This is a genomic window from Metabacillus sp. RB-C-LZQ-3-1, assembly GCF_058315175.1.
The window spans coordinates 1-115,343 of record NZ_JBZFLI010000011.1 but is presented as its reverse complement, the minus strand read 5'-3'; the positions used below and the strand labels follow the sequence as shown (position 1 = coordinate 115,343).

The 115,343-nt window shown below is 38.5% G+C and carries 108 protein-coding genes (1 of these 108 running past the window's edge); 15 read left to right on the top strand and 93 right to left on the bottom strand.

From position 1 onward, the window contains the following. The 12 genes from AC4GZ8_RS17455 to spoIIQ all read right to left on the bottom strand — a co-directional run. Positions 1-517, bottom strand: the 5' portion of a protein-coding gene (locus tag AC4GZ8_RS17455; RefSeq protein ID WP_491083171.1) for a rod shape-determining protein. 485 nt of this gene lie to the left of the window's left edge; 517 of the gene's 1,002 nt are visible here — the first part of the coding sequence; the start codon lies at positions 515-517; its stop codon lies off the left edge, out of view. 275 nt (positions 518-792) lie between these two features. Next, on the bottom strand, positions 793-1,068 hold the full coding sequence (gene spoIIID / locus AC4GZ8_RS17450) for a sporulation transcriptional regulator SpoIIID (protein WP_491083170.1): 276 nt from the start codon (positions 1,066-1,068) through the stop codon (positions 793-795). 557 nt (positions 1,069-1,625) lie between these two features. Then, the gene (locus tag AC4GZ8_RS17445) at positions 1,626-2,186 is read right to left on the bottom strand and encodes a hypothetical protein (protein ID WP_491083169.1); all 561 of its coding nucleotides are present in this window, start codon (positions 2,184-2,186) and stop codon (positions 1,626-1,628) included. A gap of 18 nt (positions 2,187-2,204) precedes the next feature. Then, complete coding sequence (locus AC4GZ8_RS17440) at positions 2,205-2,543, bottom strand: hypothetical protein (RefSeq protein ID WP_491083168.1); 339 nt, start codon at positions 2,541-2,543, stop codon at positions 2,205-2,207. Further along, positions 2,540-2,851: a DUF4176 domain-containing protein gene (locus AC4GZ8_RS17435; RefSeq protein WP_491083167.1), complete on the bottom strand. Its 312-nt coding sequence runs from the start codon at positions 2,849-2,851 to the stop codon at positions 2,540-2,542. The genes AC4GZ8_RS17440 and AC4GZ8_RS17435 overlap by 4 nt, the downstream gene beginning before the upstream one ends. A gap of 40 nt (positions 2,852-2,891) precedes the next feature. Further along, positions 2,892-4,313, bottom strand: coding sequence for a T7SS effector LXG polymorphic toxin (locus AC4GZ8_RS17430; protein ID WP_491083166.1), 1,422 nt, complete (start codon positions 4,311-4,313; stop codon positions 2,892-2,894). Continuing rightward, complete coding sequence (locus tag AC4GZ8_RS17425; RefSeq protein WP_491083165.1) at positions 4,310-4,606, bottom strand: DUF5344 family protein; 297 nt, start codon at positions 4,604-4,606, stop codon at positions 4,310-4,312. Before AC4GZ8_RS17425 ends, AC4GZ8_RS17430 begins: the two co-directional genes overlap by 4 nt. Positions 4,607-4,955: 349 nt before the next feature. Next, positions 4,956-5,300 (bottom strand): YwqH-like family protein, encoded by a 345-nt coding sequence (locus tag AC4GZ8_RS17420; protein WP_491083164.1) that lies wholly within the window; start codon positions 5,298-5,300, stop codon positions 4,956-4,958. Between the two features lie 308 nt (positions 5,301-5,608). Continuing rightward, complete coding sequence (locus AC4GZ8_RS17415; RefSeq protein ID WP_491083163.1) at positions 5,609-7,261, bottom strand: sodium:solute symporter family protein; 1,653 nt, start codon at positions 7,259-7,261, stop codon at positions 5,609-5,611. Between the two features lie 275 nt (positions 7,262-7,536). Further along, positions 7,537-7,839, bottom strand: a complete 303-nt coding sequence (locus tag AC4GZ8_RS17410) for a DUF4212 domain-containing protein (protein WP_491083162.1) — start codon at positions 7,837-7,839, stop codon at positions 7,537-7,539. A 36-nt stretch (positions 7,840-7,875) separates the two neighbouring features. Then, entirely contained in the window at positions 7,876-8,058 is a 183-nt protein-coding gene (locus AC4GZ8_RS17405; protein WP_491083161.1) for a hypothetical protein, read from the bottom strand. Between the two features lie 296 nt (positions 8,059-8,354). Further along, positions 8,355-9,281, bottom strand: coding sequence for a stage II sporulation protein SpoIIQ (gene spoIIQ / locus AC4GZ8_RS17400; protein ID WP_491083160.1), 927 nt, complete (start codon positions 9,279-9,281; stop codon positions 8,355-8,357). A 189-nt stretch (positions 9,282-9,470) separates the two neighbouring features. On the opposite strand from spoIIQ, the gene AC4GZ8_RS17395 reads away from it, so the two are divergent. After that, on the top strand, positions 9,471-9,839 hold the full coding sequence (locus tag AC4GZ8_RS17395; RefSeq protein ID WP_491083159.1) for a VanZ family protein: 369 nt from the start codon (positions 9,471-9,473) through the stop codon (positions 9,837-9,839). Positions 9,840-9,954: 115 nt separating this feature from the next. Here the strand turns inward: AC4GZ8_RS17395 and spoIID are convergent, their stop codons facing one another. The 21 genes from spoIID to AC4GZ8_RS17290 form a co-directional block, all read right to left on the bottom strand. Next, positions 9,955-10,974, bottom strand: coding sequence for a stage II sporulation protein D (gene spoIID, locus AC4GZ8_RS17390; RefSeq protein WP_491083158.1), 1,020 nt, complete (start codon positions 10,972-10,974; stop codon positions 9,955-9,957). A gap of 259 nt (positions 10,975-11,233) precedes the next feature. After that, a complete protein-coding gene (gene murA, locus AC4GZ8_RS17385) occupies positions 11,234-12,541 on the bottom strand; it encodes a UDP-N-acetylglucosamine 1-carboxyvinyltransferase (protein ID WP_491083157.1) in 1,308 nt (435 codons plus the stop codon). A 32-nt stretch (positions 12,542-12,573) separates the two neighbouring features. After that, the gene (locus AC4GZ8_RS17380; RefSeq protein WP_491083156.1) at positions 12,574-13,302 is read right to left on the bottom strand and encodes a YwmB family TATA-box binding protein; all 729 of its coding nucleotides are present in this window, start codon (positions 13,300-13,302) and stop codon (positions 12,574-12,576) included. Between the two features lie 173 nt (positions 13,303-13,475). Continuing rightward, entirely contained in the window at positions 13,476-13,706 is a 231-nt protein-coding gene (locus AC4GZ8_RS17375; protein WP_102230380.1) for a DUF1146 family protein, read from the bottom strand. A gap of 553 nt (positions 13,707-14,259) precedes the next feature. Then, the gene (locus tag AC4GZ8_RS17370) at positions 14,260-14,655 is read right to left on the bottom strand and encodes a F0F1 ATP synthase subunit epsilon (protein ID WP_491083155.1); all 396 of its coding nucleotides are present in this window, start codon (positions 14,653-14,655) and stop codon (positions 14,260-14,262) included. A 25-nt stretch (positions 14,656-14,680) separates the two neighbouring features. Next, complete coding sequence (gene atpD / locus AC4GZ8_RS17365) at positions 14,681-16,099, bottom strand: F0F1 ATP synthase subunit beta (RefSeq protein ID WP_491083154.1); 1,419 nt, start codon at positions 16,097-16,099, stop codon at positions 14,681-14,683. A 186-nt stretch (positions 16,100-16,285) separates the two neighbouring features. Next, the gene (locus tag AC4GZ8_RS17360) at positions 16,286-17,143 is read right to left on the bottom strand and encodes a F0F1 ATP synthase subunit gamma (protein ID WP_491083153.1); all 858 of its coding nucleotides are present in this window, start codon (positions 17,141-17,143) and stop codon (positions 16,286-16,288) included. Positions 17,144-17,218: 75 nt separating this feature from the next. Next, entirely contained in the window at positions 17,219-18,730 is a 1,512-nt protein-coding gene (gene atpA, locus AC4GZ8_RS17355) for a F0F1 ATP synthase subunit alpha (RefSeq protein WP_491083152.1), read from the bottom strand. Positions 18,731-18,745: 15 nt separating this feature from the next. Next, entirely contained in the window at positions 18,746-19,291 is a 546-nt protein-coding gene (locus AC4GZ8_RS17350) for a F0F1 ATP synthase subunit delta (protein WP_491083151.1), read from the bottom strand. Then, positions 19,288-19,809 (bottom strand): F0F1 ATP synthase subunit B, encoded by a 522-nt coding sequence (gene atpF / locus AC4GZ8_RS17345; RefSeq protein WP_491083150.1) that lies wholly within the window; start codon positions 19,807-19,809, stop codon positions 19,288-19,290. Before atpF ends, AC4GZ8_RS17350 begins: the two co-directional genes overlap by 4 nt. A gap of 212 nt (positions 19,810-20,021) precedes the next feature. Beyond that, entirely contained in the window at positions 20,022-20,234 is a 213-nt protein-coding gene (gene atpE / locus AC4GZ8_RS17340; RefSeq protein ID WP_026563110.1) for a F0F1 ATP synthase subunit C, read from the bottom strand. A 77-nt stretch (positions 20,235-20,311) separates the two neighbouring features. After that, complete coding sequence (gene atpB / locus AC4GZ8_RS17335; RefSeq protein WP_491083149.1) at positions 20,312-21,046, bottom strand: F0F1 ATP synthase subunit A; 735 nt, start codon at positions 21,044-21,046, stop codon at positions 20,312-20,314. A gap of 21 nt (positions 21,047-21,067) precedes the next feature. Next, entirely contained in the window at positions 21,068-21,436 is a 369-nt protein-coding gene (locus tag AC4GZ8_RS17330; protein WP_491083148.1) for an ATP synthase subunit I, read from the bottom strand. 7 nt (positions 21,437-21,443) lie between these two features. Continuing rightward, the gene (locus AC4GZ8_RS17325; RefSeq protein WP_491083147.1) at positions 21,444-21,665 is read right to left on the bottom strand and encodes an AtpZ/AtpI family protein; all 222 of its coding nucleotides are present in this window, start codon (positions 21,663-21,665) and stop codon (positions 21,444-21,446) included. A 220-nt stretch (positions 21,666-21,885) separates the two neighbouring features. Then, positions 21,886-24,108: a S8 family serine peptidase gene (locus tag AC4GZ8_RS17320; RefSeq protein ID WP_491083146.1), complete on the bottom strand. Its 2,223-nt coding sequence runs from the start codon at positions 24,106-24,108 to the stop codon at positions 21,886-21,888. A gap of 100 nt (positions 24,109-24,208) precedes the next feature. Further along, a complete protein-coding gene (gene upp, locus AC4GZ8_RS17315) occupies positions 24,209-24,838 on the bottom strand; it encodes a uracil phosphoribosyltransferase (protein ID WP_491083145.1) in 630 nt (209 codons plus the stop codon). 248 nt (positions 24,839-25,086) lie between these two features. Next, complete coding sequence (gene glyA / locus AC4GZ8_RS17310) at positions 25,087-26,328, bottom strand: serine hydroxymethyltransferase (protein ID WP_491083144.1); 1,242 nt, start codon at positions 26,326-26,328, stop codon at positions 25,087-25,089. A gap of 507 nt (positions 26,329-26,835) precedes the next feature. Continuing rightward, on the bottom strand, positions 26,836-27,408 hold the full coding sequence (locus tag AC4GZ8_RS17305; RefSeq protein WP_491083143.1) for a TIGR01440 family protein: 573 nt from the start codon (positions 27,406-27,408) through the stop codon (positions 26,836-26,838). Between the two features lie 15 nt (positions 27,409-27,423). Then, positions 27,424-27,870 (bottom strand): ribose 5-phosphate isomerase B, encoded by a 447-nt coding sequence (gene rpiB / locus AC4GZ8_RS17300; protein ID WP_491083142.1) that lies wholly within the window; start codon positions 27,868-27,870, stop codon positions 27,424-27,426. 47 nt (positions 27,871-27,917) lie between these two features. Then, positions 27,918-29,171 carry a methyl-accepting chemotaxis protein gene (locus AC4GZ8_RS17295; RefSeq protein ID WP_491083141.1) on the bottom strand — a complete coding sequence of 418 codons (1,254 nt, stop codon included), beginning with the start codon at positions 29,169-29,171 and terminating at the stop codon, positions 27,918-27,920. Positions 29,172-29,229: 58 nt separating this feature from the next. Next, positions 29,230-29,679, bottom strand: coding sequence for a low molecular weight protein arginine phosphatase (locus AC4GZ8_RS17290; RefSeq protein ID WP_491083140.1), 450 nt, complete (start codon positions 29,677-29,679; stop codon positions 29,230-29,232). Positions 29,680-29,857: 178 nt separating this feature from the next. Here AC4GZ8_RS17290 and AC4GZ8_RS17285 point away from each other — a divergent pair, with 178 nt between their 5' ends. Then, entirely contained in the window at positions 29,858-30,805 is a 948-nt protein-coding gene (locus tag AC4GZ8_RS17285; protein ID WP_491083139.1) for a CobW family GTP-binding protein, read from the top strand. Between the two features lie 21 nt (positions 30,806-30,826). Here the strand turns inward: AC4GZ8_RS17285 and AC4GZ8_RS17280 are convergent, their stop codons facing one another. The 9 genes from AC4GZ8_RS17280 to prfA all read right to left on the bottom strand — a co-directional run bounded on the left by AC4GZ8_RS17280 (position 30,827) and on the right by prfA (position 39,554). Continuing rightward, entirely contained in the window at positions 30,827-31,453 is a 627-nt protein-coding gene (locus tag AC4GZ8_RS17280) for a hypothetical protein (RefSeq protein WP_491083138.1), read from the bottom strand. Between the two features lie 91 nt (positions 31,454-31,544). After that, positions 31,545-32,921 carry an alkaline phosphatase gene (locus tag AC4GZ8_RS17275; RefSeq protein WP_491083137.1) on the bottom strand — a complete coding sequence of 459 codons (1,377 nt, stop codon included), beginning with the start codon at positions 32,919-32,921 and terminating at the stop codon, positions 31,545-31,547. 276 nt (positions 32,922-33,197) lie between these two features. Further along, the gene (locus AC4GZ8_RS17270) at positions 33,198-33,956 is read right to left on the bottom strand and encodes an alpha/beta hydrolase (RefSeq protein ID WP_491083136.1); all 759 of its coding nucleotides are present in this window, start codon (positions 33,954-33,956) and stop codon (positions 33,198-33,200) included. A gap of 78 nt (positions 33,957-34,034) precedes the next feature. Continuing rightward, entirely contained in the window at positions 34,035-34,595 is a 561-nt protein-coding gene (locus AC4GZ8_RS17265; protein WP_491083135.1) for a manganese efflux pump MntP, read from the bottom strand. A 77-nt stretch (positions 34,596-34,672) separates the two neighbouring features. Further along, on the bottom strand, positions 34,673-35,719 hold the full coding sequence (locus AC4GZ8_RS17260; RefSeq protein ID WP_491083134.1) for an L-threonylcarbamoyladenylate synthase: 1,047 nt from the start codon (positions 35,717-35,719) through the stop codon (positions 34,673-34,675). Between the two features lie 155 nt (positions 35,720-35,874). After that, positions 35,875-36,318: a GNAT family N-acetyltransferase gene (locus AC4GZ8_RS17255; RefSeq protein WP_491083133.1), complete on the bottom strand. Its 444-nt coding sequence runs from the start codon at positions 36,316-36,318 to the stop codon at positions 35,875-35,877. A gap of 286 nt (positions 36,319-36,604) precedes the next feature. After that, complete coding sequence (gene spoIIR / locus AC4GZ8_RS17250) at positions 36,605-37,261, bottom strand: stage II sporulation protein R (RefSeq protein WP_491083132.1); 657 nt, start codon at positions 37,259-37,261, stop codon at positions 36,605-36,607. Between the two features lie 370 nt (positions 37,262-37,631). Continuing rightward, entirely contained in the window at positions 37,632-38,477 is an 846-nt protein-coding gene (gene prmC / locus AC4GZ8_RS17245) for a peptide chain release factor N(5)-glutamine methyltransferase (RefSeq protein ID WP_491083131.1), read from the bottom strand. Between the two features lie 6 nt (positions 38,478-38,483). Continuing rightward, complete coding sequence (gene prfA / locus AC4GZ8_RS17240; RefSeq protein ID WP_491083130.1) at positions 38,484-39,554, bottom strand: peptide chain release factor 1; 1,071 nt, start codon at positions 39,552-39,554, stop codon at positions 38,484-38,486. Between the two features lie 416 nt (positions 39,555-39,970). Here prfA and gloA2 point away from each other — a divergent pair, with 416 nt between their 5' ends. Both gloA2 and AC4GZ8_RS17230 read left to right on the top strand, forming a co-directional pair. After that, positions 39,971-40,357: an SMU1112c/YaeR family gloxylase I-like metalloprotein gene (gene gloA2, locus AC4GZ8_RS17235; protein WP_491083129.1), complete on the top strand. Its 387-nt coding sequence runs from the start codon at positions 39,971-39,973 to the stop codon at positions 40,355-40,357. Between the two features lie 171 nt (positions 40,358-40,528). Continuing rightward, entirely contained in the window at positions 40,529-41,035 is a 507-nt protein-coding gene (locus AC4GZ8_RS17230; RefSeq protein WP_491083128.1) for a MerR family transcriptional regulator, read from the top strand. Between the two features lie 8 nt (positions 41,036-41,043). Here the strand turns inward: AC4GZ8_RS17230 and AC4GZ8_RS17225 are convergent, their stop codons facing one another. From AC4GZ8_RS17225 to AC4GZ8_RS17190, 8 genes are all read right to left on the bottom strand, one after another. Then, on the bottom strand, positions 41,044-41,496 hold the full coding sequence (locus tag AC4GZ8_RS17225; protein ID WP_491083127.1) for a hypothetical protein: 453 nt from the start codon (positions 41,494-41,496) through the stop codon (positions 41,044-41,046). A gap of 1,076 nt (positions 41,497-42,572) precedes the next feature. Further along, positions 42,573-48,122: a lamin tail domain-containing protein gene (locus tag AC4GZ8_RS17220; RefSeq protein ID WP_491083126.1), complete on the bottom strand. Its 5,550-nt coding sequence runs from the start codon at positions 48,120-48,122 to the stop codon at positions 42,573-42,575. A 427-nt stretch (positions 48,123-48,549) separates the two neighbouring features. Beyond that, positions 48,550-49,170, bottom strand: a complete 621-nt coding sequence (locus AC4GZ8_RS17215) for a thymidine kinase (RefSeq protein WP_491083125.1) — start codon at positions 49,168-49,170, stop codon at positions 48,550-48,552. 211 nt (positions 49,171-49,381) lie between these two features. Beyond that, positions 49,382-49,594, bottom strand: a complete 213-nt coding sequence (rpmE, locus tag AC4GZ8_RS17210; protein ID WP_491083124.1) for a 50S ribosomal protein L31 — start codon at positions 49,592-49,594, stop codon at positions 49,382-49,384. 789 nt (positions 49,595-50,383) lie between these two features. Beyond that, a complete protein-coding gene (gene rho, locus AC4GZ8_RS17205; protein ID WP_491083123.1) occupies positions 50,384-51,655 on the bottom strand; it encodes a transcription termination factor Rho in 1,272 nt (423 codons plus the stop codon). A gap of 334 nt (positions 51,656-51,989) precedes the next feature. Then, positions 51,990-53,279: a UDP-N-acetylglucosamine 1-carboxyvinyltransferase gene (murA, locus tag AC4GZ8_RS17200; protein WP_491083122.1), complete on the bottom strand. Its 1,290-nt coding sequence runs from the start codon at positions 53,277-53,279 to the stop codon at positions 51,990-51,992. A gap of 781 nt (positions 53,280-54,060) precedes the next feature. Continuing rightward, on the bottom strand, positions 54,061-54,918 hold the full coding sequence (locus tag AC4GZ8_RS17195; protein ID WP_491083121.1) for a class II fructose-bisphosphate aldolase: 858 nt from the start codon (positions 54,916-54,918) through the stop codon (positions 54,061-54,063). A 265-nt stretch (positions 54,919-55,183) separates the two neighbouring features. Then, complete coding sequence (locus tag AC4GZ8_RS17190; protein WP_216775118.1) at positions 55,184-55,558, bottom strand: response regulator; 375 nt, start codon at positions 55,556-55,558, stop codon at positions 55,184-55,186. Between the two features lie 327 nt (positions 55,559-55,885). Here AC4GZ8_RS17190 and AC4GZ8_RS17185 point away from each other — a divergent pair, with 327 nt between their 5' ends. After that, on the top strand, positions 55,886-56,425 hold the full coding sequence (locus AC4GZ8_RS17185) for a DUF2529 family protein (RefSeq protein WP_491083120.1): 540 nt from the start codon (positions 55,886-55,888) through the stop codon (positions 56,423-56,425). A gap of 66 nt (positions 56,426-56,491) precedes the next feature. On the opposite strand, the gene AC4GZ8_RS17180 is transcribed toward AC4GZ8_RS17185, so the two are convergent. The 14 genes from AC4GZ8_RS17180 to AC4GZ8_RS17115 all read right to left on the bottom strand — a co-directional run bounded on the left by AC4GZ8_RS17180 (position 56,492) and on the right by AC4GZ8_RS17115 (position 76,419). Then, complete coding sequence (locus AC4GZ8_RS17180; protein WP_491083119.1) at positions 56,492-56,884, bottom strand: hypothetical protein; 393 nt, start codon at positions 56,882-56,884, stop codon at positions 56,492-56,494. 204 nt (positions 56,885-57,088) lie between these two features. Next, positions 57,089-57,748: a class D sortase gene (locus tag AC4GZ8_RS17175; RefSeq protein ID WP_491083118.1), complete on the bottom strand. Its 660-nt coding sequence runs from the start codon at positions 57,746-57,748 to the stop codon at positions 57,089-57,091. Beyond that, the gene (locus AC4GZ8_RS17170) at positions 57,749-58,939 is read right to left on the bottom strand and encodes a processed acidic surface protein (RefSeq protein ID WP_491083117.1); all 1,191 of its coding nucleotides are present in this window, start codon (positions 58,937-58,939) and stop codon (positions 57,749-57,751) included. 238 nt (positions 58,940-59,177) lie between these two features. Then, positions 59,178-60,851 (bottom strand): pectate lyase family protein, encoded by a 1,674-nt coding sequence (locus tag AC4GZ8_RS17165; protein ID WP_491083116.1) that lies wholly within the window; start codon positions 60,849-60,851, stop codon positions 59,178-59,180. A gap of 448 nt (positions 60,852-61,299) precedes the next feature. Further along, on the bottom strand, positions 61,300-62,310 hold the full coding sequence (locus AC4GZ8_RS17160) for a LacI family DNA-binding transcriptional regulator (RefSeq protein WP_491083115.1): 1,011 nt from the start codon (positions 62,308-62,310) through the stop codon (positions 61,300-61,302). A 394-nt stretch (positions 62,311-62,704) separates the two neighbouring features. Beyond that, positions 62,705-64,312 (bottom strand): CTP synthase, encoded by a 1,608-nt coding sequence (gene pyrG, locus AC4GZ8_RS17155; RefSeq protein WP_491083114.1) that lies wholly within the window; start codon positions 64,310-64,312, stop codon positions 62,705-62,707. A gap of 367 nt (positions 64,313-64,679) precedes the next feature. Next, on the bottom strand, positions 64,680-65,234 hold the full coding sequence (gene rpoE, locus AC4GZ8_RS17150; RefSeq protein WP_491083113.1) for a DNA-directed RNA polymerase subunit delta: 555 nt from the start codon (positions 65,232-65,234) through the stop codon (positions 64,680-64,682). A gap of 537 nt (positions 65,235-65,771) precedes the next feature. Continuing rightward, the gene (icmF, locus tag AC4GZ8_RS17145; RefSeq protein WP_491083112.1) at positions 65,772-69,032 is read right to left on the bottom strand and encodes a fused isobutyryl-CoA mutase/GTPase IcmF; all 3,261 of its coding nucleotides are present in this window, start codon (positions 69,030-69,032) and stop codon (positions 65,772-65,774) included. After that, a complete protein-coding gene (locus AC4GZ8_RS17140) occupies positions 69,033-69,677 on the bottom strand; it encodes a TetR/AcrR family transcriptional regulator (RefSeq protein WP_491083111.1) in 645 nt (214 codons plus the stop codon). It abuts the gene before it with no gap. Between the two features lie 73 nt (positions 69,678-69,750). Continuing rightward, positions 69,751-70,890, bottom strand: a complete 1,140-nt coding sequence (locus tag AC4GZ8_RS17135) for an acyl-CoA dehydrogenase (RefSeq protein ID WP_491083110.1) — start codon at positions 70,888-70,890, stop codon at positions 69,751-69,753. A gap of 25 nt (positions 70,891-70,915) precedes the next feature. Next, positions 70,916-72,064: an acyl-CoA dehydrogenase gene (locus AC4GZ8_RS17130; protein ID WP_491083109.1), complete on the bottom strand. Its 1,149-nt coding sequence runs from the start codon at positions 72,062-72,064 to the stop codon at positions 70,916-70,918. Positions 72,065-72,108: 44 nt separating this feature from the next. Beyond that, a complete protein-coding gene (locus AC4GZ8_RS17125; protein ID WP_491083108.1) occupies positions 72,109-72,960 on the bottom strand; it encodes a 3-hydroxybutyryl-CoA dehydrogenase in 852 nt (283 codons plus the stop codon). Between the two features lie 34 nt (positions 72,961-72,994). Beyond that, a complete protein-coding gene (locus AC4GZ8_RS17120; protein WP_491083107.1) occupies positions 72,995-74,173 on the bottom strand; it encodes an acetyl-CoA C-acetyltransferase in 1,179 nt (392 codons plus the stop codon). 131 nt (positions 74,174-74,304) lie between these two features. Then, entirely contained in the window at positions 74,305-76,419 is a 2,115-nt protein-coding gene (locus AC4GZ8_RS17115; protein WP_491083106.1) for a (Fe-S)-binding protein, read from the bottom strand. Between the two features lie 278 nt (positions 76,420-76,697). On the opposite strand from AC4GZ8_RS17115, the gene cls reads away from it, so the two are divergent. Both cls and uvsE read left to right on the top strand, forming a co-directional pair. Continuing rightward, positions 76,698-77,882: a cardiolipin synthase gene (cls, locus tag AC4GZ8_RS17110; protein WP_491083213.1), complete on the top strand. Its 1,185-nt coding sequence runs from the start codon at positions 76,698-76,700 to the stop codon at positions 77,880-77,882. Between the two features lie 20 nt (positions 77,883-77,902). Next, a complete protein-coding gene (gene uvsE, locus AC4GZ8_RS17105; protein WP_491083105.1) occupies positions 77,903-78,859 on the top strand; it encodes a UV DNA damage repair endonuclease UvsE in 957 nt (318 codons plus the stop codon). 188 nt (positions 78,860-79,047) lie between these two features. Here the strand turns inward: uvsE and argS are convergent, their stop codons facing one another. The 5 genes from argS to speE form a co-directional block, all read right to left on the bottom strand. Beyond that, positions 79,048-80,718, bottom strand: coding sequence for an arginine--tRNA ligase (argS, locus tag AC4GZ8_RS17100; protein WP_491083104.1), 1,671 nt, complete (start codon positions 80,716-80,718; stop codon positions 79,048-79,050). Then, the gene (locus AC4GZ8_RS17095) at positions 80,715-81,146 is read right to left on the bottom strand and encodes a YwiB family protein (protein WP_491083103.1); all 432 of its coding nucleotides are present in this window, start codon (positions 81,144-81,146) and stop codon (positions 80,715-80,717) included. The genes argS and AC4GZ8_RS17095 overlap by 4 nt, the downstream gene beginning before the upstream one ends. A gap of 264 nt (positions 81,147-81,410) precedes the next feature. Continuing rightward, positions 81,411-82,130, bottom strand: a complete 720-nt coding sequence (locus AC4GZ8_RS17090) for a CAP domain-containing protein (RefSeq protein WP_491083102.1) — start codon at positions 82,128-82,130, stop codon at positions 81,411-81,413. A gap of 341 nt (positions 82,131-82,471) precedes the next feature. Next, complete coding sequence (gene speB, locus AC4GZ8_RS17085) at positions 82,472-83,353, bottom strand: agmatinase (RefSeq protein WP_491083101.1); 882 nt, start codon at positions 83,351-83,353, stop codon at positions 82,472-82,474. A 112-nt stretch (positions 83,354-83,465) separates the two neighbouring features. Continuing rightward, on the bottom strand, positions 83,466-84,296 hold the full coding sequence (gene speE, locus AC4GZ8_RS17080) for a spermidine synthase (RefSeq protein WP_491083100.1): 831 nt from the start codon (positions 84,294-84,296) through the stop codon (positions 83,466-83,468). A 232-nt stretch (positions 84,297-84,528) separates the two neighbouring features. Between speE and AC4GZ8_RS17075 the strand changes: the two genes are divergently transcribed. Continuing rightward, the gene (locus AC4GZ8_RS17075; RefSeq protein WP_491083099.1) at positions 84,529-86,595 is read left to right on the top strand and encodes a transglycosylase domain-containing protein; all 2,067 of its coding nucleotides are present in this window, start codon (positions 84,529-84,531) and stop codon (positions 86,593-86,595) included. A gap of 308 nt (positions 86,596-86,903) precedes the next feature. On the opposite strand, the gene AC4GZ8_RS17070 is transcribed toward AC4GZ8_RS17075, so the two are convergent. The 5 genes from AC4GZ8_RS17070 to AC4GZ8_RS17050 form a co-directional block, all read right to left on the bottom strand. Continuing rightward, the gene (locus tag AC4GZ8_RS17070) at positions 86,904-87,416 is read right to left on the bottom strand and encodes a YwhD family protein (RefSeq protein WP_491083098.1); all 513 of its coding nucleotides are present in this window, start codon (positions 87,414-87,416) and stop codon (positions 86,904-86,906) included. A 28-nt stretch (positions 87,417-87,444) separates the two neighbouring features. After that, positions 87,445-88,110 carry a site-2 protease family protein gene (locus AC4GZ8_RS17065; RefSeq protein ID WP_491083212.1) on the bottom strand — a complete coding sequence of 222 codons (666 nt, stop codon included), beginning with the start codon at positions 88,108-88,110 and terminating at the stop codon, positions 87,445-87,447. A 140-nt stretch (positions 88,111-88,250) separates the two neighbouring features. Continuing rightward, positions 88,251-88,766, bottom strand: a complete 516-nt coding sequence (locus AC4GZ8_RS17060) for a YwgA family protein (RefSeq protein WP_491083097.1) — start codon at positions 88,764-88,766, stop codon at positions 88,251-88,253. A 46-nt stretch (positions 88,767-88,812) separates the two neighbouring features. Beyond that, a complete protein-coding gene (locus AC4GZ8_RS17055) occupies positions 88,813-90,111 on the bottom strand; it encodes an HD domain-containing protein (protein ID WP_491083096.1) in 1,299 nt (432 codons plus the stop codon). 458 nt (positions 90,112-90,569) lie between these two features. Further along, positions 90,570-90,794: a YuzB family protein gene (locus AC4GZ8_RS17050; protein WP_491083095.1), complete on the bottom strand. Its 225-nt coding sequence runs from the start codon at positions 90,792-90,794 to the stop codon at positions 90,570-90,572. Between the two features lie 536 nt (positions 90,795-91,330). Between AC4GZ8_RS17050 and AC4GZ8_RS17045 the strand changes: the two genes are divergently transcribed. Together AC4GZ8_RS17045 and AC4GZ8_RS17040 are read left to right on the top strand one after the other, a co-directional pair. After that, entirely contained in the window at positions 91,331-92,116 is a 786-nt protein-coding gene (locus tag AC4GZ8_RS17045) for an RsfA family transcriptional regulator (RefSeq protein WP_491083094.1), read from the top strand. Between the two features lie 470 nt (positions 92,117-92,586). Continuing rightward, positions 92,587-93,405, top strand: a complete 819-nt coding sequence (locus AC4GZ8_RS17040) for an EcsC family protein (protein WP_491083093.1) — start codon at positions 92,587-92,589, stop codon at positions 93,403-93,405. 8 nt (positions 93,406-93,413) lie between these two features. Here AC4GZ8_RS17040 and lipL read toward each other — a convergent pair whose 3' ends face one another. The 3 genes from lipL to pta form a co-directional block, all read right to left on the bottom strand. After that, on the bottom strand, positions 93,414-94,265 hold the full coding sequence (gene lipL, locus AC4GZ8_RS17035; RefSeq protein ID WP_491083092.1) for an octanoyl-[GcvH]:protein N-octanoyltransferase: 852 nt from the start codon (positions 94,263-94,265) through the stop codon (positions 93,414-93,416). An 84-nt stretch (positions 94,266-94,349) separates the two neighbouring features. Continuing rightward, positions 94,350-95,759: an NAD-dependent succinate-semialdehyde dehydrogenase gene (locus AC4GZ8_RS17030; RefSeq protein ID WP_491083211.1), complete on the bottom strand. Its 1,410-nt coding sequence runs from the start codon at positions 95,757-95,759 to the stop codon at positions 94,350-94,352. A 422-nt stretch (positions 95,760-96,181) separates the two neighbouring features. Continuing rightward, positions 96,182-97,150, bottom strand: a complete 969-nt coding sequence (gene pta / locus AC4GZ8_RS17025; RefSeq protein ID WP_491083091.1) for a phosphate acetyltransferase — start codon at positions 97,148-97,150, stop codon at positions 96,182-96,184. A 288-nt stretch (positions 97,151-97,438) separates the two neighbouring features. Here pta and hemQ point away from each other — a divergent pair, with 288 nt between their 5' ends. Continuing rightward, positions 97,439-98,191, top strand: a complete 753-nt coding sequence (gene hemQ / locus AC4GZ8_RS17020; RefSeq protein ID WP_491083090.1) for a hydrogen peroxide-dependent heme synthase — start codon at positions 97,439-97,441, stop codon at positions 98,189-98,191. Positions 98,192-98,226: 35 nt separating this feature from the next. Here hemQ and AC4GZ8_RS17015 read toward each other — a convergent pair whose 3' ends face one another. Then, a complete protein-coding gene (locus AC4GZ8_RS17015; protein WP_491083089.1) occupies positions 98,227-98,715 on the bottom strand; it encodes a GNAT family N-acetyltransferase in 489 nt (162 codons plus the stop codon). 275 nt (positions 98,716-98,990) lie between these two features. Between AC4GZ8_RS17015 and gerQ the strand changes: the two genes are divergently transcribed. After that, positions 98,991-99,416 carry a spore coat protein GerQ gene (gene gerQ, locus AC4GZ8_RS17010; RefSeq protein ID WP_491083210.1) on the top strand — a complete coding sequence of 142 codons (426 nt, stop codon included), beginning with the start codon at positions 98,991-98,993 and terminating at the stop codon, positions 99,414-99,416. 146 nt (positions 99,417-99,562) lie between these two features. Here the strand turns inward: gerQ and AC4GZ8_RS17005 are convergent, their stop codons facing one another. From AC4GZ8_RS17005 to AC4GZ8_RS16980, 6 genes are all read right to left on the bottom strand, one after another. Then, on the bottom strand, positions 99,563-99,934 hold the full coding sequence (locus AC4GZ8_RS17005) for a DUF423 domain-containing protein (protein WP_491083088.1): 372 nt from the start codon (positions 99,932-99,934) through the stop codon (positions 99,563-99,565). 112 nt (positions 99,935-100,046) lie between these two features. Then, positions 100,047-100,352 carry a hypothetical protein gene (locus tag AC4GZ8_RS17000; protein ID WP_491083087.1) on the bottom strand — a complete coding sequence of 102 codons (306 nt, stop codon included), beginning with the start codon at positions 100,350-100,352 and terminating at the stop codon, positions 100,047-100,049. A gap of 97 nt (positions 100,353-100,449) precedes the next feature. Continuing rightward, complete coding sequence (locus AC4GZ8_RS16995; RefSeq protein WP_491083086.1) at positions 100,450-100,749, bottom strand: YwdI family protein; 300 nt, start codon at positions 100,747-100,749, stop codon at positions 100,450-100,452. Between the two features lie 14 nt (positions 100,750-100,763). Then, complete coding sequence (locus AC4GZ8_RS16990) at positions 100,764-100,943, bottom strand: uracil-DNA glycosylase (RefSeq protein WP_491083085.1); 180 nt, start codon at positions 100,941-100,943, stop codon at positions 100,764-100,766. Between the two features lie 3 nt (positions 100,944-100,946). Beyond that, complete coding sequence (locus AC4GZ8_RS16985; protein ID WP_491083084.1) at positions 100,947-101,627, bottom strand: uracil-DNA glycosylase; 681 nt, start codon at positions 101,625-101,627, stop codon at positions 100,947-100,949. Next, positions 101,611-102,444 carry a glycosyltransferase family 2 protein gene (locus AC4GZ8_RS16980; RefSeq protein ID WP_491083083.1) on the bottom strand — a complete coding sequence of 278 codons (834 nt, stop codon included), beginning with the start codon at positions 102,442-102,444 and terminating at the stop codon, positions 101,611-101,613. The genes AC4GZ8_RS16985 and AC4GZ8_RS16980 overlap by 17 nt, the downstream gene beginning before the upstream one ends. 376 nt (positions 102,445-102,820) lie before the next feature. Here AC4GZ8_RS16980 and AC4GZ8_RS16975 point away from each other — a divergent pair, with 376 nt between their 5' ends. Next, positions 102,821-103,144: a YflT domain-containing protein gene (locus AC4GZ8_RS16975; protein ID WP_491083082.1), complete on the top strand. Its 324-nt coding sequence runs from the start codon at positions 102,821-102,823 to the stop codon at positions 103,142-103,144. 170 nt (positions 103,145-103,314) lie between these two features. Here the strand turns inward: AC4GZ8_RS16975 and galT are convergent, their stop codons facing one another. From galT to AC4GZ8_RS16960, 3 genes are all read right to left on the bottom strand, one after another. Then, on the bottom strand, positions 103,315-104,847 hold the full coding sequence (gene galT, locus AC4GZ8_RS16970; protein WP_491083081.1) for a UDP-glucose--hexose-1-phosphate uridylyltransferase: 1,533 nt from the start codon (positions 104,845-104,847) through the stop codon (positions 103,315-103,317). Between the two features lie 108 nt (positions 104,848-104,955). Beyond that, entirely contained in the window at positions 104,956-105,945 is a 990-nt protein-coding gene (gene galE, locus AC4GZ8_RS16965) for a UDP-glucose 4-epimerase GalE (protein ID WP_491083080.1), read from the bottom strand. Positions 105,946-105,960: 15 nt separating this feature from the next. After that, entirely contained in the window at positions 105,961-107,136 is a 1,176-nt protein-coding gene (locus AC4GZ8_RS16960) for a galactokinase (protein WP_491083079.1), read from the bottom strand. 231 nt (positions 107,137-107,367) lie between these two features. Between AC4GZ8_RS16960 and AC4GZ8_RS16955 the strand changes: the two genes are divergently transcribed. Next, complete coding sequence (locus tag AC4GZ8_RS16955; protein ID WP_491083078.1) at positions 107,368-108,216, top strand: AraC family transcriptional regulator; 849 nt, start codon at positions 107,368-107,370, stop codon at positions 108,214-108,216. Positions 108,217-108,430: 214 nt separating this feature from the next. Here the strand turns inward: AC4GZ8_RS16955 and AC4GZ8_RS16950 are convergent, their stop codons facing one another. The 6 genes from AC4GZ8_RS16950 to AC4GZ8_RS16925 all read right to left on the bottom strand — a co-directional run bounded on the left by AC4GZ8_RS16950 (position 108,431) and on the right by AC4GZ8_RS16925 (position 114,698). Then, the gene (locus AC4GZ8_RS16950; protein ID WP_491083077.1) at positions 108,431-108,688 is read right to left on the bottom strand and encodes a hypothetical protein; all 258 of its coding nucleotides are present in this window, start codon (positions 108,686-108,688) and stop codon (positions 108,431-108,433) included. 72 nt (positions 108,689-108,760) lie between these two features. Beyond that, on the bottom strand, positions 108,761-109,672 hold the full coding sequence (locus AC4GZ8_RS16945; protein ID WP_491083076.1) for an NAD(P)/FAD-dependent oxidoreductase: 912 nt from the start codon (positions 109,670-109,672) through the stop codon (positions 108,761-108,763). 526 nt (positions 109,673-110,198) lie between these two features. Continuing rightward, complete coding sequence (locus tag AC4GZ8_RS16940) at positions 110,199-111,104, bottom strand: SDR family oxidoreductase (protein ID WP_491083075.1); 906 nt, start codon at positions 111,102-111,104, stop codon at positions 110,199-110,201. A 90-nt stretch (positions 111,105-111,194) separates the two neighbouring features. Continuing rightward, positions 111,195-112,493 carry a TolB family protein gene (locus tag AC4GZ8_RS16935; RefSeq protein WP_491083074.1) on the bottom strand — a complete coding sequence of 433 codons (1,299 nt, stop codon included), beginning with the start codon at positions 112,491-112,493 and terminating at the stop codon, positions 111,195-111,197. Between the two features lie 142 nt (positions 112,494-112,635). Then, the gene (gene nfsA / locus AC4GZ8_RS16930) at positions 112,636-113,385 is read right to left on the bottom strand and encodes an oxygen-insensitive NADPH nitroreductase (RefSeq protein ID WP_491083073.1); all 750 of its coding nucleotides are present in this window, start codon (positions 113,383-113,385) and stop codon (positions 112,636-112,638) included. Positions 113,386-113,489: 104 nt separating this feature from the next. Further along, positions 113,490-114,698, bottom strand: coding sequence for an MFS transporter (locus AC4GZ8_RS16925; RefSeq protein WP_491083072.1), 1,209 nt, complete (start codon positions 114,696-114,698; stop codon positions 113,490-113,492). Between the two features lie 362 nt (positions 114,699-115,060). Here AC4GZ8_RS16925 and AC4GZ8_RS16920 point away from each other — a divergent pair, with 362 nt between their 5' ends. Beyond that, positions 115,061-115,342 carry a spore morphogenesis/germination protein YwcE gene (locus AC4GZ8_RS16920; RefSeq protein WP_491083071.1) on the top strand — a complete coding sequence of 94 codons (282 nt, stop codon included), beginning with the start codon at positions 115,061-115,063 and terminating at the stop codon, positions 115,340-115,342. The last annotated feature ends 1 nt before the right edge of the window (position 115,343 follow it).

Below are 115,343 nucleotides of genomic sequence, written 5' to 3'. Positions count from 1 at the left end.
AGGCGGTGACAATATCGCCCATTGATAACACAGCGACATCTGTAGTTCCACCGCCAATATCAACAACCATGTTTCCATAAGGTTGGAAGATGTCCATACCAGCACCAATCGCTGCTACCTTTGGTTCTTCCTCAAGAAATACGTTTTTTCCACCGCTTTTTTCAGCAGCTTCTTTAATGGCCTTTTGCTCAACAGATGTTATATTTGTTGGGCAGCAAATAAGCATGCGCGGCTTTGAAAGTAATCCTTTTACATTTAACTTGTTAATAAAGTGCTTTAGCATTGCCTCTGTTACTTCAAAATCAGCAATAACACCGTCTTTTAATGGGCGAATGGCAACAATATTCCCAGGAGTACGTCCTACCATACGTCTTGCTTCTTCACCAACGGCAAGTACTTTGCCAGTATTTTTGTCCAGGGCTACAACGGAAGGCTCGTTTAACACAATTCCCTTCCCTTTCACATGAATAAGTACGTTAGCCGTACCAAGATCTATACCAATATCCCTCGCAAACATTCTATCTATATCCTCCTTGCAAATCTTCATTCCCGGAATTACTAACCTAATTAAATATTCTATCATAAAATCGCAAAAATAGTATGATTTTGTAAAATTATTTAAGGAAAGTATGTAGGAAAATGTCGATTCACCTAGATCTAGATAGAATTTCTTTTCATACAATTGACAGCGCAGAGTATGAATCAACGCAGCCGCCACTTTTAAGTATGAAATATAATGGCAACTACGCATCACGCTTCGCCCTTACAGGCTCGCCAATCGACGAGTTTTCATTATTTAACTGGCTCTTCCTCAAAAATCTCGTCCTTCTTGTACTTAAGCTTTGTTGCTTCTCCACCTCGTAAATGTCTTATTGATTTATGGTAATCAAGTATTTCCTTTACTTCATTCGCAAGATCAGGATTAATTTCGGGTAACCTTTCCGTTAAATCTTTATGGACGGTACTTTTGGAAACACCAAACTCCTTCGCAATGACGCGAACCGTTTTCTTTGTCTCCACGATATACTTCCCAATCTTGATTGTGCGTTCTTTGATGTAATCGTGCACACCACTCGACCTCCCTAATATGGATGTGAGAAGTGTGAAATGAGACTCGCATACCAAGACACTTTGGCTGAATTTCTCTTAGATGATCGTATGTTGCCTCTTTTACAGCGATTAAAAATTACACTCACGATCCCTCACCTCAAACACTCTCTTTGATAGGTTTGTAACATTTTATTAGCTTGGTTTAAGATATATGCAAGAAAAGTCAAGAGGGACAAGGGTTTATTTAAATTTTTTTCATTTTCGTGAGATTTGAATAGGAAATTCATGGTTTTTTTAATATTTTGGCCTATACATTTCCTTCTCAATGTTCGTTTTATTTCCCGAGAAATTTGTCGATGAGTGGAGATGATTCAAAGACATACTCTTTCAGTATATTTTTGAATGGGGGTAATATGACTGTATATTGATATTTATGGTGAACAAAACCGCAACTCCTGTTGCAATGACTGCACTTGCATGTCCTGTACTTCGTTGCTGTATCGCCAAGCGCTATACACAGTTCAAAAATTTTATTTCTTAGACAACAAAAAAACAGCCCCTATAGGCTGCATAATTTACTTCGTTACCTGGTAATCAATTCCATATTCTTCCGCTAACTTTTCCATCTCTTCGTGGTATTCTGAGATCGCAGTTACATATTCACTGCCCTTTTTATTCGATTGCTCGATTAATTCCTTATCTGTCTTCTCTAATGCTTCTTTTTCAAGTAGGAGCGCGTCGTAATATACGCCTAACGCCTCTTCCATTTTGTTCTTTATTGGTTTTAGCTCTTCAACATTTACTTTAAGTGTTTTTGCTTTCTCAATCGCCTTTTCATACTCAGGAATGACCTCAGTTGTCAAAACAGTGTATAACTCTTCATCATTTTTGAAATTTTCTCCAGATACTGTAGCCAATGCTTCATTTGCTTTAGTTTCATAGCCGGCAATTTCGTTCATATCTTCATTAATAAAATCCACAATTTCTTTTTGTTTTTCTTCGTATGATTGTTCATTTTCTGTAGATGTACTTGCAGGCTTTGCTTCTTCGGTACCAGTTTGCTTTTCTGAAGAAGTGTCATTACTACAGCCGATAAGTACAAAAAAGATCGCGATGATTAAACTTAGTTTTTTCAACTGAACCTATCCTTTCTGCTATTTAATGATTGAAGGGTCATTTTTGATAAAAGCATCACGACGTTTCAGATACCTTTTTTCTTGCATGAATTTGATCAGGCTCATCATGATAAGACCTACTATGATGCCTGAAAGAGCAAACCAACCCGCAACAAAAAGGAGTCCGATATATACAAAAAAGGCGCCAAGAAACAAAGTGTATACTAAAACTAACATAATATTAAACACTTGCAGTTGGAAAATTCTCATCTTCTCTTCTTTAGAAGTTGTTTCTTCCTTCTTTAACTCCGAAAACAGTGTCAACTCTGACCGTACAATTTGATATGGTGCAATAAACCAGTTAATGATTGCCTTCATGATTCATTTCCTTGTTTTAAAGACTGTAACTTTTCCTTCATGAGCTTTTCACCTTCTGATTCAAACCCTTTGTAAATGACTTGCTTTATTTGTTCATGGTTAAAAAACACATTCGTTTCATCTGAAATATGTCCTTGCGGGTAAGGACATGCGACATAATCCCATACTTTTTCGCCCTGATCAGCTTGCTGCTGCATTCTTCCGTAGATCATCACTGATTGTGCAATTGATTCTACGAACACAACCGTACCAATCGGGAGTAAATCAGTTCCTTTATCGATCACGATGGAGTTGATTCCGTTTGTCATTGTCAAATCGCTCCTTTCAAAAATGTCTGAACAAAAGGCATTATTCTTTTTCAAAGCTAATTCCGAGTTTAATTCCAAGCAATAGTCGGAGATCAATCATTGTTTCTTTTCCTATTTTTGCTTCGCCTCCTGCACCTACTGCAGATGCTCCAACTGTACCTTTAATATTGTAATCGGTAAAAGGAATAGGTATAATGCCCGAAACCTCACCTTCTGCTACTGCCGCCTTAGCACCAATACCAATTGAGCTATTATCGACTCCAGCGTATGCATTAGCCTTTAGAATCTCACCTTTTGCTTGTAAACCTGTACGGCCAACATAATCTATTTCTTTATCAAGCTGTGTTTTGATTTCTGCTGCATAAGCTGTTCCTCCAGCTTTGACTAAAGGAAATATACTTTGTCCCCCTACACTTGCTTGTGCTTCAGCTGCTCCAACTTGCAGGTCAAAGCTGCTGTCGATCATATCTGTGTCATGCCTAACCCCGGTGTGAATACCGCTCAGCTTACTGCTTCCTCCGAGTTGACCATCTCCGTCGCCGAGTCCTGACCAATCATTTTCTACTTTACCTGCGCCAGCCTCGAAGGTAAAGTCTCCATGTTCAACTGTGTCTCCTACAAGGTAAGAGGACTTTGGCTCAACTTCTTTTTCAGACGTTTTATTTGCCGTCGGAGTGAAGTTCAATCCCAGCCATTGATAAGGGGTAGTTGAATATGACTGAAATGCATAAATCGATTGTGTTGATCGGTTTGCTGCAAGTGTACTATTTGTGAAAAAATGCATAGGTGTTGATCGAATGCTCCCCATTAACAATGCATGAGTTGGACTCATAAGCGCTTGCAGTGGACTAAAGGTTTCGAGACTGCGAGGATTCACTCCTGCTTTTGTATCCATTTCTTCTATGTAGGCCGTCAATACTTGTAAATCCACTGTTAATTCATCTAATGATGACGTACTCTCAGCATCAAAGTCTTCTAATTTGGTAACTGTTTTATTGATCGATTGCTTCGCTTGTTCAACCTGCTGATTCACTTCTGTATCATCCAAAAGCTTAACATGAACAATATCTAATACGTTTGAAATGAATTGGTTTGCATCCGCTGTCACATCATTCGTATAGTTTTGAACTTCTGTAAGCCTGTTGGTTAGTTCACCTTGAAGAAAATCATCATGGATAAATCCTGTATGATTCGGTTCATATGAACTCACTTGTTCCTTACAAGTTTGCAGTTTCAATTGATAGGAAACAAGAATTTGTTTAAGCTTGAATAAAAATGGTTGATGACAAGATTGATAGTAGCTTTTAATCGCATTGGGACCTTTTCCCGTAAACGAGCGATCTAAATTGACCAACTCGGCAATCGATTTTTCAATCGTTTCTAGTTCCTCTATTTTTTCATTTATCGCCTGAATCGTTTCATCAAGAGAAGCATGTAGATTAGACACATCTAATACTCTCATTTTTCTACCTCCGCAACACCTTGTAACGACATGGATGTTTTCAAGGATTGATCCGTTGCCTTCATCGCCTCAACAGAGGACCTGACCATGGATTCATTTTGAGCAAGAAGCTCTTTATAATTGGTCATGATCGTTTCTAGCAACATATTAACCTGTTCGATCTTTTTGGTCACATCCAGCTGATTATTTTTCACAACATCCTTTGGCAGTGAAGGCTCAAGAGATGTTGAAGCCATGGCCATCTCCTTTAATACACGCTCTATATCATGAAATTGAAATTTTATTTCTCCCATTATCATCTCTACTTTACTTTTTATTTTTACGCTCAGTTAGACTTGGTGATACGAATTAACTATAAATACTTAATTCTGTAAAATAAAACAACAGTCATTGAGAAAGGCTCTTATTTAAAAGATTGTTGTTTTTAATAAGTTCTTTTTAAAAAACTGATTATGTTGATTGGAGCGGAAGGTGCGAGACTCCTGTGGGAATAGCGTGACAGGTGAGACCCCACAGGCGCTGTGCGCCGAGGAGGCTCACCGCACGCCCCACGGAAAGTGAGCATCCTGGAGCTCCAATCAACCTTACCTAACACTTATTACAAAGCAACAAAGTTTGCGAAAACAGCCTTTTTAAATTTTTTTAATCTTCCAACATCTGTAATTCAAAAGAGTGAATTGTTTTCTGCAGAGATACAATTTCACTTTTTAAACTACTCATTTTGCTGTTAATGGTTGAAAAGACATTGGAAAGTTGAGTTGCCTCAAGATCTTGGTAGGAACGAAAAATTCCTTCTATTCGAATATCCTCGAATTTTTCGGCAAGTGATCCTTGCCAAGTAGTAGACGTAAGTTCTGGGGTTACAACCGAATTGTTAAAATTCAAATACTCCTGTTTAATGCCTTGCAGCTGACTTTGACAGTCCTGCAATCGATGAAGCTGTTCTTGTTTCCTTCTTAAAAGTCCATAATAATAAAATAAAGACAATGACTTTCCCCTCTTTACTATTTTATTGACTCTTTATTATCATCTAGTCATTTCTCTTTAGGTCTATGAGTCATTCCGATCCCATTTAGATATAAATCTATTATATATAAGAAACAAACCTGATTTTACATAAAAAATTACCAATCTTTTCAACTATAACATAGTTAAAAAATGTAAGAATGGTGAGAATGATTTATTTTTGGAAGTCATTTTTTAGGAGGTTTTTCCTAATTAGAGGGATAGGGGGGACAGGTACTTTGTTCCACAATAAAGAAGGGGACAAGGTACCTGTCCCCTTGTCCCCGATCTTATTTATCTATCCACACTTCTCCATCCTTATACGTCATTTGTTCAGGATAACGTAAGTTCAGAACTTCCTCTTGTGTTTCAATAGATGGTGCCTTTGTGGCAAGTGAAACGATAATATTTGTTAAGATTGCGGCTGCTGCACCGAACACGCCTGCTCCTGTATCAATGATACCAGCGATTGTAAAACCGCCATATTTAGAGGCAAAAATGTAAATGAGTGTAACAGCTAAGCCGACCAGCATTCCAGAGATGACACCTTGAGTGTTTGAACGCTTCCACCATACTCCAATGAGGAGAGCTGGGAAGAACGTTCCAGATGCTAATGCAAAGGCCCATGCGACGATTTGTGTGATCGCCCCTGGAGGATTTAATGCGATTAGTCCTGCTAATACAGTTGCAATAACAATTGACCAGCGAGCAACAGCTAATCGGTTCTTTTCTGATGCATTCGGCTTCATGACACGATAGTAAATATCATGTGCAAAGGAAGAAGAAATGGCAATCATTAAGCCGCCTGCTGTTGATAGAGCTGCTGCCATGGCCCCGGCTGCTACAAGACCGATAACGAATAGTCCAAGATTGGCGATTTCAGGTGTTGCCATTACAACGATATCGTTTGAAATAATTAATTCACTCCATTGTAAAATACCATCACCATTTCCATCTGCAATTTGCAGCTTTCCGGTATTAACCCAAGATTCTGTCCATGCAGGCAGCTCCGTTAGCTTTTGACCAGCTACTTGTGTCATTAAAATAAAACGAGAAAACGCTGCATATGCTGGTGCTGATAAATATAATAACCCGATAAAAAGAATCGCCCATGCACCTGACCATCTTGCCGCTTTCATCGTTGATACCGTATAAAAGCGGACAATTACGTGAGGTAATCCCGCTGTTCCCGCCATTAACGTAAACATAAGGGCTAAGAACTGCCATTTCGTCCCGTTTGTAAATGGTGCAAAATATTCGGAAATACCAAGCTGACGATCTAACTCACCCATTTCTTCTACAATTTTACCGTAAGAAAGCCATGGAGCTGGATTTCCTGTAATTTGTAGAGACATAAAAATAACCGGAATTAAGTAAGCAATGATCAGAATAATGTATTGAGCAACCTGTGTCCATGTAATCCCCTTCATTCCACCAAAGGCTGCATAAAACGCAATCAGCACCACGCCAATCATCGTTCCTAGCTTCGCATCAATTTCAAAAAGTCTTCCAATCACAACTCCTGAACCAGATAATTGGCCAATTGAATAGGTAAAGCTAATAATGATTGTACAAACTGCGGCAATTACGCGGGCTGTGTGACTGTTATATCGATCCCCGATGAATTCCGGTACTGTGTAGCGGCCGTATTTACGAAGCTGTGGTGCTAATAAAAAGGTTAATAGGAGGTATCCGCCTGTCCACCCCATAATATAAGCCAGTCCATCATAACCAAGCAGCATAATCGTACCAGCCATCCCAATGAATGAGGCTGCACTCATCCAGTCCGCTCCGATGGCCATTCCGTTAAAAATCGGCGGTACTCCGCGACCTGCTACATAAAAGTCAGATGTTTGCTTCGCTGTATTGTAGACCGCAATTCCAATATATAACGCAAAAGTAAGTAAAATAATTGCAAGTGAAACAAGAAACTGAGCGTCCATTACATTTCCCCCTTTAATTAAAAATGAGCACTCCCCTATGTACTCAAGTAGCTAGTGAAAATTTATCTTATCCCCTTTTAAATCTAATTTGTTTTTGGTGTCTAGCTTCATCGCCTAGCGTCTAGTGAATTTCACAATTCTCCTTACGATAAGTCAACATCGACAACTTGCGCTCTCCGTGTTTCCTTTTCCCGACAGAGTCGGATAAGTCTCGCTTTATCCGAATTGCTCTAGTTCATACGCTGCTGTACGGGTGTGCGGGCGATTCCGCTTTTCTAGTGATCTAATGTTTTCCCAGCGCTAAGCTGTTCATTTTTGGATTCATCAATACCATATTTTCTATCAATAGAATCACTGACTTTTGCGTTAATAAATAATAATAGAATAAAGACCACAACAGCTCCCTGTGCCCCCATGAAGTAATGAAATGGAAAGCCATTAATCGTAAAGCCGCTAAAAAACTCAGCAAATAACACAACGCCAAATGAAGATAATCCTCCGATTATTAAATAGATCACAATGTTTCGTGTTCTTTCTTTAAAATAGGCATCCGCTACTTTTTTATCGATTTTTTTCATAAAGCACCTCCGGATTATAAATGATCAGTTGGAACCTTAAGATAGACTGAAAATAAATTTTACAGTTTCAAAAAATGGTGCAGGAACAAGTGCGATTTGTACAACGAAGTAGATAAGTATTGTCACAACTGGGATGAGTAAAAAATGAGGTTTTCGCGTTCTTAAGCAAAATACTAGACTGACAAGAGTTAAAGCAATCATCAAGATTAATGTTGTCATATTTGGCTTTCCCCCTTCATATAATTGTAAGCGTTATCAATTTATGATATACTAAATATATCTCCAGATAGCTTTAACATGTCTTATTATGAAGGGTAATCTAGTAACCGGTCAATAAAAAACTGAAAATTTATAAAACTTTCTCTTCGACAACTTTTTTGGCGGCAATCGTGGGACAAGGGGACAGGTTCTCTGTCCCACAATTATTTTGGGACAAGGTACCTGTCCCCTTGTCCCATAAAAAATCGAGGCTGACCTCTGATTTAGTAGAGTTCAACCTCGTATTGACGTTATCCTTATGAATTTACTGTACTATTTGAAGCCTCTGGCTGAGCGCTGTCTTTTTTACCTTCAGTTCCTTTTTCAGCATCTTTGTCTGATTCTGGAGCTTTTTCAGATTTGTCAGCGTCATCTTTTGGAGCTTCACTGTCTTTTTCAGGTGCTTCAGTTTCACCTTCACCTGATGGTTTTTCTTCACCTTCACCTGATGGAGCTGGAGCTTCTTCGCTTACTTCTTCTTCTGTTGCTTCTTCTTCAGCAGCCTCTTCAATGGATGTTACCGGCTTGTCCATATATGTTAGAGGGTTTACAGCTTTACCAGCTTGACGAATTTCAAAGTGTACATGGTTGCCATCTTCTTCATTATAAAGATTTTCACCAGATTTACCGATTAATTCGTTTTGTTCTACTTTGTCACCAGCTTGTACACTAACTTCTGCTAGTGATTGGTAAACTGTGACAACATCGTTTTCGTGCTCAATTTCCACAACATATCCTAAGATTGGATCTTTTTCAGCTTTTGTTACAGTACCACTAAGTGATGCGACAACATCGAATTGCTTTTGATCTTCTCTTGCGATGTCGATTCCTTTGTTCATTCTATAGGTATTGTTATAGAATACAAGTGCTGCTTCTTGCTCTTCTGTTGTTGCATTTGGATCATAAAACTTTTTCACAACTTTTACTGCTTCTGGATCTACTGCAGGCATTGCAAAGTTTTCTTTTGTTGCATTAACCTCAACTGCTTCCTGCTCATCTAATGCGATATCTTCTTGATTATTTTGCAGGTCCTCTGCTACATTGTTGCTGATGTTTTGGTACCATAATACTGCTGTAAGGATAACTGCTGCACTCATTAGGTAAATTGCCGGAAATACCCAACGTTTTCTAAAAAATTGTTGAACTTTAGTTTGAGAAGTACGTTTCTTTTCTTCCTCTCTCATTCTATCATCACCTCAGAAATCAGTCTGAACAGATTTTCTGAATTATATACACATTCTAAAAAAAATTTTTTTAAATGTAGTTTGTGCAAAGTTTATAATAATATGTATGCTTCTTTAAAATTTTTGGCTTTTTTGCAAACTTGTTGCTTTGTAATCAGTTTACTAATAGTTGATTGGAGTCTTTTATAAATGAAAAAAAACATACTTACGATATTACCACTTCTTTATATGGCACTTATTTGGACGTTATCAAGCTTTCCGGCTGATGCAATTGTGGATACACAGCTTTCCTTTGATGCTTTATTGAAAGAATCATTGCATCTTATTGAGTTTGCCATTCTTTATTGGCTTATTGCCTTTGCTTTTATGGCACATGGAAAATGGACAGAGAAAGCGAGTATGATTGCAGCGATTATTTCTATATTCTATGGTCTTACAGACGAAATTCATCAATCCTTTGTGCCAGAACGTTCAGCAACTGTCATAGATTTTGTCAAAGATACTATCGGGGTGGCAGTTTCATATTGGATTGCGAAAAAGAAATTCTTTTCAAAGTAGTTTTCTCGGCTGGTTAATTATATCCGGCGAAAAACCTTAGTTTTTCTTATACGATCTTCTATAAAATGTTTATACCTTCTTATAGTATAAAAAAAGAGCTCGGGGAGCTCCTTTTTTATTGCTTTGCCGTATATTTTGCTATAAAAGGTTCTGCGGCAGATACTTCTGTTCCATTATAATAATGAGAAACGATTTCCTCATATGTTTTGCCTGCTTCTGCCATAAAGTTTGCACCGTATTGGCTCATACCTACACCATGACCAAAGCCTTTTGTTTCTATTAGAACAGAATCTCCTTTGATCTCCCATGTGAAATCAGTTGATTTTAAATCAAGTTCTTCTCTTATATCTCTTCCAGTAAATTGCTTTCCATTTATTTCAACCTTTGCTACACGTTTTCCTGGTGTTAGCTCAGTTATTTTACCGATTGAACCGCTTGATGTGTCTAAGTTTACACCTAGTTTATTTTCGAATTCTTTAATAGTAATAATTTTTTTATCATAGAATTTAGGTGATTTTTCGTCCCATGAACTTTCTACACTTTTAAGATATGGAATTGCCTCCTGCCAATAGGCTTCAGAGTTTTCGGTATATCCGTTGCTTGTTGAGAAAAACGAAGCATCAATTGGTTCATCTTTATATGTAAGAATTTTCCCCTGTGTAGCCGCAACGGCTTCTGTAACCTTTTGAAGCTTCCAGTCATAATCATCTCCCCAAATCGCTTTTAGCTCTTCTTTATTTTTATATACTTGATGCATTTGGGTATCTGTGACAATGGAACCTTCTGGAGCACTTATCGGTCCATTCATAAGCTGTTTTGTAATATATGTTCTCGCTGCTAATGCCTGTGCCTTCAGCGCTTCTGTTTCAAACTCAGCAGGCATTTCTGATGCAACAACACCAATGACGTATTCCTCCAGAGGAATTGATTCGATCTTCTTCGTTTGACTTCGATAAACAGGTACGTCTACCGGTGACTCAGCTAGCACTGGAACCTCAGACTTGGCAACTGTTAGTTCTTCACCCAATTTACCCTTTGATTGCTCCATAAATGGTGTCACAAGTAGCGTTGGGATGAGGAGTATAATGATGAATAACCCTCCAAGTGCGAAAAGAACTGGTTTAACTGGTTTCATGTTCGGCCTCCAATTGTTATAGGTTAAGTAGAATGTCTATAATTCATCCTATGGCCGTGGACAAGCAATTATGACTGAAAAAGATGTGGACAATGCAGAATTTATCTGAGATGGACAAGGTGTAGGACGGCTAAACTTTTTTTGAAATTAAACATGAACTTACGTATAAATCACACCAAATATAGTTATCATAGTAAAGTCGTAAAAAATAAAAGAAGCAGGCTGCCAATTCGACTCCTGCTCCTTTTATGAAGGCATATTAATCTGAAACGGCAGCTTGCTGCTGTTCAGAAGTAATTGTAGTTGTATCTTCTTTTACACGTTCGATATCTGCGCCGATGCTTGCAAGCTTTTCGTGGAAAGCTACATAGCCGCGATCTAAATGCTTAAGTTCAGTAACACGTGTATGGCCTTCTGCACAAAGTCCTGCTAGGATAAGTGCTGCGCCTGCACGCAGATCTGTTGCTGCTACTTCAGCACCTTGTAACTTGACAGGTCCATTGATGATAACAGAACGTCCTTCAATTTTAATATCTCCATTCATGCGGCGGAATTCTTCAACATGCATGAAACGATTTTCAAAAACGGTTTCTGTAATCATACTTGTTCCGTTTGCACATAATAGCAATGCCATCATTTGTGATTGCATATCTGTTGGGAATCCTGGGTGCGGCATTGTTTTGATGTCGACAGATTTAAGCTTTTCTGGTCCGATAACACGTAAACCGTCTTTTTCTTCAATGATTTTTACGCCCATTTCTTCCATTTTTGCTACTAGTGATGTTAAGTGCTCAGGAACGGCTCCTTTGACAAGAACATTTCCACCAGTTATCGCTGCAGCGACCATAAAAGTACCTGCTTCGATGCGATCCGGAATAATTGTGTGGTGTGCACCTGTTAGTTTCTCTACACCTTCAATTCGAATCGTTCCTGTACCAGCCCCGCGAATTTTACCACCCATAGCATTGATGTAATTAGCTAAGTCAACGATTTCCGGCTCTTTTGCAACATTTTCAAGGACAGTTGTTCCTTCAGCAAGAGCAGCTGCCATAATAATGTTTTCTGTTGCGCCAACACTTGGGAAGTCTAAATAAACCTTAGCTCCCTTAAGTCTTCCTTGTACTTCTGCCTCAATAAAGCCATTACCAACTTTAATTGAAGCTCCCATTGCTTCAAAACCTTTTAAGTGCTGATCAATCGGACGTGATCCAATTGCACAGCCTCCTGGTAATGCAACACGTGCATGACCATTACGAGCTAATAATGCTCCCATAACTAAAACAGATGCGCGCATTTTTCTTACGTATTCAAATGGTGCTTCTGTTTTTAGCTCTTTTGATGCATCTACAATCACTTGATTATTTTCAAAATGGACATCTGCGCCTAAATGGCGAAGAACTTCATTAATTGTATACACATCGGAGAGCGTAGGTACATCACTGATTATACTTTTTTCTTCACTAGCTAATAAAGATGCAGCGATAACTGGTAGAACGGCATTTTTTGCTCCTTCAACTTTTACAGTGCCGTTTAACCTACGACCGCCGCGGACGATGATTTTTTCCAAATTATTCCCCTCCGCGTCCCAATTTCTCTATATTAATATTCAGACGTAATGATTGGTGTTCCTATAACGACCGTAGTTTTATCGCCCATTCCGTCAGATCTCAATGCAATTTGAATGTTCATCTTATCTTCTTTTGTTGGGATATAATCTTCCCAAAGTGAGGTCTTGGCTGATACCGAAAGAAAATCTTGTTCCGTGAGCTCTTCAATCGGCTTTGCATGAAATTCAGATAGTAACTGAACCATTTTTTGATTCAAAACACCTTCCATCTTATCACCTAATACGCCTTCGATACAAGCATATATTGTAGGATTTTCATGAAAAATGTCGAATGATCTTTGTTCGAAGAATGTATTGATGTCATTCCAATTGCTTTTAGTACCTGCACCTATGACCTCATAAAGGATATACGATTGTTCTTGATCATTTGTGAGGGTGGCGAGAAACTGAAGCTTTTCAGTAATATTTCTTTCTTTATTTTCATAAACACCGATCGCTTTAAACACATCGTCTTCTTGTTTAAACGTCCAAGTATATTGACGATATTGCTTGGTCATTAGTTTCAATTCTTGTATTGGTTTATTTTCGACAAACTTTTTTGAATAAAGAGACCATTTTGAAATCTTAATATTCTCTTTTTCCATGCTTTCTGCTATTGTTGATAGTTTTGATTGATTCTCAGCTGCTCCTATATGATTGGCTACTAAACAGAAGATAATTGATAACGTTAAAACCATAATTCCTATCCCTTTATTTCTCATATACGGTCACTTCCTCTCCTTAGTAACATTGTTACCGGATTATCAGTGTCCATACGTGGAAAAACTCGTCAATATTAGACATGGAGGAATTATTTTCCCGTTATCCAAACATCCTTGTACATCATCCCATATGTAGCTTACCTTCCCTATTTCAAACGGTAGAAAACTTTTCTTTAAAATAATGATGGAAGTTGCTGTGACCATAATAAATAATCAAGGAAAAAATTACTTACCATAGATCCAATGGCGATGGTTAACAATATAAGAAGTACTCTCGCTTGAATCACTTTGCCCGCTTTTATCCATTTATCAATATTTAGTGCTTGCAAGGCCCACCACGTTACAATAATGAAGGCCAGGTGCACAATCATACTGATTAAAGCCAGTTGTCCATAATCGGGCATACTTCACCCCTCCACATATCCTCATATGATGAGAATAACGCATATTCTATAAAGACACACAGCAATTTCAATCTTACCTCATTTAAGCCAAAAAGCAACCTCATATTTTCCTATTTAGCCATGAAACTTTTTCCATGACTTGGGATTTCTACGGTATACCCTTGACTATTATATAAAGAAATTCCTGTTACATGATTGATTTTTGCTTTTAACAAAAATTTAATGAATATGGCCTTTCATTTTACAATAGGACACACATTATCTATTTTACTACGTGAGGTTATCCGCTATCTTCTTCATTTATGAAATAATTGTTACAGATTTGTTTTTGTGGTTATATGCTATCTTTTTGAAGAATTTCATATAAAAAAGGGGAAATAGATGCAACTTCATTTTTCATCAACATGATGAAAAGCAACTACCTTCTTTTGATCATATTTGTACTGCAAGACTACGAATTTCAACAAAAACATTTAGTACGATAATCAATCTCTATATTAGAATACTATTTGATTAAAAAAGGATGGTGCGAGTTTGGCACCATCCTTTTCTATTATTTCGTTACATCTAAACGATTGATTGCACGTTTTAACGCTAATTCAGCTCGTTTGAAATCGATATCGTCTGTTTTTTGATTTAGACGCTCTTCAGCACGTTTTTTCGCTGCTTCTGCACGGGCAACATCAATCGAGTCCGCCGTTTCAGCTGCTTGAGCTAAAATCGTTACCTTATCAGGTCGTACTTCGATAAAGCCGCCAGTCACAGCAACTAATTCAGTGCCGCTCCCTTTCTTTAGGCGAACTGCTCCAATTTGTAGCGGAGCAACCATAGGAATATGTCCTGGTAAAATACCAAGTTCACCACTTTGAGCTTTTACACTCACCATTTCTACGTCTGCATCGTAAACTGGGCCATCGGGAGTAACGACATTGACTAATACTGTCTTCATACTCATACCCTCCTAGGTCCCGAAATTAGGCTTCTACACCCATTTGTTTTGCATTTTCAATAACCTCTTCAATACGTCCTACTAAGCGGAACGCATCTTCTGGAAGGTGGTCATACTTACCTTCAAGAATTTCTTTGAATCCACGAACAGTTTCTTTAACAGGAACATAAGAACCAGGCTGGCCTGTAAATTGTTCTGCAACGTGGAAGTTTTGAGATAAGAAGAATTGAACACGGCGAGCACGTGCAACTGTCAACTTATCTTCTTCAGAAAGCTCATCCATACCAAGGATCGCAATGATATCTTGAAGCTCTTTATAACGTTGTAGTGTTTGTTGTACTTGACGAGCAACAGTGTAGTGCTCTTCTCCAACGATCTCAGGTGATAATGCACGTGAAGTTGAAGCAAGAGGATCCACCGCTGGGTAAATACCCATTTCAGATAATTTACGCTCAAGGTTTGTTGTTGCATCTAAGTGAGCAAAAGTCGTTGCAGGAGCCGGATCTGTATAGTCATCGGCTGGAACGTAAATCGCTTGAATAGATGTAACAGAACCTACGTTAGTTGATGTGATACGCTCTTGTAATTGACCCATCTCAGTAGCAAGAGTTGGTTGGTAACCAACGGCAGATGGCATACGTCCAAGAAGGGCAGAAACTTCTGAACCTGCTTGTGTGAAACGGAAGATGTTATCCATGAAGAAAAGAACGTCTTGTCCTTGGTCATCACGGAAGAATTCAGCCATTGTAAGACCAGTTAGAGCAACACGCATACGTGCTCCAGGCGGCTCATTCATTTGACCGAATACCATCGCTGTTTTCTTAATAACACCAGAGTCTGTCATCTCGTGATAAAGGTCATTACCTTCACGAGTACGCTCTCCAACACCAGCGAATACGGAAATACCGCCGTGCTCTTGTGCGATGTTATTGATTAATTCCTGGATTAATACAGTTTTACCTACACCGGCACCACCGAATAGACCGATTTTACCACCCTTGATATAAGGAGCTAGTAAATCTACTACTTTAATTCCAGTTTCAAGAATTTCAACTTCAGTTGAAAGTTGATCAAATTTAGGAGCTGGTCTGTGAATAGGATCACGACGAGCATCTTCTGCAATCGGTTGATCTAAGTCAATGTTTTGACCTAATACGTTAAATACACGACCAAGAGTTACATCACCAACAGGAACAGAGATTGGTGCACCTGTGTCTGTAACCTCTAAACCACGAACAAGTCCATCAGTTGTAGACATCGCAACCGTACGAACTGTATCATCACCTAAATGTAGGGCAACTTCTAAAGTAAGGTCGATAGCGACTTCATTTTCATTCGCTTCTGTTTTAATTGTAAGGGCATTATAAATGTCAGGCAGTTGACCGCTCTCGAACTTTACGTCAACAACCGGACCCAAAATTTGAGTAATGCGTCCTTTATTCATCGTTTTCCCTCCTATCAATGAAATGCGCAAGCGCCTCGTTCAGGCCCGAAAAGCATAAGACGATCATAAATAGAAGGTGTTCTTTACCTTCAATTCATGATTGGCTTATGACCTCGAGGGCCTTGGCGCTGGAGCTAGACATCGAAACTAAATGCGATGTCACTTTTTTCCAATAGTAATTTTTTGCTATTCTAATGCTGCCGCTCCACCAACGATCTCTGTAATTTCTTGTGTGATCGCTGCTTGACGTGCACGGTTGTATGTTAAAGTAAGTCCATTGATAAGCTCTTTTGCATTATCAGTAGCATTTTTCATAGCTGTCATACGAGCTGCATGCTCTGAAGCTTTACTATCTAGTAAGGCTCCGTAGATGAGACTTTCAGCATATTGTGGTAACAGCACTTCAAGGATTTCTTCCTGATTTGGTTCAAACTCATAAGACGTTAAGCCTTTGTTTGATGAAATATCAGAAAGCGGAAGAAGCTTCTTCTCGGTCACATCCTGTTGAATCGCACTAACAAAGTGGTTGTAATACATATACAATTCGTCGTATGAACCATCTGCAAACATGTTAACTGCACCACTTGCAATATCCTTAATGCTTGCAAAGGATGTTTCATCACCAAGGCCAGTAATCTCTGAAATCACGTTCATGCCGCGCTTTTTAAAGAAATCACGACCCATTTTACCAATTGCAATGATCACAAATTCATCATTAGATTTATGACGCTTTTGGATTGATTGATGTACAGCACGAAGTACACTGCTGTTAAACGCACCTGCTAATCCACGATCTGATGTAATGACAAGGTATCCAGTTCGTTTTACAGGTCTGGATTCTAACATCGGGTGGCTAACGTCTGTACTGCCGTTTGCGATGCTTGCTACAACCTCTTGGATTTTTTCCATATAAGGTCCAAATGCTTTTGCATTGTTTTCAGCACGGTTAAGCTTCGCAGCCGAAACCATTTCCATCGCTTTAGTGATTTGACTCGTCTTCTTAGTAGAAGTAATTCTTGATTTTATGTCGCGTAATGATGCCAAAGGTTCTCACCACCTTTTTAAAAAATCATCTAACAAGGGTAGACCTCAGTAACCCTTGAGGCCATACCATTTCTATTATTGTTCAGAAGGAGCAAAAGTCTTTTTGAATCCTTCGATCGCTGCTTTTAACGCATCTTCATTTGGAAGTCCGCCAGTTGTGCGGATTTCTTCTAGAAGGTCTTTATTGTTTTGTTCTGTGTATGCATGGAACTCATCTTCAAAACGAGTGATATCTTCTACTGGGATATCATCTAAGAATCCTTTTGTTAATGCATATAGAATCATAACTTGTTTTTCAACTTTAAGCGGTTTGTTTAGACCTTGCTTAAGTACTTCAACAGTACGAGCACCACGGTTTAATTTTGCTTGTGTTGCTTTATCAAGGTCAGAACCGAATTGAGCAAATGCTTCAAGTTCACGGTATGAAGCAAGGTCTAGACGTAAAGTACCCGCAACCTTCTTCATCGCTTTAATTTGCGCTGAACCACCAACACGAGATACAGATAAACCTGCGTTAATCGCTGGACGTACACCAGAGAAGAAGAGGTCAGACTGAAGGAAGATTTGTCCATCAGTAATCGAGATAACGTTCGTTGGGATATAAGCCGAAACGTCACCTGCTTGTGTCTCGATGAATGGTAATGCAGTTAGAGAACCTGCGCCTTTTGCATCACTTAATTTAGCTGCACGCTCGAGTAAACGAGAGTGTAAGTAGAAAACGTCACCAGGGTATGCTTCACGGCCTGGAGGACGGCGAAGTAGTAATGAAAGCTCACGATATGCCGCAGCTTGCTTAGTTAGGTCATCGTATACAACAAGAACGTGCTTGCCATTGTACATGAACTCTTCACCCATTGTTACCCCAGCATAAGGTGCTAAGAATAACATTGGAGCTGGTTGTGATGCAGAAGCTGTTACAACGATTGTGTAATCTAATGCACCATTTTTACGTAATGTTTCAACAACACCACGAACTGTTGATTCTTTTTGACCAATTGCAACATAGATACAAATCATATCTTGATCTTTTTGGTTCAAGATTGTATCGATTGCTACAGATGTTTTACCTGTTTGACGGTCCCCGATGATTAACTCACGTTGACCACGGCCGATCGGAACAAGCGCGTCAATCGCTTTAATACCAGTTTGAAGTGGTTCATGAACAGATTTACGGTCCATAACCCCTGGTGCTGGACTTTCGATTGGTCTAGTCTTAGTTGCTTCGATTGGACCTAATCCATCAACAGGTTGTCCTAATGAGTTAACAACGCGACCGATCAATGCTTCACCTACAGGAACCTCCATGATACGTCCTGTACGACGAACTTCGTCACCTTCACGGATATCTGTGTAAGGTCCTAAAATAATAATACCAACGTTATTTTCCTCAAGGTTCTGAGCCATACCCATAACGCCGTTTGAGAATTCTACAAGCTCACCAGCCATGACATTGTCGAGGCCATGAGCACGAGCGATACCATCCCCAACTTGGATAACAGTACCAACATCGCTTACTTTTATATCAGACTGATAGTTTTCAATTTGCTTTTTTATAAGCGCACTAATTTCTTCAGCTTTGATGCTCATGAGTTTCACCCCTATCTACGATCTGTTTGCGACCAATTGTCGCTCTATACGTTCAAGCTTACCGCTAATACTACCATCATAAATACGATTACCAATACGAAGCTTTACGCCGCCGATTAGCGAAGAGTCTACAACGTTTTGTAAACGTAATGACGCTTTGCCGATCTTTTTCGCGAAAGAAGCTGAAATAGCAGATAATTCACTATCTGTCAGCGGGCGAACTGAATAAACAATTGCATCCTCTGTTCCACGAGCTTCATTTGCACTTTGTACAAAGTAATCAACAATTTCTGTTACAACATCAACACGATGACGGTCAACTAAAAGGTATAATGTATTCACAACCTGCTGTGACAGGCTTGAGAATGCTTCCTTTACAATGGACTTTTTCGCTTCATTTGTAACTTTTGGATGGTTAAATACATTTATAAGTTCTTGATTCGTTGTAAAAACTTCCTTTACAACGAGCAATTCGTTTTCGATTTGATCGATTACATTTTGTTCCTTTGCAAGTTGAAAAAGAGCTACTGCATAACGTTTTGCAACAATACCTTTGCTCATCGACCCTCGCCTACCTCATTGATGTAGTCATTGATCAATTTCTCTTGCTCTTGTTCATTCAACTCTTTTTCGATTACTTTAGAAGCAATTAATACAGATAATGATGCAACCTGTTCGCGTAATGCTGCCACAGCCTGATCTTTTTCTTGCTCGATTTCTTTTAATGCTGAATCTTTCAAACGGCCAGCTTCAGAACGAGCTGCTTGGATGATTTCTTCTTTCTGTTGCTCACCAAGCTTTTTCGCATTTTCCACAAGAGCTTGTGCTTCTTGACGCGCTTGTTTTAATAACTCACGCTGCTCGTCTACTAGCTTTTGTGCTTCTTTATTTCTTTCTTCAGAACTATTAATTTCATTTGCAATATGCTCTTCACGTTGCTTCATAATGTTCATAACTGGTCCTAATGCATACTTACCTAGCAATGCAAGAAGGATTAAGAACATTAAAAGCTGGAATACGATATCACCTGTGTTAAGGCCGCCTGTAGCTGCACCTACTGCAAGATCAAAAGTTAACATAGCTCGGTTTCACTCCCTTCAAGAGTTCCATGATGGGTTGATAGTTTTCGGCTTTCTCGAACTATTCGTTCCTCGAAACCCTTTCACTTTGCACAATATTTTAAAGATAAACCAGTGTTTTTGAAAAATAGTTTTCCTTATTTGCACATAAAGCAATGGCGAAGGTTCGCTTTGAATGATCTTCGCCATATGAAAACATGTTTATTATCGAATTATGATCCCATTACGATGAATGCGATAACTACAGCGATGATCGGAATCGCCTCAACTAATGCTACCCCGATGAACATTGTAGTTTGTAATTTACCTTGCGCTTCAGGTTGACGCGCGATACCCTCTACTGTACGAGATACGATAAGACCGTTACCAATACCAGCACCTAGTGCCGCTAAACCAATTGCAATTGCAGCTGCTAATAAACCCATTGTTAAATTTCCTCCTTTAAATGTATGAAAAATAGTATTACTTTAGTTTTAGTTCAAGTGAACTGAACATATATTGATTAATGGTCATGGCTCACTTTGTGTGCCATATACACCATCGTTAACATAGTGAAGATAAATGCCTGGATTGCACCAACAAAGATACTAAATCCTTGCCATGCTAACATTGGAAGTGCTGCGATAATGGAACCGAGAATTCCACTTCCAAAACCTTCAGCGTATCCGCTTGTTCCTAGAGTAACAAGCAATCCTAATAAAATTTCACCTGCAAAAATATTCCCGTAAAGACGAAGACCAAGCGTTAGTGTGTTCGCAAATTCTTCAATTATCTTAAGCGGAAACATAAATGGCATCGGTCTTAAAAAGTCCTTACCATATTCAGATACACCTTTCATCTTAATTCCATAGTAGTGTGTTAACGCTACTACTAGAATTGCAAGAGTTAATGTAATGGCAGGATCTGCAGTTGGAGATTTCCACCATAAATCATGACCTACAACAATGGCGAATGGTAACCCCAGCATGTTTGATACAAACACATACATTAAAAGCGTGATTCCTAACGTTAAGAAACGTCCGCCTGTTTGCCAATCCATTGTACTGCCGATAATGTTTTTAACAAAATCAACAACCCATTCGATGAAATTCTGCATACCTGTCGGTTTCATCGCTAATTTGCGTGTTGCTGCAAATGCGATTAGAAAAACGATCAAACTAGCAATCGTAATCATTAATACATTTGATAAATTAAAAGTAAGACCTAAAAACTTTACCACAGGAGCTTCGTGACCCAATAGATTCACCTCTCTTCCCAGCTAAGCGCGTGAATGTTGAATAACATAATCTATCATAATAACGACATACATCGTCATTAATCCAATAATGACACTAATTAAATCAAAATACTCAGGAAACTTTAGCGCGAAAAATACAGCAACACCTGCCGCTGCCATTCTAGACGTTGTTCCTAATGAGCCTGTTTTCCGCCCTTCATCTAATGCGCGTCCAAACTGTTTGTGCTTTCTCACCATGATCCACAGGTTATACAATGTAATGCATGTCCCAAGAAGCAATCCAAGAAATACTGACTGATACTTCGTAAATCCCCATCCTAAAACGTAAAGGGCTAGCAGATAAAATATGTACTTGCGATATCTTTGAAACATCAGTTGCATATCAGACATGAAATTATTATTCTCCTGAGAAATAGTGGTGGACTAATTTCAGCATGGCGTAAACTCCAGCAGCTAGTCCTAGCAGAAGGCCTATGATTAAAAACAGCGGCTCTGTTTCTAAATAACTGTCAATCCATTTCCCAGCAAATATACCTATTAATATAGAGCCAACTAGTTGGGAAAGGATAGCTGACATGAGGCCCATCGCATGAAGTGGATGGCGTTTTTTTTGTCGCATTTTATAAATCCTCAATCTATAGATTTATAACGGAATTAGGGGGTGAAACATGGGATTTGAACGATATTGTAAACCTTATCATTATACCCTCGTATAGCATACAATAGCGTATATGTGATGTCAATCCGTTTAAAGTTAAAATGTTCACAATCAATTCAAATCCTCACAAATCGTTCACATTTAAACGCTTACCAACCCTTGACTTACTAAAGCGAATTAATTATTCACTTAGTAAAATATCTGTTTCCAAATAATTTTCTTTACCATTTTTATTCGCAAAAACAATCGCTTTGTAACTCCCCAAAGGGACTTTTAGATCCTCTGCTTTTATTTCCCCCTCAATCAACCCTCTTGGCGCTTCACGCAGCCAATCTAAATAACCAATAAATGTTAATGAATCCGGATCATATAAAGCAATACCAGCTTCATCTGCTCCACCTGGTAAATACATTTGATATTTAAACGTATCAGGTTTATCTCCGTAAGAAAGCTCAAAGCCCATAATTCTCGGATAATTAGGTTCATCAATCACATATGCATATGGAAGCTCTGTCACCTTTTCGTCCAAATGGATTGTGATCCACCCTTCGTGTATCCCCTGATTCATTTGGCTCGGTGTGATATCAACACCCACCTCAACCTGTTTCTTTTCTCCTGGATTGATGATGAGTTTTTTAGGAAGCACCCATTCAATGCCGGGTTTGTTTTTTGGTGTTTGAAATGTGATTGTTTTCTTCACATTTGATTGATTATCGATGATTACTTTTTTAGTTTTTTTGGTTCTAGGATGATTTGTATCAAATTGTCCAAACGTTAATGATCCTGGATAAATAAGCACCTCAGCCTCAATCGCTTGTTTTACATTTATTCTCCCAGCCCCCTGTTCATTCGGAGCCAATTTTCTGCCTTTATCATCTTGTAACTTTACAGCAGTGTTCATAAGTGCAGCTTTTATTTGTTCAGGTGACCAATTTGGGTGTGCTTGCTTAATTAATGCGCAAGCCCCTGCAACATGAGGTGCCGCCATACTAGTTCCGTGCAAAGATAAATAACCATCTGGAATGGTGCTATCAATTGCCACTCCCGGTGCAACGATATCCGGTTTTATGGCCCATGTCGTTGTGACAGGTCCTCTTGAACTAAAATCCGCCAGCTCATCTTCCTCTTTTTCATAGATCGTCCTAATTACCGGTTTATGATTCAGTAATTTTTTTATCGCAAGTCCATCTTTCTTTGAAATTGAAGCAACCGAAATATCTAGCGGAACCTCAAGTGATCCCGCAAAATTCCCTTTTACATTATTAAAGATAATGACGGCTTTTGCCCCACGTTTTTTTGCGTTTAACACTTTTTCTGTGAATGGAATTTTTCCTCTTTCAATAAGGGCAATCTTCCCTTTTATTGATTCTTTGAAGTCATCCTCACGTCCCAACCCAGCATACACCATTTCATCTAAGCTTTTTAAATCCCATGGTTTCGCTCCCTGCAAAGGATGGATAGGAATTGGATTTTTCAGTCCTGATATAGATAAGTATGGCAGATGAATAGGTGGAGAGGATGCTCCTACTGAAATCGCCTTTGACGATGTTCCCGGAGAACCAACCGTCCATAAATCCGGGCCGGAATTCCCGCTTGAGGTGACAGCCACAATGCTTGATTCAACAGCTCGGTCAAGTGCCAGGCTTGTTGGCCAATCCGGGCCATTCACATTATTTCCTAATGATAAATTAATAATATCCACATTATCCTTTATGGCTTGATCAATCGCTGCAATTACTTGATCTGAAGTACCCATACCACCAGGACCTAATGCACGGTATGCATAAATATCAGCCTCCGGAGCAATCCCTCTAAGCTTTCCGTTTGCTGCAATAATGCCCGCTACATGTGTACCATGGATCGTTCCTTCTCCTCTTACATCTGTAGTTTCCAGCGGATCTTGATCTCCGTCAATAACATCATATCCGCCAGCATAATTTCTCCGTAAATCCGGATGCTCATAATCGATGCCTGTATCAATAACCGCAACCTTTACCCCTTTGCCTGTTAAGCGGTGATCCCCTGAATCAAACAATCCCCGAACCTCTTCTCCTCCAATAAATGGAACACTCTCATCAATTTGTGAAGCATATGAAACGATCGGGCTCCAATGGATAACAGCCTGATGTTCTTTTATTTTATTCAGTTCTCTCACTGGACCTTCTATTGAAAAACCATAAAACACATGTTGATAGGTTTGGCGAATTGCAACATTTGGATGTTTGGATAAGGATTCATTCATCTTGTCAAACTCTTCTTCTCTTACAATCACCATCATTTTCTGGATTTGGTCCTTATCCACTTCAGGAAGTGGCGGTCGATTTGGAAAAGCTACGCCTTGAACTGTTTGACATAAAAAGAAAGTCAAAAAAAGAAGGATCCACACTCGTTTTTTTATTCCCATCAAAATCCACCTCCATTTCTAGTTTGTTCCTTCTTATTAAAAACATGTAATACCATATAAAAAAGAGGATAGCCCAATATGAGCCATCCTCTGTTCATCATTATTTTGTTCCGTACAATCTGTCACCAGCGTCGCCTAATCCAGGGACGATATATCCATGATCATTTAATTTTTCATCAAGTGCAGCAATGTAAATATCTACATCCGGATGTGCTTCTTTCACTACTTCCACACCTTCTGGAGCGGCAATTAAGCACATGAATTTAATATTTTTTGCTCCGCGCTTTTTCAAGCTATTAATTGCCTCTACTGCTGAACCACCTGTTGCTAGCATTGGATCCACTACAATTAACTCACGCTCTTCTATATCAGAAGGTAGCTTTACGTAGTATTCAACCGGTTGTAATGTTTCTGGATCACGGTATAAACCAACATGTCCAACTTTAGCAGCTGGAATTAATTTTAAAATCCCATCTACCATTCCAAGTCCTGCACGAAGAATCGGGATGATCCCTAGTTTTTTCCCTGAAAGAACTTTTGATTTTGCAGTTGTGACTGGTGTTTCCACGTCTACCTCTGTTAATGGTAAATCTCTTGTGATTTCAAATGCCATTAAACTTGCTACTTCATCAACAAGTTCACGAAATTCTTTTGTTCCTGTTTTGGCATCACGAATATATGTAAGTTTATGCTGAATTAATGGATGATCAAACACGTACACTTTCCCCATCAAATCATCTCCTTTTCTTTGACACTTCAATAGATTTTACAGAAAAACAAACATAGTTTCAAGTTCATGGTTAGGTATTAATAAAAAAAGGCTGTTTTCTCAAACTTTGTTGCTTTTATAAGAAGTGTAAGAATGGTTGATTTCAACCTATATGTTTTTTACAAATAAGTAATCAAAAACAACATTATATTAAAAAAGAGCGAAAAAAGATCAGACCTATCATTTAGATAGATCTGACCTTCTTGTTTTTATAAATTTCTATATAAAGGGAATTTGCTAGTTAAGTCTTCAACACGTTGCTTAGCTTCTGCTAGCTTTGCTTCGTCCTCATGGTTTTTAAGAGCGAATGCAATGATGCTTCCGATTTCGTCCATTTCTTCTAAACCGAAGCCACGACTAGTTACAGCTGCTGTACCAATACGGATTCCGCTTGTTACAAACGGGCTTTCTGTTTCAAATGGAATCGTATTTTTGTTTACCGTAATACCGATCTCATCTAATACGTGTTCAGCTACTTTACCAGTTAACTGAAGAGAACGAACATCTACTAATAATAAGTGGTTGTCTGTTCCGCCAGAAACAAGTGTTAAGCCTTCAGATTGAAGCTTATCAGCTAAGCGCTTTGCATTATCAATGATGTTTTGCGCATATGTTTTGAAGCTATCATCAAGAGCTTCACCGAATGCTACAGCTTTAGCAGCGATTACGTGCATAAGTGGTCCACCTTGAATACCAGGGAAGATCGATTTATCGATTTTCTTACCGAATTCTTCTTTACAAAGAATCATACCGCCACGTGGTCCGCGAAGTGTTTTATGTGTTGTTGTTGTCACGAAGTCAGCATATGGAACTGGGTTCTCGTGTAGTCCTGCAGCAACTAGACCCGCGATGTGAGCCATATCTACCATGAAATAAGCTCCTACTTCATCTGCAATTTCACGGAATTTTTTGAAGTCGATCGCTCTTGGATATGCACTAGCGCCTGCAACAATTAACTTTGGCTTGTGAAGTCTAGCTTTTTCTAATACATCCTCATAATTAATACGATGAGTTTCTTCGTCTACACCGTATTCTACGAAGTTATATTGCACACCGCTGAAGTTAACTGGGCTACCATGTGTTAAGTGACCACCATGAGATAGATTCATTCCAAGAACTGTATCGCCATGCTCAAGGATAGTGAAATACACTCCCATATTTGCTTGTGCACCTGAGTGCGGCTGAACGTTTACATACTCTGCTCCGAAGATTTCTTTTGCACGATCTCTTGCAATATCTTCTACAACGTCAACATGCTCACAGCCGCCATAGTAGCGACGACCTGGATAACCTTCTGCATATTTGTTTGTTAAAACAGATCCTTGAGCTTCCATTACAGCTTCACTAACAAAGTTTTCTGAAGCAATTAGCTCAATTTTTGTTTCTTGACGAGTACGTTCTAACTGAATGGCTTCAAATACTTTTGCATCTTGTTCTGGTAAATGTTTCATTCGTTCGTATCTCCCTTCATATTAAACACATTTCATCTTCGTTTTATTCCATCTATATTTTACACGCTAAATAGTTAGAATGTAAAAGATTTTCTGAAATAATTATGGGTTTTTTAACATTTTGTGTCGTTCACCTGTTAAAAACCGAATAATATAATGGTTTCTTGTGTTCAATATTCGTTTTGGTATGTTGTTCCTTTTAAATATATACAACCTATTGTCGTTACTTTTTCTTACAATGTCAACTATAAAGATAGAATATTTTGAGACCTTTGATTAGTATGTGCAAAAATAATATTCCAACTTAGAATTTTCTTATGCAAAAGTTAATACATGAGACTGCATTTATGTAGATTTTTTGTTTTATCTTCGATTCTGAGAATTTATCTTCGATTCTTGCGATTTATCAACGATTAATAGGATTTATCAACGATTAGACAAAATTCAACAATTTACGCCATCCATCACTATCACTCACTACAAAAAAGAGCCAACCCAAGTTGACTCTTACCGACACGATTGATTCTCTTCAGTATGTTCATAAACCGCTCTTGCCCCGCCAATTAATTTTGGACGGGTTTTGGCCATAGTCACATGGGCAGAGCCGATTTGCTTTATTTTACTTCTTAATGGAACAGCCACATGTTTTAAGTGCATTCCTATAAAAGTGTCACCAATGTCAATGCCTGCATCCGCTTTAATAAATTCCACAACAGTTGGATTTTCCATATGCTGATAGGCATAGGTAGCCATGGCGCCGCCTGCTTTTCTTACTGGAATGACGGTTACTTCTTCAAACCCTTTTGTTTTGGCAACTTTTGTTTCAACGACAAGCGCGCGATTTAAATGTTCACAGCATTGAAAAGCCAACTCGACCCCAGTTTGCTTTCGAAATTGATCCAAAGTCTTGAAAATCATTTCAGCAACTTCTTCCGTTCCGGCTGTGCCGATTTTTTCGCCAATGACCTCGCTTGTACTGCAGCCAACTACGAGAATGTCCCCTTTTTGAAGATCAGCTTGAGATATAAGATCTGTTAAAAAGTCAGATAGATCCTGCATCCATTGTTGAAGTTTTGTCATAATTTTAACTTCCTTTTAGTTATGTTCATTTTCATACTCTGAGATTTTTCCAACACGTGTTGCGTGACGGCCGCCTTGATATTCTGTCGTTAACCAAATTTTCGCGATGTCTCTGGCAAGTCCAGGTCCGATGACACGTTCACCCATTGCTAAAATATTTGAATCATTGTGCTCGCGTGTCGCTTGTGCGCTAAAGGTATCATGAACTAATGCGCAGCGAATGCCCTTTACTTTGTTGGCAGCGATACTCATGCCAATACCAGTTCCGCAAATTAAAATTCCTCTATCAAATTCACCATTTGCTACCCTTTCTGCAACAGGTAACGCATAGTCCGGATAATCGACAGATGTTTCACATTCACAGCCCATATCAACGTACTCAATATTCAGCTCTTCTAATAGTTCTATGATTTCTCTTCTTATATTTATTCCACCGTGGTCTGATGCGATCGCTACTTTCATAATACCCTCCTAAAGGTTCAATATTCTTGTTCCCTTTATTCTATCGCTTAAATAACAAATCGATCAATTGTTTTACGCAATTCTTCTGAACTTTCAGCTAGTTTTTGTCCTAATTGATTCATGTTTTGGATATGCTCTGATTGCTCTGTGATCGCTGAGGCGACTTCTTGTGCACCAGCAGATGTTTCCTCTGCAATAGCTGCTACCTCTTCTGATTGTGCACCCGTTCTTTGAAGCGAGTTCATTTGCTGACGAATGAGCTCACTAATTTGATTGACAGCTTCCGCTACGTTGAAAATCGATTGACTTGATTGATCAAGTAATTCTGCTGATACTTGTCCGTTTTTCGCTTGATTTTTTGCCGTTTCTACTTGATCTGCTATTTGATTCACAACGTTTTGAACTTCTTGTTGTATATTCTGGATAAGACCAGTAATGCCCTGTACCGCCTTTGCGCTCTCATCTGCAAGCTTACGGACTTCATTCGCAACAACAGCAAAGCCCTTACCATGCTCCCCTGCCCGGGCTGCTTCAATCGATGCATTCAGCGCAAGGAGATTTGTTTGGTTTGCAATGTCTCCAACCAGAGACACTATGCTTGAAACCTCTGCAGCATGCTGCTCTAAGCGGCGTACAGCTGTCATGGATTTTTCATTATCTTTGGCTAATGTTTGAATTCCTTCGATTAAAGCCTCATATACCTCTTTGCTTTCGTTTAAGGATGTGACCATCTGTTTCGATAATTGTTCAGATGAAGCAGCTTTCTCTTCAACCTGTGAAGCAAACTCAATGATATCCTCAACAGATGTTGCCGTTTCTTGAATAGCTACAGCGGACTGATCTGCCCCGCGTGAGATTTCTTGAACGGTGAGTAAAATTTCATCTGCCTGCTTTGATGCGCTGCTTGATGCAGAAGCAATCTGACTAACCTGATCATTTGTTGTTTGAAAATTAACCTCGATACTGTGCACCATATTGCGCATATTATGTAGCATTTCATTAAAAGCAATGCTTAACCCTCTAATTTCATCATCACTTTTTGTAACAGGAACATCTTCCTCAATGTCGCCTTTCGCTGCCTTATATGCAGCAATTTCAAGCCTTTTTAGAGCTCTTGTTATAAATCCTGCTCCAAAATATGCTAATACACCAGACCAAAAAATCCCCATTAGCAATGTTATAAGAGTAAAAAGTGCAGGTGATACTAAATGGTCAACATATTCCCCTATAAAAGAAATAAAAATCGCACTTGTTGAATACGTAATCACCGCAAGTATAGTTACTAAAACAACAAGCTTCATGCGCAAACTAAACTTGTACTTTTTTCTTCCATGACGGCTTCTCCTCCAAAGGGTTCGATCATTTCTCTAGCTTTACCACAAGCTTTTCTATTAGTTCTTCCAGGTCAGTTAATGTTTGTCGGTACATAGGCAGCGGCCCGCCAAATGGATCTGATATATCTCGAGGTGATTCCTCTTGATCTGACACATATTCCGAAAGTGTATAGGTTTTTCGACCTACATGCGGGTACAAATCGATGACAGATTGCTTATGCTGATTTGTCATTGTCAAAATAATCGTTGCCCAATCCGCCAGCTCAGCAGTTAAACTTGAGGACTGATGGTCACACGAGATTCCCTTTTCCCTTAAGGCTTCAACAGTGTTTTGCGAGGCCTGATGACCATCGAGCGCAAATACTCCTGCTGACTTTACATGAATATCATCAGAGCTTTTCACATGCTTTAATAGTGCTTCTGCCATAGGACTTCTACATGTATTTCCCGTACAAACAAATAGTACGTTTGTCATATATAAACACTCCTTTTTTCTATTATAATCAAAAATACTGTCGGAAAGTAGTCTTAAGGAATGAAGAATGAATAAAGCTTTGTGAACATTTATGTTTTAGGGTTGATGAAAAGACGTGAATCACATATGATGATAGATGTTAAATCGTAATGTTTCTTATTTAAAGCGAGGGATGCAGATGAACAAGCCAAAGGAAGTATATCTATTAAGCGGGTTTCTAGGAAGCGGAAAAACAACGGTTCTAAAAAGAATGGTAACAGGATTCAAAAATAAGGGGTTGGAGATCGGAATCATCCTTAATGAGATTGGGGACACAAATGTTGAGCAACACCTCTTTAAAGACGAACAAACCTATGAATTACTGAATGGCTGTATTTGTTGCTCCATCCAAGATGACTTAAAATCAACACTTGATCAGTTTATCGAAAACTCTGTTGATGTGCTTCTTATTGAGGGAACCGGTGTAGCGAATCCACAGGAAATTATCGATGCCCTGTCAAGCCCTGAATATATTAATCGTTTTCATCTTAAATCTTTAATTAGCCTTGTAGATGCGAGTCAGTTTCTAGAGTATCAAAGTATCTTTTCTAGCTCGAAGGAGGTCCGCCAATTACTTAGGGAACAAATTTCACACGCCTCTTTAATCATTGTCAATAAAACCGATCTTGTATCCTCTAAAAAGTTGGAAAAAGTAACAGCCAAGATTATAGATATGGCGAGTGATCAAGCAAAGATAATTTTATCTACATATGGGGAAGTTTCGTTGGAAGAGTTATTACAAACTAGAATTCAAACGACGGAACTATTCCCAAATAACCATTCTGATGCTCACCATTCAACCCATCATCTCTCAATCAAAGCCATAAAAATAGAGGATTTACCTATCATGAATAGGAAGGCATTTACTGCCTGGTTAAAAGGATTACCAAAGGAGATTATCCGCGGAAAAGGATATGTTCAATTTGAAGATGACGATCATCTCTATTCTTTTCAATTTGCATCAAAAAAAGTCCATTTAGAAAAATTGGATGACCCAGCTGCAGAAAAACCATTGATTATTTTAATAGGAGATCATTTAAACCCAAGCACCGTGCGCAGTTCTTTTGATCATACTGTAAAAAGATAAAGGACCCTACATCCGGGTCCTTTATAACTCGATTTTTATTTTTTCAGCGTCTTTGATTTTATTTTGATCCTTATCATACACATCACTTGTTGTGATCTCGATCCATTCCAAATCTTCAGTAGAATCCAAGATAAATCCGAGGTTACCGCTCTTCGTTTCGTTTCCTTCTATTACACCGTTTAAGTCTTCCAGATAAATATCCTTTTCCCAATCAATTGTTTCACCAGTGCTTGTTTCTATCATAGCAATTGGTGCATAGTTTAATTGCTCATTTGAAGTATTTTCGATTTCCACAAATAATTTAACAAAATCAAATTCTTCCTCATGTGTGAGCATGTGAAAATAATCGATTAAACTATAATCCGGCTTTAAATGGATTCGTTTCACATCTTTAATATGAAGCTTTACTGAACCCATTTCATATGTTTCATCAGGAAAGGCAAGTTCTTTTACTGTTGCTTCTCCCTTTTCATCTGTCACAGTATCACCGGCTTTTAAAAGAGTACGGTCATCTGTCACCTGAGGATTTGACGCATAATTTTCTGCATAACTCGTGTCTATTTTCTTTGCTTCTTCTCCATTTGTTGCATGACTGCTACATCCTGCTAATAAAATACCTATTATTAAAATAAGAACGAAATTCTTCATCATTACGATCCCCCTGACCCAATCATTAAAAGAAGGTTGACGAATCAAGATGTGTCAACCTTCTTTTGTCAGCTATTAATCTAGTAACTGCTTAATGATCTTCAATCACAACGTCATTTTTTCCTAAAATCTCGAAAATGATTTTCGCGTTATCTGTGTTATCAATTTGTCCTGCAAAACGCTCTGCAGAAGGTCCAAATGCATATACTGGAACGTCTTCCCCTGTATGACCACCTGTAGTCCATCCAGTGTGGGAGCGATTATCAAAGATCTTTTCAATCGCGTTATCAATATCCGTTGCCTTTTTTCCTGCATTTTTCACAGATTGAATTTCTTCTGCTGTCAAATCCAAGTCAATATATTTCTTTAACGTTTCCTCAACATCTGCTCCATTGGCAATTTCCTCTGCCATAAAGTCAGGTGTACGCTTCGCAGCTTTTATCGGCTCACCGAACCAGTTGTAGATTCCATTTGCTCCGATTGAATATCCGCCTGTTGAATGGTCTGCTGTTGCTACGACTAATGTATGCTTGTCCTTTTTCGCAAATTCAATCGCAGCAGCAAAAGCTTTTTCAAAGTCTTCCATTTCACTCATCGCTGATACGATGTCATTATCATGGCCAGCCCAATCGATTTGGCTTCCTTCGATCATTAAGAAAAAGCCATCTTTGTCTTTATTTAAGCGTTCAATCGCAGACGTTGTCATATCCTCTAACGATGGAATATCTTCTGTACGGTCAAGCATTTTCGGCAATCCTCTTGGCGCAAACAAACCAAGTACCTGTTCATTCTCATCTTTAACTAGCTCGTCCTTGTTTGTTACATAGCTAAAGCCATCTTTTTGAAATTCCTCTACTAAATTACGGTCCTGGCGAACAAATAAATCTGTTCCCCCGCCTAAAAGAACATCAATTTTATGATCTCCATTTATTAAATCATCATAATAATCATTAGCAATAGCATTCATGTTTTGACGGCTATGGTCGTGAGCACCAAATGATGCGGGTGTTGCGTGAGTAATTTCTGAAGTCGCAACAAGTCCTGTTGCTTTTCCTTGCTCCTTTGCTGCTTCTAATACTGTTTTAACATCAGAACCATCATTATCAACAGCAATTGCATTGTTATATGTTTTGATTCCAGCTGACATCGCTGTTGCAGCTGAAGCCGAATCTGTTACATTTTGTTCCGGATCCTCTGGATATGTCATCTGTTGACCAACTAAATATTTATCCAGCTCTGTGCGGTCCGCAAATTTGGAATCATTACTATCCTGCAAGTAACGATAAGCTGATGTGTATGAAACACCCATTCCGTCCCCAATTAAAAAGATGACATTTTTGATTTCTGCATTATTTGATTTCACTTCTTTTGCCTCTGCAGTAGAGAACGTACCTCCTAAGCTACCGAAAGCAACCGAAGTCATAACAGCCAATGGTAACAGCTTCTTCTTAAATTTCTTATTAAACATCTGCTTTTCCTCCTTCACCAGCTCTTCTAGAAGAATTATAAATTGCTAGTTTTAAATAACCTTTAAGCAGATGTATAAAAATTGTAAATGGCAGAAAAAGCGACAAAAGAACTAAAAAATCACCAAAATTTTCTTGGAAGATTATGCGTTTCGCGGATTGAGTCGAATCATTTACACATTTTTACAGGGAAATCCCTTTTACGTTAGCACAGGAGTAGTTAAATCCTCATAGTATTCATTTACATTAATTTTACATTTTCTTCATACTATTTACATTTATAAGAAACTCTTTATTATCTCAGGAACTCTTTCCTTAAAGTGATCATAGTGATGTTCTCCATCCTTAATGATGACACATCTCACATTCTGTATTTTTTCACCTAAAAGATGATAGATTCTTTCATTCGATTCCATGAAATGATTATTCATCTTTTCTTCCTTTGCTTCACAGTCTCCACAATCTAAGTAAAAGCCTTCTAATCCCGTTAAATCTGACTCTTTAATCAACTTTTCAAGCTCTTCCTGGTTTCGAAAAAAGGCTGAGGAGAAAGCAGCAACTTTGTTGAAAACTTGTGGAAAACTTACTGCAGCATAGGTAGAGATCAGACCACCTAATGAAATTCCTGCAATTGCCGTGTCTTTCGGTATCGTCTTATATGTTTGGTCAATCTGCGGTTTTAGCTCATGAACAAGAAAATCCACATAATCCTTTCCTTTTCCACCAGGCAGTGGAGCGGCTCCAAAATGCTTGAAGCTGTATTCTCCTATTTCCCATGGACAGTACTCATTCATACGCTCATTTGGGTTTTGATCGATTGCTACAACAATTAATTCAATTTCATGTTTATCTAAAAACGATTCAAGCCCTAACGAGACGCCACCTATGGCTTCACGATCAGAAAAAACATTTTGTCCATCATGCATGTATAAAACAGGGAACCGTTTATCTTTAAGATGATAATTCTTCGGCAAATATACTCTAACAGTACGCTGTTGCTTAAGAGCAGTCATATGTACAGAAAGTATGTCGATCATTTTCTTATCTCCTTTTCCACTTTAAAATTAACGAAGAGACTGCCCCCAAACAGTCCCTTCGCAAAAAACGATTTAAATTTAAAATGGCAATAGAAGCTTAACTCCGAATGCCAATAAAATACTGCCACCTAGAGCTTCACTATACGCACCTAACCAATTTTGAACACGCTTACCCACCAAAAGGCCAAGCCATGTTAGCACCATACTAACAAGCCCAAAAATCGCAACTGTTAGAAAGGTTTTCGCTCCATAAATCCCTAAGCTTAATCCTACGGAAAAACTATCTAAGCTAACACTCAGCGCAAACACAACTAGGCCAAAGCCGACAGGTGTAATAAATGGTTCTTCATCTTTTTTAAATGATGCAAACACCATCTGAATACCTAATAAAATGAGCAGTGTTCCACCTAATAATGTCGCTATTGTCCCAAAGGTGTCACTTAGTAACCTTCCTATTAACATCCCAACTAATGGCATCCAAATATGAAAAACACCTATTGTGATGCCTATGTAAAAAATCTGTCTTAATCTTAACCTAATTAGGCCCATTCCAAGGCCGACTGAAAATGCGTCCATTCCTAGAGCTAGTGCCATAATTAGTAATGTTACTAGTTCTCCAACCATTGATTCAATACTCATTTTCCCCCTCCTCGGACACGCCTAATTTACTTTATGCGTGTCCGAGTCCGAATAGAACAATGGTTGGATATCCTTAGCTATTCCTCAGTAATCACCTTATTACCTGCAGCCTTTAACAGCCTGTTCATGATGGCTGCTCCAACATCAACCTGCGGGAAACTCTCACTTAAAATAAGATCAACATCCTCTTGATCAAACTGTCTCAATACATCATATAACTGAGCAGCAACCGTTTGAAGATTCGCCCGGCTTCCACATGCTAGTACTTTCGATGCTCTGAAATCATTTTTTGCTTCGGCTGTTGTTAATACTCCAACCTTTTTTCCTTCTTTTTCATACTTGTCAATCAATTGTTGCAAAAAGGTGTGACTTCCATCTACAACAATGACAGGAGCATTTGGGGCATAATGGGTGTATTTCATTCCTGGAGATTTTGGTGCATGCCCCTCTTCAACTAACGCTTGATCAACACGAATCTCACCAACAACCGCCTCCATCTGTTCCTTTGTTACCCCACCTGGACGGAGAATGGTTGGAATACTTGCTGTACAATCTATGACCGTCGATTCAACACCAACTCCTGTTGAACCTCCATCAATAATGCCGCTAATGCGGCCTTGGAGATCATCATACACATGAGAAGCCTGTGTTGGACTTGGTTTTCCAGACCGGTTTGCACTTGGTGCCGCCACGGGTACATCCGCTTCTTTTAAAAGTGCAAGCGCGATCGGATGATCAGGCATCCGAACGGCAACAGTATCAAGACCTGCTGTCACTAAGTCTGATAATTGTTCACCCTTTTTGCGCAATACTAATGTTAATGGGCCTGGCCAAAATTCTTTTATTAACGGTAATGCGTATTCTGGTATTTCTTCTATAAAATCATATAGTTGTTCTTTTGAAGCAATGTGGACAATGAGCGGATTATCACTTGGACGCCCCTTTGCTTCAAAGATTTTACTTACAGCCTCATCTGAAAAAGCATTTGCTCCCAATCCATATACGGTTTCAGTAGGAAAGGCAACAACTTCATTTTCTCTTAATTTATTTGCAGCCTGTGTAATATGTGGATAACTAGTGGATAAGTTATTAAGATCATTCACAGTCCATAGTATTGTTTTCATACCTTCAAAACTCCTTATATTCCGTTCAATTCAACTACATTTCTAGATGATTAACTCTTGAAAGTATAAAAGAAGATACTAAAGAAAACAAGCCTTATCCACAAATTGTGGATAAGGCTGTTATTATTGTGTATAACTATGTGGATATGTGAATTTTATGACGATTTCACCATAACCTTCGCATTTGGATCTTCAAGTGAATCCTTCATGTGAGCAATGGACAGTAGTTCAGAAGGAACTAAGTCTGACTTTAGTTCATGAAAGCCCATTAACGATAAAAATTGTACGGATGCTTCTTTGTTAGTGACTAAAAATAAATCCGTTATTCCTCGTTTTTCAGCTAGAGTTTGAATGCTTTGAAAGAGCGTGACAATATGGGCCTGCTTAAGCTTGTCCGACACGACAAGTGAACGTAACAAACCGCTATTCTCCACAGGCTCTACACCTATACAGGCAACAACCTCATTTTCTCCATTTTCCATGATGACGAAATAATCTATTAAATTAGCAATTCCTTCTGAACTGATACCAGCCTTCTCAACGAACAATGTTAATCTTTCAACATCTTTTTCCTCTGCTATTTTTAATTGATAAAACATACATTCACCTCATTTTGTTTTTCCTATTTCAACTCTATGAAATGAACGCTAGATTTATTCTCGTATCTTTTTAAAAAATCTTATTAGAATTAGTTAAATGGGATTGGTTCAGGCCCTTTATTTGCGATTTTCTGGTTTTATTTGCGAATATCCAGATTTAATTGCGATTTGTCTAGCTTATTTGCGATTATCTAGATTTATTTACGATTTGTCCTATTTCGACAAATTTTGACTTAATGACATTCTCAAGAAAATGCAAAAAGGCGAGGGATCCCCCTCACCTTTTTTAAGAAAACAATCCTTCAAACCATTCAACTAAGAAAAACCTCACTTCTACTTCTTCTTTTTCTTCCTCTTCATCTACCACAAGAGATGTTAGTTTTTCATTTGTTTTTTCTTGATCATTTGTTTGTTCTGTTTCTTCAGCTTGAACAGCTTCACCGTTTGAAAAATCTAAGAAGCATAGCGGCGGAAATAGGACACACCACCAGTTGGCACCTTTTGCCTCGCCTAGACTGATTAAGATAGCTTCATATTCACCAGCAGGATATATATAGCTGCCATATAGCTTTGTTGGAAAGCGAACATTATGACCAAATTCAACCGTATATGATTGCTGGATATTTTCTTGTTCTAGCACATCTTCTACGATCGCTTCAATTTCTGGAAGTCTTGATTGAATCAGTTCTTCAGCTGCTTCAACTGATGTTAATTCCTCTACCCATTTTGTGATTTCTTTATTAACCTCGTCACGTACTATTCGTTTTAGTGCTTGGTCTTCATCAGAATCACTGTTTGCTAGAATTCGTAAGCGGATGGCTTCATCTGGTATGACAACCGGTTCCTGCGAGCTTGCTGTGACTGGCTCCTTATAAACACTAGTGATTGCTCCTATGAATAGGATAAATATATAAATAAGTACTAATTGATTTTGTTTTTTCATTTCTCTCACGCTCCCTTGGTAGACAGTATGGACAGCGTGAGAGATTCTTAAACTATATTTTTTAAAAATAGTTTGATAGTTTTTAAAGAAATTCTCTTATTAATTAGTATAGGGTTGGTTGATTGGAGCTCCAGGTTGCTTGCTTTCCGCAGGGCTGGCGATGAGCCTCCTCGGCGCAAGCGAATGTGGGGTCTTCACCGAGTCTCGCACCTTTCCGCTCTTTCCACTCCAATCAACGTAATCAGTTTTTGTTCAATCATTTTATAAAAAACAACAATCTTTTAGAAGAGATTTGACTAAAGACTATTTAAAAACACCGATTATTAAAGTATAGCCTAACAAAATAATAAGAGCAGGGAGTCCCCCGCTCTTATACTGTAGCAAAAACCATCCGATCTTTACCATTAATATCATAAACAACTTCTACTTCTGCTTCTGGTAGTGCGTGTTCAAGGAGGTTTTTCACATCTTTTCCTTGGCCTGCACCGATTTCAAAAGCGATGAGTGCTCGGTCGCTTAGTAAGCTTTGCATATCATTAATAAGTCTTCGGTAGAAATCTAAGCCGTCTTCTCCGCCTGCTAGTGCTCGCATAGGTTCATGGTCTTTGACAACAGGTGATAGGGTTTCAATTTCCCAGTCTGGAATATATGGAGGATTTGACACTAAGATATCGATTTTCTGTGTGACAGGTGCAAGGAGATCACCATGGAGCCACTGAACTTTTGCCCCTAAGATCTTAGCATTCTCTTTTGCGACTTTGATCGATTCTTCAGCAATATCAACAGCCGAAACATGAAATCTAGGATTTTCTAGCGCTAATGTAATTGCAATCGCTCCGCTTCCTGTTCCAACATCGACTACACGTAATGCTTCAGTGCCTGGAAAATGTACTGATGTTCTTTGCAATATTCCTTCCACAAGCTCCTCTGTTTCCGGTCTCGGTATCAGTACTTCTTTATTCACCTTAAAACATCTTCCATAAAACTCTTCGTATCCGATCAAATATTGGACAGGCTGGCCTTTTGCATGCTTTTTCACATCTAATGTAAATGCTTCGATTTGCTCATCTGAGAGGACCATTCTCAAATGAGACAGCAATGTTGCCCGCTCCATCTGTAGATGATGACGCAGCAACAATTCTCCGGCATTTTCATCTCTTCCAGCTTCCTTTAAAAAAGAAGAAGCCCAGTTGAGGGCTTCATATACAAATTTCATTTGATTTTATTCTTCCGCTGCTTGAAGGCGGCTTGATTGGTCCTCAACAATTAGTGCATCCACTACTTCATCAAGCTTACCTTCTAAAATTTGATCAAGCTTTTGGATCGTTAAACCGATTCTGTGATCTGTTACACGGTTTTGCGGGAAGTTATATGTTCTAATACGCTCTGAACGGTCACCTGTCCCAACGGCTAGCTTACGGTTTTGATCATATTCAGCTTGTGCTTCTTGCTGAAATTTATCATACACACGCGCACGCAGAACCTTCATCGCTTTTTCTTTGTTTTTGATTTGGGATTTTTCATCCTGACATGAAACAACTGTACCAGTAGGCAAGTGTGTTAAACGAACAGCTGACATCGTCGTATTAACACTTTGTCCTCCTGGACCGCTTGAAGCAAATGTATCAACACGAATATCCTTTTCGTGAATTTCTACCTCAACTTCTTCTGCTTCAGGTAAAACAGCTACTGTAGCTGTAGATGTATGGATACGTCCGCCTGATTCTGTTTCAGGAACACGTTGAACACGATGAGCACCATTTTCAAATTTTAATTTTGAATAAGCACCTTTTCCGTTAATCATAAAGATAATCTCTTTATATCCGCCAGTTCCTGTTGCATTTGCTTCCATTACTTCTGTTTTCCATCCTTGCATCTCTGCAAAACGGCTGTACATACGGTATAAGTCAGAAGCAAACAAAGCAGCCTCATCTCCACCCGCTGCTCCACGGATCTCCATAATAACGTTTTTATCATCATTAGGGTCTTTCGGGACAAGTAAAAGCTTAAGACGAGCTGTCAGTTCTTCTTCACGTTCTTCTAACTCGGAAAGCTCTTCCTTTGCCATTTCACGCATTTCAGGATCCAGCTTCTCTTCAAGCAGTGATTTTGTATCTGAAATTTGCTCACGGACTTCTTTATATTCACGGTAAGCTTCCACAGTTTCTTGTAAATCTGATTGTTCTTTTGAATATTCACGCAGCTTTTTTGAATCGTTAATGATATCTGGATCCATTAAAAGCTGATTTAACTTTTCATAACGGTCTTCTACCGATTGTAAACGATCTAACATACATGTTCACCTCAATTTTCATGCATAACGTTATAATTATAGTATAGGTCACAGCAAGCGTCAAAAGCAAATTGAGCCAAAATACCTTATAATGGATTTATAAGAAAAATTTTTAAATCTCAAATAAAAAGTAAAGACTGTTTTTGCAAACATTGTTGCTAAAGTAATAAGTACTGTGCATGGTTGATTGCAGCTCCAGGTTGCTCGCTTTCCGTGGGGAGGGCGCTGAGCCTCCTCGACGCAAGCGTCTGCGGGGTCTCACCTGTCCCTCAACTCCCACAGGAGTCTCGCACCTTCCGCTCCAATCAACCTACTTAGTTTTTGTTCCAAAGAAAAACAACAATCTTTTATAAAGAGTCTTATAATAGGTTGTAAGAAAAAAACTCCATTATTAACGAAAGAAAGGGATTCTACATATGAAAATTAATAAAATCCACCATGTCGCTATTATTTGTACAAACTATGAAACGTCTAAAAAATTTTATACAGAAGCCCTTGGACTTAAGGTGCTTTCTGAAGTATATCGAGAGGAGCGTCAATCGTATAAGCTTGATTTAATGGTCAATGATCTTTATCAGATTGAGCTCTTTTCGTTCCCGAACCCTCCTGCCCGCCCAACACAGCCTGAAGCAGCAGGATTGCGGCATCTAGCTTTTGAGGTAGCTGATATTACAGAATCCGTTCAGGAATTAACGAAAAAAGGCATTGAGGTAGAGGAAATTCGAATTGATCCTATCACAGATAAAAAGTTCACCTTCTTCCAAGATCCTGACGGTCTTCCTCTTGAATTGTATGAAGCTTAATAAACCTGTATCGACAAACACATTACATATTATGTAAAACTCCCACTTTCTTTGCCGAATTCGTTCTTGTTTTGTCTAACGTGAAGGGAACTGGAAAAATAAATCGAATCCTATAAGCAATGATCAGTCGGCATTGGCATTTTGGATATTTAAATCAGGGGAGGAATGCAAATGAGTACAGCTGCTGTTGCAAAGTCACTTGGTGTTTCTAGAAGAACGTTAATGAGATGGGTAGATCAGTTAAATTTACAACTCGCAAAAAATGAACTCGGTCACTATCAATTTTCTGACGAAGACATAGAGAAATTAAAGCAAATAAAAGAGGATCCAAGCTCTGTTTTACCGCAACCAAAAGAGCAGCCTCGAAAAGGAATGGTCATGACCCAGAAAGTAGTTGATGAAGATCAAATGGTGAAATTAACGAATCGAATCGAAGAATTAGAACAAAAAATCCAAAGAAAAGCAGACGATGTTGTCTCCTACCAACTTCTTCAACACCGAAAAGAAATGGAGGAGTTAGTCGGAACGATCCAAAAGCTTGAACGTCGAATTGAAGAGCTAGAAAATACGCAAACCAAACCAGAGTTTGCAAAAGATCCTGCACTTGTATTTGATCATGGACAAGCATCAAAAAAACCTCGCAGAAAAGGTCTGATCAGCTCCATTTTAGGTTTCTAAGGGGCATTTTAACGCCCCTCATTATTTTTTCCCCTTAAATTTACATCGATTTTGTACCTTGGTAAAGCCGTAATCATTTTTTCATGGATTTCTTTCCGTTTTTCCTTCATTCCAGCTTCTGTAAGCTCTTCTGTCGTAAAAACATTGACATGTATTTGGTCACCGTTTATGATGACCCGTCCTAATGATAAGTCCTTATCATATTGAATAGCTTCTTCTAATTTTTGCTGGTCATTTCCTTGGTCTGGCCTCGACTCAGTCAAATCAAGAAAATTTGGACCTGGATTTTCTGTAAATTGTTCATCCTCATCCATCCCTACTTCATCATAATCACCAAACCCTGTTTTCATTAATCTTGTTCCATTTCTATCCTCTTCCTGAGCTTTATACCCTTCGTTAAATTGAAATTGACAGCCTGTCATAAACAAGGAAAGAACCATTAGGATAAGTACCTTTTTCATATTCAACCACCTCCTATTTGTAGGTTGTCCGAATTGATATATTTCATGACTGTTTAATAAGAAAAGCGCAAGGCGCCAGCCTATCGGCTCGAGCTAGACACCTACACTAAGTACAAAATTTATACTTTCTTATCTGTGTACAAAAACCCCCACTACTATTAAGTAGGGGGGTTCCGTTTTCGGGTGCATTCTTAATAAATGACATAAGAAATGAAGTAAAAATTGGCAAACGTCATTTTCTTTATTTATCAAGGCTGTTGAAATTTTTGATCGTTCTGACATTACAATTAACATCATTTTTTATGATGGACAACAATCATTGTACTAATAAGAAAAACGGCCAAATTAACTGTCAATGTGACTGCCGATTAAGCTGTCAATTTTTATTTTTTAAAATTCCTAAGTAGTTCGGGTTGATGGAACTAATGGCATTTTCTATAAAACTATTTTTTGAAGAGATTTGGTCTTCATCGCCTTAATGAAGACCTCTTTCTCTGATTTTCCGAAGGGATTTGGTCTTCATCACCTTTATGAAGACCATTTTCTCTGATTTTTCGAAGAGATTTGGTCTTTATCACCTTTATGAAAACCATTTTCTTTGATTCTCCGAAGGAATTTGGTCTTCATCACCTTTATGAAAACCATTTTCTTTGATTTTCCGAAGGGATTTGGTCTTCATCACCTTTATGAAGACCATTTTCTCTGATTTTCCGAAGAGATTTGGTCTTCATCACCTTTATGAAGACCATTTTCTCTGATTTTCCGAAGAGATTTGGTCTTCATCGCCTTTATGAAGACCATTTTCTCTGATTTTTCGAAGAGATTTGGTCTTCATCACCTTTATGAAGACCATTTTCTCTGATTTTCCGAAGAGATTTGGTCTTCATCACCTTTATGAAGACCATTTTCTCTGATTTTCCAAAGGGATTTGGTCTTCATGAGTTTTTACATTTAAATATACCAATTGTTCTGTCCAAACTTTTGTCATTTCGGCTTTAAATTTCAGAAAAGCACCTTAAAACGGAACCCCCACTACTATTAAGCAGGGGGGTTCCAGGTGATATCAGTATGGGAATTTAATCTGCTTGCACCTCAAATGTAGTAAAAGCACTAACATGATCTATTGCTGTTGTGACAGCACCATCTTTATACGTTCCTCCAGCTTCTTCCCATTCTTTTGACTCTTCATTAAAGGAAAAGACTTTGATGTTTTCTTCTTGTTTAAATTTTCCCGTCACCTTAAATGTTAAGGTTATATTGTTTTGGAATTGATGATATTCCTTCCCGCCAGAGGTAATGCTGATATCATATACTGCACTTATTGCTTCTTTTACCTTTTTCGATTTTTCAATATGAATATTTACATCTCCACCTGGTAAATTTGCAGCTGGAATCGAAACAGACATATCCTTGTTTTCAAGGATAAATATTATCCCTTTTTCTTTTGCAATTTGTACTTGTTGTTTTGTTAAAACAAGGTCTACCTTAGATTTATTGTTAATATCAAGTGAAGCGATTGATTGACTTTCTAAGGCATTTAAATCATTTGTATCAATTAATCCTTTACCTGACTTAAATTGAACATCCAGTGTACGTGATGGAGTCGGATTTGTTTGACCATCATCCGGCTCTGCTGCTTTTCCTTTTGTAAATGTCCACATGTCAGATACGGTTTTTCCAGTAAACTGGTCCTCAGCTACCGCATACCAAGTGTAAACGTTATTTTCAACTAAGTCCGTCCATTTCACTTGTGCTGTTTCACCGCTTGGAATGTTCTCTTGCTTCCCAATTTCTTTGTCCGTTTTCACTGTCACGGCAAAATAATCTGTTGCGACACGTTTTTCCTTCACCTGCAAATCAAGATCCATAACAAACTCATCTTTGCCCGGATATTCCTCAGGCTCATAGAAGTTATAATCATCTAGGTATGGAGAATACGTATTAACAAATACACGGTTATTATCCTGGTCAAAGTGAAGCAATTTCATATATCCTTGCCCACCTTCAGGACCACCTTGGTAATCTCCCAGCATCTGAAATACTTCACGATCTGGTTCACCATCACCATTATCATCAATTTCACTAACAAGTGTTTCCGAATCATGGTAATGACCGCTCAACACAGCGATAACATTTTCATTTGGCTCTACAACCTTTTCATATATCTCCTCACCGATCGGGCTGCGGTTTCCAGATACTAATAGGTATTCGTGGAAGCTAAGGATTGCTGTTCGATCCGGATATTGAGCTAAAACATCATTTATCCAGTCTAAATCCTCGTCTTGTACGCCCCATCCCATGTAGACCATAATGAAATCATTACCGTTTGATGAGATAAGATCATAATGTCCTCTATTATTTTTATAATTTCCACCATAATAGTCTTTGTTTTCAAATCGGTCGGCACCAAACCATTTGTAATACTGGGTATAATCGTTAGATAGCTGATCAACATCATGGTTTCCGGCTAATACACCATACGGAATATTATTTTGATCTAATACACCCATATATTCATCAGCATGGATCCATTCTTGTTCTTGACCAAAGTTATCGACTAAATCACCTGTGTGAAAAACATATTTGATTTTTAGCTCTTCTTGCTTTTCAGCAATCCAATTTGTTTGTCTTTCAAAAATATATGGATAGCTTTCAGCGTAATATTGTGTATCAGACATCCAAACAAATGTATAATCGTACTCTTCAGGACTGCTTGGAATTTCATCTTGGATCAACACATTGATCTTCGAATCGTTCACGAATTTGGCTACTTCGACTGTGCTTTTCAGTTCAAAATCTTCCGTTCCTGCGATCTTATATGTCAGCAGGTTCCATTTACTTTCTTCGTGATTCCATGCGTACATGGATACTTTTCGCCCTTCAAGTGATTTTCCACTCCATGAGAGCTCTACTGTATCATTTTCTTTCACAGATGAGTCGAGCTGTACATCAAAACGATGATAAGGAAACTGAGTGCTTGAATCAGTGATCAGATAGTTTCCATCCTTTTCTGATACTAAAGATAGGTCTTCATTTGAGAGAGCTTCTTCACCTTCCGGATTCATTGTTTGCGGCGGCTCCACATCTGCTGAATGTTTAAATGCCTTAACACTTTCTGTGTTGCTGGCATCATACTTATAGCCTTCATAGAATGTTACATTAAGGTCATCACCTGTTGGGTCTGTTACTTTTACCTTTAGAGTTGGATCACCATCAACAGGCTCAGAGCTATTATCAGCAGGAGAAATCAGTTCAGGCTTATTCGGATTCTCATTCGTCACAGAGAATGAAATCACTTTCTCAACTTTGTTTCCAACCTTATCCTCTGCTGCAATTGTCAAAGTATGTGCTCCTGGCTCAAGCTGGGATGAAGCTGTTTGATAAGGAACTTCAATTTGCTTTCCATCAAGCATGACATTAACTAATTGTACTCCAGCAATTGCATCTGTAACCTTTGTATCAATTGTAAATTCACCTTTATACTCTTTGCCTTCTACGATCGTGGACTCGACAGTTGGTGCTGTATTATCTACTTGAACAGAAGATGAAACAGTATCATTTGAGTCTTGAGCTTCAATGATATGCTCTCCATCAGAAACAGCCGTTGTATCCCAGTTATAGGTGTGTGCAGTAGCATGCTCTTCTGTAATCGTGAAGGTAAAATCTTCGAATGGACGGAATGTGCCATCATCACCCATGTCATAAACCTTTGAAGGATCGTTTTTATTAGGATCTGTAATGACAGTGCCGTCTGCTAGAATAAGCCGAACATTACGCAGGTTATAATCATCACGATTTTCTTCACTCTCATCCAATTGGAATGGTGACGCTTTGTTCCCTGCACGAACAGTTATAACATTTTCGCCCACTTGTAATCGATCAGGGTCAATAGGGATCGTAAATGTTTTCCAATGTGTTAGCCAATCCTTATCCATTAGGAAAAGAATTTCTTCACCCATTGTAACAGCGTTTTTGAAGTACGTATTAAGCCCATTGACTTCAAGTGCAAGATACGCCTCATTTTCTAAGGAATAGTACGTATTTTCGTTTATTTCTTTACCATCAACCGTGACTTTTACATTTGCCGCTGCTTCATCATTTGATGTTGCCTTAACAATTTTCTTACCGGAAACAACATCTTGATCTTTTACATTTAAGCGCAAATCAGATGTATCAACATCACGATGAATGGTAATTTTATACGTATCACTGCGAACTTCATTTATTCCGTCAGATACTGCGAAGAAATATTCAACATAATCCTTCCCAATTAAATCTGATGCATAGATCATATTTTTATATTGGTGTGTTTCTGAATCAAGTGCTAATAATGTTTCATTAAAGGTATCTTGATCATTCGTTCGATAAAATAATCGAACTGATTTAACTTCCACATTATCTGAAGCCGTTGCTGCGATTTCAATGTCTTCGGTCTGCTCTACCTCTGTCACAGCTGTTTTATTCTCAACAGTTGGAGCAATGGTATCTTTTTCAATATGGACCGGCTGCTGCGGTACTTGGAAGTTTTCTACAGTGCCAGGAGTGGCATCATTTTCTCCAGCACTTACTTTTACTGATTGTGTCGACCCATCCTCTGGATATCTGTAGAGTATTCCCTTATCAGGAACAGTATCATCGACATTTACTACATCGTTATAGTAAGAAACTGTTATTTCTTCTTTCGTATTAGTCGCAACGACAAGTCCTCTTGTGCTTCCATTTGCCATTCCATCACTATAGATTCTTACGATATCTTTGTTTTCTACAAGGCTGGTTCCAAAGTGTGCATTAAAATCCGCAACAGTCTTCTCTCCGTTTTGACCATTAATAATCCAAAACACGAGCGTTTCCTGCGCAGGAATGACAACATCATCTGGAACAGATGGCCACACAACATCACTAGCAGGATCTGTACCATAGCGATATTGAAGCTTATAATCTTTAAAGCTAACATCCTGGTCTGTGTTATTGTAAATTTCAATGAATTCATACCCATCTGCAGATCCTACATTTGCTGTATCCGGAACGATCTCTGTTACAAGAAATGCCGGGATCTTCGTATAATCTACTTCCTCTTTATTCACCGTAATTACGTATTCTTCCGTTTTCACTGTATTCGTTCCATCAGAGGCTTCAATATAATACGTAATGTTTGCATCAACATTTGTTCCTAAAATTTCGGCTGTGTAACCTGCAGGGTCACTGCTTGCATTCATTGCTAAGGAAGTGAAATTTTCTTCGCCCTCTTTTTTATAATACAAAGTAGCGAATGGAACAGCTGTATTATCTGTTACTTCAGCCCGGATTGTAATCGGTGAAAAGGCATTAATCTCTGTGATTGGTGTATGTGTGATCACAGGAGCCTCTGTATCCTCTGGTAATTCCTCCAGTTCAATAGGTTTTGTTGGAACTTGAGGGGATGCTACTGTTCCCGGCGAAGGAGCAGCAAGCGTTTCCAACTTTGCCATTTCAGTCCCTGAACTTGGGAATAGATATTGAATAACTGCACCTGTATTATCATTTTCGGCGCCTAAATAGCTCGCTGAAACGATTTCAGAATTTGTATTGTCTTTAATAACAATGGCACGGTTTCCACCGTTTGCAAACCCTGGAAACACATCCTTAAATTCAATTACATTTTCACTCGTTAAATGTAATCCAAAGTTTTGATTAAATTGCTCTAATTCACGATTCCCATTATTGAACCAGAATACAAGTGTTTCTTGCGGGTCAATAGTTGTTGGAGGAATTTGAAATGCTACTTCATTTCCGCTATCTGTGTACTTGTAGATAAAAGAATAGTTCGTTAAAGAAAGTGGTTGATTTGTATTATTATAGAGTTCAAAATACTCGTAATAATCTGTTCCGCTGCCTGCTGAGTTTGGCGAAATTTCCGTAATAAGTAATGGTCGATCACTAGTTGTTTCTTCAGGTACTTCTACCACGATTTGATATTCTTCTGTTTTAGATGAATTGATTCCATCTGTCGCTTCAATATAATACGTGATTGCGGATTGTACAATTTCAGCGGGAATTCCTGCTGAAAAGCTTGAACTATCCTCAAGATCAGCATTCATTTGCAGCGATTGGAAACTTTCCTCCCCCTCAGTTTTAAAATAAAGTGTTGCTGAGGAAACGGATTCATTATCTGTTACCGTTGCGCTAATATTTAATGCCTTGTGTGCCTCTGATTCCGTTACAGCGGTATGAGTAATAACCGGTGCCTCAGAATCTACTTCTTGTGGAGTTGGTTCTGGATTATTGGAAGTTTCTGGTTCTTCTTGCACCTCTTGTATTTCTGTTTCATTCAATGGAGTTTTCTCTGTGACAGATTCCTCTGTTTCTTGCTGTTGTTCAGTTTCATTAACAATTTGCTCATTCTCTTCGTTTACCTCTTCATTCAAATTTGCATCATCTTGTTGAGGCTCACTCGTTTCTTTTTCTAAAACTTGTTCATCTGTTGTTTCGGTTTGCTCCGATCCTTTTGAGCTGGTTTTTTCATTTAGTTCCTCAGCTTGAATGGTCTTTACAGGAATGACTGAAACAAAATTAGAAAGAACAATAATTGCCATACAAATAAATAAAAACAGCTTTTTCAGTCTTTTCCTTACGTTTCTCTTCCCCATAGCTTCCTCCTTATGTAAAGTAGTAGTCATTGTCAATACTAATCGAAATTTGTAAAATCAATTTTAATAAAATGTTAAGGTTTCTAAATATTTCGATAAAAAATGACTATTTTGTAAACTTAACTTTACAATCGAAAAGGGGAAAATTATTATATACTGGAAAATTAATGTTTCTTTGTTCCTATAATCTGAAAATAGGAACAAAGATAATTTGTATTTTCTAAGATCGTTATCATACCTTCTTCCTACTTTGCGGACATTCGACGTATTTACACATTTTTTACAAAAAACTTACAAAGGAGTCGACAAATTTATTAAGATTGTAATGAACAAATACAGAAGCGTTTATCCACAATTGATGCACTTTATAGTTTTCTAAGCAATAAACAAAAAAAACCTACGCCTTCTCATTAAGGCATAGGTTATCTTATGAATTCGCAGCACTATTTTCTTTTTTAAAGGTCTTTACAGGTGCACCAGGCACTTCATGATGATGTCTACATCTTGGCTCATACGATTCCGATGCACCGACTAAAATGATCGGATCATCATATGAAGCTGGTTGTCCATTGATTAACCTTTGTGTACGGCTTGCCGGTGAACCACAAACTGAGCATACAGCCTGCAGCTTTGTGACAAGTTCTGCAAGTGACATGAGCTTTGGAACAATACTAAATGGCTCCCCGCGAAAATCCTGATCTAGACCGGCTGCAATAACACGGTAGCCCTGATTGGCTAAAAGCGTTAATACATCCGCTATATCCTCATCAAAAAATTGCACTTCGTCAACCGCGATCACATCTGTTTTTTCGGTGATATGCTCGAAAATCTCCTCAGATTTTGAGATCGGTTTACAAATGATCGCAGTTCCATTATGAGATACGACGCTTTCTTCACTATAACGATTATCAATAACAGGCTTAAAAACCTTTACCTCTTGCTTAGCAAATGTTGCTCGCCTTACTCTTCGAATGAGCTCTTCAGATTTGCCCGAAAACATACTTCCGCAGATGATTTCAAGCCATCCACTTTGCTTCATAACATACATGAAACGGCCTCTCCCTTCGTCGTCAATCTTCACCTAGTGTCAATTGACTATCCCGAATCCTGTTCATCTATTATCACATGCCAAAGACATGATTATTCCGTTTGAATTCCTACGAATATATGTAGGATAACCTATTTTCTACCTAAAAAATGCAAAAGTAGGCGTGAAAAAACAGGCAAGAGCCAGTTCGTCTTGCCTGTTGAGAAAAGCCTTATTGTTGTTGTTGCTTAAGGCCGTATTTTTTATTGAATTTATCTACACGTCCACCTGCATCTGCAAATTTTTGACGTCCAGTGTAGAATGGATGGCATTCAGAACAAACCTCAACGCGGATCTCTTTAATAGTAGAACCAGTTTCGAATTCGTTACCACATGCACATGTCACCATAACCTTATTAAAGTTTGGATGAATTCCTGTTTTCATTCTTTTCATCTCCTTCCGCCCTGAATCATTTCGAAACAGAGTTATATATCTAGGTTAACTCGTCCAAGTGACGAACCATTTCCTAGAAAAGCACATGATGAAATTATAACAAGTGCCAGGTTTAAAATCAAGTTGAAGTTAAATTTTACTAGAAAAGCGTAAAGGCGTAAGGTTCCGTTAAAGAGGGCAAGTGGAAATGTTGCTTTTGCTTGATTTGGATCTGGTTAGTAAAGTTCGTCAGGGCTTATAAATGGGAATTTTCCTATTTATTTGTTAAAGATGAAGGGGTTTTCTTTTCTGCCGCGAACTACTTTTTGGTTTTCATTTGAGTGATGAAGACCTTTTCTCTTTTGCCGCGAACCACTTTTGGTTTTCATTCATGCTATGAAGACCTTTTCTCTTTCTCCGCGAACTACTTTTGGTTCTCATTCATGCGATGAAGACCTTTTCTCTCTCTCAACGAACTACTTTTGGTCCTCATTCATGCTATGAAGACCTTTTCTCCTTTGCCGCGAATTACTTTTGGTCCTCATTCATGCGATGAAACCTTTTCTCTTTCTCCACGAACCAACTTTGGTCCTCATTCATGCGATGAAGACCTTTTCTCTTTCTCCACGACCAACTTTTGATCTTCATTCATGCGATGAAAACCTTCCCGCTTTCTCCTCGACCACCTTTACGTCTTCATTCAACCATTTTAAGAATGCTGCCTTTTTTAAAAACCAAAATGCCCTTCATATAATTATGAAGGACATTTTAGATATCTCTATAACTTATTAGTTCTCAATCTTAGCGATTACGAGTACCCTTCATTTCTGCATCTAAATTACTGAAGAATTCCTCGTTTGATTTTGTTTGGCGAAGCTTGCGAAGGAATTTTTCAACGAAATCAGGTGTGTCTGTCATGGACTTGCGAATTGCCCATAGTTTTTCAAGGTGATCTTTAGGAATAAGAAGCTCTTCCTTACGAGTTCCTGAACGACGGATGTCAATGGCAGGGAAAATACGTTTCTCTGCTAATGAGCGATCAAGGTGAAGCTCCATATTACCTGTTCCTTTGAATTCTTCGTAAATGACATCATCCATACGTGAGCCTGTATCAACTAAAGCAGTTGCAAGGATGGTTAAGCTTCCACCTTCTTCGATATTACGCGCAGCACCGAAGAAACGCTTTGGACGGTGGAATGCTGCAGGATCAATACCACCAGATAGTGTACGGCCGCTTGGAGGAATAACCAAGTTATAGGCACGTGCTAAACGCGTGATACTATCCATCAAAATAATAACGTCTTTCTTATGTTCCACTAATCTCATCGCTCGTTCAAGAACAAGCTCTGCAACCTTAATGTGGTTTTCTGGCACTTCATCGAATGTTGAGCTTACAACATCTCCAGCAACTGAGCGTTCGATATCCGTTACTTCCTCTGGTCTTTCATCGATTAATAGAACGATAAGTTCTGCTTCTGGATTGTTTGTTGTAATACTGTTGGCAATTTCTTTTAATAGCATCGTTTTACCCGCTTTAGGCGGTGCCACAATAAGACCACGTTGTCCAAAACCAACAGGAGCAATGAGGTCCATGATTCTAGTAGATAAATAATTTGGTTTTGTTTCTAGAAAAATTTGTCTATCTGGATATAGAGGAGTTAGTGCTGGGAAGTGAACACGTTCCTTAGCTGTTTCTGGATCTTCCCCATTTACAGCTTCTACATGTAATAAACCATAATAGCGTTCGTTTTCTTTAGGAGGTCGTACCTTTCCTGAAACCTTATCGCCATTTCGCAGATCGAAACGTCTAATTTGGGAAGCCGAAATATAAATATCCTCTGAGCTAGGAGAATAATTGATTGGTCTTAAGAAACCAAATCCTTCAGATTGGATAATTTCTAAGACTCCTTCCATAAACAATAAATCCTCTTGCTCAGCATTTGCTTTTAGGATTGCAAAAATTAACTCTTTTTTTGTTAGCTTGCTGTAGTAAGATACCTTATATTGACGTGCAAGCTCATATAATTCTTTCAATTTCAAATGTTCTAATGAAGAAATTGAAACCTGACTCATAAAAACACCACTCTTTTTCAATTTTCAATTCTAATATACTTTTCACCTATCAATGTTCAAACTCAATTCAAATTTGAGAACTTGTCTAATAGTAAATGCTATCTTTTGCACTAACGAAGAGAAAAACTAGTACGTTTTGGATAGAGAAGGAAATGAAGGTGAGCTTGAAGTAGTTTTTGTAGTATTCACTCAATGCAGCACTCTTTATTTTTACCCTATTTCAAAGATTTAATCAATCATTTTTGGAAATTCAACTAAATAGAAAGAGGCAAAAGGTGAAGAAACCATAATAGAAATCAAGGATAGAGCTATCCTTGATTTCCCTATTCTAGCTTTAAGAATTTTGCAGCTGTTCAATTTCTTTTTCCGTCATTTTTTCACGCCAAATGGTTGCGCCAAGTCCTGTTAGTTTTTCTTCTAACTGACTGTATCCTCGGTCGATATGTTCTAATCCCGTGATCTCGGTGATCCCATCTGCCATTAAGCCTGCACATACTAATGCAGCCCCTGCACGCAAGTCACTAGCCTTTACTTTTGCCCCCTGAAGCTTCGTCGGGCCAGAAACGATAGCAGAGCGTCCTTCTACCTTTATTGTTGCTCCCATTCTTCTGAGCTCATCAATATGTTTAAATCGCGCAGAATAAATGGTATCTGTCACAACACTTGTTCCTGTTGCTTTTGTTAGCAAAGATGTAAAAGGCTGCTGAAGATCTGTTGGAAAGCCCGGATAGACAAGTGTTTTAATATCTACTGCTTTTAATTCTTTTTGTCCGCCAACAATCAGTATTTGGTCATTGCTTGTTTCAATATGCATTCCCATTTCCCTAAGCTTGGCGATTAATGATTCTAAGTGCAATGGAATGACATTATCAATCATCACTTCTCTTCCCATTGCAGCCCCCATAATCATATATGTACCAGCTTCAATGCGATCAGGGATAATCGAGTGACGGCAACCGTGCAGCTTCTCGACACCATCAATTCGAATCACATCCGTACCAGCACCTTTTATTTTCGCTCCCATACTCGTAAGCAAGGTAGCTACATCAATAATTTCAGGTTCCTTTGCGGCATTCTCAATGATTGTTCTTCCCTTTGCTAAGACAGCAGCAAGCATAATATTAATCGTTGCTCCCACGCTTACCACATCTAAATATATACGAGCGCCTTTGAGCTCATCTGCCCGTAGGTAGATCGCTCCTTGTTCATTGGTAATTTGTGCACCTAGTGCCTCAAATCCTTTAATATGCTGATCAATGGGACGAGGTCCTAAATGACAGCCACCAGGAAGGCCAATAACAGCTTTTTTAAATCGGCCAAGCATTGCCCCCATTAAATAATATGAGGCTCTAAGCTTTTTCACTTTTCCATTTGGTAAAGGCATTGAAATCATAGAAGATGGATCCACCATCATTTCATTGTTTTTCAATTCTACCTTTCCGCCAATTTCCTCTAATAAATCGCCTAAAATATTGACATCAGAAATGTTTGGCAGTCCCTCAATTGTGACAGGAGATTCAGCGAGTATGGTCGCTGGAATGAGGGCAACTGCACTATTCTTTGCTCCACTAATTGAAACAGTTCCATTTAGTAAATCGCCACCGGCAACTTTTAATTTTTCCATGTTAGTCTCCCTTCTAAGAAGTTGACTTTCCGGAAAGAACATCAAGGGCGAAGTTTTTGCACACAGGTAAGAAGTATACAAATTTGTACTTAGTTTGAGTATCCAGCGCCTAGCCCCGAAGTACAGGATGTGTACGTGCAGTTACAGCGACAGGACGTCGCGTTTGTAACTGCCTCTAGGGTCTTGCCACAAATGAATTGAAGATAAAGAACGTCTTCTATTCATTTGCGTCTTATTTGCCCGAGGCTGACCATGGCGCTTGCGCTTTTCTTATTATGTATACGTTCACACGTCCATCATGTTTTCCGAATTTAAACATCTTGTCAACATTAATTCCGAATTTAAGATCAAGCTGTTTATCTATTTTATTGCCCTTAATTCTTCTGTAAATACATAAGAATTATACTTATGTACTAATTTTGGCAAAATGAATCATACCATCCTCCTATTATTAAACCATCTATTAGGCGGGACAACAATGTTTTACTATTAAGAAATGCGACATTTCCTCTTGTTATACGTTTGGTTTTCGGTTATCAATTGTAGAAGATTAAAAAAACCCTTAAATTACTTTGTGGATATTCATTTTGAAGATTTATTAGCAGGACTAAAATTGAAAACGGACAAGCACAAGCGAGTCCGTCCAACTATTATTCTATCAAGATTAGTCTTCTAGGTAAAGAATTAGGAGGATGTATAGATTATTGTTAGCGCTTTCTTAATATTCAGAATATAACCGCCTTTAATAAGAAAGGCGGCTATAAAGTTATCCATGATAGGATTAAGCTTTATTAGAAGAACCGAATTCACGCATTTTACCGATAACAGTTTCTTTAATAGCGTCACGAGCTGGTCCTAAGTATTTACGTGGATCGTATTCGTTTGGCTTCGCAGCTAACACTTCACGTACTACTTTTGCAGAAGCAATTTGGTTCTCAGTGTTAACATTGATTTTCGCTGTACCGAAAGAAATAGCTTTTTGGATATCTTTTGTTGGGATACCAGTACCACCGTGTAATACTAATGGCATGTTTGTAAGATTCGCAATTTCTTCCATTTCTTTGTATCCTAAGTTTGGCTCGCCTTTGTATGGTCCGTGAACAGAACCAAGTGCTGGTGCTAGGCAATCAATACCAGTACGTTTTACTAGCTCATTACATTCTTGTGGATCAGCATAGATTACGCCTTCTGCTACAACGTCATCTTCTTGTCCACCAACAGTTCCAAGCTCAGCTTCTACAGATACACCTTTTGCATGAGCGTACTCAACAACCTTAGCAGTTGTTTCAACATTCTCTTCAAATGGGTGGTGTGAAGCATCGATCATAACAGATGTAAATCCTGCATCAATTGCTTCTTTACATTTTTCAAAGCTTGAACCATGATCAAGATGAATCGCTACAGGAACAGTGATATTGTAGTCTTCGATAAGACCTTCTACCATTTTAACAACTGTTTTGAAGCCGCCGATGTAACGTCCAGCACCTTCAGATACACCAAGAATAACTGGTGAGTTTTCTTCTTGAGCTGCTTGCAGAATTGCTTGAGTGAACTCAAGGTTATTGATGTTAAATTGACCTACTGCATATCCTGCGTCTTTTGCTTTGTTAAGCATTTCTGTCATTGAAACTAAAGGCATGTCGAAAATCCTCCTAATTGACCTTATTTAGACCTTATTTTCTTATACAGAAAAGTATATCATACCTAGCATGACCAAATAATTCCCTTATATGTAAACTTCGCATGATCACTTTTCACATCTTATAGCATACCAATATCTTCACAAAACGGCAACAATTCGACATATATTTGAGTAATATAATGTTACGGGGTTTGACAAAATCAAACGTGCTTCATTTATACTAAACCTTTACCTATAAGGTTTTCCCCTGCATATAAGTGGATTAGTTCGCTTTAAGTGGTAAATATTTCTTTACCGCATCTCTGATCTCATCGATATCAAAAGGCTTTGCGAAATGTGTAAGTGCCCCTAAGTCTTTTGCTTCTTGGATCATATCCAGCTCGCCATAAGCTGTCATGATGATCACACGGATATCTTGATCAACAACCTTCATTCGTTTTAAAATTTCAATACCGTCCATTCCAGGTATTTTCATATCAAGCAATACTAAATCTGGTGAGTGATTTTCCACAATCTCTAACGCTTGAAATCCATTTGCTGCTTGAAATGTTTGATATCCTTCTTTTTGAAATACCTCATTTAATAAAATACGAATTCCATACTGATCATCCACAATTAAGATCTTTTCTTTTAGCATCCTGCATACTCCTCTAATGTTTTATAGTTAATCTAATATAAATAGAAAAAAAGCTTAAAACTCCCGCTCAACAATCACTCCATTACTCATAACGAAAGGTAAATTTTTTACCTACTTGCGCAATCTACATAACTAATTCGTCTCAAACCTTTTTTTCCCTGCATGTTTTCTTTTTCTTTTCTCGACAATTTCTGACCGTATTGTCATATTATAGACTTTTCTTTATCGATTTAAGCTTATCATAAAAGCGATACTTCAATACTATTGACTTTCTTCTCTACCTTATTATCGCTATAATATACGATACATGAAAGGAGATTGTCTCTTATGATGAAAATATTTACAACACAATTAACAGGTCATTTCAACCGGATCTTAGACCAAGAGGAATTTTCTATAGAGGATAGTGCGAGGCTATTGGCTCAAGCGTTTATGGGTGAAGGAACACTATATATTTATGGACACAATGAGTTACATAGCATTGCGATAGAAGCAAAGAACAGTAGTGAGCCACTGCTTCGAACTGAAGCGCTACTTGACGAAAATGGCAAAATGAAAGAACTGGCTCAAGCAGACCGAGTTCTCCTTTTTTCATACCGTTCAACAGACTCTAATGCTATTTCACTTGCAAAACAGCTAGCAGATATGGGTATTCCAACTGTTGGGGTATCTGCCATTGTGAAGGGAGAAGCTGCAGGATTAGAGGCAGTAACAGATTTTCATATTGATACAAAATTACGTCAACCGCTAATTCCCGGTGATGATGGTCAAAGATACGGCTATCCTGCACTGATGACAGCTTTATATGTGTATTATTCTCTAAAGTTTACAATAAATGAAATTTTAAGTGAATATGACGAGGAGTAAAGTGACAAAAAGTGAATAACCCTGTTCTAAAAATTTAGGACAGGGTTAACCTATTTTCTCCAGTGTTTACTTGGTTGATAAGTATTTTACATAAATAGCTTGGGAAGTATTTATTGTTTTGCAGCCTTCTAAATCTTCTTCATGTAGCAGTCCTAGTTGGATGGCTGATTTTATTTTCCCTTCATCAGGCTTTTTTTCTATAAGATCGAGCAAATTTAACTCTTCAAGCCTTTTTACGGTCTGTTGCTGTTGAAATTTCACTGTATTTCTTATTTGTCTTTGCAATTTGTAATCCCGCAGGACCATTTCTCCTTTAACGTTTTTACCCACCGACAAATCAAAATATTCATTAAAAGCTCTCTTCAATTCATCAATTTCTGTTTCGACTTCTTTTTTCTTATGCTGAAGTTCGAGAAAATGAGCTAGCATCTCTCTTGTGATGACAGTTTCATTCGCCAACCTTATCCCCTCATTTCACAGATGATAGTTCATCTTATTGTGAAATAAAGTAAGATATTCACAAAAGAACAAATGTTCTTAATTTTATTTTATTCTTTCATGCAAAGCGACGATTTTAGGCTATCCCCACAGTTCCGGCGGTTCATTCGCAACGCTTTATTTCGAAGAGTGATACTTGCGTTCAAATCTCTTTGGTGATGAACTTTAAAGTTTTGATGAAATTAGATCTGCGACGAGGATATAGCGCTCTGGTGATGCCCCGATAAAATCAAACGGGTAGCATGTAGATACAGTTAGTGTTGCTCTTGGTTTCGGCACAATGACTGTTCGGTCGTCCTTGTCAACAATACGTACCTTCTTCACTTTATACGTAAATTCTCCTGCAGATGTTTTAACAACTAAAAGGTCGCCTTTTCCCACTTCACCAAGCTTTCGAAACACTGTATCGCGATGCCCTGATAGGACGGAATTATCTTTTTCACCAGGCAGAACACTACCTGCGAAATGTCCCACTCCTTTTTCCAGTTCTTCTTCAGCTGTTCCGTGATAGATTGGTAGCTTTGCCTCTAATTTTGGAATAATAAGCTCCCCAATATTTTCACCCTTTTCAGGACGTTCAGGGTAAAGAGGTTTCTGCTCTTGCTCTTTAATTTGTTCCTTCTCAATAGTCTCATTCAAATCTGACTTTACTTTATTATTCTCAGCATCAACTTGACCTGTTTTAAAAAGAAGATATCCTTTTAAAAAAGTATAAGCATTTGTACTGCCAAACCACAATCCAAACAAAATAAACGAAACAGATATAGAAAGAAGAAGCAAACGTTTTGGGCGTCTGCTCCTCTTGCTTTTTCTTGTCCTTCTCATTTATGAAATTCCTTTAGCTTTTAAACGTCGGAACATAGCAAAACCAACTAAAACAAGTGCAAGTCCAGCTATAGCATTTCTAGCATGGTCAGAAGCTGTCTTTGGCAGCTTGCCTCCTTTGACTGTTTTGACAGATGGTTTCACTGCCTTTGGTCCTTCAGATACGTTTTGATTCTTTGTTACAATTTCCTCTGCTTGCTTAATGTCTTTTCCCGTTTCCTTTATTAATTCGGAGCCAAACATGTCGGCTGTTAACAGGATATCAGCAAGAAACTCGCCTTGTTTGTTATATATTTCAATTAATAGATCATAACCGTTTGTAGTATCCATTGTCATCAAAGTTTCAAATGACACTGCTTGTTTTTCACCATCTTTAACAAGATAATACTTTGTTTCTATTTGGAAAAGATCAAGCATGTCACTAAAAATATCAAAAAGCTCTGCGATTTGTTTTGCAGATAGTTCTTCAGCAGATTCAAAATCCTCAAACGCCATCATTCTATCGCTAAGCTCGATCAGTTTTTCTAAAAAAGCAGGATCTTCAAAATCGAGCGTTTCAAGATGAGCAAACAGGTTTTCAACTTCCTTATCAGTTAGACCTATCTCTGTAAAAAGCCCATAAATTTCGTCTAAATACTCGTCACCGTTTACATAAAAGTCAACAGTCAACTCTAGATCTTCAATATATTCATAGTTTTCAATAGAATCGTCATTTTCATTTAAAAACTGTTCAAGATCTTCTTTTGAGTCAAAGCCATATTCATCAAGAAGAATCTGAAGGTTTTCTTCATCAATTGGAGTTCCTTCCATGTCATTTAAATAAAAATCTACATATTCAAAAAGTTCTTCTTCAAAAATAATGTATGTTCCATCTAATACATCCTGACCTTCTTCAATATCACCATATTCGACAAGAAGCTCATTTAACTCATCACGGGTCAATTCAAATCTCTCAAGTACAGGTTGAATAGATTTTTCCATAAGAGGGGTTCCAAGCTGATCAATAGACTCAAAATCTTTTAAATACCATTCTTTACTTTCAATATAATTGATATATTCTTGCTTGTCCCAGCCAATACCCTTTAAAAACTTTTCAAATTCAGGTTCGTTCGACTCAATTGCAAAAGTTGAAACAGGTAAAAGTCCAAATCCAAGTAAAACAGCCAAAAGCACCGATAATAAACGCTTCATTCCTTTTCCCCCTAAGATTATTTATATAATATCTAGAATATTATAATTCTTAAGGTCGTATTTAGATATAGAATTTTTTGTAGATTTTTAGAAAAATTTTAATAATTTGTAAATCACCAAGACCTAATATATAAAAAGTCAAAAAAAGGGCGAAACATATTAAGCAAACTAATATGTTCCACCCTTTTCCTCGTTATTCAATAAACACTCCCGCTCGCTAAACAGAAAAAATCTCTAGTCATTCTTCCATTCTCTTAGAACGATAATCAGTTTTTAACCAATCTATTGGACTCAAATTCACTTTGTTTACCCCTGCATAGTTTGTAAGTGTTGTCACGACACTATTTAATGGCAGTACATGATAGTTATATGGTAACTCCTCGTTAAAATCATAGCCAATAGTAAATGGATCAGTCGGCGGATTCATTTTACTCATATTCTCGCTTCCCACAATATGTGAAGACCATGCCCAATTTCCTATCGTAGATTTGTCATACCATGTAAATCCTTTATTAAATAGATTTTCTCCATTATTGTCCCAGCTGCTACCTGTATAATCTCCGTATTTATTTGTTATGCGGGAGTTAACAATTAAATTTCTGTTATAGGCGCTTTGAAATAGCTCAGCCCATTGTTCATCCATGTTTTTAGTATCTAATCCTTGAATTTCAGCACCTGTAATTGGCTCGTTAATATCATGGAATACACAGGTATCTGCTGCAATAGAAGCTCCATTTCTTGCATTAAGTGCCCGTGACAGAGTATCAGTTCCGTATTCAGCAATAGCACTTACATTTTCTAATACATCATAATGAGTTGAGTTATCAAGATAACAGTTGTACATATGACCCGTACCTTGACGAATCATTGGTATTCTCTGCCCGATATTGGTATAACGGTTATAGGCCAGCGTTATACGGATTCTTTGATTGCCATCCTTTATTTCCGTACCACTACTGCTCACATAATTCATATAGTCTTTATCTCCTGAACCACTTAAATGCACCTTGCTGTGGTAGGCAGCATATGCCATGATCTGCTCTTTGGTCGCACCGCCTTTGCGCATGCTATAATATACACTCTCGGAATTAAGCTCATTTGAAGCATACTTCCCTTCCATATACTGGATCGATTGATAAATATCACTATCTTCTGGCGGATTTTCATTTGCAGGTAATCCGAATTCAGACCAAGAGATGGTAATATTAGAACCACCATTCTCTGTATCAATTAATCCATCTGCTGCAATAGTGAATTTACAGTGGTCAATCCATACATTATTTGCCCCATTTATTTTAATAAATGTCCAGCCTACTTCCTTATGTTTTCCAGTGTCATCCCATTGCCACATTCCATCAAAATTTAGATTTCTTATCACAATATCATTCGTTGATCTTTGTAATTTAAATTCAGCACTTCTAATGGTTTTCCCTTTTTTTGAAAAGATCGTTAGCCCATCCACATTATTTATATCTAGTTGTGAAACACCGGACGTTGCTAACTTCGGATTTGTAAATCCGTTCATAGGATCCCGATAATTTCTTATAAACCGATATTTTTTGGCTTCTTCTGAACTTAAATTTAATGCCTTCCACCCTAAGTTTAGATCTTTCGCCACTTCTATTACTTTCACACGGCCATTTTCAGCATCCAAAATAGCCTGCAAAAACTCTCTTTCCGTTTTAACCTGACGATAATAAGGAGTATCAATGTAACGGCTTCGGTCATTTACCCCAGATGATGCATAACCTGTTACGGAAAGATAACTATTGTCATAGTCCTTAAAACTTCTTGTTGTATTTGGTATAGAATCAATTTCTGTTGCATGTACTAATGAATTCATCCCAAATAATAACGATGATGTAAAAAATGATATAACTACTAGACAGATTATGGTGCTTTTAAATTTCAACATATTACCCCCTCTTAAAGTTTTTAGCACTGGTTTCCTAAATAATATCAATCCTCATCTCTTTCTCTCATCACACCACCTCCTTAAAAAAGACCGGTGTCTCACCTCGTTGAAAACACTTTCATTTTTTAGAACAATTGAAAGGGAAGCAGTTACGAAGATATATGCAGTTTGTAACATTTTTCCCCACTATCGATCACTACTTTTCAACGCAAGGAATTCTTATAAGAGAAATCATATCCAAGATGCTTTTTAAGGTATATAATCAGTTTCTTAGAAATAAGAAAAAGGACTTACACATTAGTATAAAAAGAAACGAAATGAGCATGTTTCATAAGTATGATTATGTCGATATATCTAATCCATAAGAACTGCAGGTAGCCATAGGTTCATAAATCCCCATTATTTTCCACAATAAAAAGATCAGCCCATGATGAGCTGACCTCCTTTACTTTTCACTAGATTCCCTTATGATCAGTTCAGTATCAATAAAAACAGGTTTTAAGTCTGTTTTTCCATGAATTAAATCGTTTAACATACGGGCTGCCAGTTTTCCTAATTGCTCTTTATTTTGTTTAACTGTTGATAGATTCGGGCTGCTGTAACGGCAGGCATCTATATCATCACAACCAATGACTGAGATATCTTCTGGAACTTTTAATCCCTTCTCTTTAATCGCCTTAATTGCACCGAACGCCATTAAATCAGAAGTTGCAAAAACTGCTTTTGGATATGTAGATGTCTCTAGCATTTCTTTCATGGCATTATAGCCGCTTTCTTCCTTGAAGTCACCATACTTCAACCAGCCCGGATGAATGCTGAGACCTAGTTGATTCATGGCTTCTTTAAAGCCCTTTTCACGAAGCTCGGTAATAGGAAAATGTTCTCTTCCTCCAATAATTCCAATATCCTGAATTCCTTGTGCATAAAAGTGTTGAACAACTTTCTTGGCAAGATTCACATTATCACTCATAACATAGCTTGCTTTAGGTCCTTGTAACTCCAGGTCAATACCTAAACAAGGAACATCTTCCCTTACAAGTTCGTAAATTGCATCTTCAATTTCCTCACCTGCAATAATGACACAACCATCAACGTTGAAATGGCGGCATCTTGCTAAATAACTCTCATGGCTTTTTGAAAATTGTTCATTCGAAAACATGATAATGTCGTAGCCTAGTAATCCAATCGCTTTTTTAAAGGATGTGACAACTTCATTAAAAAAGGGATGGGTGAAATCGACATTCACTTTTCCAGCATAGATGAGACCTATTAGATTTGATTTTTTCGTTGCTAGAGCTTTTGCAAAGAAGGTTGGCTGATAACCTGTTTCATTGATGATATCCATGACCTTTTTCCTTGTGCTCTCACTAATACCACTATAGTTATTGATGATTTTCGATACAGTTCCTGGAGAAACCCCAGCCATATTTGCAATATCTTTAATCGTTAGATTCATCGTATACCTCTATTTGTATTCACCATTGTTTTTTTCTAGCTACTTTTAACATTACTATGAATTTTCATATAATTCAATTCACTTTTATGCCCTTATAGAAATGATATATTAGAATATTATTCTTCTATTGACCTACATTGTTTTTGCTATAAAAACAATATTTCTTTTAGAAAGGTTGTTTTCGCATACTTTTTGTTTTTTAAAAATGTTAAATATAAAATTTGTTCGTTCCATTGCGCTCCAGACACAAGGTTTGCCGGGGAGGAAGCTGAGCCTCCTCGGCTTGCGGGGCAGTCAAGTGCCTTCCGCTCTATCACGAAAACAGCTTTAGAAAAAATAAAAAACTACCCTCAAATCACTTTTAAAAGTAAGTGAAGGTAGTTTTTGCTTTGTTTTATAATTTTTCTGCTGCTGTTAGTGACGCGCGAACGAAGTCACGGAATAGCGGTTGTGGTCTAGTTGGTCTAGATGTGAATTCCGGGTGGAATTGTGAAGCCACAAACCACGGATGGTCTTTAAGCTCTACGATTTCTACTAAACGTCCGTCCGGAGTTGTTCCAGAGAAGACAAATCCAGCATCTTCCATCGCCTGACGGTATTCGTTATTGAATTCATAGCGGTGACGGTGACGTTCATAGATCACCTCATCTTGATATGCTTCAAATGCACGAGTCCCTTCTTGAAGCTTACTTGGAGATAAACCAAGACGCAGTGTTCCACCTAAATCTTCAATATCCTTTTGCTCTGGCAGAAGATCGATAACAGGGTATTTAGTATCTGGATCAATTTCAGATGAATTCGCACCTTCTAATCCTAAAACATTACGTGCATATTCAATTGACGCTACTTGCATACCTAAGCAAATTCCTAAGAATGGTACTTTGTTTTCACGTGCATATGTTGTAGCAAGGATTTTCCCTTCTACGCCACGATCGCCAAATCCGCCAGGTACTAAAATACCATCAACATCTGAAAGCTCTTCTGTTACGGTTTCTTTTGTTAACTTTTCAGCATTTACCCATTTGATTTCAATATCTGAGTCAAATGCATAACCTGCATGGCGTAATGCTTCAACAACAGAAATATAGGCATCTTGAAGTTCAACATATTTACCAACAAGACCAATTTTCGTTGTTTTAGAAAGGTTTGTTACACGCTGTACAAGCTCTTTCCATTCTGTCATATCCGCTTCATTACAGTTAAGTTTTAAATGGTTACAAACAATTGTATCAAGGTTTTGCGCTTGCAGATCTAATGGAATAGAGTAAAGAGTTTCCGCATCACGGCATTCAATAACCGCGTTTGTATCAATGTCACAGAATAATGCGATTTTGTCTTTCATGTCCTGAGAAATTGGCATTTCTGTACGAACAACGATGATATTTGGCTGAATTCCCAAGCTGCGTAATTCTTTTACACTATGTTGTGTTGGTTTTGTTTTCAATTCACCAGCAGCTTTGATATAAGGTACAAGCGTACAGTGAATGTACATCACATTATCACGGCCGATATCACTCTTAATTTGGCGAATCGCTTCAAGGAATGGAAGTGACTCAATATCACCTACTGTCCCGCCAATCTCAGTGATAACAACATCTGCGCCTGTTTCTTTTCCTGCACGGAAAACACGCTCTTTAATTTCATTTGTAATGTGCGGAATAACCTGAACAGTTCCTCCAAGATAATCTCCGCGACGCTCTTTCTTTAAGACAGTTGAATAAATTCTTCCTGTTGTCACGTTGTTAAATTTAGTTAAATTTACATCAATAAAACGCTCATAGTGACCTAAGTCTAAGTCAGTCTCAGCGCCGTCACCTGTTACAAACACTTCCCCATGCTGATATGGACTCATTGTCCCTGGGTCAACATTTATGTAAGGATCAAATTTCTGAATCGTTACACTCATGCCACGGTTTTTTAATAATCTTCCTAGTGATGCAGCGGTGATCCCTTTTCCTAGAGATGACACAACGCCACCTGTTACAAAAATATACTTTGTCATGGTCTTCCCCCTCAGAAGCTTGTATGTTTTTATTTTGTGCAAAAGATGAAAAAATCATTTAATAACATAAAAGTGGATACAATTTGGAGTTCATCTGATAAAAAGCTTGTCCCAAATCACATCTACTATATAGAAGCTTTCATATTAGAAAATCACGACTTACCGCCAAGAATGGAGGAAGTCGATGTCTTTTCTTATACTTTAATCCTTTAATAAAGTTAAATATTCTTAAAGTATAAAATAAGAAAGCTCCCTTCCAAAACATTTGAAAGGGAGCTGTAATTGTGTAATTGATAAAACAATTGCTTTTTAAGAGCCCAAAATAGATTCTACCTAGTTAGAAAAAGAAAGTCAAGACGAATTCTTTTTATTTTTCTTCTTCATCCAAGTCGTCAAAATCTTCGTCTTCTTCTTCGTCATCTAGATCATAGTCCTCATCATCGTCAATGAGATCGTCATCTTCTAGATCATCATCTGTATCATCTAAATCATCGAAATCTTCATCTTCTTCGTCTTCATCGTCCGTGTCATCGAAGTCATCTAGAACATCATAGTCTAGGTCTTCTTCAAGCTCATCGTATACATCATCTAGATCTTCATCATCATCCGTTTTCTTAGCCTTTTTCTTCTTCGGCTTAGCGACTGGGACAATTTCTTCTTCGATTTGCTCATATGGGTACCATGTACGCAGTCCCCACATATTTTCTCCTACACAAATAAAACGTCCATCGATGTTAATATCTGTATAGAATTGGGCGATTTTATCCTCGACTTGTTGTTGCGTTAATCCTAGTAAACCTTTTATTTCTTCTACTAATTCACTGAATACATAAGGTTTTTTGCTTTCTTCAAATAGCTCATATGCTACTTCAACCATTGCCATTTCTTTTATTTGCTCGTCAGTTAATTGTTTTAGACTCAAGTTCCGGCACTCCCTTTCAAGGTCATCATTATCTATCGGCTAATTTCTTATTCCTTTCCATATAGGATAAGAAGCCATTTTAAAGTAAAAATCTATGTACAAAATAAACCTAACAAATCATACCATTCATTATAAACAATTTCTAGCGCTTTATGCCACCTTTACATTTAAAAATTTGGTTGTTTTCAACTTGTCTATTTTCGTTAATTTTATTTCCCGAAATAATTTGTATTGCGGTGGTTGATTGCAGCTCCAGGATACTCGCTTTCCGCGGGGTGGGTGGTGAGCCTCCTCAGCGCTAACGCTTGCGGGGTCTCACCTGTCCCGCTGCTCCCGCAGGAGTCTCGCACCTTCCGCTCCATTCCACTAACGTTTTTTTAAAATTAGTATTCAATAGGAAAAGAGCCTTTAGTAAATTGTACGATATTAACTGATATAAAAAGAAGTATTACTACAAAACATTCGACATCGCATATTTACCCCTGAGATTTTACAACTAGAAAAGAAACCGATGCTGACCGGTTTCTCTGTTTGCTTTTACATATTTCGTCTGTATTGTCCGCCAACTTCGTATAGGGCTTGTGTGATTTGTCCGAGGCTTGCGACTTTGACTGTTTCCATTAGTTCGGCAAAGATATTTCCGTTATGAATCGCTGTATGTTTTAATTTTTCTAATGCTTCACTTACCTCATGTTCATGTGCTTGTTGGAATGCTTGGAGGTTTTGAATTTGTGTTTCTTTTTCCTCTTTTGATGCACGTGCAAGCTCCATCGTATCCATCATTTCTTCAGATGGAGGATTAGGGTTTAAGTAGGTGTTAACTCCAATAATTGGAAGCTCTCCGGTATGCTTTTTCATTTCATAGTACATGGATTCATCCTGGATTTTTCCGCGTTGATACTGGGTTTCCATCGCCCCAAGTACTCCCCCGCGTTCATTGATTCGGTCGAATTCCTTTAAGACCGCTTCTTCCACCAAATCAGTTAATTCTTCTATAATAAACGAACCTTGAAGAGGGTTTTCATTTTTTGTTAATCCGTGTTCTTTTGTAATAATCATCTGGATCGCCATCGCGCGGCGAACAGATTCTTCTGTTGGCGTTGTAATGGCTTCATCGTAAGCATTGGTGTGCAGAGAATTGCAATTATCATGAAGAGCCATCAATGCCTGAAGTGTTGTGCGAATATCATTAAAATCAATTTCTTGTGCATGAAGAGAGCGCCCGGATGTTTGGACATGATACTTTAATTTTTGACTTCGTTCATTTGCGCCATATTTGTCTCTCATCACTGTCGCCCAAATTCTTCGTGCTACACGTCCGATTACTGTGTATTCAGGATCTAACCCATTGCTAAAGAAGAAAGACAGATTTGGAGCAAATGAATCAATATCCATTCCTCTGCTCAAGTAATATTCTACATACGTAAATCCGTTAGAAAGCGTAAAGGCGAGTTGAGAAATAGGATTTGCCCCAGCTTCTGCAATATGATAGCCGGAGATCGACACGGAATAATAATTTCTCACTTTATGATCGATAAAATACTGCTGAATATCTCCCATTAGCCTTAAGGCAAATTCCGTTGAAAAAATACATGTATTTTGTCCTTGATCTTCTTTTAAAATATCAGCCTGAACGGTTCCTCTTACGGTTTGGAGCGTGTAGGCCTTTACTTCATCTAGCTCTTGAGCTGTTAATAGACGACCTAATTCCGCTTCCTTCTTTTTCACCTGCTGATCAATCGCCGTGTTCATAAACATCGCCAAAATAATTGGGGCAGGACCGTTAATTGTCATCGATACTGAGGTGGATGGCGCACAAAGGTCAAAGCCTTCATATAGCTTTTTCATATCCTCAAGCGTACATACACTTACACCGCTTTCTCCGATTTTCCCATAAATATCAGGTCGGTAGGCAGGATCCTCTCCATATAAAGTAACAGAATCAAAGGCAGTACTCAGACGTTTTGCCGTATCATCTTTTGATAAATAATGAAAACGGCGATTTGTCCGTGCTGGAGTTCCTTCTCCAGCGAATTGACGCTTAGGATCTTCCCCTTCACGTTTAAAAGGGAAAACACCTGCTGTAAAAGGAAAAGCCCCCGGAACGTTTTCTTTATATAACCACACCAAAATATCGCCATCGTTTCTGTATTTTGGTAATGAAACTTTCGGAATAGACAATCCAGAAAGAGATGTAGTACGTAGCTTTGTTACAATTTCCTTATTGCGGATCACGGTTGTGAATTCATTTTGGGCATATTTTTCCCGCAATCTTGGCCAATTCGATAATAATTCCTTTGAATATGGTGTCAGCTGGTGCTCAAGTTTTTCTTGAAGAGCTTGTAAAGATGTTATAACCTGTTCATTCTGTTCATGCTCCCTTAAAGCTTCCAGAGCTCCTTTCACTTGGAAAAGCTTTGTTGCAATCTCTGATTGCTTTTCTGCTTGGAGATGATAGTTTCTTACTGTTTCACTAATTTCTCTTAAATAATATCTTCGCTCCGGCGGGATGATGACGTTTTGTTTTTCGACCTCTTTGACAACTGGTAAAGTCGTTTGCCAATTCAAGCCCGTCTTTTCATTGATTAACTCTAAAAGTCTGGCAAATAAAGTATTTGTTCCGAGATCATTAAACTGACTTGCAATCGTGCCATAAACAGGCATTTCATCAAGACTTTTATCAAATAACATCCGGCTGCGTTGATATTGCTTTTGCACTTGACGCTTCGCATCCTCTGAGCCTTTTCGTTCAAATTTATTAATGACGACTAGGTCTGCATAATCGAGCATATCGATCTTTTCTAATTGAGATGGTGCTCCAAATTCACTTGTCATCACATACATGGAAAGATCACAGATCTCGGCTATCTCCGCATCACCTTGCCCGATTCCACTCGTTTCTACAATCACTAGGTCAAACCCTGCTGATTTCACGATGGAAATCGCATCATGAATAGCGAGTGAAAGCTCTGACTTTGACTGACGAGTTGCTAAGCTTCTCATGAACACCTTTGGTGAAAAAATGGCATTCATTCGAATTCGGTCTCCTAGCAAAGCTCCCCCTGTTTTTTGCTTTGTAGGATCTACGGATAAAACAGCAATCCGAATATCTTCGATTTCATTTAGAAATCGTCTAATTAATTCATCTGTTAGCGAGCTTTTTCCTGCTCCACCCGTCCCTGTGATTCCAAGTACAGGTATCTGCTTTTGTTCTGAGATCATTTCCTGGAAAATAGGTTCTACTTTTTCAGGTAATGATTGCTGTGAAATTTTTGCCTCTGCATAGGAAATCAGCTTTGCAACAGTTTTCGTATCACCAGTTCTGAGCTGGTCAATTTCGATATCATCATTTCCTACGGTTGAAAAATCACATTCCTTTAACATGTAATTAATCATTCCCTGTAAGCCTAGCTCCCGCCCGTCTTCAGGTGAAAAAATCTTTGCGATTCCGTACTCGTGGAGCTCTTTTATTTCTCTGGGAATAATGACGCCGCCACCGCCGCCAAAAAGACGGATATGCCCTGCTCCTTTTTCCTGGAGCAAATCATACATGTATTTAAAAAATTCAACATGTCCTCCTTGATAAGAAGAAATCGCAATTCCTTGGACATCCTCCTGAATAGCAGCAGATACAATTTCTTCTACGGAACGATTATGTCCTAAATGAATCACTTCTGCTCCACTTGCTTGTAAAATCCGACGCATAATGTTGATGGATGCATCGTGTCCATCAAATAAGCTGGATGCTGTGACAAATCGAATCGCATGTGCCGGTTTATACACTTCTGTAACTGCCATCTAATCACCTCTTTGTTCGTTTGATTTCTCTCCTACCCCTTGTAAAATCACCTTTGTTTGCAGCTCAATATATTCCTCAATCGTATATATTTTCTGGAGTGCCCACCTTCGAAACCCCCACATTTGTCCTTGAACAAAAATATTGTGCGCGATTAGTTCTGATTCTTTTTCTGAAAGAGTCAGTTCTCCATTTCTGACACAGCTATCAATAATGTTTTTAAACATTTCAACCATTTCGATTTCCTTTTTTAACACATATGGAAGTGCATCTTTTGATAGAGATTTCGCTTCCTGGTACATGACAAGGACTTCATCCTGCATGTCATCCATTACTTTGAAATAATTTCTTATTGCCTGCTTTAAGCTTTCAATAGTTCCTTTTTTTGTATCAAGATCTTGTTCAAGCCTGATGTGAACTTGATCATAAATTCGGTCACAGACCAAGTACAGCACATCCTCTTTTGTGCGGATATACTCATATAATGTGCCGATACTAAAGCCTGCAGCTCGAGCAATTTCTCTTGTTGTCGTACGATGAAATCCTTTTTCTTTAAAAAGAGTGACCGCTCCCTTGATCATTTGCTCCCTTCGTTTTTCAATAAGTTTTTCATCCTTCACAGATGCGACAACTTCTCGTTTTTTCATCTACGTTTCCCACCTAACATAGATACCTCAGACTGCTTCAAACAGTGTTGTAGCCTAGAGGAATAACTTTTTCCTATTTTGTTAGCATTCTAGAAATAACCAGTCGTTGGATTTCCTGAGTTCCTTCATAGATTTGAGTGATTTTTGCATCTCTCATGTAGCGTTCAACAGGGTAATCCTTTGTATAGCCGTAACCTCCAAATACTTGGACAGCCTCTGTTGTGACTTTCATCGCTGTATCTCCTGCAAAAAGCTTTGACATCGCAGATTCTTTTCCATAAGGCATGCCCTCTGATTCAAGCCATGCAGCTTGATAGGTTAGTAGGCGCGCGGCTTCAATATTCGTTGCCATATCGGCAAGCTTGAAGCTAATCCCCTGCTGTGCAGCAATAGGCTTGCCGAATTGTTCCCTTTCCTTTGCATAGGCAACCGCTGCATCTAGTGCGCCTTGAGCGATTCCTACCGCCTGAGCTGCGATTCCATTTCTGCCGCCATCTAATGTCATCATCGCAATTTTGAAGCCTTCCCCAATTTGACCTAATATGTTCTCCTTCGGGACTTTACATTCTTCAAAGATAATTTCTGTTGTCGGTGATGAACGAATGCCCAGCTTGCTTTCTTTTTTTCCAATCGAAAAACCTTCAAAGTCTTTTTCGATGATAAACGCGGTTGTGCCTTTATGTTTACTTGATGGGTCTGTTATGGCAAAAACGATATAAAGATCAGCGATTCCTCCGTTGGTAATGAAAATTTTTGACCCGTTTAACACGTAGTGGTCTCCTTCTTCTCTTGCATGTGTGCGCATACCGCCAGCATCAGATCCTGAACCGGGCTCTGTTAATCCATATGCACCAATTTTTTCTCCGAGTGCCATCGGTGTTAAATATTTCTGTTTTTGCTCCTCTGTGCCAAACTTATATAACGGCCACCCCGCTAAGGACGTGTGGGCAGACAAGGTTACACCTGTTGATGCACATACCCTTGAAAGTTCCTCAACCGCAATGACATAGGCCAAATAGTCACTGCCGATTCCGCCATACTCCTCAGGCCAAGGGATTCCTGTTAACCCTAACTTCGCCATTTTCTTAAAAATGTTCATATCAAATCTTTCTTGTTCATCGCGTTCAGCTGCTGTTGGTTCAACTTCTTTTTTGGCAAAATCCCGAACCGTTTTTCTTAACATCTCATGCTCATCTGACAGCTTAAAGTACATCTTGTTCTCCCCTTTAAAAAACCCGTTATTTTCGTCGTTCGTTCAGTAAATGCTTGCTAATGACAATTCGTTGGATTTCACTTGTTCCTTCATAAATTTCACATACCTTCGCATCACGGAAATAGCGTTCAACAGGGTAATCCTTCGTATAGCCATAGCCTCCGAACACCTGAATCGCTTCTGTGGTGACGTCCATCGCCGTTTTAGAAGCAAATAATTTAGCCATTGCTGCTTCCTTTCCGCAAGGTAATCCTTGATCCTTTAAACATGCTGCCTGATAGACTAATAGCTTTGCTGCTTCCACGTTTGTTGCCATATCAGCAAGCTTAAAAGAAATACCTTGTTGAGCTGCAATGGGCTTTCCAAATTGTTTCCTCTCTTTGGCGTATTGTGTGGCCTTTTCTAATGCTGCCTCTGCAATGCCCAGTGCCTGTGCAGCGATGCCAATTCTTCCCCCATCAAGGTTTGCCATCGCAATTTTAAAGCCTTCCCCTTCCTTGCCGAGCAGATTTTCAACCGGGACCTGTGCATCTTCAAAAATAAGCTGAACGGTTCTTGAGCCATTCAAGCCCATTTTGTGCTCATCCTTACCAACTGTGAAGCCAAGTGTATCTTTCTCAACAATAAAGGCCGAAATGCTGTTGCTTGCCTTCCCTTCTCCTGTTCTGGCAAAGACGATATAGGTGTCTGCTTCTCCACCATTTGTAATGAACACCTTTGAACCATTTAACACATAATACTGATCTTTCTTTACTGCTTTTGTTTTCATGCTGGCCGCATCAGAACCTGAGCTAGGCTCTGTTAAGCAAAAGGCCCCTAATTGCTCTCCACTTGCCAGCTTTTTGACATAGTTCTCTTTTTGCTTTTCTGTTCCAAATGATAAAATCGGATAGGTTGCAACAGATGTATGAACAGATAAGATAACAGCTAGTGTCGCACTTGCCTTTGCTAGTTCATGTATGGCCATTGTATATGAGGTAAAGTCCATATCAGCCCCATCGTATTTGCTCGGAATTGGGATCCCCATTAGTCCCAGTTCCCCCATTTTATTTATGAGATCTCTTGGAAATATCCCCTTTTCCATCTGATCAACAAACGGCTCGACCTCTGCTTTCGCAAAATCACGCACCATTTTTCGCATCATGATTTGTTCTTCTGTAAACGCTAGATTCATAGATGCTCACCCCTTTTGTCTATACCTTTTCCAAGCGTTTTGAATTATGAATAGTGATAAAAGCCTCGACCAGATTTGCGGCCAAGCCAACCCGCCTTAACATATTTTCGCAGTAACGGACATGGTCGATATTTGTCATCACCAAAGCCTTCATGAAGTGTTTCCATAATATAAAGACACGTATCTAAGCCAATAAAATCAGCTAGTGTCAGCGGTCCCATCGGATGATTCATTCCAAGCTTCATGACCTCATCAACTGCTTCCGGCTCTGCAACACCTTCATACACCGTAAAAATCGCTTCATTAATCATTGGCATTAAAATACGGTTTGAGACAAACCCCGGGAAGTCTTGTACTTCAACAGGTGTTTTATTTAATTTTTTGACTACATCTTCTATTTGCTGATACACCTCATTTGACGTTGCCAACCCGCGAATAATTTCGACAAGCTTCATGACAGGAACAGGGTTCATAAAGTGCATGCCGATGACACGATCCGGTCTGTTTGTTGCTGCCGCAATTTCTGTAATTGGTAGAGATGATGTGTTTGTCGCTAAAATAACATGTTCATCCGCCAGCTGATCCAGCTTTTCAAACAAAGCGGTTTTGGCATCCATCTTTTCGATTATCGCTTCAATAATCAGATCTGCCACTTTCGCGCTTTCCAGATTTGCAGAAGGAGTAAGTCTTTGAATGATCGCTTCTTTCTCCTTGGCAGCAAGCTTTTCTTTATCCACCTGTTTTTGAAGCTGTTTTTTTATGGAATTTAATCCTTTTTGGACGATTTCCTCGTTCATATCATGAAGAATCACTTGAAATCCCGCCATTGCACATACTTGAGCAATACCCGAACCCATTTGTCCTGCACCAACAACCATGATTTTTTGAATTGTCATAGGAACCTCCTTGATTTTTAGTTACATCATTCTATTAAACTTCGATCATAATGGCGTCACCCTGACCTCCGCCTGAGCAGATTGCAGCGACTCCAATACCTCCGCCTCTGCGCTTTAATTCATGAATAAGGGTAATCAGAATTCTTGCACCACTAGCACCGATTGGGTGTCCGAGTGCTACTGCCCCTCCATTGACATTAACCTTTTCAGGATCAAGATTAGCCAATTGGTTTGCAGCCAACGCCACTGCAGCAAAGGCTTCATTAATTTCAAACAAATCAATATCTTCTACAGATTTCCCTGTTTTCTTTAATAGTTCATTAATGACAAGTCCAGGGGTTTTCGGAAAGTCTTCAGCTTCAAGAGCGATGGCTGTATGAGCTAAAATCGTTGCAAGAGGTTCTCTGCCTTCCTGCTTTGCTTTTTCATCACTCATCAGAACGAGTGCAGCCGCACCGTCATTAATTCCAGGGGCATTTCCAGCCGTAATTGTTCCATCATGGTCAAAAACAGGGGAAAGCTTCGCTAATCGTTCAATTGATGTATCCTTACGCGGTGCTTCATCTTTGTCCACGATAAGTGGCTCTCCCTTGCGCTGCGGAACTGAAACTGGTGTGATCTCTTCGTCTAGTACCCCTGATTCTTGGGCTGCAACTGCTCTCATATGACTTCGTAACGCCCATTCATCCTGCTGCTCTCTCGTGATTCCAAGCTCCTTAGAGGTGCTGTTGCCGTAAGTGCCCATATGTACACCTGTAAAGCTGCACGTTAAACCGTCGTGAATCATTAAATCCTTCACCGGGTGATCGCCCATTCTAAGGCCCCATCTCGCCTTTGGCATCATATAAGGCGCATTGCTCATTGATTCCATTCCGCCTGCAACGATCACCTCTTCATCACCTGCGCGGATAATTTGATCCGCCATTGTGACACTTCTTAATCCAGATGCACACACTTTATTCACTGTTTCCGTTTTGACATGCCAAGGTAAATCAGCAGCTCTTGCAGCTTGACGGGAAGGAATTTGCCCTTGTCCCCCTTGCAATACATTTCCAAAAATAACTTCTTGTACGTCTTCAGGCTGGACCTTTGCTCTTGATAAAGCTTCTTTCATCGCAATACCGCCTAGCTCTGAAGCTGTTAATGATGACAAAGCTCCGCCAAATTTTCCGATCGGTGTTCTTACCCCACTTAATATCACTGTTTTTGCCATATTTAATCTCCCCTTTGTCGCGATAATAGTAAACGCTTACAATACTGACTGAACGCTCGCTCAATTTATTTTCATAGTCAAAGAGGGGATATCCCCTCTTTTTATTTTATCGTATCCATCTTTGAAAGTGACTATGAAACTAGCTCTTTTCGTTCGCCAAAAATCGACTTTTCCAGCAGCTCTGCTACATCATAGGTGCTTACCGCTTCTTCGACTTCCTTCGCCTTTGTGCCATCACTTAGCATCGTTAAGCAATAAGGGCAGCCAGAGCTAATGACAGATGGGTTAACGGCTAATGCCTGTTCTGTTCTTGCGACATTGATACGGCTTCCTGTGTCTTCTTCTGTCCACATTAAACCTCCGCCCGCTCCACAGCACATTCCTTTTTCACGATTTCGTTCCATTTCAACAAGCTTGACACCCGGTATTGCTTTTAAGATATTTCTTGGCGCATCATATACTTCATTATATCTTCCTAAATAGCAGGAATCATGAAAAGTAATTGTTTCATTAACCGGAAGCGTTGGTTTTAGCTTCCCAGATGCTACTAGTTCCGCAAGCAATTCTGTATGGTGATACACTTCTGCTTCAAGTCCAAAGTCCGGATATTCATTTTTAAAAATATTGTAAGCATGAGGATCAATTGTGACGATTTTCTTCACATCATTTTTAACAAATTCATCAATGTTTTTTGTTGCAAGCTCTTGGAATAAAAACTCATTCCCTAATCGGCGCGGCGTATCTCCTGAGTTTTTCTCTTTGTTGCCAAGAATCGCAAATTTTACTCCTGCTTCATTTAATAGTTTTGCAAAAGATAGGGCAATCTTTTGGCTCCTGTTATCATAGGATCCCATCGAGCCCACCCAGAATAAGTATTCAAACTCTTCCCCTGCTTTGCTCATTTCCTTGACTGTAGGAATATGAACATCTTCGCGGGCTTCGCGCCATGTTTCTCGTTCCTTGCGGTTAAGACCCCATGGATTTCCTTGGCGCTCAATATTCGTCATTGCACGTTGAGCATCCGCATCCATTTTTCCTTCTGTTAAAACAAGGTAGCGGCGCATATCAATGATTTTATCGACATGCTCATTCATGACAGGACATTGATCCTCACAGTTACGGCAGGTTGTACAGGCCCAAATCTCTTCTTCTGTTATGACATCCCCAATTAAGGATGCGTTATAACCGGCAGCTGCAGCTGCTGACTCCTGTGCCCCGGAGCTTGCTGCCATCATCGCAATTTGATTTCCCTTCGTGTTACTGAATGCAACTGCAGGTACCCAAGGTTGCTTTTGCGTTACAGCTGCCCCTGTAAAAGTTAAATGATCTCTCAGCTTAATAATCAAATCCATAGGTGATAACATTTTTCCTGTGCCTGTTGCCGGGCACATATTTGTACAACGGCCACATTCTACACATGCATATAAATCAATTAACTGCGGCTGTGTAAATTCTTCAATTTTTCCGACACCAAAGGTTTCTTGTGTTTCATCTTCAAAATCAATTTTTTCAAGTTTTCCTGGATTTGACGTCCGGTTAAAATAGACATTTGCCGGTCCTGCAATTAAATGAGCATGCTTTGATTGCGGAACATACACTAGGAAGGTTAATAAGAATAATAAATGAATCCACCATGCTACATAAAACATCACAATTGATCCTGTTTCTCCTACAAAACCTAATAGAAACGCAAAGGAAGATGCCAGCGGTTCAGACCAGGTCAGTTCATGACCATGCCAAATGAGTCCCATCCCATTCCCTAGTAATACTGACAGCATAAGCCCGCCGATAAATAATAGGACAAGTCCGGATTTAAAGCCTCTTTTTAAGCGGACAAGCTTTTCAATATAACGGCGGTGAAACGCCCAAACTACAGCCACTAAAATCATAAATGTAACAATTTCCTGGAAAAACGTAAATGCTGGATACAGCGGCCCTAGCGGAAGATGTGCTCCCGGGATGAGCCCTTTTATAATAAAATCAATCGCACCGAATTGTACGAGAATAAACCCATAGAAAAACATAACATGAATGATTCCGCTCTTTTTATCCTTCAAAAGCTTTTTCTGGCCAAACACATTGACCCATATTTTTTCAAGTCGTTCTTTTACTTTGCCATCGAATTCAACCTTTTTTCCAAGCTTAATATACGCCATTCTTGTACGTATTAAGTAGACAAAAAGATGAACTGCGTAAGCGGTTACAATTAAAAATGCCAGGAAATTCACCCATAGTAATGCATCCACTTTTCTCTCCCCCAATCTCCCATTTGTCGCGGTCTATGCCTTTTCCCCTTTTTAAAAGACATTAGTTATATCCTTATCATAATAAATGAATGAGCATTCAGTCAATACTTTTGTTCGTTTTTACAATGTATTCGTTTCTTTAGGAAATATGCTGGTTATCGTAAGCGCCTTGACCACCTACTTACTGATTGTATAAAAAATCCAAGAACAGCAAAACCTACTATGAAATATTGCAGGAATGCTGCTAGGAGGTATCACGGTTGAAACTTTTTTTCATCATGAGCTTTATCATAGTAGCAATTATTGTCTGGTGTGTTATTGATTACAAACTTGGCAGAAAACACCACCTCAAAAAATCAAAATATACTCAATATCCACCTCGAAAAAGTGATCTCACCTTATTTACCGATGGAGATTCTTTTTACAAGGACTTATTTGAGGAAATTAAAAATAGTACAAAAAGTATCCATGTGCTATTTTTTATTATCAAAAACGATCAGATCAGTCATGAATTTCTATCAATCCTAGGGGAAAAAGCAAGTCAAGGTATTGAAGTTAGACTGCTAATTGATTATATCGGATGCTCAAAATTGTCCAAAAAAAGTATCGCCTTACTTAAAGAAAAAGGTGTGAGAGTCGTTTATACACATAAGCCTAGATTTCCATTTCTTTTTTACACCCTTCAAGCACGGAATCATCGCAAGATTACTGTCTTAGATGGGAAGATTGGCTATTTAGGCGGTTTTAATATTAGTAAAGAGTACATTGGCCAGGATCCTGATTTAGGCTTCTGGAGAGATTTTCACCTTAAAATGACCGGTGAAGGTGTAACTGATTTACAAACACAATTTTTAACAGATTGGTATGATTCCACTGGAGAGAATGATGTACATGATCAACGGTATTATCCAGACCAACGGGCAGGCAAAAGCACGCATTTGTTCGTCTCAACATATGGAGAAAACCTGCAACAGCATTTCCGGTCATTTATTCAAGATGCGAAAAGAGAAATCATTATTTGTTCTCCCTACTTCATTCCTGGAAAACAGCTATTTGAGGATTTATTAGCTGCTCTTTCCAGAGGCGTGAAGGTGGAAGTTCTCGTTCCGATGAGAAAGGATCACCCTTTAGTCAAGGAAGCTGCTTTTCCCTATTACGGACCTCTTCTGGAAGCAGGCTGTGAAATTTATCAATTTTATCATGGCTTTTTTCACGCAAAGATGATTATGATTGATGATCATATATGTGATATTGGTACAGCAAACTTTGATAAACGCAGTTTTTATTTAAATGATGAAATGAATTGTTTCATTTACGATAAGGAGTTTATTAAGGATGTGAAGCAATTTGTTTACTCTGATTTTACTCGTTCTGAATTATTAACATATGAACTTTATAAAAAAAGATCATTTTCCCATCGTGTAAAAGAAAAATTCGCCACACTCATTTCTCATTTTTTATAACCTAATAGAGGAGGAGTCCCATGATTATTCGATTCGGATATGTTTCACATGCTCTTTCCCTTTGGGACTGCTCCCCCGCAAAATCCCTAACCTATACTCGTTGGAAAAAACTCGACGAGCACGCACGACATGATCAGCTGTTACATGTCACAAAGCAAAATCTTGAACACACATTACGCATGATCCACTACAATATTGCCCATGAAATATGGGTGTATCGCTTATCATCATCGATCATTCCGCTAGCCACACACCCGGAAGTGCTCTGGGATTATAAGACACCGTTTAAGGAACTTTTTTCGGAAATTGGGGCACTTGTGAAAAAATACAAGCTGCGTGTGAGTTTTCATCCGAACCAATTTACGTTGTTTACAAGTGATAAAAAGTATATTACCGAAAATGCAGTCCTTGATCTGTCATATCACTATGATGTATTAGACGCAATGGACCTTGCGGATGGGGCCATTATCAATATTCATGTGGGCGGGGCCTATGGGGATAAACAAACAGCTATTGAGCGGTTTCATCAAAATATTAAAATGCTACCAACTCCTATTAAAAACCGTATGACGCTTGAAAATGATGATAAAACCTATACAACCTCTGAAACACTTGCTATTTGCAGGAAGGAACAGATTCCCCTTGTCTTTGATTACCATCATTTTATGGCCAATAAAGATGAGGGCGAAAAGATTGAAGTGCTGCTTCCTGCAATTTTTCCTACATGGGATTGGGTTGGATTAAAACCTAAAATCCATGTCTCCTCCCCGAAATCCGAGAAAGAATTTCGAAGTCATGCCGACTATGTTGATGTCGAATTTTTGATGCCTCTATTGAAGGTATTGAAAGAAATGAATGTTGATGTAGATTTCATGATTGAAGCTAAGCAAAAAGATAGAGCTGCATTGAAGCTATGTGAAGATGTTTCAAAGATTCGGGGAGTAAAACGAATAGGTGGAGCCACTATTCAATGGTAATTTTCGGGGTGAGCTAGCCTGTTATTTTAGTATTGAGGAATTTATTTGCGATTCTGGGATTTTATTTGCTATTTTGGGGATTTATTTGCGATTCTCAGATTTTATTTGCGATTAGACAAAATTCGCCACAATTCTACCCATATAAAAAAACTCAGATGCATCTTCCTAGGCATCTGAGTTTTTCCATTTTACATTTTTTCAGGTGCAGAAACCCCAATAATGGTTAATGCGTTTTGTAACGTCACTTGTGTTGCTTTCATCAAACCAAGTCTTGCACGGCTCTTTTCTGTATTTTCAGGATCTAACACTTTTTCAGCATTGTAGAAGCTGTGTAGTGTAGATGCTAAGTCATAGATATAGTTTGTGATACGATGCGGAATACGTTTTTGTGCAGCTTCTGCTACAGCTTGTGGGAATTCCCCAAGCTTTTTCAATAAGTCGAATTCCTTTTCAGATGTAATCTCATCTAGTTTTAGATTCTCTTCGTACTCTAAACCTTGCTCTTCACCTTGGCGCAGCATGCTGCAAATACGTGCATGAGCATATTGGGCATAGTATACTGGGTTTTCATTTGATTTAGAAACAGCTAAATCAAGGTCAAAATCCATATGAGTATCCGCACTTCTCATTGCAAAGAAATAGCGCACTGCATCAAGACCCACTTCTTCAATTAGGTCTCTCATTGTAACAGCTTTTCCTGTACGTTTACTCATTTTCATCTTCTCGCCGTTTTTGTAAAGGTGAACAAGCTGAATGATTTCTACTTCAAGTGTTTCTTTGCTGTATCCTAAAGCTTCAATCGCAGCTTTCATACGAGGGATATAACCGTGATGGTCTGCTCCCCATACGTTTATCAGCTTTGTGAAGCCGCGGTCAAGCTTGTCCTTGTGGTACGCAATATCAGGTGTTAAATATGTGTATGAACCGTCATTTTTAATGAGTACACGGTCCTTGTCATCACCAAATGTTGTCGAACGGAACCAAGTCGCTCCATCCTCTTCATAGATATGGCCTTTTTCTTTTAATGCTGCAAGGGCATTATCGATTTTTCCATTGTGGTAAAGAGAGGTTTCAGAATACCACACATCAAAAGGTACCCGGAATTCCTCTAAATCTGCCTTTAATTTCGCCATTTCATATTTTAAGCCGTACTCTCTGAAAAATGCCAAGCGCTCATCACTTGATTGGTTAACGAACTTATCGCCAAACTCTTCTGCAAGCTTTTTCCCGATGCCGACGATGTCTTCTCCGTGGTATCCATCTTCAGGCATGTCAGCATCCTGACCTAATGCTTGTAAATAACGTGCTTCAACAGATAAAGCTAGGTTATTGATTTGGTTTCCTGCATCATTAATGTAATATTCACGTGATACGTCATAGCCTGCTTTAGCTAATACATTACATAATGAATCACCTACAGCCGCCCCACGAGCATGACCAAGGTGAAGGTCACCAGTTGGGTTTGCCGAAACGAACTCTACTTGAACCTTTTCATTATCCCCAATATTTGTCTCGCCGTAGCTCTCTCCAGCTTTTAAAATCGTTGGAATAAGGTCTGTTAAGTAGCTATTATTCATATAAAAATTGATAAAACCCGGACCTGCGATTTCAATTTTATCAATGGAACCTTTTTGTTTATCAAAATTCGCAACAATTTCATCTGCGATCATACGAGGAGCTTTTTTGGCTACACGTGCAAGCTGCATCGCCATGTTTGTTGAATAATCTCCGTGGGCTTTTTCCTTTGGAATTTCTAATAACACATCAGGAATTTGTGCTTCTTCTGCTAAACCAGCTTTTAAAACTGCTGCTTTGATTTCTTCTTTTAACCGTTCTTTTACTTGCTCAACGATATTCATTTTTTATCCTCCTTGTATGTCATCATTAGTTTATGTACATGTTTCTCATTTTCGTCTATTTGCAAATCATATAAAATAACGAGCCTATCTTCAAGCTCTGTTTTATCTATTGTTAATGAGTTCGTATTAATTTCAAGCTGAAGCTTTCCAAATGGTGTGGCATAATCTGTGACTGTTTTTTGCCCTTGAATAAAACGCTGCTTCATCGCAACCGCTCCAGAGCGCATGATCATGATTTCTTCGGGCCCGATTTTCACTGTTGTTTTAACAGAACCAAGCTCATGCTCTTCATCATAACGAAGATAAACGTTGTTTCCTTTTAAAAATCGCTCACCGGTTGTGTGAACTTCGATTGTATCTTTGTCTTGTTCATGCTCTTTGCGGATTTCTGATAACACATGGATTTGAATAGGCGTGCTTTCTGACATGTAGACACTCCCTTTCCATCATTCTCCTTTAACTTTAATAGTATAAAGAACCAAATGCAACTGTGCAAGAGAGAACTTTTTAGAAGTTGCGCTTCGGGGTATTGTCTGGGGAATTTATTTACGATTTTGAATTTTTATTTGCTTTTCCGAGGATTTATTTGCGATTCTGAAAATATATTTGCGATTCCGGCTATTTATTTGCGATTCCTCAAATTACAACAAAAAACGACTAACCCTATCCTAGGATTAGCCGTTTTACCACGATTATTTTCCGATAAATTGTTGAGTCCAGTAGTTACCTTCTGCAACATGACCCACACCGATATGAGTGAAGTTAGAGCTTAGGATGTTTTGACGGTGTCCTGAGCTATTCATCCACGCGTTAACTACTTCTTGTGGTGTGCGTTGGCCCTTGGCAATGTTTTCTCCAGCTGTTTTGTAGGAGATACCAAACTGCTTCATCATATCAAATGGTGAACCATATGTTGGGCTTGTATGTGAAAAATAATTGTTTTTTTGCATATCACTTGATTTTTCACGTGCAACTTTACTTAATTCAAGATCAACTTTTAAAGCTGGTAGTCCCTGTTTTGCACGCTCTTGGTTTGTTAAATCAACAACTTGTTGCTCATACTCGCTTAATTGGTAGCTTGCTTGCTCTTGCTCCTTTGGTTCTTCGGTTTGAGCTGGTTGTTGTTGAGCAGGCTGTTGAGGGGCTGGTTGTTCAGCTGCCGGCTGCTCAGTTTGTGTTTGTTCCTCTTTCGGTGTTTCTACTTCTGTATGATTAGTAGATTGTTGAAGCTGAAAGTTACTTAAATATTTTTTGATCCATTCATCGATTTGCTCACGATCAATATTACCTGATTGGTAATAATAGACTTTCGCTTGTGTTGTGTTTGATGCAGCGTCTGCTTTTTGGGCGATTGGATTTGCCATTAAAAGGGCCGCACCTGCTACGACTGACAAAATCATTTTTTTCTTCATGGTCTGTCATCCTCCTTATCAACTCATGTGCTGACATGGATATCGTATCATGTGATTTTTTGTCATATTTGAGGATAATTTTAACAGTAATAGTTTCTAATAGGTGGAAAGTCTTGTGAGGTTTGTCTTGTGATTTAGAATCTATCAGTATTTTCGTAGATTTACTAGAAGAAGTAACACTTCCACAGGATGACCTAATACTTGGAAATCAATCCATAATTTTGGCCGAAACATCCTGTTGACAGGTTTGTAGAGGGGCATGTTTTTTTACATATATAACTGGATTATTACAAACTTTTCAAAAAAGTAAGCCTGATACACTGAGTACCAGGCCATATCTTTTATCCTTTTTTCTGCACTAATCCTAAAATCATTTCTCTGATAATCTTACTTGCTGTGTTAGCTGTTTGTTCAGAGTGATCATAAATCGGCGCGACCTCTACTAAGTCAGAGCCTACGACACGTACGTCTGATTTAGCGATTTCATGAACAGAAGCTAGAAGTTCTTTTGATGTAATACCGCCAGCATCAACTGTACCTGTTCCTGGTGCATGCGCAGGATCAAGAACATCGATGTCAATGGTTAGGTATACAGGACGCCCTGCTAGTTTTGGTAAAACCTCTTTTAATGGTTCAAGCACTTCAAACTTGGAGATGTGCATGCCCACTTTCTTTGCCCATTGGAATTCTTCTTTCATACCAGAACGGATGCCAAAAGAATAAACATTTGTTGGACCAATTAAATCAGCGATCTTTTTAATTGGAGTTGAATGAGATAATGGCTCACCTTCATAGTCATCACGTAAATCTGTGTGTGCGTCAAAATGAATAATCGCAAGATCAGGGTATTTTTTATACATCGCCTTCATTACCGGCCAGGAAACTAGGTGTTCACCGCCCATTCCTAATGGAAATTTACCGTCAGCTAGTAGTTTATCAATGTATTCTTCGATCATGTCGATGCTTCGTTGAGGATTGCCAAATGGCAGTGGAATATCTCCAGCATCAAAGTATTTTACTTCATCTAATTCGCGATCTAAGTATGGGCTGTATTCTTCAAGACCAATTGAGACTTCACGAATGCGCGCTGGGCCGAAACGGGAGCCCGGGCGATAGCTTACCGTCCAATCCATCGGCATGCCATAGATAACTGCTTCACTTTCTTCATAATTAGGGTGGCTTTTAATAAAGACATTCCCTGAATATGCTTCATCAAATTTCATCGACTATTACCTCCATTCAAAAAGTGAGAGATTTCCCTTCTCTCACTTTTTTTGCTTTAGATATTATTAAATTTTACTAAATGAAGCTAAGCTCTTGCGCTTTTGTTTCGATTTATTTAATAAGATCACTTACAAACTTAGGTAAAACAAAGCAAGCTTTGTGTAATTCTTTTGTATAGTATTTTGTTTCGATTTCATGGAAGCGGTCTTCGCTAACTTCTAATGGATCGTGTTTTTTTGAACCGATTGTGAATGTCCATAGACCACTTGGATATGTTGGAATGTTCGCAGTGTATAGACGTGTGATTGGGAAAATTTCTTTTACGTCGCGTTGAACATTTGTAATTAATTCTGGTGTGAACCAAGGGTTGTCCGTTTGTGCAACGAAAATACCATCTTCTTTTAATGCTTTTGAAATTCCGGCATAGAAGCCTTTTGTAAATAAATTCACAGCTGGGCCGACTGGCTCTGTAGAGTCAACCATGATCACATCGTATTCATTTTCACTTTCAGCGATATGCATGAAGCCGTCCCCTACTTTTACGTCTACTCGTGGATCGTCAAGCTTACCAGCGATTTCTGGAAGGTATTTCTTTGAGTATTCGATAACTTTACCGTCGATATCAACAAGTGTTGCTTTTTTTACTTGAGGGTGTTTTAACACTTCACGGATAACACCGCCATCTCCACCACCAACAACTAGAACGTTCTCCGGATTTGAGTGAGTAAATAAAGGAACATGTGCCACCATTTCGTGGTAGACGAACTCGTCCTTTTGTGAAGTCATGACCATGCCGTCAAGAAATAGCATGTTACCAAACTCTTCTGTTTCTACCATCTCTAAGTATTGAAAATCCGTTTGTTCTGTATGTAACGATTGTTTTACTTTTAATGTAATCCCAAAATTCTTCGTTTGCTTCTCTGTATACCATAATTCACTCATGTTAACCATCCTTTCGACTTGGGACAGAGGGACAGGTTTCTTGTCCCATTTTCCATTTCATTATGGGACACAGTACCTGTCCCCTTGTCCCTTTTTCTTTTCAAACTATACATGAATCTAGCAGAAAATCAGGAAAAAATCTATGACTTTTTTTAAAATGTTTAAAATCACTGAAAAAAACACATAATAGCTAACAGTATGTCTAAAAAGGCAATGAATGGAGGTGAGCTTCATGGATGTGATCACACCTAAGCGATTGCGAATCACGCTTAAAACAATACGCGCACTCATTTTTATCGGTTTGCTATTATTAATCTTTTTTTCAACGATCATTTTAAGCATTGTGCTTTATGCGAAATGGCTTGGTCCTCCTTCTTTATCAGTTCCACAATCAACGATCATTTATGCAAGTGACGGCTCAAAAATAGGAGAATTACACAATGGTCAAAAGCGGTATTGGGTAGACATTGATCATATTTCTCCCCATGTCCTAGAAGCCACTATTGCAATTGAGGACCGAAGCTTTTATCAGCATAATGGCTTTGATTATAAACGAATTGCCGGGGCCGCTTTAGCAGATTTAAAAGCAAGAGCAAAGGTACAAGGCGCCAGCACCATTACCCAGCAATACGCTCGAAATCTATTTTTAGAGCATGAAAAAACATGGCAGCGAAAAGCGACCGAGGCTCTATATACGATTCGATTAGAACAAAATTATAGTAAGGATCGGATTTTAGAAGGATATTTAAACACCATCTACTATGGTCACGGAGTGTATGGAATTGAAGCTGCGGCTAATTATTATTTTGGAAAAAGCTCAAGCGATTTAACTCTTGCAGAAGCTGCTATGCTTGCCGGTATCCCAAAAGGACCGACCCTTTATTCTCCATACGCGAATAAAGAAAAAGCTGAAGAAAGACAAGAAATCATTTTAAAAACGATGAAGAATATTGGATACATTACTGAAAAGCAGTTCCAATCAGCATTAGAAACAGAGCTTGTTTATAAAAAGAAAACAGATACTGTTCAACCAAGGTTAGCACCGTATTTCCAAGATGCGATGCTGAGTGATATATCTGATAAACTAGGATTAGACGCACAAGCCATCCAGACAAAAGGATTAAAAATTTATACAACATTAGACGCTGACATGCAAAAGCTTGCTGAGGAAACTGTTGTTGATACCATTCATGAGTCTTCTGATATTCAAGCCGGGTTTGTTGCACTTGATCCAAAAAACGGCTATGTAAAGGCATTGATAGGCGGGCGAAATTATGATGAAAGTCCCTTCAATCGGGCAACTCAAGCAAAAAGGCAGCCAGGTTCAACGATTAAACCTTTACTCTATTACTCTGCGATCATGAATGGCTTTACTCCTTCGACTGAAATGAAAAGTGAGCCAACAGCTTTTACCTATGATGATGGAAAAGCTTCCTATAAGCCAAGTAACTATAATGACTATTATGCAAATGATTTTATTACGATGCTTCAGGCCATAGCCTTGTCAGACAATATCTATGCTGTGAAAACACATATGTTTATCGGAATGGATGAGCTAATTAAAACTGGCAAGCTTTTTGGACTTAGTACCGGAATTAAGAAAAATCCATCGGCTGCGTTAGGTACTTCACCTGTCCGTTTAGTTGACATGGTAAATGCGTACGGAATGCTCGGGAATGGCGGAAAAAAAATTGAGCCTACCTTTGTAACAAAAATTGTGGATACAGCTGGAAATGTCATTTATGAGTCTAAACAGGCAAAAAAACAAGCATTAGATGAGAAAGCAGCCTTCGTTACAACTCATATGATGAAAGGAATGTTTGAAACAACATTAAATGATTATACATCTGTTACAGGCCACAGCATTGCTGATTCTCTTACCCGAGATTATGCAGGCAAATCAGGAACCACCTCATCAGATAGCTGGATGATTGGGCTAGCCCCACAACTTGCAGTTGGAGTTTGGACAGGGTATGACAAAGGAAAAACAATCAATCTTGTTCAAGAACGCGGCTATGCTAAGGACATTTGGTCAACCTTTATGGAGGAAGCCCTAGACGATCAATCTGTGAAAGCCTTCCGCCCACCTGATGGCGTTGTTGGGGTTTATATTAACCCTGCAAGTGGAAAGCTCGCCACAAAGGACTGTCCCGTGAAGCGGCTCACTTATTTTATTGAAGGCACTGAACCGACTGAATATTGTAAGGAACATATCGGCGATGGTAAAGCTCCAAAAGTGGAGAAACCTAATCAAAAGGAAAAGGAAAGCTGGCTTGATAAGTTTAAATGGTGGGATTAAACCTTTAGAATGAGATGAGTAATGAGAGTTGATTTTTGTCGAAGATTGACAAATCGTCGATAAATTCTCAGAATCGAAAATAAAATCGGAAAATCGTTAATAAATCTTCATAATCGAAGATAAATCCTAATAATCGAAGATAAAGACCTCCGCACCAAAACAAAAAACCCCGAGCACCTGCATGGCTCGGGATTTTTTGTGTCCTAGTTTTATATAAACTGTATATTTAGTCTACTAATTTTCATGAAGAACCACAAGAATTTACCAAGTTGTTCACGAAAGTGTCACATTTCTGACAAATTTGAGATTTAGACGTTTAAATCGTCTTTTAATTTTTGCTCAGAAAGCTCCCACATTGTTTTATCATGATTTTTTAAGAAGTTGGATAAAATCTCTTTTGAACGATCATCCATATGGTCGACAATAATATGACGCTTCATTGATTTATCCATACGATTCACATGCTCAGGTAGTGATTTATAACCCCTTCTAATTGAGCGATCAACTGTGAGCTCACAAGCTGCTACACCAGCATAATAAGGACCCTCTGCCTTACGGTCAATTGTGACCCAAACAAGCCAATATGGTTTCCCGTTTGGAACTTCTTCTTTAGTCTTTAAGAATTTAATTCCTTTTTCAACAACACTTCTTGCGTGCATCGCCCCGATATCAACGAAAGCCTCTCCTTCTTCGATATCGATAAACACCGGAGACACATTATCTAAACTCAGTGCGCCAACGCCGAAACCGCCGTGACCATCTGTTGGATCATTTTTTATAATATTAAACCCTATGCTTTTTTTCTTTTTCTCTTGTTCCATATTATGGACCTCCTTTTTTTCTAAGACATTATAATAATGGGTTCAGCAATAAATGAAAAATTCCCATTACAATGGCTCGACCAATTTCAAAAACAGGCTGAATCGTGTAGGCATCCAATGGTGTAATCACTAGAATTAAGAAAATAATAATGCCATAACTCTCAAACTGAACGAACTTCGGCCTAATATGAGCCGGTACCAGGTCTTCAATAATCCGATATCCATCCAGCGGCGGAAATGGAAGTAAGTTAAAAATAAACAAAATCACATTAAGTGAGACAAAGATGTTAAAAAACTGTTCAAGTCCTGTTACATATTGTGAAGGAAGCAAGGTAACTGTGTTTGTTGCTAATAGTATATACCAAATTGCAGTTCCTAAGAAGGCAAGAAGAAAGTTACTTAACGGTCCCGCAACAGAAACCAATATCCCAGCTAAACGCGGACGTTTAAAATGGAAGCGATTAACCGGCACTGGCTTTGCCCATCCAAATCCTGCAATAAAAATCAAGATTGTTCCAAATGGATCTAAATGAGCCAACGGAGATAGCGTTAATCTACCTTGCCTTTTCGCAGTTGGGTCACCAAACTTATAGGCCACATAGGCATGTGCAAATTCATGTAATGTAAAAGCAATCATAAGCGTAATGACCACATATGGAATCATTTCTAACGGAAAGGCTAAAAATCGGCTAATAGATTGGCTAAATTCATTCATTCTGAGCTCCTCTGTCATAACGACTTTTTACTATATGTACTTACTTTCAGCTTACCATGAATATGGGTACATTTCGACTTTTGGATACTAAGTTATATGGAAAAACCGCCAGACTAATGCTAGGCGGTTTCGTTTTTAGCGATTTCTTTAATTTTTTCGATATAAGAGTATGCCTCAGCAATTTCTTCTTCTGTATAACGTTGTTTGCTTTTTAGTGTAAATACCTTTTCTTTCACTTCTTCTTTATCCAGCCCGTCAAAATATAACACTGTCGATACTAATTCTAAGAATCTAGAGCTTTGTTCATTTAAATCTAGCATGCACCCTTTTAGCGGGGGCATGTCCACATCATAATGTCCTAGAAATTCAGTTCCTGTTTCTGTTAAAGAGTAGCGGTACTGAAAATATCCGCCTTTCTTTTCATGGACTTCGTTTATAAATCCTAAATTACATAACTCTTCGATACGCAATGTTAGTTCCTCAGAGTATGGACCATAAAAATGAAAATTATATTTTTCATAAAAAGGCAAATCAATTTTTTTTGCAATGTAAATCATTTTTTGCAATTTTTTCCGACCAATGATTTCCCCAGCAGATGAAATTGCCTTCATCAGCTTTGCATGTTCTTTCATCAATTCCCCGTCATCTCCTAACTTCTTTCTTTAATCGAAAAGCCAATGTTTATTTGGTTATATTTAGTAATTCGAGGATTTTCTTTTTCGCCGTACGTTTTGTTGAAAAATCCTCAATTAAATCCAAAGGAAAATACAATTTGTGATCTGTTCTTCTTTTTCCGGAAATGGCATCAACAATCTCGGATTCTCGTGACAATTCTCGCAGATCACCGTTGGACATTAATAGATGAATCGGCAAACGCTCTTCTTCTTCACCAGGACGATAAAAATCATATGGAAGATCTGAAGAGGAATCTACGACAAGATAGTAATCCGGATCAATTCCAGCCTTTTTAAATAATGTTGTTAATTCCATCAATGTCTTCATCTGAACATTTGGATTAAATTCCACATATTTAAATAGTTGCCGATTCATAAAACGAATACATAAATCACGTAGGATCGGATCCTCTTCCTCCTGCCAGGACTGAAAATAAAACATAATGACAGACTCATCTAATTTTAAATAGTCTTGCAGAGTCAGTTCTTCTTCAAATAAGGAATAAAAATGAATAGGATCATGTTTGAAGGAATAAAACTCTTGATGCAGCTGTTTTGCACGATGGAGTATTTTCGTTAAAATCACTTCTGCACTCCGTGTGACTGGGTGAAAATAAACCTGCCAGTACATTTGGTAACGGCTCATGATATAATCCTCGACCGCATGCATGCCACTGCTTTTAATGACAACCTGCTCTTCTCGGGGACGCATCACTCTTAAAATCCGTTCCATATCAAAGTGACCATAGCTAACACCTGTATAATAAGCATCACGCTGCAGGTAATCCATGCGGTCAGCATCAATCTGACTAGATATTAAACTTACAACCTGTTTATTTTCATAGGTTTTGGCTATAACTTCTGCTACCTTCTTCGGAAAATCCTTTTCTACCGATGTTAACACCTTGTTAACCTCTGTATCTCCCAGGATAATTTCTTGAGTAAAATCTTCATGATCAAGGTGAAATACCTTTTCAAATGAATGTGAGAATGGACCATGACCTAAATCATGAAGCAATGCCGCACAAAGGCATAGCAACCTCTCCTCATCATCCCATTCAGGACGCCCCTTGAACACATCGTCCACAATACGTCGGACAATTTCATACACACCAAGTGAATGATTGAACCTGCTGTGCTCAGCACCATGAAATGTTAAATACGTCGTTCCTAATTGGCGTATTCTTCTTAATCGCTGGAATTCTTTCGTCCCAATGAGATCCCAAATGACTTTATCACGTACATGTATATATCGGTGAACGGGATCTTTAAAAACCTTTTCTTCAGACAACTTTCCACTTATCATTGTCTTCCACATCCGTTCTACTTAGTAACTTACTACAAATATTTCCTACCACATCTATTATATCGGCTTCCAATCGACAATAACACCCAAATTCTGAGAAATCATTCGACATCAGCAAAGCGCAAGCGCCCGTTCAGCGACGTATGAACTGGATCCCTCTGTTTAAGATAAAGCGAGACTTATCCGACTCGACTTTTACGTGCAGTCAATTTTCTTTCCTATTAGTCGGGAAAAGGAAACACGAAGTGCACGAGCTTCGATGTTGACTTATCGTAAAGAGGAGGGTGAAGTTCACTTCTGCTTTAGCGCTGGCAATCTAATTGCGTGACGTCAATCTCCACGATTGCACTTGCACATCCTGTGCTTCGTAGCTAGACACCTATCCATGTACCAAGTGTCCAAGTCCTACCTCTTCCAAAATAAAAAAATCACCAATGCTTTCAAACACAAAGGTGATGTTATTTTGATAATTTCTGAACGATCTTTTCAATTAGTTCATCTTCTGAAGGTGCAGATAATGGACGATTATTAACAAAAGCGAATGATTTTTTTCTTCCTGGACCACAATAAGATTGGCAGGCAATATCTATCTTAGCTTCTGAATCTATCTTTTTTAACTTAGGTACAAGTGTTTTTATATTTGTTGCTTGGCAATCATCACAAATACGAAATTCATTTGCCATCGATTTTCCAATCCTTTCTGAGCCTTGTTCATCGCCGTACAAACTGGAGGAGCATCGACTAAAGATAAAGGAAACACGGTAAGCAAAGCGAACCGATGTTGACTTATCGTAGGGAGATGATCTGAAGTTTGATAGGCGCTGGCAGTCTAAATGCGCGACGTCAATCTCCACGGCTGCACTTGCACATCCTGTGCTTCGGAGATGTCGTGCGCTTATCTAAAGTTCAAGCATTTTAATAGTTCTATACTTACAAAATACTACCGTTTTTTCACTAAAAGGTATTTTACCGCTATTCTTCCCTCTATGCAAGTAACGGTATACAAAGGACAAAAATTTTTCACTTCCTTCAAAGGGTTGATTTACCATATCTCATTTATCCTGGAAGTTTCACTTTATCGGTAGATTTTAAGTATTTTCCCATCTTTTTAGAAAAAATCTACTATCCTCTTAAGAAACTTGTATAAAACATGCTCAATTTGTCCATGCTTAGTAACAGTTAAGTGTAAATAATCTATTTATATAGGGAGTTGGAAAAAATGAAACAAAGACAAGACGCATGGTCTGAAGAGAATGATTTATTACTAGCTGAAACCGTTTTACGTCATGTAAGAGAAGGCAGTACTCAATTAAATGCTTTTGAAGAAGTAGGAGATAAGTTGAATCGCACATCTGCTGCTTGCGGCTTCCGCTGGAATGCAGTTGTTCGACATGATTATGAAAAAGCCCTGCAGCTTGCAAAAAAACAACGCAAACAAAGAATGAGAGCTTTAGGCAAAGGTCAGCCTGTAAAGAAACAGCTTCTTTATACACCTGAAACACCTTCCATTGATATTGAGGATTTTGATGCCCATGAGGAACAAACGATGTTGTCAGCTTTAGAGAATCATATGGCAGAAGTCATGCCAGCTGATGAAGATGTAAAAACACCATTCAGCAAGCAAGCTGCGACTACACCAGTTGCCCAGCCAAAAGAAAATCAACAAACAATACAATCAACAAGTATGAATAACAAGCTAACAATGGATCACGTTATTGCATTCTTGCAGTCTTATAAAACAAATAATCTACAAACTGAAGCATTACTTAGTGAAAACAAACGATTGAAAAAAGAAAACCAAGACCTTTCTGCTCAAAATGAAGAACTTAAGAAAAAGGTTGAAAAACTAGAACAAGATACCGTAACGGTTCAAGAAGACTATGAAACATTAATGAAAATCATGAACCGAGCTCGAAAGCTCGTGTTATTTGATGAAGAAGATCGCACAGCACCAACAACATTTAAAATGGACCGCAATGGAAACTTAGAAAAAATGGCAGAATAATAACTAGAAGGTGTGCCTAATCATGGTACACCTTTTCATTTTTTTGAAACTATTAAGCAATATCCCACGTATAAGATATATCGTAATATTTTTAGGCTTGTTTTTAAATGATGTCTTGAGAAGATAACTGTTTTGGTTGATTGGAGCGGAAGTTGCGAGACTCCTGTTTAGAAATGCGGAAGCGCCTTGGTCAGCCCCGACAAGCAAAAGACGCTCTTGAATAGAAGGCGTCATTTGTCTTCAATTCAAGAGTGGCTTATGACCTCGAGGGGCTAGGCGCTGCAGCAAGACACGGGAGCAGCGGGACAGGTGAGATCCCGGATCCCGCAGGCGTTGACGCCGAGGAAGCTCACCTCCCGCCCCACGGAAAGCGAGCATCCTGTAGCGGAAATCAACCATCATCTACACTTTTTGCAAGGCAACAAAGGTTTACGAAAACACCAATTTCAAACAAAAAGGTTGGTTTGCTCATGGAAAACAAAGACTGGCTATTAGCCGAACTAAAAACAATTGAAAAATGGGAACAAGATCAAAAGGGAATATGGTTTTGGGAGCGAATTGGACGACTCCCATTTAAACTATTAGATAAAATCACACCAGCATTTATTCAAAAGAAGATCGGGATCCTTTTAGATGAGCTTGGGCAATTTGTCCAGACGGGTGGTCAATATTTAACACAAGAAAAATTGGTTTTAAAAAGGCTCCAAAAACAATCAAATCAACATCAATTGACACTAGAAGATATACCTAACCTGCCTCTCTCTGCAATGGACGAGGTAAGCAAGAATTTAAAAGCAAATCGAGGGAATCTAGCAACTATCCAAGGTGCGACGACAGGTGTTGGCGGTGTATTCACTCTTGCCATTGATATACCTGTCTTATTAGGCCTTTCTCTCAAAACTTTGCAAGAAATCGCCATTACATATGGATATGATCCAAAAGATCGGGAGGAACGCATTTTCATTGTAAAGTGTTTACAGTTTTCTTCAGCAGATATTGTCGGAAAACAGGCGATCTTAAATGAGTTATCTGCATTTTATAAAAGGCAGGAAATAACGAATAACGAAATGATTTCACAGCTACAAGGATGGCGTGAGGTTGTGTATACGTACCGTGATCAATTTGGGTGGAAAAAGCTTCTGCAAATGGTTCCGATTGCAGGAATTTTATTTGGGGCTATCACAAATCGCTCGATGATCAATGATTTGTCAGAAGTCGGTATTATGTTATACCGAAAAAGAAGAATTCTGGAAAAACTTACCCAAACAGAAAAGGAGTTAACCGAGTAATCAACAGGCTAGCTCCTTTTTGAAAATACTTTTTCATTTCGGTCATGCATTCTTTCCATATTTTTCTGAAATAACAGTTGTTCTTCAACGGTTAATGAGGAAGGAATTAGTTCTTGACTATGCTCTTTTAATGTCACAAGCAGTTGATATAAAAGCTTTTCAACTGTAAGGTCAACACCAAGCAAGTCACTCAGAGATGACATCGTCTCAGGCTTGATTGTTGGAAAGACAAATTTCGTTTGTTCCTTTTTAAGTGAAATCTCGTAAAATTGGCGAATAAGATCTGCCCGCTTTTCTCCGCTACCTGTTACACAAAGATAGATTTGAACAGCGACTCCACCACGAAGTCTCCGTTGTGAGATTCCAGCAAACTTCTTTCCATTTATACTTAAATCATAACTGCCTGGGCAGTATGAGCCGACGATTTCTCTCGCTTCTATATTTGCTCCATAATCTTTTAGCATATGCTTGATTAAATCCAGCATCGCATCGTAACCACGGTCTATATCAATTCCCTTTTCAGACTCCGGAAAAATGAGTGAAATGTTTAGTACATCCTTATCTAACACAACCGCTAGCCCGCCGGAATTTCGAACGATAACTTGATAGCCCTGATCGTTAAGAAACTGAACACCATCCTCTAAGAATGGTAGTTTTGTATCCTGTATACCTAAGACTATTGTTTGATGGTGGACCCAAGTTCGAGCCGTTGCAGGTGATTCATTTTTCCCTACACTAGCACATAGAGTATCATCTATAGCAAAGGAATGCTTAGCGTCAAACTGCGGCCCTAGGCTTGATTGATCCATCATTCTCCATTTTGGTTGGTTGATTAATGAGGATGGCTGTAATAGGTTCATACTGTATACTCCCTTAACTTTTACTATCCTCAATTATATCACTTTCAGCCTTATTAGGCACAAAACCTATCAAATAGGAACCTCTTAAAGTCCCAAAGAAATATATTTGACTTCCAGATACTCCTCAATCCCATAATGACCGCCCTCACGCCCCAGTCCACTTTGTTTAAAACCGCCGAATGGTGCCTGAGCAACAGAAGGTAACCCATCATTTAACCCAACAATTCCATATTCCAGGTCCTCTACTACCCGAATACCTTTGGAAATATTTTGCGTAAATACATATGCAGCTAAGCCATATGGAGATTGATTTGCTCGTCTAACCGCTTCATCAATCGTATCAAATGTCGTTACAGGTGCAACAGGGCCAAACGTTTCCTCTGTCATACAAAGCATTTCATCACTAGCCTGACCAACAATAACAGGTGTCATAAAGTAGCCCTTCTCACGATGAAAGGATTGTCCAAGTGATAAGATTTCACCACCCTTATTTGTTGCATCCTCTAAATGACTTTTCACTTTATTTAGTGCGTCTCTATCAATTAATGGACCAATCGTCGTTTGTTCATGGAAGCCATCGCCAACGTAAAGCTTTTGAAAAGCATCCTTTAGCTTACTCATGAAAGGCTCATAAATCGATTGCTGGACATATACTCTGTTCGTACAAACACATGTCTGACCAGCGTTTCGGAATTTGGAACTAATAACCCCTTCAACAGCCTGATCTAGATCAGCATCCTCTAGTACAATAAGTGGAGCATGACCTCCTAGCTCTAAGGAAATCTTTTTAACGGTGTCTGCAGCCCCTCTCATTAATAGCTTCCCAACTTCTGTTGAGCCTGTAAATGAGATTTTGCGTACACGATCATCCTTTAACCAGACCTCCCCAATTTCCTGTGCATCACCGATCACTAAATTAAGCACCCCCTTTGGAATGCCTGCTTCATGTGCTAGTTCTATCAGTCTAATCGCAGTTAATGGAGTTTGTTCAGCCGGTTTTATGACAGCTGTACAGCCAGCTGCTAATGCAGGCGCTACCTTTCGTGTGATCATCGCAGCAGGGAAATTCCATGGAGTAATAGCCGCCATAACGCCCACCGGCTGCTTTCTCACAAATAATCTTTTATTTGGGTGTGAACTCGGTATGGTTTCACCGTATACACGCTTTCCTTCTTCTGCATACCATTCAATAAAACTATTAGCATATTGAACTTCCCCGATTGCTTCCTTCAAAGGCTTACCTTGTTCCTTTGTCATGATTCTTGCAATTTCCTCTTTATGCTCATCAATTAATTGGTACCATTTTTTGAGATAGCCAGCCCGCTCACCAGCCACAAGCTTTGACCAGCTTGAAAAAGCTTCAAATGCGGCTTCAACTGCCATTTCCGCTTCTTGCTTTCCGCCATAGGCACTCTTTGCGATAACCTCATTTGTCGCTGGGTTTTCCACATCAATTGTGGTTTCTGTTTGATGCCATTTACCGTTAATGTACATTGGTTTGATTTCCATGTTTTCACCTCATATCTTTGTATATAACTCTTGTATACTACTATTCGCTATATTGTATGAACCTTCCTCTTTAGTTTATTTGATTACCTCATAAACTTGACAGACAAATCCTTTTTGTCAATGAAAAAAGGGTTGTGTAATAGGTGCTTGAGAATGGTTGATTTGAGCTCCAGGATGCTCGCTTTCCGTGGGGCGGGCGGTGAGCTTCCTCGGCGCACAGCGCCTGTGGGATCTCACCTGTCCCGCTACTCCCACAGGAGTCTCGCACCTTCCGCTCAAATCAACCGAAATAATTTTTGTACAAAGGATTTATTTAAATCAACAACCTCTTAGAAAAAAGCCTTTTTAAAAGTACCTCATAAAAAAAGAACTGACACAAAGCCAGTTCCCTTTCTACTATTATGAAATTAAGCTTGTGCAGCTGTAATCAAAGCTAATTTATAAACATCCTCTGCATTACATCCGCGGGATAGATCATTTACTGGTTTGTTTAGTCCTTGCAGGATTGGTCCTACTGCTTCAAAATTACCTAGGCGTTGAGCAATTTTATAGCCGATGTTTCCAGCTTCAAGGCTTGGGAAAACAAATACGTTCGCATCACCTTTAATAACTGAGTCTGGAGCTTTTTTCTCTGCTACAGATGGTACGAAGGCAGCGTCAAATTGGAATTCACCGTCTAGAACAACGCTTGAGTCAAGTTCTTTCGCAATTTCAACTGCGTTTGCTACTTTTTCTGTTTCAGGAGATTTTGCAGAGCCCTTTGTTGAGAAGCTTAGCATTGCAACACGCGGGTCAATGTCAAACATGCGAGCTGTTTGAGCACTTGCAATGGCAATTTCCGCTAGATCCTGGCTATCTGGAGCAATGTTGATCGCACAGTCAGCGAATACATACTTCTCATCGCCGCGAACCATGATGAATACACCTGAAGTCTTTTTAATGCCTTCTTTTGTTTTAATAATTTGAAGGGCCGGACGAACTGTATCAGCTGTTGAATGTGCTGCACCACTTACAAGCCCATGAGCTTTTCCAAGGTGAACAAGCATTGTTCCAAAGTAGTTTTCGTCTAATAAAATTTTTCGTGCATCCTCTTCTGTTGCTTTTCCTTTTCGTCTTTCAACAAAAGCAGCAACTAACTCGTCCATTTCTGGATAGTTTTGCGGATCGTAAATTTCGACACCGTCTAATGTTAAGTTTAGTTCTGTTGCCTTGTTCGTAATTTCTTGCTGATTACCAACTAAGATCGGTTGCAGGATACCTTCGCCTGATAAACGGTTTACAGCCGTTAAAATACGTTCATCTAATCCTTCAGGAAAGACGATTTTAATTTGTTGACCGCTCACTTTTTCCTTTAATGTTGCAAATAAATCTGACACAAAAAAACCTCCTTGATTATGTAAAAAAAATACTACCCTATCTAGGATACTCCACTTATTTCTGTTTTCAAACTGTTCTGTTACGCTATAACGCTTACATCCCTATTTTCTTTAATTTCAAAAAAATCAAACTCAATTCACTAGGATTTTAAGATGCTTTTTAAGTTTCTCACAGATCCATTCTTTTTACTCACTATGAAGTTCAAGTTTTATTCACAAGGTTCATGGGCAAACTATGATATAGTAAAAGTGTGTACATAACGATTAACATTTTAGGAGTGAATATATATGAGTGAAGCAGCACAAACATTAGATGGCTGGTATTGTCTGCATGATTTCCGTTCTATCGACTGGTCTTCTTGGAAGCTCTTATCAAATGATGAAAGACAAGCAGCCATAAATGAATTTTTAGGCCTACTTGAGAAGTGGAATGTGACTGAGAATGCTGAAGAAGGTAGTCATGCCATCTATTCAATTGTTGGTCAAAAAGCAGATTTTATGATGATGATCTTGCGTCCAACAATGGAAGAGCTTAATGAAATTGAGCTAGAGTTTAACAAAACAAAGCTAGCGGAATTTACAATCCCAGCGTATTCTTATGTTTCAGTTGTTGAGCTAAGCAACTACCTAGCTGGTGAAAGCAATGAAGATCCTTATCAAAACCCACATGTTCGCGCTAGACTTTATCCAAAACTTCCTCAGTCAAAATATGCTTGCTTCTATCCAATGGATAAAAGACGTCAAGGCAATGATAACTGGTACATGCTTTCAATGGAAGAACGCCGCGATATGATGAGAAGTCATGGTCTGATCGGTCGTTCGTATGCAGGAAAAGTAAAACAAATCATTACAGGTTCTGTTGGATTTGACGATTATGAGTGGGGAGTGACTCTTTTCTCTGATGATGTCCTTCAATTTAAGAAGCTGGTTTATGAAATGAGATTTGATGAAGTTAGTGCAAGATATGGGGAGTTCGGTTCTTTCTTTGTAGGAAATCTTTTAGATTCTTCAAAACTTGATAACTTCTTTCATGTAAACTAAAGATCAGGAATGAAAAACAGACTCATGTATGCACGTCATATTGAAGTCTGTTTTTCTTTTATCACCTTTTCATAACAGTCTATTTTTTTCCCCTCTTTATAAGGCTTTGTTTCATACCGTTTATACCCCAGTGACTCCCAAAAAGCTTTTGCAGGTTTATTTTCGGTTAATACACCTAAACGTACGATCTGCATCCCGGCTATTTTTGCTTCTTTTTCAAAAAGAGAGTAGGCAGCCCTTCCGTATCCCTTTCCATGGTATGCCTGATGAATCATGAGTAATCCCAGCCATGGATAATGATCTTTCGGATTTTCAGCTAAATAATCTAAAACACCGACATACTCATTCTTAGCTTGCACCAAAAAGCTTTCCGTCATAGGATTTAAAAATTCTTCTTCTATCTCTTTCAAGGTGCGAATTTCTCTTCCATTTTCAAGCCAATTATATATTTTATTTGAATTCACAATATCTAATGCGATGTGAAGTGTTTCTTTCGAGATTTTTTCTAAGGAAACGTGAGGCATGATTTTTTCCCCCTGCGTTTATTTTTTATGGATAAGTCATAAGTTGTTTTTCTTTTACATACCTATGAATGAGCAAAGATTGAATTATGAAATGTCATCATCTTGCTTCTGTTTCCAGCAATGGTTCAAGCAATGGGCGCAAGAAGATATAAGGCACATTGTTTTTATCTCCTGATTTAATCCAACTGTCTTAATGTTTATGAAATTTTTAAGGAGGGGTCATTTTGGCATCGAACAAAACCCAACAGCAACCTTATGGATACCCAACACCAGGTGTGCAAGGCATACAACAAGGAGCAGGCTTTCAACAACCTTATCCTACATATGCCTATCCTGGTCAATACGGTCAACCAGGCGTTCAAGGTGTTCAAGCACCTCAATTTCCTCAACAGCAGCAACAAGGAGTAGCACAAAACATTCCAGGAATGCTGCCATTAGAACAGTCTTATGTTGAAAATATTTTACGGTTAAATCGAGGTAAAGTTGCAACAGTTTATATGACTTTTGAAAACAATCGTGAGTGGAATGCCAAAATTTTTAAGGGTGTAATTGAAGCAGCAGGAAGAGATCATCTCATCTTAAGCGATCCACAAACAGGCATGCGGTACTTATTATTAATGGTTTACTTGGATTATGTAACATTTGATGAAGAGCTCAACTATGATCCACAATTTGCACTTGCTACCTATCAGCCAAGATAATAAGTTAACTAAGAAAAGAATAAGGCAAGTAGGAGTAGACCCTAGGGCCGATTTCTCCTAGAGCGACTAATCCAAGATTTTATCTTTTTTACCTTTTCCAAAAGCCGATCCTACAGGATCGGCTTTTGGACATTATGTATATCTTTTTATAAATAACGAATTGCCGCATATCCTACCAATAGCCATCCGCCTAAAAAAGCTAAGCCGCCTAGTGGAGTAATAGCTCCTAAAACACTAATTTGTGTCACACTAAGCACATATAAGCTTCCAGAGAACAAGATGATACCAACTAGAAAAAACCAACCAGCTGTTGTGAACACTCCAATATTTGTAAACTTATCCACTAAAAAGGCAACAACAAACAAACCCCCAGCATGAAACATTTGATACGTCACACCTGTTTGCCATGTTTTTAAGTATTTCTCAGGAATTTTCCCTTCTAATCCATGAGCACCAAAGGCTCCTAATGCCACTGCTAAAAAACCATTAATTGCACCTAAAATAAGAAAAAGTTTCATCAAAATACACCTCCTCTCTCATCTTACCTTACTATTACTTAATTTCAACTTTAAATTCTTGACTAAATAATGGAGTTTTCGTATCTATTAAAAAAAGAGCCGGGTAAGGCTCTTATCGGTTTTGCAAATACACCTTAAGGATATCTGCAACTTTATGTTCATTTTCTAACGCTCTTATATGATAATGATCTCCATCTGCTACCGATTGAAATTTCGTAATTCCTTCATTTTTCAAGAAATCATCAATATCATGAACAGACTCCTGTGCTGATAATAAGTACTTCTGACCAACATAATCCTGATTTACATATACATCATACCGATCATGCGACAGCTTTGTTGAGGAAAAATCATCATAAGCCCCCATCGTGAATCTCCCAATTCCTATTCCACCATTTAAAAATTCATCATATACCATTTCTCTAACCTCCACTCAAATAATTTACTTATCATTGTGTCCCGATTAGGTTAGATTATGATGGATTTCTTTGGAGAGTTTTAATGGTTAATGGGAATTAAAAATCAAATAATGAGTCACCGTTTGCATCATCTTCTTTTAAAGAGGGAGAATTTGATGGATTTTTAACAACCGTTGACATATTCCCCATCATTTTTTGAAGCTCAGCAGGATTGATTGAGCTTGGAGAAGGAGATGTTATAGGTTGTACCTGTGATGATTTTTCGTCTAAGATCAATTCACATAAAGATTGAATCACAACAATTCGTTCTCTTCTTTCTTTGTCTGTTTGACTGTTTTTCGCTTTTGTTAATTCCGCTTCCATTTTATTAAGAAGCTTTGATATTGGTATATCCATGCTTATTCCTCCACCTATGCCTTTAAAGACTTTTGTTCATATTTTAAGCAGGCCATTCCCGATGATTTCTTTACCATCATTGCCGGCCTACTAGCAGATTTAAATCCGTAAGCCCTGCATCCATTTGGAAACCTCGTATCCCATGTAACATAAAAATGCTTGCACTTTACGCAATTTATTGGCGTTTCTTTCATCATTTATACTCCCTCATTTAAGGTCCAGTCAATTTCACCTAAGCCTTGTTGCTTCAAAAACTCATTTGTTTTAGAAAAAGGCCTGCTTCCAAAAAATCCCTTTCTCGCTGAAAATGGACTTGGATGGGCCGACTCAATGATCAGATGCCTTGACGAGGTAATCAATTGTTTTTTTTGCCCGGCGTGCTTCCCCCATAATATAAATACAATCGGCTTTTCACGGTTATTTAGCACTTGGATGATTTCATCCGTTAAGATTTCCCACCCTTTTCCTTTATGGGAATTAGGCTGACCTTTCCTTACTGTTAATACCGTGTTTAACAACAAAACCCCTTGCTTTGACCATTTTAGTAAAGAGCCATTTTCTGGTTTGTCACATTTCATATCATCACAAAGCTCTGTAAAGATATTTCGTAAAGAAGGAGGAAGCTTTTCCTTTGGTTGAACAGAAAAGCTTAAACCTTGTGCTTGGCCTTCTCCATGATAGGGGTCTTGCCCAATGATGACAGCCTTCACATGATCATAGGATGTTTCATTTAAAGCACGAAAAATATCGTCACGCTTAGGAAAAATGGTTTGGTGTTTATATTCCTCATCCAAGAAGTCTGTAAGTTTTATAAAATATTCCTTTTGGAATTCGCCATTTAACAATTCTTTCCATGACTGTTCAATCTTTATATTCATTTGATGTCACCTCCCGTTTACTGTAACGGGTATGAAGTGGTTGTCCATCCCATACAATCGTTGTTTCAGCCTCTCGTTCTTTCATCTCCGGCTCTTCTAACAAAACGAAAAAGTTCTTCTGTGGTAATGAACCTAAATGATGTTTTTCACATAACCTGTCTAAAAATTGCTTTCGCTTTTCATTTAAGCTTGCAGATTGGTTGCTCCCGCTCTCTGCAAAAGCATAAATCACACTAGCAACTGGCACTCTTTTCACCTGACAAACCTTGGTTGCTCGTAAAATAAAATCCCAATCCCAATAGTTATGCACCTCTGGATCAAACATTCCGATTTTATCATGTAATTCCTTATTATACACACTGCCTGATGGAACATAGGTTGAAAACTTTCTCATCCCTTGTTCGTCATAATGATAGGCAAATGTTCGTCTTTTCACAGGGATACGAGTTTTCTCCACTTTATCAAATGTCACGATCTCCGCGTCAAAATAAACAAAGTCTGCATCACATAACGCTTCTTTTGCATATTCTATATGTTTTATGGAAATGAGATCATCATCATCACAAAGCATAATATAATCCCCTGTTACATGACTAACCCCAATATTTCTCGCCTGAACATGCTTCACATTCTCCTGTAACTCAATCAATTTAATTGGTAGCTCCTTATAAAGGTTGACGACTGGCTCAACACTCACTCCCCCATCATTCACAATAATGATTTCATAGGGTGCCTCTGTTTGAAGAGAAATGGATTCAAGAAGCTCTGCTAATTCATCTAATCTGTTATATGTAACAATCACAATGGATATTTTCATCTTGATCACCTTTTGTTTTGGCTCTTTTTAAAAAGACTGTTGTTCTTTAAGCAAAAACTAATTAGGTTGATTGGAGCGGAAGGTGCGAGACTCCTGTGGGAGCAGCGGGACAGGTGAGACCCCACAGGCGTTTACGCCGAGGAGGCTCACCGCCCGCCCCACGGAAAGCGAGCATCCTGGAGCGCAAATCAACCATCACAATACATGTTACATAGCAACAAGATTTAAGAAAACAGCCTTTATTTTATATTCTTTTATTTTAACAAAGACCTTACTGCCTTTTATAGTTAAAACGACTTTCTACAAACAACTTATTTTCCTAAAATGTTTTATTTCCAATGAGAGGGGGTACAAGTTTATTAATCTTGCAAAGGAGATGATCAACTTGAAAACTTATGTCGTAGAAAATGGTGTACAAGCTACTCAAATCATCCAGGAGCTTGAAGGACAAGGGTATAGTAAAGATCAGATCTATTTATTTGCACATGATTCTTCCCGCTCTAAGCATTTAACCGATCAAACGGACACTCGTCATATTGGCCTAAAAGAAGAAGGAATGATTGATAAAATAGCAAACCTGTTTCAATCGCGAGGAGAAAACCTTAGAACAAGAATGACCTCACTAGGATTGTCACAAAACAAAGCATCGGAATTAGAAGAAGAGCTAGATGAAGGCAAAGTCGTCATTGTTGCTCAATAAATTATTAAAAGGGACAGTCTGCCATAACTGTCCCTTTCAATTCAAGATTACCGATAGTACAAAAAAATACCTCCTTACAAGTAAGGAGGCAACATACATATATAAAAATTAGGGGGGGATTACTAGCATCATTGACACAATTGCGTCATCTTATACTAGAAAATTGATATTTATTTTAAAGAAACTTGTAATTGTTGAACAAAACGTTGAAATGCTTGTTGTCCAGCTTCATCCTGCTTGAATACTCCAGCATGCTCTAAAATCGTTGCAAAAACATGTCCTACTTCTTGCAATAGAACGGAGTAGACATTATCTGCTTTTAAATCAGAGTACTTGTTCCTTAGTTGTTTTGCCCATTCAAAATGCTTGTTTAATTCCTCATCATTTTCAATCTTGGTTAATCCATCAGCTTCAACAAGGAATGAGGCTAGTTTTTTCAGCTCATCTAGCAATCTTCCCGGCAATACGGCCAATCCCATAACCTCGATTAAGCCGATATTTTCTTTTTTAATATGATGAACTTCTTGATGAGGGTGGAAAATACCAAAAGGATGCTCTTCACTTGTTCGGTTATTTCTTAATACCAAATCAAGCTCAAAAAGGTCTCCCCTTCTTCTTGCAATCGGTGTGATCGTATTATGTGGTGTTTCACCGGAAAACGCATGTATATCTACAGTTTCATCGCTATAGTTCTTCCATTCCTGTAAAATATCAGCTGCTGCTTCCATTAGGCCTGTTTGATCAGGTCCTTGAAGACGCAGCACAGACATTGGCCATTTCACAATCGCAAAATCAATCGAAGAATATTTATTTACAGAAAATGAATACATCTTTTCTGCTACTTCCATCGGGAAGGTATGGTGTCCGCCTTGGAAATGGTCATGACTTAAAATGGAACCGCCAACGATCGGTAAATCTGCATTTGATCCAAGGAAATAGTGCGGATACTGCTCAACAAAATGCAACAGCTTTTTGAATGTTTCCCTAGAGATTTTCATCGGCTTATGTTCACCCGCAAAGACAATCGCATGCTCATTGTAATACACATATGGTGAGAACTGCAGGAACCACTGCTCTTCATCCAGTGTAACGGGAATGATACGGTGATTTTGTCTTGCCGGATGATCTAAACGACCTGCATACCCCACATTTTCCTTACATAGTAAGCAAGAAGGATATTCACTTTTTTGCATATTTTTTGCTGCTGCAATCGCAACCGGATCCTTTTCAGGCTTTGATAAATTGATTGTCATTTGCAAATCGCCGTATTCAGTCTCGACAAGCCACTTTTCATTTTTAGCAATCCGGTCTGTACGAATATAATGAACATCTTGTGAGAATTGATAAAACCACTCTGTTGCTTGTTTTGGGCTTTGACTGAAGACAAGCTCATCAAACCGGCGAATAATCTCACCTTGTGATGGAACAAGACACCCCATTATTTTTGTATCAAATAAATCGCGGTAGGTAACGGTGTTTTCTTTGATAAGTTGTTGTTCAACAGCCCAATCCAACATATTTTCTAAAATGGACACCGGAGAATCTAACGTTTCATCTTCCACCGCGACAGCCTTCACATCTGAAAGCTGTAACACCTCAAGGATCCTATTACGAGCTAAATCTACGTCCCATATTGTGATAATTTCTTTTTTCAAAGCAAATTGAAGCAATCTTTCTATTTCTATAACAATATGAATAGACATGGTATACACCCTCCGTCTTTTTTAGAAAAACTTGGCTTGTCGCCAAGCCTTAGTTTTTCTTATACTATCATCCATAAATTTTTTATACTTTCTGATAGTACAAGAAATTTATTTTTGATAGCCTTTCGGGTGCTTTTGGAACCAGTTCCAAGCACTTTCAATCATTGTGTGAAGATCAGCATATTTTGGCTTCCATCCAAGCTCATTGATCGCTTTTTCTGAGGAAGCAATTAATACAGCTGGATCTCCGGCACGACGAGGTGCAACCTCTGCAGGAATTGGATGGCCTGTCACTTTCCGTGCTGTTTCAATTACTTCTTTCACAGAAAAGCCGTTTCCATTTCCAAGATTATACGTAGCACTCGTATTTTCTCTGCGCAGCTTTTCGATCGCTAAAATATGGGCGTCCGCTAAATCTGTTACATGAATATAATCTCTAATACATGTTCCATCTTCTGTTTGATAGTCATCACCAAAGATCATAATTTTCTCACGATCACCTAAAGCGACTTGTAAAATGATTGGAATTAAGTGTGTTTCAGGATCATGGTCTTCTCCAAGCTTTCCTTCCATATGAGCACCTGCAACGTTAAAGTAACGAAGAACAACATATTTTAATCCGTATGCTTGTTCACTCCACTTGAGCATTTTTTCAACTGCCAGCTTTGTTTCCCCATAAGGATTTGTTGGAACAGTAGGATCTGTTTCAACGATTGGAATATTTTCTGCTTCCCCGTAGGTTGCAGCTGTTGATGAAAAGACAATTTTCTTTACATCAAATTCTGTCATGACCTTTAAAAGGCACATTGTTCCGTACACATTGTTTTCATAGTATTGCAGCGGCTTTTCAACACTCTCGCCAACCAGTGAATCAGCAGCAAAGTGGATGACTGCTTCAATTTCATTCTCTTGAAATACACTCTTTAAGAAAGCTTCATCACGTAAGTCACCGTTATAAAATTTTGCTCCTTCTAAAACAGCCGGAAGATGCCCTTTTTGAAGATTATCAACCACCACTACCTCTTCATTTCGATCAAGTAACTCTGAAACTGCGTGACTACCAATATATCCTGCTCCACCGCACACTAATACTGCCATCTTTTCATCCTCCAATTAGTTCATGTTAATTTCTTTTGCTCCATCACCAACATTGGCTACATAAAAATCAGCTGTTAACCCTGTTTTTTCGTTATAGAGCCTGCCTACTTCTTCAATAAATTCATCGATTTTATCATTTTCCACAATTGATACCGTACAGCCTCCAAAGCCTGCACCTGTCATTCTTGAACCAATCACACCATCCTGGCTAAGAGCCGCTTCAACTAAAGTATCAAGCTCAAATCCGGTAACCTCATAATCATCTCTTAAAGATGTATGGGAATCACACATTAACTGACCAAAGCTTTTAATATCACCTTGTTGCAGCTTTTCAACTGCTAAAAGTGTTCTAGCATTTTCATAAACGGCGTGCTTTGCACGTTTTTGATCAATTTCATTTCCAATCAAATGACGGTGGTTCTCAAATTGTTCTGGTGTTAGATCCCCAAGAGATTGAATCGATAATTCCCTTTGTAATTGTAATAGAGCACGTTCACATTCAGAGCGTCTTTCATTGTATTTCGAGTCTGCAAGTGTTCTGCGTTTATTTGTATTGGCAATGACAAGTGACGCATTCTCAAGGACAATTGGGCTGTATTGATAATCCAGTGTTTGACAATTTAACAAAATAGCATGGTCTTCTTTTCCCATCCCAATCGCAAATTGGTCCATAATGCCGCAGCTTACCCCAATAAATTCGTTTTCTGCATGCTGACTCATCTTAACAAGATCTACACGACTGAACGGTGTTTCCAACATTGATTGTAAAGCAACTGCTGTGACAAGTTCAATAGATGCTGAAGAGGATAACCCTGCACCATTTGGAATATTACCGTAGAATAGTACATCAAATCCTGTTTCCAGCTGAACTCCTCGATCAATGAATTCTTTTATTACACCTTTAGGGTAGTTCGCCCAGTCATGTTCCTTTTGAAGCTCCAGCTGATCCTTAACGGATAATTCAATAACTCCTACATCTGGAAAGTTCATTGAATACATACGAATCGTCTGATCATTTCTTGGTCCCACTAATGCGTAAGTTCCAAATGTCAACGCACATGGAAACACATGTCCTCCATTATAATCAGTATGTTCTCCTATTAAATTAACTCGGCCTGGAGCAAAAAAAGCGCGCACAGACTGATCTGTCTTAAATATTTGCTTAAACTGTTCTAGTAATTTTTCTGTCATGGAAATCACCCTTCATATCGCTTTTTAGTTTGTGATAGCGTTATCTTTATTGTAAGTTCCATTTTTTCAGCGAACAATGGTAAAATTAATTTATTAATTAGCACTAATTTGCTTAGATTCATCTTTTAAATACAATGAATATAACCATAATTAATACTATTTGTGATAGTTACTTAAGTCTTTTTTTGCTCATCTCAATTAAAAAGGGTAAGAAAGGGGGATTTTTTTGCTATGGAGAAGAAAAAAGGAGCGATCGTGTTCCGGTTTAATGAGCCTCATGTAAACCAAGTAGCTCAAGTTTGGTCTGTTGGTTGGGATGAACAGGATTCTTCTATTTATTCCTGGAGTGGAACAGAAAGAAAGGATCAAGATAAATATATCTTTCAATATACCTTATCAGGACATGGCGAGATCAATATTGATGGAAAGGTTCATCAATTAAAGGCAGGCCACGCTTTTATCGTCAGCAGCCCTAGCAATTATCAATATTATTTACCTGATTACTCAACAAAATGGGAATTTCTCTATTTAACCCTGTACGGCAACGAGGCAAAGCGTTGCTGGGAGCAGGTAAAAAAATCAGACAATCAGGTTGTCCGATTTCATCCGGAATCAGATCTTATAAAGCTTCTTAAGCAAATTTATGATGATTCAATCGAGAAAAAAATAACAAATGCCTATCATGGCTCAAGCATTGCCTATCAATTTCTAATGGAATTGTCTTTATCCTTAGCAAACATTGATCAATTCATGGAGGATTGGTCAGAAGGAATCATTAGCGCTGTCTTGTTCGCCAAAAACTATTATCAGGATGATATTGGAGCAGAAGAAATGGCTGAGGCTTCAAAATTATCAAAGTATCATTTTACAAGATTATTTAAACAAGAAACTGGAACAACCCCTATTCAATATTTAACAAATATCCGCTTGCAAAAAGCAATCGAGCTTTTGCAGCATACGAAATATACGGTTGATGAAATCGCTCAACTAGTAGGTTATAAAAATGCGAACTACTTAAACAAAATTACACGCAAGCTTACTGGGAAGTCCCCTGGTCAAATTAGGCAAGAAAGAACATAGTAACCAGGTGAGCGAGGCGGAAATTGTTGTTTGCAAAAATTATTGAGTAATTTGCAAACATAAATGATATTTTGCAAAAAAAAAATTGAAAGCTTGCAAAAAAACGTCCAAACTTGCAAAAATCAGTTCTGTCAGCTTTGACAGCTAGCATCTGATTACAGCCATTCGGTCTTCAAACATGTGAAAAGAGACGAGTGCCCCCCGTCTCTTTCCTTTATTTTTGATCCAGATCTATTTGAATAGTCCCTTTTTGATGCATGATGGTCATCTTTGTTCCGGGTGTCATGATATTTTCTAAAATATCTTTAGCGGCTTGTAAGGCAAATTCGATTCTTTCTAGCTTCTCTGTCACTTCTTCACGTTGGGTGATTGGGTACTCTGAAAGCTTTTGTGTATAGTCAAAAGACTTTTGATGATACTCAGCCAGTTTTTCATACACTTCATCGTACAATTCTTCAATTTCTTTTTTCAAATCCAGCCTCTCCCTTATTGATTCCTACTCTTTCTATGATACAAAACATCATAAGGAAGGAAAACACAGATTTTACTGTTTATTTTTCAGCAGCCGCTTATGGATCCATATTGCCGCCTGGCATCCGTCTGCCATTGCGATGGTGACTTGCTCAGAGTGGGCGATAAGATCACCTGCTGCCCACACATTTGTAATATTTGTTTCCTTTGTTCTTGGATCAACAAGGACATGCTTATTTTCAAGTCTCTCAACACCTAATTGCTTTGCCAGCTCTGAATGAACGGCATTTCCGCCAAACCCAATAAATCCTTTATCTCCTTGAACAGTTTGACCATTTTTTAATCTTACCCCTTTAAAATCTGATTCATTTTCAGTAACAATCGCTTCAATTTCTTCATTAATAACAGCTATGTTCTTTTGCTTTAGCTTATCTAACATTGACTGCTCAACTTCTCCATCATGATTAATAAACGTTATTTTATCTGTCCAATAAGTTAAGGTTAACGCCAAATTGGCACCTGTTTTTCCAGAGCCTAAAAGAAGGACATGCTGATCTTTGACTTCATAGCCATCACAATCTGGACATACATAAATAGAGACTCCTAAACATGGAGTAATATTTTTAATTGAAGGAATTCGATCTTTAATTCCTGTGGATAACAAGAGGGTAGTTGATTCATATGTCCTACCTGCTTTTGTTTTCACTGATATTCGACCATCGGTTTTCATAGCATCTATAACAAAATCGTTTGTAAATTCAATTCCATATTTTGATGCTTGCTTCCTGCCCAGACTCCTTAGGGTTTCACCACTTACACCTTCAGGCCAACCTAGAATATTATGGTAGCCTCTGCATAGGTTTGACCTTCCATCCTCATTATCAATGACTAATACCTTATGCATATATCTGCCTAACTGAATGGCTGCCTGCAAACCAGCTATGCCTGCTCCAACTATCATGCATTCATATGTATGTTCTGACATTATGACACGTCCTTTTTAGTAGGTACTACTTATGGTTTGTCAAAAGGACACCGTTCATACAAGTTAAGTGAAACTTCCACCAATGGGGGTTTGCTTCGTCCCCCACTGATGGTTAGTTGAACCAATCGGACCTATACGGGCAGTTATCTCCCACCTACCCTCTTAGTAAACTCGGGAAGCTTGAGGTGGGGGTCTTACTGCCCATTAAGAGTAGGATAAAAATGATAAGACCTTCTCTTAGATTTAATCCCATCATTATTTCAAATTTTATTTTTCAATTGTGGATAACTCCGCTTTCATTTTAAGAATGTTGATATAACTGCTTTTATATCATAAAAATTTAGATATTAACAGCTTATTCCCCAGTTAAGAACAATTTATCCACAAAAGTTATCAACATATCCACAATTACTATCCACATTTTGTGTGGGTACATGCGTTCGCCACAATATATATAGGACTTATACCCACTATACACAGGTTATTCACAGGCACTTTTTATCGTTCTAAAGTTGTATTTCCTCTATCACGATGTTCGGAACTGTCCGCCATTTACATGAAGGACCTGTCCTGTTACATATCGTGAATCATCTGATGCCAGATATACATATGCAGGCGCCAATTCAAAAGGTTGGCCAGGTCTTTTCATTTCAGTGTCAGCACCAAATGTTGAAACATTTTCTGCTGAAAAGCTTGATGGTATAAGCGGTGTCCAAATCGGTCCAGGAGCCACACCATTTACTCTTATTCCTTTATCCACAAGAGACAAAGCTAATGATCTTGTAAACGTTGTGATTGCTCCTTTTGTTGCTGAATAATCAATTAACGTTTTGTTTCCTTCATATGAAGTAATAGATGTTGTATTGATAATTGAACTTCCTTTTTCTAAATAAGGCAAGCCTGCTTTGACCATATAAAAAAAGGCAAAAATATTCGTTTTAAACGTTCTTTCTAGCTGCTGAGCCGAGATATCCAAAATACTTTTTTGCACAAATTGAACTGCATGATTATTAACAATGATGTCCAATCGGCCGAATGCTTGAATCGCTAAACTTACAACCTCATAAGACGTTTTCTCTTGGGCAAGATCTCCGGAGAATAATAAGCATTTTCCACTCAGCTCTTCAATTCTGCGCTTTGTTGTCTGGGCATCCTGATGCTCATTATAGTAAGGAATGACAACTGCCCCTCCCTCTTTTGCAAAAGCATAGGCAACTGCTCTTCCAATCCCGCTATCTCCACCGGTTATAATGGCTACTTTATTTTTTAACTTTCCACTTCCTCTATAGCCCTCCCACTCAGATATTGGAGGAGGATTCATTTCATATTCAAAACCAGGATGGCGATTTTGATGCTGGGGCGGAAATACAATTGGCTGGACCTTTGTCTTTTGCTTTTTCCCATAATACGGGTAAACAGGATATGGATACATGTATGGCCCTCCCTGCCTTGGATAAACACTTCACTTAAACCTATTCATAAACAGCTTGTAGAAATAACAAAAGATCCTAAAGAAATTACTCTAGGACCTTCTACTAAACCTTTGTAAGATAAACGAAAGCAAAACGAGGAACAAGGAACAAATAAACATCGTAATCGCCACCATCGCTAACCAAATGCCGTACCAAGGATTTGTTAAAGCTCCAATGACAAAGCTGCCAACAAAAAAGAGAATCGACAGCCCAAGACTAACAAATGAAGGCAAATAAACCTTTCCAGATTTTCGCTGGGCAATCAAAATCAATCCAACAAAAAAGAGAACATAGTAAACAGCGATTGCCTTTTCACTTAACAGAAACTCAATTGTTACTGGGATAAAATTATTTTCACTTGATGCAGGAAGGTCAAGCTCTACCGTCTCAGGCTCATCATCACCCGAAAGTGAAACGGTCATCAATTGGTTTTGTTCCGGTACTTCGGGCCAGTTTTGGTACTGAAGAAAGGCAATTTTATCTGTTTTATGGAAAAAGACTGGTGATTGTACATGTGTGTGAAGATCTGTTAATTGATCTGTTTTTGTATTTTCTATATTTTTCACATATAACTCATATGTAAATAAACTGCTATTCTTTGATTCTTCAGACACTGCTGTATAAGCTACTAATGTTCCATCCTCAGATAGCACAGAAGAATACATCTCCTCATTTGCTTGTACAACTGGTGTCTCCGTCTTCTCCGCTAGGGAAAAAGCAACAGGCTGTTCTTTACGATCAAATAAACTATAGTACAATATTTCTCCATCAGCCGAGATGGAAAGATCATTCATCGAAAAATGATCCTTATCCGTAAGTTGAACAACTTGGCCACTCTGACGATCTACCTGAAAAAGGTCATAGGCTTCTCTTGTTTCACCCTCTGCCTTCCCTACCTCAGATGCCAGCATAGCGATAAAGTAAATGGTCTCATTGTCAGGTTCAAAAACGGCATCTATCACATGAAGACCCTCTGTTTTCAGCTGCTTTGCCTCACTCCCATCATGATTCATGACTGAAATTGTTTGAATTCCGTGATCATCTTCAGTTAAAAATAGCAGCTGTTTTCCATCAGGTGAAAAATTTGGTGAATGGGATCTCCCCTCTGTCATTTCGCTAATTCTATTAACTTCAGATCCATCCAAATTTGCTATATAAATGGCTTCTCGGCCGTCTAAAAAATAAGAAAAAGCAACACTCGAATCATCTGGAGCTACATCAATATTTTGTCCTAACCCTGTATAATAACGATATGGATCTCTCTCATAAAAAGTTTGAAAAGTAATTGAACCTATTAATAAAAGCAGACTTATGATCGTAAAGGATATGACAACACGCTGTTTCTCCAACCTTTATCAGCTCCTTTCTGTTCTATCCTATGCAACAAAACGATCACACTATTACTAGCTCATTATACTATATTTGGAAATTACAGGACTCATTGAATAAGAAAAAGCCAGATGCAAAAAAGCATCTGACCATTTCTATTGTCTATCTCTTATTAAAACCTTTTTTCTCTACAAACTCTTTCATATACATTCTTGTTGGTCTTGATAATAAGCCGGCCATTTGACCTGTCCATGTATCTTTTCTTTGGCCATTTGTTCGCTGTTCATAGTAGCTGGAAATTTGTTGATCATATTCTTTTAGCTGGGCTAAATATTTCGTTTGATCACCTTGATACTCGTCTTCATGATAAATATGTTCAAACGGCAGCCTTTGCTTTTGATCCGGATGCTGTGCCGGATATCCTATAGCCACACCGAAAAGAGGAAGAACATGTGATGGAGTTTTCAATAGGCTGGACACTTCAGGTAATTGGTTCCTTAATCCTCCAATATACACCGCACCAAGCCCCATTGATTCAGCTGCAAGCACAGCGTTTTGTGCAGCAAGTGCTGCATCAATGACAGCAACCATAAACTTTTCCGTACTCTCAAGGATTTCACTAGCATCCTGGTTATATTGATCAGCGATTAACTCGTGACGATGAAGGTCCGCACAAAATACAAAGAAATGCCCGTTTTCTGCAACATAATTTTGCCCTCCAGCCAGCTCTGCTAATTTCAGCTTTTTCTCCTTATCCTTTACACCAATGATTGAATAAGCCTGAATAAAGCTGGAAGTAGAAGCTGCCTGGGCACTTTGAACAATTACCTTAATTTGTTCATCTGATAATGCTTTATCTTCAAATTTACGAATGGAACGATGATTTAAGATTGTTTTAATTACATCATTCAAACTAGTCGCCTCCTTTTTCTATTATTAAAAAGGATAACTCTTTTTCCCAATTACCACATACTCATCTGCTCGGGATAGTTTATCCCACTGTTGGAAGTTTCACCTTACACTAATTCTTTCTGCTTTGTTTCCTCACCAAGAAGCAGCACAGCTAACGCTCCAACAATAATCGAAATCGCAAAAATAAGGAATATTGTATTAATGGAATATTCAGCGGCAACTAAATAGCCGACAACTAACGGTCCTAGGATACCGCCGACTCTTCCAAATGATGCAGCTAGTCCTGCTCCTGTACCGCGCACCTCTGTTGGATAATGCTCTGGTGTGTAGGCATAAAGCGCCCCCCATGCCCCAAGGTTAAAGAATGATAAAAAGATACCTGATGTTAGTAAAAGCGGGAGAGTATCAGCATTTCCGAAGAAATATGCGCTAAGGGCTGTCCCAATTAAAAATGTAATTAAAACAAATTTTCGCCCAGCACGTTCGATTAAATAGGCAGCAGCAAAATATCCAGGCAATTGAGCAATCGTCATAATAAGTACATATTGAAAACTCTTAATTAAACTAAATCCCTTTATCACCATTACACTTGGAAGCCATAGGAACATTCCATAATAGGAAAACACTACACAAAACCATAGAATCCAAAGCATTGTTGTTTGCTTCACATACGGCTTTGCCCACACCTTTGCAATCTTTGTGAACGAGGATTCCTTTTGCTTCGTCACACCAACCGCTTGAAATCTTGGAGAGTCTGGGAGTTTCATTCTTAAATACAATGCATAAAATGCTGGTAAAGCACTTAGTAAAAGCGCAGCCTGCCAACCATATGACGGGATAACAAAATAAGATATAAGTGCTGCGATAAGCCAGCCACCAGCCCAAAAGCTTTCTAATAGCACAACAACCTTCCCTCGTTCATTGGCAGGAACACTTTCAGACACTAAAGTAGAAGCAACCGGAAGCTCTCCTCCTAAGCCAGCACCAATAAAAAACCTTAAAATCAGAAATAACGCATAGGATGTGACAAAAGCAGAAAGTCCACTTCCTACCGAGAAGAGTAATAGGGTAATAATAAATACTTGCTTTCGGCCAACCTTGTCAGCCATCAAGCCAAACACTAACGCACCTACTGCCATTCCAATTGAATTCACACTACCAATCCATCCCATTTGAGAGGAAGTTAAATTCCAATCTTTTTGCAAAGCAGCAATGATAAATGAAAGAATCCCAACATCCATGGCATCAAACATCCATCCTAACCCTGCAATACTTAGAAGCTTTCGTCTTGAAATGTCTTGAGTTGAGTTCATGTAAACCACCTTTCTTTTAAGCTCTGTTCCAAAGCGCACTTCATGTTTGGTCTATCCCGTAAAGGGAAACGTGTAAGTGCATGCTATGTAAAAGATCACGACATAATTTTTAGAAAAATCCAGAATTCCCCTAAAGAATTTAGCATATACTATTTTACTCTCCAACTTCACTTATACTCTAAACAAATTCTTGTCGTCAATTCTTATTGCTTAACATGCCAAATTCTTTTTCACTCCATGCACTTTTCTCTTTATTTCTAAGTTGCAAGTATGTTATAGTAATTGTAACAAAACTTTCACAAAAATTTATCTTTTTAGACACAGATTTGTAAGCGATATCAATGGTAAAGGAGCGTATCGATATGGATGTATTTTTCGCTTATTTATTAATAGGAACCGCAACACCATTATTTTTATGGAAAGAAAATAAAAAGCTAGCCATTCTTCAAATACCACTTATTATCTTGATGTGGACAACATTAATTCTCTATATGTATTCTGACTTTGGAGCAGGTCACCTTGTATTTGGAGCAATGTTCATCTTTAACATCGGTGCAGCTCACTTAACTGTTCTTTATGTCCTTTGGAAATCTGAATTACCGGAATTTTTACAAAGCAGATCAGATGAGAACTATTCACATTAAT

Coding starts and splice junctions, on each gene's coding strand:
- AC4GZ8_RS17280 (WP_491083138.1), bottom strand. CDS start 31,453: ATGAAGAATTTCGTTCTTATTTTAATAATAGGTATTTTATTAGCAGGA.
- AC4GZ8_RS16955 (WP_491083078.1), top strand. CDS start 107,368: ATGGAGAAGAAAAAAGGAGCGATCGTGTTCCGGTTTAATGAGCCTCAT.
- AC4GZ8_RS17170 (WP_491083117.1), bottom strand. CDS start 58,939: ATGAAGCGTTTATTATCGGTGCTTTTGGCTGTTTTACTTGGATTTGGA.
- AC4GZ8_RS17285 (WP_491083139.1), top strand. CDS start 29,858: ATGAACAAGCCAAAGGAAGTATATCTATTAAGCGGGTTTCTAGGAAGC.
- spoIIR (WP_491083132.1), bottom strand. CDS start 37,261: ATGAAAAAACAAAATCAATTAGTACTTATTTATATATTTATCCTATTC.
- atpD (WP_491083154.1), bottom strand. CDS start 16,099: ATGAATAAAGGACGCATTACTCAAATTTTGGGTCCGGTTGTTGACGTA.
- AC4GZ8_RS17215 (WP_491083125.1), bottom strand. CDS start 49,170: ATGTATGTTATGAAGCAAAGTGGATGGCTTGAAATCATCTGCGGAAGT.
- prmC (WP_491083131.1), bottom strand. CDS start 38,477: ATGAAATTTGTATATGAAGCCCTCAACTGGGCTTCTTCTTTTTTAAAG.
- AC4GZ8_RS17255 (WP_491083133.1), bottom strand. CDS start 36,318: ATGTTTTATCAATTAAAAATAGCAGAGGAAAAAGATGTTGAAAGATTA.
- AC4GZ8_RS17075 (WP_491083099.1), top strand. CDS start 84,529: ATGGATGTGATCACACCTAAGCGATTGCGAATCACGCTTAAAACAATA.
- AC4GZ8_RS16920 (WP_491083071.1), top strand. CDS start 115,061: ATGGATGTATTTTTCGCTTATTTATTAATAGGAACCGCAACACCATTA.
- speE (WP_491083100.1), bottom strand. CDS start 84,296: ATGAGTGAATTATGGTATACAGAGAAGCAAACGAAGAATTTTGGGATT.
- AC4GZ8_RS17375 (WP_102230380.1), bottom strand. CDS start 13,706: ATGCCCGATTATGGACAACTGGCTTTAATCAGTATGATTGTGCACCTG.
- AC4GZ8_RS17045 (WP_491083094.1), top strand. CDS start 91,331: ATGAAACAAAGACAAGACGCATGGTCTGAAGAGAATGATTTATTACTA.
- AC4GZ8_RS17440 (WP_491083168.1), bottom strand. CDS start 2,543: ATGAAGGCAATCATTAACTGGTTTATTGCACCATATCAAATTGTACGG.
- glyA (WP_491083144.1), bottom strand. CDS start 26,328: ATGAAACATTTACCAGAACAAGATGCAAAAGTATTTGAAGCCATTCAG.
- AC4GZ8_RS17125 (WP_491083108.1), bottom strand. CDS start 72,960: ATGACAATTCAAAAAATCATGGTTGTTGGTGCAGGACAAATGGGTTCG.
- AC4GZ8_RS17425 (WP_491083165.1), bottom strand. CDS start 4,606: ATGGGAGAAATAAAATTTCAATTTCATGATATAGAGCGTGTATTAAAG.
- argS (WP_491083104.1), bottom strand. CDS start 80,718: ATGAATATCGTTGAGCAAGTAAAAGAACGGTTAAAAGAAGAAATCAAA.
- cls (WP_491083213.1), top strand. CDS start 76,698: ATGAGCTTTATCATAGTAGCAATTATTGTCTGGTGTGTTATTGATTAC.
- AC4GZ8_RS17225 (WP_491083127.1), bottom strand. CDS start 41,496: ATGAAAAAGGTACTTATCCTAATGGTTCTTTCCTTGTTTATGACAGGC.
- prfA (WP_491083130.1), bottom strand. CDS start 39,554: ATGTTAGATCGTTTACAATCGGTAGAAGACCGTTATGAAAAGTTAAAT.
- AC4GZ8_RS17435 (WP_491083167.1), bottom strand. CDS start 2,851: ATGACAAACGGAATCAACTCCATCGTGATCGATAAAGGAACTGATTTA.
- upp (WP_491083145.1), bottom strand. CDS start 24,838: ATGGGGAAAGTGTACGTGTTTGATCATCCATTAATTCAGCATAAACTT.
- spoIID (WP_491083158.1), bottom strand. CDS start 10,974: ATGAAACCAGTTAAACCAGTTCTTTTCGCACTTGGAGGGTTATTCATC.
- AC4GZ8_RS17305 (WP_491083143.1), bottom strand. CDS start 27,408: ATGACAAAACTTCAACAATGGATGCAGGATCTATCTGACTTTTTAACA.
- AC4GZ8_RS17090 (WP_491083102.1), bottom strand. CDS start 82,130: ATGAAGAAAAAAATGATTTTGTCAGTCGTAGCAGGTGCGGCCCTTTTA.
- AC4GZ8_RS17415 (WP_491083163.1), bottom strand. CDS start 7,261: ATGGACGCTCAGTTTCTTGTTTCACTTGCAATTATTTTACTTACTTTT.
- atpE (WP_026563110.1), bottom strand. CDS start 20,234: ATGGGTTTATTAGCAGCTGCAATTGCAATTGGTTTAGCGGCACTAGGT.
- AC4GZ8_RS16925 (WP_491083072.1), bottom strand. CDS start 114,698: ATGAACTCAACTCAAGACATTTCAAGACGAAAGCTTCTAAGTATTGCA.
- AC4GZ8_RS17410 (WP_491083162.1), bottom strand. CDS start 7,839: ATGAAAAAAATCGATAAAAAAGTAGCGGATGCCTATTTTAAAGAAAGA.
- AC4GZ8_RS17190 (WP_216775118.1), bottom strand. CDS start 55,558: ATGCTAAAAGAAAAGATCTTAATTGTGGATGATCAGTATGGAATTCGT.
- AC4GZ8_RS16980 (WP_491083083.1), bottom strand. CDS start 102,444: ATGAAAATATCCATTGTGATTGTTACATATAACAGATTAGATGAATTA.
- icmF (WP_491083112.1), bottom strand. CDS start 69,032: ATGGCAGTTACAGAAGTGTATAAACCGGCACATGCGATTCGATTTGTC.
- AC4GZ8_RS17320 (WP_491083146.1), bottom strand. CDS start 24,108: ATGGGAATAAAAAAACGAGTGTGGATCCTTCTTTTTTTGACTTTCTTT.
- AC4GZ8_RS17430 (WP_491083166.1), bottom strand. CDS start 4,313: ATGAGAGTATTAGATGTGTCTAATCTACATGCTTCTCTTGATGAAACG.
- AC4GZ8_RS17055 (WP_491083096.1), bottom strand. CDS start 90,111: ATGATAAGTGGAAAGTTGTCTGAAGAAAAGGTTTTTAAAGATCCCGTT.
- rpmE (WP_491083124.1), bottom strand. CDS start 49,594: ATGAAAACAGGAATTCATCCAAACTTTAATAAGGTTATGGTGACATGT.
- AC4GZ8_RS17160 (WP_491083115.1), bottom strand. CDS start 62,310: ATGAATCTAACGATTAAAGATATTGCAAATATGGCTGGGGTTTCTCCA.
- AC4GZ8_RS17120 (WP_491083107.1), bottom strand. CDS start 74,173: ATGGCAAAAACAGTGATATTAAGTGGGGTAAGAACACCGATCGGAAAA.
- hemQ (WP_491083090.1), top strand. CDS start 97,439: ATGAGTGAAGCAGCACAAACATTAGATGGCTGGTATTGTCTGCATGAT.
- atpF (WP_491083150.1), bottom strand. CDS start 19,809: ATGTTAACTTTTGATCTTGCAGTAGGTGCAGCTACAGGCGGCCTTAAC.
- AC4GZ8_RS17260 (WP_491083134.1), bottom strand. CDS start 35,719: ATGAAAACAATACTATGGACTGTGAATGATCTTAATAACTTATCCACT.
- AC4GZ8_RS17275 (WP_491083137.1), bottom strand. CDS start 32,921: ATGTTTAATAAGAAATTTAAGAAGAAGCTGTTACCATTGGCTGTTATG.
- AC4GZ8_RS17395 (WP_491083159.1), top strand. CDS start 9,471: ATGAAAAAAAACATACTTACGATATTACCACTTCTTTATATGGCACTT.
- gloA2 (WP_491083129.1), top strand. CDS start 39,971: ATGAAAATTAATAAAATCCACCATGTCGCTATTATTTGTACAAACTAT.
- spoIIQ (WP_491083160.1), bottom strand. CDS start 9,281: ATGAGAGAGGAAGAAAAGAAACGTACTTCTCAAACTAAAGTTCAACAA.
- AC4GZ8_RS17175 (WP_491083118.1), bottom strand. CDS start 57,748: ATGAGAAGGACAAGAAAAAGCAAGAGGAGCAGACGCCCAAAACGTTTG.
- speB (WP_491083101.1), bottom strand. CDS start 83,353: ATGAAATTTGATGAAGCATATTCAGGGAATGTCTTTATTAAAAGCCAC.
- murA (WP_491083122.1), bottom strand. CDS start 53,279: ATGGAAAAATTAAAAGTTGCCGGTGGCGATTTACTAAATGGAACTGTT.
- AC4GZ8_RS16995 (WP_491083086.1), bottom strand. CDS start 100,749: ATGGATATACCAATATCAAAGCTTCTTAATAAAATGGAAGCGGAATTA.
- AC4GZ8_RS17405 (WP_491083161.1), bottom strand. CDS start 8,058: ATGACAACATTAATCTTGATGATTGCTTTAACTCTTGTCAGTCTAGTA.
- AC4GZ8_RS17185 (WP_491083120.1), top strand. CDS start 55,886: ATGATGAAAATATTTACAACACAATTAACAGGTCATTTCAACCGGATC.
- uvsE (WP_491083105.1), top strand. CDS start 77,903: ATGATTATTCGATTCGGATATGTTTCACATGCTCTTTCCCTTTGGGAC.
- AC4GZ8_RS17195 (WP_491083121.1), bottom strand. CDS start 54,918: ATGCCTTTAGTTTCAATGACAGAAATGCTTAACAAAGCAAAAGACGCA.
- AC4GZ8_RS17220 (WP_491083126.1), bottom strand. CDS start 48,122: ATGGGGAAGAGAAACGTAAGGAAAAGACTGAAAAAGCTGTTTTTATTT.
- AC4GZ8_RS17095 (WP_491083103.1), bottom strand. CDS start 81,146: ATGTCAGAAAGCACGCCTATTCAAATCCATGTGTTATCAGAAATCCGC.
- AC4GZ8_RS16985 (WP_491083084.1), bottom strand. CDS start 101,627: ATGAATATAAAGATTGAACAGTCATGGAAAGAATTGTTAAATGGCGAA.
- galT (WP_491083081.1), bottom strand. CDS start 104,847: ATGTCTATTCATATTGTTATAGAAATAGAAAGATTGCTTCAATTTGCT.
- rho (WP_491083123.1), bottom strand. CDS start 51,655: ATGAGTCAGGTTTCAATTTCTTCATTAGAACATTTGAAATTGAAAGAA.
- AC4GZ8_RS17070 (WP_491083098.1), bottom strand. CDS start 87,416: ATGGAACAAGAGAAAAAGAAAAAAAGCATAGGGTTTAATATTATAAAA.
- AC4GZ8_RS17230 (WP_491083128.1), top strand. CDS start 40,529: ATGAGTACAGCTGCTGTTGCAAAGTCACTTGGTGTTTCTAGAAGAACG.
- AC4GZ8_RS17295 (WP_491083141.1), bottom strand. CDS start 29,171: ATGAAGCTTGTTGTTTTAGTAACTATACTTGCGGTGATTACGTATTCA.
- pyrG (WP_491083114.1), bottom strand. CDS start 64,312: ATGACAAAGTATATTTTTGTAACAGGTGGCGTTGTGTCATCTCTAGGA.
- AC4GZ8_RS17005 (WP_491083088.1), bottom strand. CDS start 99,934: ATGAAACTTTTTCTTATTTTAGGTGCAATTAATGGTTTTTTAGCAGTG.
- AC4GZ8_RS17350 (WP_491083151.1), bottom strand. CDS start 19,291: ATGAGCAAAGGTATTGTTGCAAAACGTTATGCAGTAGCTCTTTTTCAA.
- AC4GZ8_RS17380 (WP_491083156.1), bottom strand. CDS start 13,302: ATGAGAAATAAAGGGATAGGAATTATGGTTTTAACGTTATCAATTATC.
- atpA (WP_491083152.1), bottom strand. CDS start 18,730: ATGAGCATCAAAGCTGAAGAAATTAGTGCGCTTATAAAAAAGCAAATT.
- AC4GZ8_RS17135 (WP_491083110.1), bottom strand. CDS start 70,890: ATGTACTTTAAGCTGTCAGATGAGCATGAGATGTTAAGAAAAACGGTT.
- AC4GZ8_RS17015 (WP_491083089.1), bottom strand. CDS start 98,715: ATGCCTCACGTTTCCTTAGAAAAAATCTCGAAAGAAACACTTCACATC.
- AC4GZ8_RS17000 (WP_491083087.1), bottom strand. CDS start 100,352: ATGGTATATGATGAATTTTTAAATGGTGGAATAGGAATTGGGAGATTC.
- AC4GZ8_RS16945 (WP_491083076.1), bottom strand. CDS start 109,672: ATGTCAGAACATACATATGAATGCATGATAGTTGGAGCAGGCATAGCT.
- AC4GZ8_RS17050 (WP_491083095.1), bottom strand. CDS start 90,794: ATGGCAAATGAATTTCGTATTTGTGATGATTGCCAAGCAACAAATATA.
- AC4GZ8_RS17030 (WP_491083211.1), bottom strand. CDS start 95,759: ATGTACATTAACGGTAAATGGCATCAAACAGAAACCACAATTGATGTG.
- rpiB (WP_491083142.1), bottom strand. CDS start 27,870: ATGAAAGTAGCGATCGCATCAGACCACGGTGGAATAAATATAAGAAGA.
- AC4GZ8_RS17290 (WP_491083140.1), bottom strand. CDS start 29,679: ATGACAAACGTACTATTTGTTTGTACGGGAAATACATGTAGAAGTCCT.
- galE (WP_491083080.1), bottom strand. CDS start 105,945: ATGGCAGTATTAGTGTGCGGTGGAGCAGGATATATTGGTAGTCACGCA.
- AC4GZ8_RS16960 (WP_491083079.1), bottom strand. CDS start 107,136: ATGACAGAAAAATTACTAGAACAGTTTAAGCAAATATTTAAGACAGAT.
- AC4GZ8_RS17040 (WP_491083093.1), top strand. CDS start 92,587: ATGGAAAACAAAGACTGGCTATTAGCCGAACTAAAAACAATTGAAAAA.
- AC4GZ8_RS17370 (WP_491083155.1), bottom strand. CDS start 14,655: ATGAAGACAGTATTAGTCAATGTCGTTACTCCCGATGGCCCAGTTTAC.
- AC4GZ8_RS16940 (WP_491083075.1), bottom strand. CDS start 111,104: ATGTATCCATATCCTGTTTACCCGTATTATGGGAAAAAGCAAAAGACA.
- AC4GZ8_RS16975 (WP_491083082.1), top strand. CDS start 102,821: ATGATCAACTTGAAAACTTATGTCGTAGAAAATGGTGTACAAGCTACT.
- AC4GZ8_RS17265 (WP_491083135.1), bottom strand. CDS start 34,595: ATGAGTATTGAATCAATGGTTGGAGAACTAGTAACATTACTAATTATG.
- AC4GZ8_RS17330 (WP_491083148.1), bottom strand. CDS start 21,436: ATGTCTGATATGCAACTGATGTTTCAAAGATATCGCAAGTACATATTT.
- AC4GZ8_RS17140 (WP_491083111.1), bottom strand. CDS start 69,677: ATGAAAAAACGAGAAGTTGTCGCATCTGTGAAGGATGAAAAACTTATT.
- AC4GZ8_RS17270 (WP_491083136.1), bottom strand. CDS start 33,956: ATGATCGACATACTTTCTGTACATATGACTGCTCTTAAGCAACAGCGT.
- AC4GZ8_RS16990 (WP_491083085.1), bottom strand. CDS start 100,943: ATGAAAGAAACGCCAATAAATTGCGTAAAGTGCAAGCATTTTTATGTT.
- lipL (WP_491083092.1), bottom strand. CDS start 94,265: ATGAACCTATTACAGCCATCCTCATTAATCAACCAACCAAAATGGAGA.
- AC4GZ8_RS17130 (WP_491083109.1), bottom strand. CDS start 72,064: ATGAATCTAGCGTTTACAGAAGAACAAATCATGATGCGAAAAATGGTG.
- AC4GZ8_RS17325 (WP_491083147.1), bottom strand. CDS start 21,665: ATGCGACAAAAAAAACGCCATCCACTTCATGCGATGGGCCTCATGTCA.